This is a genomic window from Candidatus Nomurabacteria bacterium (assembly GCA_023898665.1).
GTDB lineage: Bacteria > Patescibacteriota > Saccharimonadia > Saccharimonadales > HK-STAS-PATE-42 > HK-STAS-PATE-42.
This window is the reverse complement of the sequence record CP060233.1, coordinates 229,754-345,096: the sequence shown is the minus strand read 5'-3', so window position 1 is coordinate 345,096 and position 115,343 is coordinate 229,754. Positions and strand designations below refer to the sequence as shown.

The window sequence follows — 115,343 nt, the reverse complement described above, 5'->3', positions numbered from 1 at the left end:
TCAACTTCCACCAATTAATAAATCATTAAAGAAGCTGGCCATGGTAGTCCACTCTAAAGCTTGGAGCGAGATGAAGCCAGCAATTTGCTATTTAAAAGAGCAGCACAGGCAAGAGTCAGGAGATAACTTAAGTTTAGTCTTAAACAAAATTCGCGCTGGAGAAGTAACATCCGAAGACAGTGTTATCTTAAAAAATAGAATATTAGATACAAAACAAGAGGGGATTACCCAATTATTTAGCCATAATGCCGATGTCGATTTAATAAACGAGATTGAACTTTCTAAGTTAAACACTAAAGAAAAAGTTTTTATCACAGAAAAAGCTGGTAAAAGAGCGTTGGTAGAAAGTCTTATCAAGACTTGTTTAGCGCCCGAAGAACTTAAGCTAAAGGTTGGGGCAGAAGTCATGTTTATAAAAAACGATCAGTCTGGGAGGTACGCCAACGGCACAAGAGGTAAAGTCATTAATTTTAAAGAAGAAACTGGCTATCCAATTGTCGAAACTAATGGAGGCAGGATCGTTATCGCAGAGCCAGACTCATGGTCAATTAAAGATGAAAAAGGACAGGATATCGCTGTTATAACACAAGTCCCGCTAAGACTTGCCTGGGCAATTACCATACATAAAAGCCAGGGCATGACCTTAGACTCTGCCTTTGTAAACTTAGAGAGAGTTTTTGAGTATGGTATGGGCTATGTTGCTCTTTCCAGAGTAAAAACTCTCGATGGATTACATCTATCTGGCTTTAATGAGATGTCTTTAAAAATTAATCCGGCTATCATTAAAATTAATAACCAGCTTTATAATCACTCGGAGCAAGTTGCTAAAAGGTTATCTAAACTTACAAAAAAAGAATTATCTAAAAAAATTGAACAATCAATTAAATTAAAAGGGGGAGTCTTAAAAGCCGAGAGAATAGAAAATAAAGCAATAGATAAAAAAGTAGGAGCAAAAGGCCAAAAGGACAGCCATAAAACATCTGTTAACTTATTATTAGAAGATAAAAGTATTACGGAAGTTGCAAAGCTAAGAGAAGTAAAAGAGCAAACCGTAATTGGGCATCTTGCTAGACATATAAAAGAATCCAATAAACCAAAAGAAGAATTATTAAAGTTTAAAAAGTTTAAACCACCAACTAAACAAATAAGTTTAATTAAAAAAATATTAAAAGGTAATAAAAAGTTAGATCATGACTCTCGATATATCTTAAAAAATCTTCAAACTAAAGCGAGGGACAATGACTTAGATTTAAGTTACGAAGAGCTCGCCCTCGCCCTTATTTGGGCTCAATTTTAAGCTGTGGGATATAATAAAACATAATGAGACTTAATAAATACCTTTCTTTAGGCCTAAACTTAAGCAGACGAGCTGCTGATGACTTAATTGCATCTAAAAAAGTTAGAGTTAATGATATTGTTGCAGCACTTGGCAAAAGAGTAGAAGAAGGTGATGAAGTAAGAGTTTTAGGTAAAATAGTTAAGTTAGGAGAAATTAAAAAAACTTACATACTACTTAATAAGCCAGAAGGATATCTATCTTCTAAGGTTTCTCAGGGTGGAGCTCCAACTGTTTATGACTTACTATCAAAAGAATATAAAAGTTTAAACTTAAATATCGCTGGCCGACTGGATAAAGACAGCTGTGGATTGATTTTATTAACTAATAATGGCGACTATTTAAATGAGATAACTCATCCGAGCTCCAATAAAATAAAGACCTACTCAGTTAAACTGAACAAAAAGCTCGAACAAACTGATTTAGTTAAATTAAAAAGTGGCATACAAATTGGAGACTCACGCCCATCAAAGTTCAAGTCTATAAAAATATTAGATGATGACTCAATCGAAGTTAAACTAACCGAAGGTCGCAACAGACAGATCCGCCGAACTTTTTACGAGCTAGGCTACCTTGTTACTTTTTTAAAAAGAACAGGACTAGGCGAACACAAATTAGGGAACCTCAAAGAAAAAGAGGTTAAGGAAGTAACATATCTCTAACCGAATCATCAAACCTAGTAGCTGTTACGACCCTAGCACCAGAAGTATTAATATTACGATCTCTTATCCCAGGACACCTCCCACATCGTTCGATATCAACCTCTGGACACTCTACGGGAATTTCTTCAAAAAGGCGAAAAACCCTCAAAAATAAGCTTGTTGGAGGCAAAAGCACAGATGAACCTAAGTAATTTCCATCTCTATCAAAAGTACAGGTTATCTCTCCCGTTGCACCTGCTTTATCCTGTACAAAATCTCCCATTAACACCTTCTTTCTTTAATTATTGTATACTATTCAGCTTGAGTCCTTGAGCCACCAACTGCAACTGCGGTCCATTCTGGATGAATTGCTTGAGCACGAAGAGAATCGACGATACAGCCACCACACCTTTTAGCAACATCCTCCGGACACGCAACTTGAGTAGAACCAGCTTCGGTTAAGGTCTGGCTTTCCCTCCCTGCTCGATGCTTTACGTCAACATCCGCTATACGTATTCTTACCCCATCCACTAATTCACATCGACCTGGCTGAGGTGTTTTATCTGCATATTTATTTGCCATAGTAGTCTCCCAATTAATAATTTAGTTTTAAAGATTAATTTACACCCCATGGATAATTAAGTGCAAGCTTAAGTTTGATCAATAGGTCTCGATCTCTCAGGATGTTTACAAGTTGGCACGTCATGAGATGTTTTGAACCAATCCTTTATATCAGGTGAATCAATAATAACAGGAGCTTCTACATAATTTTCTGTTGCACAGGCAACATTCCCAATTCTAAGTGGACAGTTATTACAAACCTTTCTTTCTTCTTCGCACTGTTCATAAACTGTACCAAGTAATGCAGGCCTTCCATACATCTTTACAAATTGTATGACCCTTCTAACTTGATATCTTAATTTCTCTTCCATGCCAATTATTATACAACTTTTTTGCTGAAATGTTTATATTAACAATGTTTTAAGCTATAATTAAGGAAAGCAAAGCTTTCGCAGTCCCGAGCTATATCCGGGATCAAAAGCTATTAAAAATATGCGCGAAAATCTCCCCATTGTAGCAATCGTTGGCCGGACCAACGTCGGAAAAAGCAGCCTAACAAATGCCATGCTTGGCTATGCACGTTCTATAGTTGCTAGAGAAAGTGGTACAACTCGTGATAGCGTTTTTGCAGTAGCAGAATATGATGACAAAAAGTTTTGGCTCGCTGATACCGCCGGCTTAAAAAAAGCCAGTGACGAGTTCGAAACTACTATCCAAGAACAAATCCAAGAAGCATCTGAGGCAGCAGACTTAATCTTAGTCACAGTCGAAGCGGGCGTAATGATTAGTGATGAGGACATCAAGGTCGCTCGACTCGCCAGAAAGAGTGATAAAGAAGTAATTTTAATAATAAATAAAGTAGACAAATTAAAGGATGATGAGCAAACTGAAGCTAATAAGTGGCGTCGACTAGGAATTGAAGATATTTACTTTACGTCTGCTATTCATCGAGACGGAATAGAAGAGGTGTTAGAAAGAATTATCCAAACAGTACCTGCAAAAAATACTTATGAAGATACAGACCTCACCATAGCCTTTCTAGGGCGTCCAAACGTGGGCAAAAGCTCAATCTTCAATGCATTAGCAAAAAAGCAGCAAGCCGTCGTTGCAGACGTCGCAGGTACTACTAGAGACATCAACTCTATTCGTATTAAATATCACTCTAAAAATATCGAATTGCTTGATACCGCAGGTATTAGAAAGCCCGGTAAAATTGAACAGGGCCTAGAAAAATTCAGTGTATTAAAATCTCTTAAAGCTATCCAACAAGCTGATGTCTGTATTGTTTTAATTGATGTAACTGAGCTGGCCACAGGGATGGACCAAAAAATCTTAGGGATGGTCAAAGATGCCAATAGAGGCCTAATAATTGCTGTAAGCAAATGGGATTTATTTGAAGAGAAAGATGCATTTAGCGCAGAATATGTCAGCGCAAAGTTGCAAGATGACCTCCAATTTGTACCTTGGGCGCCGCTTGTCTTTACAAGTTCTAAAGATGACAAAAACCTAAATAAGTTAATAGAAATGGCCACTGTGGTTCAAGAAGAAAGAAAAAGACAGATTAAAACATCAGAGCTAAATAAATGGCTAAGAGATGCTGTAAACCATCATGAACCACCAACAGCAAAAGGGAACTTACATCCAAGACTGCAATATGCTGTGCAAGAACAAGATACTCCTTACCCAAGCTTCCAACTTCACGGTAATCATGTCAGAAAGATCCACTGGAGTTACAAAAGATACCTTGAGAAATCACTCAGAGAAAATTTTAAGTTTACTGGCACACCAATAGAGATCTGGTTTATCCAAAAAGAAGTGAGGGGAGTCAAAAAGAGAACCACTTACAAAGACGCATTAAAATCTAAAAAGAAGACTTAAGTTTCTCTGTTATACTTTAGATTATGTCGATTATTTCTAAATCTCCTTTTAATTTTAAGCTTGGCTGGAAAGAAACTAACCCAAAGCTAGAAGGCTCGCAGAATATCTCTTTAAAAGACGGTGGTTTTGTTAGGTTAATAGTGGGCTTAGGTAACATTGGTAGTCAGTATGTAGGTACTCGGCATAATATCGGTTTTGATATTTTAGATAAATACGCTAAAGAGAATGAGTTTCCTACCTTTAAAGAGAATAAAAAGTTTTTTGGCTTAACTTCGGAAAAGTTTATTGAAGGAAAAAAAGTTATATTGCTAAAACCTACTACTTTAATGAACTTGAGTGGTAAAAGCGTTCAAGCAGTAGCTAATTTTTATAATATTACTGAACAAGATATAACCGTCATCCATGATGAGTTAGATCTAAATTTTGGAGATGTCCGCCAAAAAAGAGGCGGAGAGGGCAAGAGCAGTCATAATGGCTTAAAAGATATTACCCAAAAACTAAAAACATCAGATTATAAGAGAATAAGATTCGGGATTAAAGGACCAATACTACCCATGATGGACGCCAAAGTTTATGTACTGGGTAAGTTTAATAAACAAGAACAAGCTAAACTTAAGAACCTCATCAAAGAAGCTGTAAGCTTAATTTAAAAACAAAAATATAAAAATATAAAAATTCAAAAACCCCCTTCGGCCTTGCAGAGTAAACTGCTGGTATTAATTCGAGGGTGGGCATCGAATTAATACCGGGCTTGAGGGGGTATTAGCACTTTCTTCAATAAAATCAAGCCAGAAAACTTACTAAGCGAGTGCCCTAAACGGTGACGGTAAAATATACGCCGTACTTTAAAACCCCTAGACCACCCATAAGTCTGACCAGAATTGAAGGGGTTAGCGCGCTTTCATCTAGCTAATTGGTCCTAAAAATATGTAAAATAAATTTAGCGAAAGATTAACTTATAAATTTAAGTCAGCTAAATTAAAGTGGAGGGTAGTAAACTTCGTTAATAGCTATGAGACTTAAAAAGATTAACCAGCCGGAAAAACGACCAACTAAACTCTAAAAAAGCGCTCTAACCTTTGTCGAATAATAAAATTCGACGGTATTTATAAGTACATAAGTGTAAATCACTTTTATAGTAACTTACCTACATTAACCATCCTATCATATTAGATGCAATAAAGTCAACCCTTCTATAAGATACATATATGAAAACACGCCATATAACCATCAAAGACGCCGAATACCCAAATTTACTAAAAGAAATACCCACCGCACCACAACGCTTATGGTTACTAGGTGCCAAGCTTAATAATGACGAAAAACGACTAACCGTAGTAGGCACACGTAAGCCTACATTTTACGGAAAAAAAGTGTTAGATAAACTCGTCAAAGAAGTAGCTTCAGCAGGGGTAACCATAGTTAGTGGGCTTGCTATTGGGACTGACTGTTTAGCTCATCAAGCCGCACTTAATGCCGGAGGCAAAACAATTGCAATACTACCCGGAGGACTAGACAATATTTATCCTCCAGGTAATCGAAAGTTAGCTCAAAGAATACTAGATAGTGGCGGGACTCTCATAAGTGAATACCCAGAAAACACCCCGACTTTTGCCTGGAATTTTGTAGCCAGAAACAGAATCCAAAGCGGCATATCAGAAGCTGTACTAATTATTGAAGCCGCAGAAAAAAGTGGTACCTTAATAACCGCTGATTTTGCTATAGAGCAAAATAGAACCCTTATGGCTATACCAGGAAATATCGATAGTTTAGTTAGTATAGGAACTAATCAACTAATAAAAGAAGGCGCTACACCAGTTACTTGTGCTCAAGACATCTTAGAAGCCTTAGGCGTAAATATAAAAGCCGCCAAAGTAGCTGAGTATAAGCCTGAGAATCAGACCGAGAAGAATATCTTAAACTTAATAAGATCAGGTACTTCACAGAGTGAAGAAATCCAAGTAAAAAGTAAGTTAGATGCCGTAGAGTACAGTACAGCTCTCACCATGCTCGAGATAAAAGGAGTAATAAGTCAGTCAGCCCCAGGAGTATGGGATATCAAATAAGTATGTGCTTTAAAACGCTAACGCTTGACTATATAATAAGAGATATATAATATCAGTCCCTACACGCTTTAATTAGCCCTTTAAGAAATAATATGCCAAAAAACCTTGTAATCGTAGAGAGTCCTGCTAAAGCCAAAACCATCCAAAAATATCTTGGAAAAGACTTCGAGGTTAAGTCTAGCTTTGGCCATATAAGAGATCTACCAGGAAAAGGCATGAATGTTGATATAAAAAATAACTTTGAGCCTAACTACGAAGTATCACCAGAAAAAAAGAAAACGGTAGCTGAATTAAAAAGAGCCGCTAAAACTGCCAAACTCGTTTGGCTAGCAAGCGATGAAGATAGAGAAGGGGAGGCAATCTCTTGGCACCTTGCTGAGATCCTTAAGCTTAAGCCAGAAAATAGGAGAAGAATCGTCTTCCACGAAATTACCGAAAATGCCATTAAAAATGCAGTCGAAAACCCTCGTGATATAGACGAAAAACTAGTTGACGCTCAACAAGCAAGAAGAATCCTCGATAGAATAGTAGGTTACGAACTCAGCCCGATGCTCCAAAGAAAGATTACCAAGGGCTTGAGCGCCGGAAGAGTACAGAGTGTAGCAGTAAGATTAGTTGTCGAACGAGAGGAAGAGATTAAAAACCACAAGGCTGAAGAATACTACAAAATAAAACTAGTAGTCTCTGCCAAAGGTGAAGAGTTCGAAGCTGTCCTCAACAAAAAACTAAAAACAATTGAAGAGGCCAAAGAGATTTTAGAGGACATTACCGGAGATAGCTTAAAAGTTGCAGAGATAACAAAAAAGCCTGGTAAAAAAACTCCACCAACTCCGTTTACGACCTCCAGTTTACAACAAGCCGCGAGCTCAACTCTCGGGATGAGCCCAAAGAATACTATGAGCAACGCTCAGAGGCTCTATGAAGCCGGTTTAATTACCTACATGCGTACAGACAGCCTAAACTTAAGCGAGCAAGCTCTGAAGAGCCTAGAAGATCTCATTCCAAAGAAGTATGGCAAAGAATATCTAAATATAACTCGCTATAAATCAAAAAGCGCCGGAGCCCAAGAAGCGCACGAAGCAATTAGACCAACCGATTTTACAAAATATTCTGCCGGAGCCGACGAATACCAAAAAAAACTTTATAGCCTAATTTGGCGCAGAACTGTTGCCAGCCAAATGACTGCCGCTCAATTAGAAAAAACTGTTATTAAGCTTAAGAGTCTAGGTTCGGATCAAATATTCGAAGCAAGTGGAGAAATCCTAAAATTCGAAGGCTTTATAAAAGCATACGGAAGAAGTGGCGAAGATAGGATTCTGCCAGACCTCGACCAAGGTGATGAAGTTAAGCTTAATAGTGGTGAAGCTCATTTAAGCTATGGTAAAAAACCAGGTCGCTTTACAGAGGCGAGCTTGATTAAGAAGTTAGAAGAACTTGGTATCGGCCGTCCATCAACTTACGCTCCAACCCTAAGTACTATCCAAAATAGAGGATATATAGAAAAAGCTGATAAAGAGGGTACTCCGACAGAACTTAAGTTCCTTAAGCTTAGTAATAATAAAGTTCAAGAAGAGGTTGAGACAGTTAACATCGGGGCCGATCGAGGCAAGTTATTCCCCACAGATACAGCAATTGTTGTGACAGCATTTCTCAATGAGAATATGCCAGACATCATGGACTATAAGTTTACGGCAGAAATGGAGGCCAAATTCGACGAGATCGCTGACGGTAAACATAAATGGCAAAAGGTTATTGCCGATTTTTATAAAAACTTCCATAAAGGAGTAGAGAACTTAACCGATGTTAAGCGTAGTGATGTAGGTCAAAGAATATTAGGAGAGGATCCAAAAACTAAAAAGCCAGTTATTGCTCGTATTGGTAGGTTTGGCCCGATGCTACAAATTGGAACAGTTGAGGACGAAGAAAAGCCAGCCTTTGCTAATATGCCAGCTGGCAAACAAATCTCTGATGTAACTTTAGAAGAAGCACTAGAGATGTTTAAGCTACCTAAAACTATTGGTGAGTTCAAAAATGAAGAAGTTAAAGTTAATATTGGCAGATTTGGTCCGTATTTAATGCACGCCGGTAAATTCATCAGCATAAAAGGTTACGACATGCATACGATAACTTTAGAAGAGGCGATTCCACTTATTGAAGAAAACATCGAAAAAGAGAAAAACAAATACGTTGCTGACTGGGGAAATATCCAAATCATCAACGGACCATATGGACCATACATCAAAGATGTCAAAAAGAAGAAGAACGCAAAAATCCCAAAAGACGTTGAGCCTAAAGACATCACCGAAGAACAAGCCAAAGAGATTCTAGAAAAAGCCCCAGACAAACCAAAACGTCGCCGATACCCATCCAAAAAATAAGCTTTTTTAATCCCTCTCCCTCGGGAGAGGCTAGGTGAGGGGTTGTAGAAGTTTGCTAAACTTAACCCATGAGCAAAGACATATCCATTGGCCCAGGTATTCTCAACGGTAAATGCACCTACGCAAACCGTAACTTCAAAAAGGGGGAGATCGTAATGAGCTGGGACTTACTAGAGGTCTCACAAAAAGATTTCGTAACAATGCCAAAAGAAGAGAAGATCTTTGTTCATTCTTTCTGGGGCAAAATGTATAAGTTCAGCTTTCCTGCCTGCTATACAAATCACTCGCCAAATGCGAATACTATAGCGGATTATGAGCAATTCTGTGATCTTGCTACAACGGATATCAAGAAAGGAGATAAGATTACCACGAACGCGACTTTAGAGTATAAATTTGAAGTAGAATCCTTTTTAGAGACAAGAGAGGGCAAAGAACTAGAGGATTTTACTTGGGTTTCTGGAGGCTACCGCAACGCAGAAGTAATGTACAAAGTTAACGGAGAGACCAAGCACCTTAAGCTTAAGCGGGTAGGGAACTGGCAAATCATTAGCTAAAACATTCAGAATAGTGATATTTTTTACATTATGTGCCCAAAGGCTTGCATAGTCAGTATTTTATGTGATAATATTAATACAACAATGCTTGTACAAATGTCTATATTAAGTTAAGCTTAAACAAACATTGTACAGGACAAGTGGAGACTTTAAATTCAAGTTTAAAATAATATAACAGGGCAGGGGAGTGGAGCCCTTAAAAACAAGAGAAGATTTATAGGTTAAGTAATATGGCAGAAAACACATCAGAGAAACAAACCCAGTTAGAAGCTTTAGTAAAGAGCATTATGGATGACCTTTACAAAGATAGAGAAAGGGACATTATCTCTGGTAGATTCGGTTTAAACGGCAAAAAGAAGACTCTCGATGCCATCGGTAAAGAGTATGGCGTTACTAGAGAGCGTATCCGTCAGTTAGAGAAGGGGATTGTAATCCGTCTTCAAGTTAAAGCAGAAGAGGGCAAATTAGCCGGCTTTAACGAATATGAGTCTAAACTTGCTGATCTAATCGAAAAGAGTGGGGGAGTTTGCACAATATCTCAACTTACCGAACTAGCTGGAGAAGGGAAGAGCTCTGAAGCTGTTGCCAAAAACTCATTTATAACTTTAGTTTCTAGCCGTTTAGTTCTTGTAGAAGAATCTGACAACTATCACCAAAGTGCTGTACTTGCTAGCCACTACAAAAGCCCATCAGAAGCCCTAAAAGAAGTTGACTCACTTGTAAACATCCTTACAGAAAACAAAAAGCCTATATCAATCTCTGAATTAAAGCGAGCTAATAACTTAAAAGAATCAGAAGCAGAAATAGAATCTAAGATACTAGTTTCTACCCAAACCTACGAAAGAAAAGGACTATGGGGTCTAAAGAGTTGGTCATCTGTTAACCCAAAGAGCATTAAAGACAAAATCTACATTGTTTTATCAGAGAACAAAGAGCCAATGCACTTTAGCGAAATCTACAAAGCGATCCAAGCCGATAGCACTTTTGCTAAGCGTGAGTTCACAATCCAAGCTACCCATAATGAGCTAATTAGAGATGCCCGTTACGTTCTAGTAGGTCGTGGTAGATATGCTTTAAAAGAGTGGGGTCACATCGAAGGCACAGTTGAGGATGTCATCGAAAAAGTACTTCGTGATAACGGTAACAAACCTATGCACCGCGACGAGATAATCAGAGGTGTACTTCGATACCGACAAGTTAGAGAGACTACAATCGTTCTAAACCTCCAATCAAAGCCAAAGTTTAAACGTGTCGCCACAGCAACCTTCCAACTAGCCGATTAGTGCATATTCAAAAATTTGAAAAATAACTATGACAGGCCCAAACAAATATCCAGTTAATGAGGGCATCTCAGGCTACTGGGATACACTATCCCCGGAAGATCTTGCAAGATATGATCAAGCACTTGATTATGTCTTTGATTATATAAAAATCGCTAGGGTAGTCAGAACCGGAGGCGATGAACTAAGTGCCAAAGCAATCGCGGGTATAAATAGCCATATGCCTGATCCAATTACTTGCTTTAGATACAAAGGTTATTTGATAAAAACTGACCTGCCAATAGAATAATAAAATGTACAGTAATTATACTGAACCACAAAATTTATAAAATATGCCACAAGAGCAACCAGTCACAGTATCAACCTCCCATTGGGAGTATCTAAGCCCCGAAGAGCTAGAACAACTTGGTATAGCAGGTGCAGTCAAAAGATTAACCACTATAAATGATCAACTCAAAAACATCCCTCCGAATCATCTTGAGCTAACTGGCGACTGGAAAATTGCATTAACAATAGAAATGCGCGATCAAGCTCTCGCACAAATTCAAAGAGCATTAGGTTTAGATGGAGATGGAGAAGTCAGACGACCAATTAACGGATATCGCGGTGAGCTAGATGCTTTATCGGATACATCAAGTCATAGATCACTACCTTATGAGAAAGATAGAGGAATCATTATTTCAACCGATCATCTTTTAAGCTTAAAAGAAGTACCTGGCATAACAGAAGATCAATACACATAAGAAGCAAAGATTATTATGACATCTCCCAATAAAGCAGCGTCGAAAAAATCTAAAAGAAAAGATACGGAAAGACCTGCTTACCTAAGAGACTTCCCATTTGAACTTACCAAGGTCTGCATGGCAATTGAAGACTTTAAGCTTGGAAATACAGTAAGTCCAAAAACAGGCCTTAGTCTAACCGAAGCGCATAGTATGTCAGTGCTCATGTTTACTGATCCATTTGCCACTAAAATGCAAAGAGCTATATGCGACCAGTTATGTCGAACTCTGCAACCATGGTTAATTGCTCCTAGAAATTTTGATGAGCCAACTAGCATAGCGCGCATAAGTAATTATTTAAACGCTCAAAGTGCATACATTAATGAGCAAATTCATCCAACTCAAGTAATGGTTCCATGGCTACAAGAGATTCGCGATCAATCTAGTAAAAGAAGACTTGATGAACTAATCGTGCAGTTCGGACACGATGCTATCAAACCCAATGTTCGAATAGATTTTTTAGAATAAAAGTAAGAACTAGTACAAAGATAGTACAAAATACTCTAATAAAAATGTAATAGAGATGTAGTCATTTAAATATAGAACAAATAAATAAAAACCAAGGGAGTACAAATAAAAGATTTTCTATAAACAAAATAATTAATACAAAATATGTAAATATAACAAAAAGAGAAGGGTGAGATTAACAAATTTAACAATATTGATATAACGTCGCACAATGTATATTTTACGACATGCAAGTAACGAACACTATATGATTCAACATACCTCTTCTGGAGTGTAGTAACAGATAAGAAACCAGTAAATACCTCTAAAAAGAGATTCTGTACTTCTACATATCATAATTTAAGCTCATACCTATGGACTTAAACCACTACTTCGAGAGTACTATCAAATAACTGCGTAAGCGTGAAATATGTTTAACATTTATTTGACTTTTCCACATTATAAGTTTAGATATATACTTGACAGTTTTCCACAATATTGTATTATATGTAGATAATTGACTCCTATCACATAAGATCGTAGAATATACTTCCTTGTTTACATACCCTACCCTAGTAGAAAGATGCTAAAAATTTATACAAAGACAAGACATACATTGGTAATAGAGTTTATAAAATTTAAAAACTTATTAGTTAAGTACAAAAACAGTACACAGGGAGTAGTAGGATAGTGGTTCAAATAAAAACCAACCACTACCCTCTAAATATATCTAAACTTAAGATATCTGCAAATACTACCGATACAAAACGCGTTCAGGGGTCCGAACATCAATATACCCCACTCCTTTCATCACCTCTACCCCACCCTTTTGAATAAACTTAATAGTTCTTGCAGCTGCAATTCCACTCCTTGTTACATCTTCATCAATAGAAAAAATAACTCTAGTTTCAAAGCCATTAATCAGGACCTCAACATCTTTAAAACTTTGAGCATCAATATTAATCTTTATTGGGTCAATCCCCTGCTCTCTCAATACTGGAATAACTCCGACAACCCAAGAAAGCTTATCAGAGCTTGCCAAAACCTTAGATCCTGACTCTGCCCCTAAACCACTACCCCCAATCTCTAAAGGCTTAAATTGTGCAACAAAATTGGGAGGAGGCTCAAATACCCTACCCTTCTGGTTAACGTATGTAGGTTTTCCATCTGTCCCTATCCATTTAACAAGGGGGCTATTTGTCTTAATTTCTGCTTCTGTTCTCATTCTAAAAATATTGAAATGAAGCTTAATAATGTTTACCTCATCTCGATTATCTATTAAACTACCCTCAATCGAACGATATCTTAAAAAAGCAGGACGTACATAGCCAAAAAGTCCTCCATCTAAATCTTTATTCAGATCTATCTTTAAATCACTCTCATAAGCAGTTCCTGCACCATTATCTAAAATAATGTGTACTCTCTTGGAGCTAATGCCAATAATTGCATAAATAACTAGCACTGTTAAAACAACCATTAAAAACTTTAAAGTTAATCTCGCTCTTATACGTCTATTCTTACGCTTTTGTTTTTCTTTAATCTCTCTATCCACCTCTTTCTTTTTTTCTTGCTCTAAATTATTAATGTTAGCGTTAGGGCGCCATACTCCAGTGTTAGCAAGAGAATTAAGAGTAGTATTCTCCTTTGATACGCTTAGCTTCTTTTTTTGCGAGGTCCTTGTTCTAGACGAGACAAAGACTACCTCCTCACCCACCTCTGTATTTTTTTTATTATTCTTGTTGAACATCATTTATTTTCTTTTAAGGCTAAAAGTTCTTCTACAATTTTCGTAACCGTATCAGGTTTTGCCAATAATGAGATCCTCTCACTTAATTCTGCTCTACGGCGCTGATCATCTAGTAAAAACTGGATCTCTCTAATAAATTCTTCCGGCTTATTCAAAAGCTTATCCTGATCAGCGACTAAAGCGGCACCTAGCTCATCCAAAATCTGACCATTTTTCTTCTGGTCTGTTAGTCCAGCAGGAATTAAAATAGCCGGCTTAGCACTGTTGGCGAGCTCTTGTATAGCGCTAGCACCAGCTCTTGATACAACTAGATCACTCACCGCATATAGCTTTGCTACCTCAGTTGTAAAATCAAAGGGTCTATACAATTTAGGATTATTTAAACTCTTTTTAATCTCTTTAGCTTTTTTACTATCATCGCTGGAACCTGTCTGGTGAATTACCAAAATATTTAGCTTATTTAAATAACTAATCGTACAAAAAACCAGTTCATTTATTTTTCTTGCACCCAAACTACCTCCAGTTATTAGTACTGTTTTAACTTTTTGATCAATTAACAACTCAGATTTAATCTCTTGAGTAATCTTATTAGAAAATTTTTTAAAATCACTGTTTACAGGCACACCAACAAAATTTTTACTAAGTCTATCCACCTCGTCAACGCTTTGGGGCATACCAGTGAGGGTTTTAACTGCCCACCTGCCAACAATCTTGTTAGTAAGTCCTGGTCTCGAATCAGAATCATGCACCAATATCGAAGCTTTCTTCCTATTTGCAAAACAGTACTCTAATGATCCGGTCCCACCCTTACAAAAAACAACTTCTGGAGGATATTTAATAGATATTAACTTTGACTGAATAATACCAATTATAGATTTAAAAAGATCCCTTAAGTTTAAAGCTTGAGTCCTTATATCTATTAGTTCTCTAAACCTGCTTCTCGAGTATCTTCTAAATCTGCCACCAGACACATGTTTGAGTAATAAATTATTTTTATACTCAGAAACTAGCTCTTTAAAAATTTGCTCACTTCTTTTTTTATAACCTCTATCTGTAATGACTAAAATTTTAGATCCTGGCTTTTGCTTAAAAATTTGTTCAGCAATATTTTTTAAAGGAACCACATGTCCCCCTGTCCCACCGCCAACTAAGACGATCCACCTACTATCTTTATTTTCTAAGCTTAAATTATTCACAGTCTAGTGTCCTCACCAAATCCTATAATTTTATTTCTTTTATAAGTAGAGAGGTTGAGCACAATGCCCATCATCGTCATCATTATAACCAAATTAGTACCTCCTAAGCTAAAAAATGGAAGTGGAACTCCAGTAAATGGAATTAATCCCAGAATTGATCCCATGTTGACCGCAAAATTGCCAACGACCCAGCCTGTAATTCCTGCCATAACAGTTCTCCAGTACAAATCTAGACCCTGCATTACTTCTAACATCTTTTTTATTAGTGTTCCAAACAAAGCAAGTATTACTATCGACCCCAATAGTCCAAACTTTTCTGCGTATACCGCAAAGATAGAGTCACTTGGTGCTTCTGGTAAATAGCCAAAAGACTGTACACTTTTCCCTACTCCACGGCCATATATACCTCCACTTCCTATTGCAATAAGAGATTGTCTTAAGTGATAATCTGCTGGCGACTCTACCTCTGCACTATCTTTTAAAGAGTTATTTGACCCAAGAAATGACAGTAATCTCGCTCTCCTATAGCCAAACATCATAATACTTAAGATTAATCCCACAAGTGCAACGACAGCCAGTTTTGTAATAACTTTTCTAGACACTCCTCCAGCAACCAAAATAAATAACATAATGGTAGCTATTACTAAGGTTGTTCCTAGATCTCTTTGTAAGATTAAAATAAACAGACCGATAATTCCCGAAATAACTGCTAGATACATAACCTGAGTATTAGCATCTTTTGATTCTGACGACTTAAAGTATACGGCAACACCGCTCAAAAAGAAGACGACCCCAGCTTTTACTAACTCAGAAGGCTGCATATTAAAAGGCCCCACCTCAATCCACCTCCTACCTCCATAGACAACCTTCCCTATGCCAGGGATTAAGATCATTAGACATAGTAATATGCCTAAACCTAAGATGTATGGTGCATATTTTATTAAGAAGTCTAATTTAGGAATTTTGTAAGCGATTAACATTCCGATTAATCCTACTAGTAAGAATAATGTCTGTCGGCCTAGACCTCCGCCAGTTCGTTTTAATACCGCAGGCCCTATCGCATACAAAGTTAAAGTACCCAGTGCAATCATTAACATCACAATCACTAAAATCGAATAATCAGCTCTTTTCCTTCTCTTACCTTCAAAGCTAAACTTAACTGTTAGTTTTTTAAATAACTTTACAGCCCAACCAAAACTTAACATCTTGCTTAAATCAGAATTATTACCTATCAAGTTTAGGGCACGAGTGTCCACTCCCCTTCTTTCAGCCCTACTTGAGTCAAATTTAATACCCCTTCTACTTTGTTGATTATTTAATTGCATAATATAAGTTTATAATTTCTTAGGTTGGTAGTAATCTAATATCCAGTTCATAGTATCTACTAGTATCGGGATAGCGGTTTTAGTTCCTGCAAAATGTACTAGAGCCGGATCTTCTACCTTTACCATGACAATATAAGTACCCTCCCCGGTCTCTATAAATCCATAAGCCGTTCCTCGCTCTCTTGTCTGAGAATAAGTTCCATCATCTTGCAAAAGCTGAGCCGTTCCTGTTTTTGCTCCAATTTTATAACCCTCTCTTTTTGGTATATAAGATGCTTGGCTCATCATATGTTTAACTTGGTCCTCAGTATTCTTACTAACCACATCAGATTTAACAATTTGAGGCTTCAATTCTTGACCACCGATACTTTCCACTACACTGGGCCTAATGTAGCTTCCTCCGTTCATAATAGAAGAAAGTGCTGCTGCAGCCTGTATAGGACTAGTCTGCATACCCTGTCCAAAGGTCATATTAGAGTACCTAACTGCGTTACCCTCTTGATCTTTAGGTTTGTACATCAATCCCGGATTCTCACCAGAGACATCAATACCCGTAGGTGAATTTAAGTTAAATCTATCAGCAAAATAATTATACAATTTTTCTTTAGCTTGATCATTTATCTCCCCTTCACCACCGAGCTGCTTAAGTGCATGGACTACTCCCGTATTCAAGGAGTACTTGATTACATCTGTCATTGTTATAACCCCGGTGTGTCCATCCGTAGCATTTTTGATAATTCTATCCCCTACTTTTACAGACCCAGAATTATTATAAGTTGAGTCTTTATTAACCACCCCCTCATTAACAGCACCAGCCATAGTTAAAACTTTAATAATAGATCCAAGCTCTTCTGCATCACTGACATTATTATTTCTAAAATTCTCATTGCTCTCAGCTTTAAAGTATTCAGCAGGATCATAATCGGGGGCTCCAGCCATGGCTAAAACCTTGCCAGTCTCAGCCTTCATTATCATTACACTAACTGATTTAGCCTTATACTCTATTCGTTTAGATCTCGCCATATCTTCTAAATGAAACTGTAAGCCACGATCTAAGCTTAATACCACATCTTTACCCTGCTCAGCAGGCACTTCTACTGTCTGCTCTTCTCCAGGCAATAATAATGGTGCACCATCCGCTGTTGCCAAAGCCTTCAGAGAGCCTGTTCTGCCCGCCAAATCTTTATTATAAAATTGTTCAACACCATACTGCCCTTCTCCTTCAGTATTTACAAAACCAAGAACATGGCTGGCCAAACGCCCTTCAGGATATTCTCTTTGCGGAATAGACTCTAAAAATAAACCATATATTTTTAAATCGTTTACTTTTACAGCCTGTTCTCTAGTAAGTCTTTTTGAAAGTGAGACGTAACCTCTCTTCCTATTATCATCTAATAGACTTTTAATCTTTAATTTATCTTCTCCAGTTATATCAGCAAGCTTAGAGCTTAAGTCTCCAAAGTCTTCTGTTAAGTCTCGAGGGCTTGCAGAGAGGTTATACACGCTACTATTAACTGCGAGAGGCACTACTCCATCGCGCTCTTTAATAAAAATATTTCCTCTATCGGCTTTAAGTTCCCATCTTCTGAGGTGTTCCTCCCTGGCCAAATTTTGATAATAACTCTTCTGGAATACCTGTAACTGAACTAACCTTAGTCCAATTATTGTAAAGATAATCAAACACAGCCACTGCAAAGTAGAATTACTATTTTGGTTAGCCCTGCCGTCTTTCATCATTTTAGTTAATAGAGTACGAAAACAAACACTTTTCGCTTAAGCTTAACCCATTATTATTACAGACTCATCGCTGTTAATCAATAAATACTTAAGCTTAGAAGTTTTTATTCAGCAAACTGCACGTCGCTTGGAGTATTTAGAGTCCCAGCAACTTCACTCTTTTTAAGCTCATCTAAAGATTGCATCTTAGCAACTTCTACACTTAAGCTCTGGTTCTCTTCTTTAAGAGATGAAACTTTTGCCTCCATCTCACTTATAGGAGCCGCCAAACTTCCCGCTTTTGTTGCTTGAGAGACGTAAAACAAACCTAAAATCAGTACAATAACAATTGCTAAAACACTTCTACTTACATCACCGAATCTTCTAACATCTTGGATCTTTTGTCCTAGAGTTCTATTTTGTCTCCATCCGTAGTTGCTGCGAATTGCACTAGCTTGGTAGTGTGTCATTTGTAGTATTATCCCCTTTTGTTTTTACTGTTTTTATTTTAACTGTAAGTAGATTAAGCACGCCCCCATCTGAAAGTAACAAGTGATAGGAACCAGCTTAAATTCTTCTCCCCTAATCTTTATCTACTACATTTATTAAATGTAAAGAAACTAGTGGATGCAACAATGCCAAAAATACTCTACCTATATAACCTTTTGGTAATTTACAGAGCGCATTCTAAAACACTCTATAAGACTATTAAAAATAGTCTACCCTAACAAGGGGCAGACTAATTAGAAAGTTACTGAACTTGAACAGTTAGTTTCTTTCTTCTTGAAACTTTGCGAATTGTAAGAGCCATAGTGAGTGCTCCCCTTTCTTCTTTTTATTTTTTTATATGTTTGTTTTCGTAAATTACGGATCTAAGAATCGCGCTCCTCGATCTTAAGTTACGAACAATATCTATTGTATCAGAAGACTTAAGCACTTTCAAGTCTTTTACCACTCCATCATATTTTCCACTGTTTTCTTTAAAGAATTTCTTAACAATTCCATCTTCTATACTATGAAAAGTAATGATTGCCAACCTAGCACTCTGTTCTAATATACCTGTTATATTATTTAATAATTCTTTTAACTGCCACACCTCATTATTTACTTCTATTCTGATAGCTTGAAAAGTTCTTGTAGCTGGATTCTTTTTACTGTACCCCGGGTAAACTTTAGCAACTAAAGTTTCTAGCTCAGATGTTTTATTGAGTGGTCTATTTTCTAGAATTAAATCTACAATTCTCTTTGCTCTAGGCTCATCACCATAAGATTCTAGTATCTCTACCAAATGCTTTTTAGAATAATTATTTATGATTTCTTTAGCTGTTATATATTGAGATCTATCCATCCTCATATCAAGCTCAGAGTCATTCTTAAAACCAAAGCCTCTATCTGGCTGGTCCAATTGCACAGATGAGACTCCTAAATCAGCTAAAACAATATCAAACTTATTTCCTTCTTTAGCCAGTAATTTTATAGCTCCGGCAAAGTCACTTTTAATAATTCTAGCTCTAGGAAATTTTTTTTTGAGATGTTCAACCGCAAAATCATCTCGATCAACTAAGGTAGCTAAAGATTCGTCTCCGATAACTTTAATAATTTCTTTCGCATGCCCACCATAACCAGCCGTTAAATCTAGGTACTTTTCACCTTTCTTGGGCCCCAAAACCCTCACAGTATCTTCCAGCATAACCGGAACATGCAAATCATCACTCATTAACTAAATTATAACAGCTTAAAGTATCAAAAAAATCTATGGGATGAAACTTAAGTTTTTTAGAACTATGTTTTCAAAGTCACTTTCGTAATCTTTAGATTCTGTCCAAACAGTTAAAACTTTATCTCTTATTGGGAATACCACTAAAGTTCCGCTAGTATCCTTCTCTAATGCCCCGCGAATTTTAATTCCGCTAACATTACTCACTTGTACAGTACTGATTTCTAAACCGTCCTGAGCACTCTTCTTACGATAGCTGTTTAAAACACTGTTGTAATCATCTGTTTCTAGAGTCATTCTAAGGGCGTACTTAGTATCCCTAGATATTTCTGGGACGTAATCTGGATATGCATATAGATTTATCTGCTCTCCAGAACTACTTGCTTCATTTAAAGCTAAATAATAGCTCCAAGTTTTTGGGAATCCCACTTTTATTGATCCATATTGAGTAGGGCTAGTCCAAAACTTGTAAGGAGCTTTTTCTTTCTCGTCAAACTCAGCTTGCTTTTGCTCTGATATTACCTGAGATTGCTTAGCTACTTCTTCGCTAACCTTACTGTCAAAATTTTTTTTATAATCGCTCACTTTTGACATTTGGCTCAGACCAAAAATCAAACTTACCACAAGCAAAATACCACAAGCAATTAAGCCTAACAAAAGTGGATTTGCAGAACCTTTATTATCTAACTTTTTGAACTTAACCATAATCATATATTCTACCAGATCTCCTCTAAATCTCCATTTAAAACTGAATCAATTTTTGATGTCTCTTTATTACTTCTTAGGTCTTTTACTAATTTATAAGGATGCAATACATAATTTCTAATCTGATTTCCCCAAGCTGCCTGCTCGTTTGGTCCTTTTAACTCATCAATTTTTTCTTTATGTTGCTCTAGCATTAGGGAGGCCAGTCGTGACCTTAAGACCTTCATAGCGACTTCTCTATTTTGTAGCTGAGATCGTTCATTCTGGTTACTAACTACAATCCCAGTCGGAAGATGTGTAATCCTAACTGCAGAATCAGTAGTGTTAACACTTTGACCACCATTGCCTCCCGATCTAAATACATCGATTCTTAAATCAGATTCATTAATCTCCACTTCATCCGGTCTTTCAATCTCTGGCAAGACTTCGACCATTGCAAAACTAGTCTCACGTGTTCCACCACTATTAAATGGAGACAGTCTTACTAACCTGTGTACTCCATCTTCGTTCTTTAATACTCCAAAAGAATTTTCACCAGTAATTATTATAGAAGCCGACTTGAGACCACCATCCTCTCCCCTGCTCTCTTCAATTACCTTTGCTTTAAATTTACTAGAGTTTTTATCCGCCCATTTTAAATACATTCTGAGTAACATTGAGGCCCAGTCTTCGGCATCTACACCACCTGCACCAGATCTAATACTCAAAATTACATTATGACCATCATAAGGGCCGCTAAACTTAGCAAAAACCTCAAGATCACCTAAATCTTTTTGCATATGCTCGATTTCGTTTAATAAAATCTCATCCTCACCAATCCCAACAAAATCTTCAATAGCTTTGAGATCAGCTTCTAGTTTTAAGAGAGGCTCGATAACCTTATTTAAAGAAGTTTCTTCTTTTGTTAGCTCTGTTGCTTCATTAGGCTTATCCCAAATATTCGGATCAGCTAGTTTTGATCTAACATCTTTTAAACGTTTTTGCCTATCCTCTAGTTCAAGCTCTACTTCTAACTTGTTAAGCCTAGACCAAAGTTCCTTAACAATTTCTACAGTCTCCATTAACCTTAAGTTTACCATGTCGAATGACATGGTTTACCACACCTATGTCATCCTGAGCCCCAGCGACAGACCAAGTATCTCTAATTCTCAAAGATTTCAGCCAACTTTTTGTTCCATTTTTTAGTTTGAGCCTCAGTAACATTGCCCAAGAAACCAGCCCCCCACTTCTTAGTTTTAATCAAATTAACAAACAATTCTTGAATAGATTCTGGAGTAACCTCATCATACCACTTATCAATATCTTCAAAGTTATATACTCTTTCGTCTTCACCTTGTATATAAGTATTACGATACCAAGCAAGGATGCTTCCTGCTGTCTGGTTACTCATTCTAAGAGAACCTCTACAGGAGAGTACCGCCTCTTCTACCTCCTCCTTACTTAAGCCATTAAGACTTACATCTTTCAACTCACTAACTATTAATTTTAAAAGCTTATCCATGTTCTCTACACTTACCTGAGCATATATATCAAAAGAATACATTTGTGACCTATATGTATCCTCGGTACTACCCATACTATAAATTATTCCCATTTCTCTCGCTTTACCAAATATCCTTGAGTGGAATCCACCATTTAAAACTTTGCTCAATATTGATAGTTCAGTTTCGACTAACTCTCTGTTTCTTTTTTTATATTCAGCATACATTTCAATACTAAAATATATATTCGGAACATCACTTTTCTTTACTACTACAGGATTTGTCGGATATGATACTATTTTTGGTTCCTTTGGTAACTTAAGTTTAGTGCCCTTATTCAATACATCTAGACCATTAAGTATGGTTAGTATTTTTGATCGTTCTTTTCCTAAGTCACCAGCTACGAAGAATACTGCATTCTTAGATTTATGTACTTTTGTATAGTGTTTCTTTATATCTTCTAGTCCTACATTATCCATGAGGCTAAGTTTTTGCATATAAGTATCACTCAGCTCCCATCCAAATCTTTGATTCATTAAACATCCCAACTCATTCCATTTATTATTAGATCTCAGCTGCATCTCTTCTCTTACATTTCCAAACTCAGCTTTAAATTCTTTTTCTAAAAACTTTGGAGTAGTAACCTGTACCACTAACTGCTTTAAAAGCCTTTCCCAGTCAAAATCTGGAGAATATATTCTATAAGACAAAAAGTTATTAGAGGTTGTTGCATTGAGATCAGCTCCATTTTTTGATATGAATCTATAAACTTCGGCAGAGCTATTTTGCTGAGAGTTTGCTCCAAATGCAAGATGTTCTAAGATGTGAGCAGTTTCTTGTTTCTCCTTTGATTCTGTATATGCATCCCCACCTCTAAACCAAATCTCCATACAATATACTGGAGCACCGGGGACATCTATTAAAAGTCCTTTGGCACCGCATTTTAGTTTTACTTCTTCAACGTGGTGTTCCATATCCTAACCCCTTCTTTAAGTTTCTACCTTCTAGCTTTCTTCTTGTTCTGTCTTTGCTTTTTTCTAGCTTTTTGCTGAGAACTTTTTGTTTTACTCTTTTTCTGTTGCTGAGATGCTTTAGGCCTATTAATAGATATACTATCTTTATCTTCAGCGGATGGTGAACCAGCCATTTCAATAACCTTTACTGTGCCCTTAAAATCATCTGCCTCAAACTCCTTTTGAGAGCTACTAATTTCATCAGCGTTATCAATAGCGTGTCCAGCAGCCTTTGTAAGCTCAGTCTCAAGCTTCTGGTTAGCCGCCATCTTAGGATTAACAGATACAAGAGCATGACTCAACTCCATTCTTAAGTTTCTCATCATTTCTTCGAAGATTCTCTGTCCTTCAAAACGGTACTCTACAAGAGGATCCTTCTGACCAACACTTCTCCAACCAATCCCCTCTCTTAAATGCCCCATATTCTCTAAGTGTTGCATCCAAAGCTCATCTAAAATTTGTAGATAAACCAGCCTCTGATAACCAAAAACAATCTCGTCATCTAAATCTTTGGCAAATTTATCCACTGCCTCATTAAACGATTCTAATAAAATCTTCCTGATTTCTTTCGAAACACTCTTACGCTTTTTAGAAAGAGCCGTATTTTGACGTTTACTCTTTAGTTTATTGAAAACTTTATTTGGTATTCTAACAGGATTTAAAGCTTTCGCTCGATTTTTTAAGCCCTTTTTATAATCATTATCATCATGCTCATCAACATTAAGATTAGCCTCTTCTAAACTTAACAGTTCTTTTATTTTTTGTAACGATTTAGGCCTAAGCTTAAATTGCTCATCAACTACTTCTAGATACTCAAATGAACTCCTTTTATCTTTAGATATAACTAGGTTAACAAGCTGATTAGAGGCATCTCTTGCGCCACCTTCCGCAGCCTCATTAATAAGAGCTTTAATCCTTGGATGATCTTCAGCTTTTAGCATAGCTTTACGGTTACTATAAACAGCTCTTCTATGCCTGTTCATTACATCATCATACTGAACAACACTTTTACGAGAGTCGTAACTCATGCCTTCAACTAATTTTTGAGATCGCTCAATAGCTTTGGAGATGGACTTTCTTTCGATAGGATCTTCGGTATCACCACCAAGCCTAACCATTAACCCTGCAAGAGTTTCACCACCAAAAACCCGCATTAGCTCATCCTCAGCAGAGATATAGAACTGAGTCGTACCAGGATCTCCCTGACGTCCAGCACGACCACGAAGCTGGTTATCAATTCTTCTGCTCTCATGTCGCTCAGAACCTAATACAAATAGCCCACCTAACTCCTTTACTTCGTCACTCAGTAAAATATCTGTACCACGACCAGCAATATTAGTTGCAAGGGTCACGGCTCCCTTTTGACCAGCTTTTGCAATAATCAATGCCTCACTCTCATTATTCTTAGCATTTAAAACATTATGTTTAACACCTTCGCTCGAGAGCATTTGGCTGATCATCTCGTTCTTTTCAATAGAAACACTACCAATTAGTACGGGTTGGCCCTTCTTGTTTAACTCTTTAACCTTTTGAGCAATAGCCTTAAGCTTGGCTCTTTCTGTCGCATAGATCCTGTCATTAAGATCTTTTCTAATCAAAGTTCTGTTTGGTGGAACTTCAATCACTGACATATCATAAACTTGGTTAAACTCTTCTTCCTCGGTTTTAGCAGTACCAGTCATTCCTCCAAGTTTCTCATAGAGTCTAAAATAGTTTTGGAAAGAAATAGTTGCAAGAGTGACGCTCTCTTCTTGAACTCTTACGCCTTCTTTTGCCTCAATTGCCTGATGCAAACCTTCGTTATAACGTCTACCCGGCAACAGTCTACCCGTAAAGCTATCAACAATTATTACTTCGCCATCTTTTGATACAACATAGTCTTTATCTCTTTTAAATAAAGTTTGGGCTTTGAGAGCCTGTTCTAAGTGGTAAATATGCTGAATGTTCTTTGGATCATAAAGATTCTCAATCCCAAGTAGCTTCTCTACTTTATCTATTCCAGAATCAGTTAGATTAACAGCGTGACGCTTTTCTTCTAAGACATAATCTTCTGACTCAAAATGGGTAGCAATTTCGGCAAAAGTTCTATATCCAGCACTACTTTCTGCAGCAGAGGCAGAGATAATAAGAGGAGTTCTTGCTTCATCAATTAAAATTGAGTCGACTTCATCAACAATGGCAAAATTAAGATCTCTCTGTCGAAGATTGTTTATATCATCAACCATATTATCTCTTAAATAGTCAAAACCGAACTCGTTATTTGTTCCGTATGTAATATCAGCATTATAAGCTTCTTTGCGAGTAGCTGGTTTTAAATTCCAAAAACGCTCATCAATATGTTCTTTATTCTCAAACTTAGCATCATAGACAAATGATTCATCTGGAATAATTACTCCGACGCTCATTCCTAATATGTCGTAGATCTTTGCATTCCATCCGGCGTCACGCTGTGCTAAATAGTCATTTACAGTAACAACATGAACTCCCTTACCACTTAAAGCGTTAAGGTATACTGCCAGTACAGACATCAAAGTCTTTCCTTCCCCAGTTTTCATCTCAGCCACTCCACCCTCATGCAGTACCATCGCCCCAATTAGCTGGACGTCAAAGTGTCTTTGACCTAAGGCTCTTTTGGCAGCTTCTCTAGCAATAGCGAAAGCCTCTGGCAGTAGTTCATCAAGATTTTCCTTCTTAGCCCGCTCTTTTAATTTTAGAGATTCTTCTTTTAACTTTTTATCTGTTAGTTTTATATAGTTTTCCTCTAATTTATTAATCTTAGAGACAACTTTTCGCATCCTTCGTAGAGCTTGTTCCTGAGGATCTCCCAAAGCTTTTCTAACTGTATTCTTAACAGGAGCATTTATTTTACTCCCCTTTCTCATTTCTAAATCAGTTTTACTCTTTTTAGAAGTTTTTACAGACTTAACAGTTTTTTTTACTGGACTTTTATCAGCCTTTTTACTTTTATAACTCATAAATATTAATCTTATTCTACAGTATTAGCCCCTAGCTATTCCAGTAAAACGAGGGAACTTACAACACTTAAAAGGAACAGGCGTTAAGTTATAAGTTATCTTACAATTTCTATAGTGTTATCCTTTCTTTTTCTATAAGTTTTATAGCTCATATATCCAATAGCCGCCAGTACTACTATCATAATAACTGCTACACTCTCACCAACACCGGTAAGAGGGGCTTTTGCACTATTGCTTTTGTCAGGACTATCATCTCCAGTAGGGTCACCATTAGGCGTCTGAGGAGAAGTAGTTGTAGATTCGGGTGTTTCCGGATTTAGATCATCAGCAACTTCTACTGAGCAGCTTAATACTACTTCTGCCTTAGATGGCGCAGAAGTAGTAATTGTCTCGTCTTGCGAAGGTGGGCTACCCTCGGGACTAAAAACGTGATGATAAATATAAAGACTAAACGGTTTAGCATTGTTACTAAAACCATCTTGACCAGTTAGAAACTTGCTCAACGTCATATATCCATCGGGCCAAGTAGTTTTACCCTCAAAGATTCCTTGATCTTGTGTAGGTTGAGATATAAACTCAAAAGAACTTCCTCCACCTCCGTGAACTTCATTCCCTAGCATTTTCATATCAGCATATAGATCATCAAGAGAGTTTAACGGGTTAACTGTTTTAACTGTAAAATTAACTTTGACAGATAACACATTGGGCTCCGACCCGTTTGAGCATCTTAGGCCTGCATCAGGAAGAACATCATAAGCAACATACTCATTCGTCTTTCCTGTCGTAGTCCAATCTCCAGTTGGAGGCTGGTTAAAACCATACTTTTCTCCGCTATTTATTCCTAAATATTGGACAGTCCTTTCAGTCAACTGAGGTGTGAGGTCTATTTGAATAATATTAGTCTGTAGTCCAAACGTGCTCTTAGATAGCACTACACAACCGAATATAAAAAGAATGAGAATGAGTTTTACCTTGATGATTTTTGACATATAGTAATCTTATGGAATTTACAGAATATCAAGGTATTTCTAATTTAGAAGTCTACATTTAAGTTTTATAAAAAGCAAACATTAACGTATAATAGACCTTAAAATAAACAACATGAACCAAGATCCAAACTGCATCTTCTGCAAAATAATCAACAAAGAAATCCCTGCTGTTGTTATCTACGAAGATGATAAATTCATAGCTTTTTAGATCAAGAACCAATCAACCCCGGCCACACTGTACTAATTCCAAAAATCATTCTCAATTTATTTGGGACATGCCAGAAAATGAATTACAGCTTGCTCTACCAGTCTCAAAAGTCATTGCAGATGCTCTTCAAAAGACCTACAGCCCTGCACGTATGGGATTATTTATAGAGGGTTTCGACATGGATCATGCTCATATAAAACTTATCCCCCTATACTCCCCAAATGACATCAATAACCAAACAAATTCAGCATCTATTGAAGATCGAGAAAAAGAAGCCCAAAAGATTAAAAACAATTTCTAATCAATAAAACCTAGCTTCTCCGAGTCCGATATATTTGCCGAGATGTTCTTTCTCTTTGAGCAAATCTTACTGCAATTCTTCTTTGGTTGGCATCCGTTAAATCTATTCCATAAAACCCTGCTAGAGTTATAACACCGTGGTCATCTCTTTCAATAATCAAATTCGCTAAAGCCTCATATCCTTGAAGTTTTGTGCCAACAGCATTAACTGGAGTCTTCTCATCCCCGTCGATTATTCTATTTATACTGTCATCATTTAGAGTCCTTGATTCATCATCAAAGTGACTAAAGAAACTATCACTATATCTAATTGGCATATTAAGCTGTTATTATAACTTATTCTACAGGTATAATAAATAGCATGACCCCTAAAGAACTTATGTTAAATCATCCAATCATATCTGAGCAGATCGAACAAGACGAGCTCTTAGTAATTTTAGAAGAACTTCAAAAAATACTGGATATCGATACTGAAGGAGACGTCTGTGAGTTTGGTTGCTTCGCTGGTACCACCAGCTTATTTCTTCAAAGACTACTAATTAAAAATAAATCAAACAAAAAATTATATCTATACGACTCCTTCAATGGACTTCCAGAAAAATCACAAGTAGACCAATCTACCAGTGGTAAAGAATTTGTAAGCGGAGAGTTGCTCGCCACTAAATCTCAGTTAAAACTTAACTTTAAGAAAGCCAATCTGCCACTGCCAAAAATTAAAAAAGCCTGGTTTAAAGACTTAAAGCAAACAGATATCCCTAAAAAAATCAGTTTTGCTTTTTTAGACGGAGATTTTTATACCTCAATCAAAGATTCCCTAAACTTAATACAGAATAGAATACAGAAAGGTGGAATAATTATAGTTGATGACTATGACAGCCCTGCTCTACCAGGGGCAAAACTCGCCACAGATGAATTCTTAAAACAAAATAAAAACTTCAGACTCCTCAAAATAACCAAATCCCTCGCCTTAATACAAAAATCTTAAATCAAGATTTCACCACTGCACCAAAGCCCGAGGACTTTAAGTCGAGCAAGTATAGACTTCTAGGAAGTAAAGGTGAACTCTCGATTCTGCAGGCTAGATTCTTTTGCTTCTTTTCTGATCTTGCAGAAAAGAAAGTAACTAGGTTAGCCTCTTTTCAAAACTCTCCTAAGTTTAGCCAAAGTCTTTTTATCCATCTTTTTTAAAGTGTGGTGTTGAGTTTTATACTTTTTAAGTTGAGCATAGAGCTTACGTTCTGCTTTATTAATAGCCTCTTCAGCTGTTTTTGCATTAAAACTAGCCACTAAGCTTTTTTCTGGCATTTTAAGCTTAGCTTCAAACTTAAACTTATAACCAATAGCCTTTTTACCGCTTTCATCTAGCACGGCATCTAGACGAGCACTCTTTTTGGCATGAGATGGCAGATATTCTTCGATTTTTCTTAACTTATTTTCAGCATACTTTTTTAGATCTTTAGCTAGTTTCTCTTCTTCTTTTTTTAGGTGCTTAAATGTTAAGTTTAAATCCATCTGGCCTCCCCTTTAAATCTTAAGGTTTCCTAAACCAGATTATACACCCTATGGATATCTAAGACCTCCCATTAATAAATCACTTAAGTCTGGATATACAGAGTATGCAAATGTTGCTACAGCGCATATTGTAGCACCAATAACAAATAAGAAATCTTTCCCATCCTCACCTTTACGTCCAGCCCCTCCCTTAAATCCATCTTGACGTGGTGGCATACACTTAGATTCTCTCTTTATCACCCATATATTTTCTCAAAACTTCTGGAATAACCACATCACCATCCTCTGTCTGATAATTCTCAATAATCGCAGGTGGAATACGGCTCATTACAATTCCTGTCGCATCATTTGTGTGTATGAACTCAAGTTCTCCTGAATTTCGTCTTACTCTCATATTTAATCTTCTTGCCTGGAAGTCATTCATTAAATCGGCACTTGAAGTTTCTCTAAACTTATCTTGGCCAGGGAACCAAGTCTCTAGGTCAACGCCCTTAGCATTTGGAGTCCCAATATCAGCAGTACATTTCTCTAAGAATTGATAATGTAACCCGAGCTCTTCTAATAAGCGTTGCTGAATTGCAATTAAAAATAGATGCTCGCTCTTACTTTTTTCTTTGGTCGTAAAAGTCTCCATTTCGAGCTTATCGAATTGGTGCATTCGCAAAATGCCTTCCATGTCTTTACCGTAAGTTCCAGCCTCTTTTCTAAAAGATGTTGCATAACCAAGATATCTTACAGGTAAATCATTCTCTGGAAGAATTTCGTCCATATACATCGGGCAAATACTATGTTCAGCACTAGCATTTAACCAAAGTTCATCATCATCAACCTGATAAGTCTGCTCTTCTTTACTTAATCTTCCCGTACCTTTAAATGGCTTAGTCTTAACCATCATAGGAGGGATAACTGGCACAAATGGTTTTGTAGAAACATTAAGTTTAGCACTACCAGCTACATCCTTTAACCATCCTTCATCTGTTAATCTATCTGATACAAAGTTTACTAGCGCAAATTGGAGTTTAAACATCTCCCCTTTTACGTAAGCAAACCGAGCTCCGGCCACTTTTGCAGCTCGTTCTTTATCAATCCAATCTTTTGCCTGCGCAATCTCCCAGTGATTTTTAGGCTCAAAATCAAACTCTGGTTTCTCGCCAAATTCAGCAACCACCACATTCTCTTCTTCGCTAGCTCCAATCGGAACTTCCGGTTCCGGAATATTCGGGACTTTATACATCAGCTCAAAAAGCTCATCTTCTAACGGATTTAGCCGCCCCTCGAACTCAGCAATGTCCTCTTTTATTCTCTTTCCCTCTGCTATCGCTTCATCGGAAGGTTTGCCGCCCTTCATCTGCTCGGCATTCTCATTACGCTTCTGACGTAGCTCATCAAGAGCCTGTCTTAAAGAAACTACCTCATTATCTAGATTTAAAAGTCGATCGATATCAACATTTACATTTTTATTCTTAGCCGCTTCTTTAACAACTTCCGAATTTTCTCGAATAAATTTAATATCCAACATATAAATCAGTATTATACCACCGCTTAAAGCCATCCTCAAAAGATTGACACTTCAGTAAGCTATGTAATATAATTATCTACAAAGAAAGTAATAATCAGATATTTATGGCAATAGAAGAAAAATCATTTAATTACATTCAACACAATGATCATGAACGATCTAAGGATGTCAAAGCAACTCCTGTAATAACTGGTGCCAGAGTTGATGATTTTGCAGATGAGTTGGCTAGACTAGACAAAATAGTTGATGAGTCGGTACTCAGACACTCAGGAGCAAGAATCAGAAAAATACCCACTCCTTTTTATTTTGGTTACGAAGACCCTGTTTACGGACCCGGAGGTAGTAGAGATGAGCAACCGCGTCAAAGGTATACGTATTTCTAAGGTGATATTGCAGATATAGCTAAGTTATTTTTTGCTAATAGGCTACTTGCCCCACGTTAATTTTAATCTCTCCCCCACATACTGACAATATTCACAAGACCTTCCAAACTTTGGCATCTCATCACTCTCCATACACTTCTTAAGCTTAGCTAAAGTTTCATCTACCCAAGAATCATCCCCTTTATAGCTAATCAGTTTAGTATCAAAATTTACGACATTAAAGAATCCTTCCGCATCACTATCACCATTTGCATAGACAAAATATCCTGTGTCACTAACTTTAAAACCAATTTTTCTAAGAAGCCACTGGTAAGTTTCCATCTGACGTTTGTAACCAATTTGCCAGGGTGCATCTAATGTAATTTCACTCTTTTTTGAAGTAGATTTATAATCTACCACTATTAACTCCCCTGCTTCGTTTACCCAAACATCGTCAACTGCTCCAAAAATTATTAAGTTTAGCTTTTCATCAAAGTACTGAATTCCAGTAAAGTTTTCACGCCAAACTTCAATCTCTTCGTGCTCAAAAGGAATCACTCCCACAAGTTCATTTTCGATCATTATAGGGTGAGCTTTAGCCTCTTTTCTATAAGCATCAAACTCTCGCTTCAAGAGCTCATCAATTGCCGAGTTAATATTAAACGGAAAACCAGGCGGTCTTTTTATGCCCTTTCTAACCTCTAGCCAAAAACATCTCTCACAATTTAAAAAAAGATCAATCTTCGAGCGCGAGATCCTAAATGGATCCGATCTATCCGGATCAAAAATCCCCCTATAACCATTTTTTTTTACTTCACTCATACTACTTCTCTAAGATTATCAGACTTTCAATATGCGGTGTTTTTGGGAAGAAATTATAGCCACGGGCAAACTTTATTTTGTAACCAGCCTCAATAATTTCTTTGAGATCTCTAGCTTGCGTAACAGGGCTGCAACTAAGGTAGATTAGCTGTTTAGGCTTAACTTCACAGATAGATTGAACAACTTTTTTATGCAAACCCGCCCTCGGCGGATCCACCACAAGTACACTGTCTGAAACAATCTTTTCTAATGACTCCTCCGCCGATAAACTGAAAACCTTAGCATTATCTAAATCTTTAATATTTACTTTTGCCATTTGAGCACTGTGTTCGTCTAACTCAACTATTTTTAGCTCGTTCTTATTATTAATCAGTGATATACCAATACTTCCTGTGCCTCCGTAAAAATCTACTATCTTTCCATCATTTAGATACTTTTTTATATCTCTAAGCGCTTCTTCAAAAACTGGGAGATTTAGCTGGAAGAAAGAATTAACATCATATTTTAAATTCTTATCCAGAATTTTATCTTCAAGAGTAATCTCACCCTTTTTCCATAATTCCTTAGTGATAACAGAGGCAGGAGACTTAGGATTAGAATAATAACAAACTAAACCGTCTAGCCCTTCTGGAAGTTCTAACTCCGAGAAGTCCTCCTTCTTAACAAATAAAGCTCCCACGCATTTACCATCAGCAGATGAGCGAAGTATAAGAGATTTTAGATCACCTGCAAAAACACCTAAATTATTCAAGGTTGATAAGATGCTCTCCCCTGCTTTATTAATAGTCTCAGAAGCTAGCACACTGCCCTCAAGCTTAATCTTTTGCCCAGAGCCGCGTTTGTGCAGAGCTAGATGTAAACCATCCTCATCCCCCCAAAAGTTATACTCCATTTTATTTCTATAGCCATACTGCTTGTCACCAGCGAACATAGTCACTTCACATAGATCAATCCCTGCCTCATGCTTAAAAGTTTGCTTCAAAAGATCTAGCTTAACCTGATTTTCATAATCAAATCTTAAGATCTGCCACGGGCTTGTACTTAAATACTCATACTCATTCTCTGGCTCCACCCTGTTTTCAGAAGCAACTTTAACTTTCTCAACAACTCCTTCTAAAATTCCTTTTTTAGATTTTGTAACTAAAACATCTACCCTCTCACCAGCCAAACCACCCCACACAAACAATGGTTTTCCCTCAGCGGTGTAGCCAAGCGCCTGTCCCCCATTAACAAACTTTTCTAAGGTGATATTTTCGAGCACATACGACTCTAATTTTTTGTTTCGTCTCTTCCCCATTCCCTGTTATTATAACATTGCACTCCCCAATTTTGATCTAGACCCAGTCTCGTCCTGGTATAAACCCTAGATAAAACAGTACTGGGGCCTATCAAAATTATAAGTGATTCTTTGTTTCTTTCTCATCCAGAGGAGAAAGAAAGTAAAAACCCCGCACTGGCGGGATTAATGACTTTTAACAATTAGAACAAATCAAATATCAGTATCGAACAATCAGCTTTTTGTTTTTGCGATTTTTGTTTTTGTTCAAGATAGATTCGACTATCTAATAGAGAGACTTATGTGAAGTGAGAGATTTTTTGTGAGTAAGTTTAAAAACTAGAGTGCGGCCTATAAAACTTTGAATCTTTGCGAGCAGTCCGAGATAGACAGTTCGACTCAAAATCTAGCCTCACCAGATTTAAACTCACCGATGTACTAAGGGCTTTTTAGGTGGTTTCCTTCAGACCCCACCGCTGATTGCTCGGTAGCAATATTCGATTTGTTTATCCTAGCTGTTAATGTTCTTGGGGGATCCGAGCCGCCAATACTGGCCGACTCGAACCGCCACAATATCTTGCTGAATCTCAGCAAAATCAAGTAGGTCAGCGTCTAACGTGACTCTGCCCTGCTTATTGTCTGGTACCACTTCTTTTTTTCCCATCCGAAATCTAACATTAAGATCTGCAATTCGTTCATCCAGGATATCGCCCTTCAGTCGTGATTCCACATCTTGCTGCCAAACCTCTTTAGGGTAAGCATGCAGATAGGTACCAAAGCCTCGTGTAACTACAATCCCTTCCGCAAACTCATCCCTTACCTCCGTAGGTAAAGTTAAACGATTCTTATCGTCGAGCTTTCGGGAGAAGTAATCCACTTTGGCCATTTTTTTGAAGTTTTAAGCTTCGTGGGAGTTTTTTTGTTTTTAATTTGGCAAGCCAACGTAAGCTTTGTGCTTAAATTGCGGCTTACCCACATCTACCCACTTACTTCAATATACTACCCACACTTACCCACATACAAGTACTCTTACTAATTTTCTTGCCTAAATTTAACCCCAAAATTACTTAACAGTGGTAAAGATATCTACCTGTGTAAAACTTATCCACACCCTGTGCACAAACTAAGCAGCTGCATTCCAAGGTACAAAAACTTCATCGCCTTTGCTATCTAGCCCGGGAGTACACCACCCTAAATAACGTGAGCAGGCGACAAAAGCCACTGAGCTTGCCAAAGCCGTTGATGACAACTTTGCAATAAATCTATCGTTATCTCCCGACTTCTGCAAATCCCATAGAACTAGCATCTGGCTATCCATAGCTACCTGAATCTGCGGATCCATGTCCATAAAAGCCTGTCCTGGGTCATCTAAAGTCGAAACCTGTTCCAGCAAAGCCCCTAACCTATCCAATGTTGACGGGTATATCTCATCCGCCACGCCGCCATAGAATACTTCATGAGCTGTCACTAGGCATGCAATCTGGTTATGAGAGAACTTCCCCAGAGCACGCACAAACTTCAGCCTTCCTCGTTCTGGAAAGTCTATAGGATTAATATCCAGATCCCTCATACTAAAAGCATCCTGAAGATACCTCATAATGCTCTGCTTAAAGGAGAAGACTTCGGGATTAGCTACACCCTGTTCGAAGTACCACCGTTGTTTATCATCGCCATAACCCTTGATAACGCGAGCATAATGCGTCTCTTCATCCATCCATCGACGCCACAAGTTAAGGTCTCTTTCGGTAAATCTTTTAATTTCACTCATAAGAGAGCTTATTATATCACAGTTACCACTGTTGTTCTACTTTAACTTATCGACTTCTTTAGCTGCTGTAACCGGTTCACTTCTTGGTCCGGGACTTTGGATGCGCTGGATTATATTAGCAAACCACTTTGCACTTGGGCGTATTTTTCTTTCTCCAGTTTTTCGGTTGACGGAAATTAGACCAAACTTTGGCCAATGACCCTCGGCCCACTCAAAGTTATCGAGCAGCGACCAGTGAATATAGCCAATAAGATTCACTCCCTTTTTCTTAAGTTTGATTAGCTCTTTAAGAGTCTCACCGATCCACCACTTTCTATATTTATCGGTTGAATCAGCTACCCCATTCTCTGTAATCATAGTAGGGAGTCTATAGCGGCACCAAATACTATAAACGGCATTAGAAATTCGAGCTGGCTCCATACTCCAGCCCATATCATTTCTATTTCTATCTGGATTCTTTCCAAAAAAGCCAAACCCATAATGCCGATCAGCAAAGTAATAATTTACACCTACAAAGTCTAAGTACTTTTTTATTCGATCCAAAAAGAAGAAGTTATTAATATAATTTAAAAACTTTACGTTTAACTTAGTCGAAAGTTTATTATCACCTCTGTAAAAATCAGCTACATTATGCGCTATACCGATCTTATAGTCTTCTCTAAACTTAAGTAAAACTTTGGCAGCTTTTTTATGCGCTCGTATTAAATTAAAAACAACTTTTAAATACTTAAAGATACTTTCTTCTTGAGGCGGCCATTTACCATCTTTAAAAGAATAATAAGTATAGAGCATTGGCTCATTCAGAATAGTTACATAAGTAAAGTCATTACCAAACGCTTTTGTGATCACTTCTACAAATTGTTCAAAATATTTAATGTTAGAGCGCTTTAAAAAACCTCCTTTGGACTCAAACCACTTTGGAGTAGTCCAATGCCAAAGTGTCACTACCGGTTTTATACCCTGTCTTTTAAGCTCATTAAAATAAGTTTTGTAATACCTAAGAGCAGCCTTATTAAACTGACCCTCAACTGGCTCAATCCTACTCCACTCAATACTAAATCTTAAAGTGTTCAAATTTAGAGATCGAAGTAGTTCGAAGTCTTCTTTAAAATGTTTCTTGTGCTCTGCTGCTCGGCCGGAGACATAATTTCTTGGATCTGTCGCCTGAGGTTTTATCTTTGGCCAGTTAGGCAAGTAGCCATATTTATTAGGCGCAGCTTTTGCTAAACGAGTCGCGTTAGCTAGCTCCCACTCTGTCCAGTTATTATCATTGCCGCCCTCTACTTGATGCGCAGAGATACCTGCCCCCCATAAAAAATCATCCTCAAACAAACTTTTCTTCATAAAACTTAGTAAAAAGATCCCGGAATTTATCCGGGATGACATAGCGACTAGTTAGAAGATTTAAGCTTAAAGCCCAATCAAACCAATCACCAGAGCCATTACCATTATTGTAACAAACTCATTAGCAACATTTAGTAGGGTTAAGTTCTTAGGTCTACCTTCAAAAGCATCACGCATAACCATCATTACTCCACCAAACCCTAACCACATGTAAAAGCCGGTTGTTAATGAGTTAGCGAAATATGAGCCCCCAAAAAAGTTATTAGAGATAAAGATAACATGCGCTAAGATATACGCTGTTAGAAGCGAACGCACCAGCGCCCAAACCATTGGTAAAAAACCACCTTCCTTCATCTGTTTTTCAGTCACATTTGATAACTTCATCCAAGTTTTACCAAACCCAGACTTAGAATACCAAAACGAACCGACCACCATACTAGATAGTGCCGCAACGAGCACAGCAACATTATTTATTTCAACATTCATAAAAAATACCCCTTGCTTTAAAGATTACTTAACTTTAAATATAGCATTTATAAGTTACAATTAAAGGCATGATACACGAATTTAGAACTTACGAAGTTCCCAACAACGTCCGCAAAGCTTTTCACGAACGCTTCAAAAAGCACGCTATGCGAATCATGGAGCGCTACGGAATCAAGATCTTAATGATCTGGGATGAAGAAATCGGAGACATGCAAAACTTCTGCTACATCATCGAATTGCAAAGCTTAACAGAACGTGAGGAAAAATGGCCTAAGTTTAATAGTGATGAGGAATGGTCTCAAATCAAAAAAGAATCCGCCGAAAAACACGGAGAGTTAGTTCGAAAAACCCACAATAAATTCCTCCGCCCCACCAAATACTCGCCCATCAATTAGGCCTTACAAGCTTGACTCCCTCAATTTCAGGATCAATTGAAGCCAAGAAGAAGCTGGTATTATCAATATTTGGGTAAGATTTACACTTTTGGCGTATCTGGTAAAGCCTACTTCCATTTTTTACTTTAAAGCTAAACTTAATATCGGGACTCTCAAAACTGTAATTCCCCATATTTACAGACTGATAAGATGTATCCATGGGTTTAATAGATGTCTTAGAGATTGGAAGTTTGTGTCCGCTTAGCCAGGCTTCAATCAAAACATATGTTTTGGAAGTATTATTATGGAAATCTATAGCCACCACCCCCGCACCAAGCTCGGACCTGGACTCGGCGTGTAGATCAATAGTATTAATTAGATTTTCCCGCCTATTACGTTTTAAATAACTCGAAAAAGATTTAGCTATAAACGCTATTACTAAGACTAATACTCCTCCAATTACCTGCGCAGTAACATCACTAAACACTACAATTCCTCAATCTTCACTCTACTCTGCTCCATAGTGTCACGATCTCGAACTGTTACAGTTCCATCTTCTAGAGTTTGGAAGTCGATTGTAATACACTTTGGTACACCAATCTCATCCGCCCTGCGATAGCGCTTACCGATATTTCCGTTATCATCGTATTCACACATTTTGTCTTGAGAAAGCTTCTCAAAAACCTCTTTAGCCTTTTCTACCAACTCTGGTTTGTTTCTGAGGAGTGGTGAAACAACGGCTTTAATTGGCGCAAGCTCTTCTTTAAGCTTTAAAACAGTTCTCTTTTCTCCATTGACCTCTTCCTCGCAATAAGCATCAGAAATAACTGCTAAGAATAAACGCCCTGTACCAACAGAAGTCTCTATAACCCAAGGGATATATTTCTCTCCACTTTGTGGATCTGTATAAATTAAATCAGTTCCTGAAAACTTCATATGCTGAGTTAGATCATAATCCGTTCTATCGTGAACTCCCTCAAGCTCATCAAAACCATAAGAGGGGTAGTTATACTCTATATCCCATGCATCAGAAGCATAGAAAACGACATTCTCGTGCTGCTTCCATCTTAAGTTTTCTGGGTTAATACCTATATTCAAATACCAATTCCACCTGTCTTCTTTAACTTGCTCGTAAGCCTCTTTATTGGTATTTGGTTTGATAAATAGCTGTGTATCAGCTTGTTCTAACTCACGAGTTCTAAATAAGAAGTTTCTTGGAGAGATCTCATTTCTAAACGCTTTACCAATTTGTGCCACACCAAAAGGCACTTTAAGTCTCGTTGTATCAACAATATTCTTAAAGTTAAGATAAATGCCTTGGCACGCCTCACCTGGAAGATAGACTGGACGATCACCATTATCGGTAAAGTCACCTAGATTAGACTTAACTAGAAGATTAAAAGCCTTAACCTCACTAAAATTCTTAGAGCCACAAGTTGGACATTTAATCTTATCTCGAGCACTATCAAATAGCTCATTGAGTTCTTTTTCGCTCATTTTTTCATCGGCCGTAATACCAACTTTTTCGAGCTCCTTATCAACTCGTATTCTCGTATTACACTTCTTACATTCTGCTAGTGGGTCAGAAAAACCACCTGTGTGACCACTCGCCTCCCAAACTTTAGGATTCTTAAACATCGCAGAATCAATACCTACATAGTTTTCTTTTAGCTGGACGTTAGCTTGCCACCAAGACTTCTTAATATTGTTCAAGAGCTCAGAACCATAAGGACCAAAATCATAAAGACCAGCCTCACCACCATAGATCTCAGACCCAGGATACACAAAACCACGCCTCTTACATAAAGAGACAATGTCGTCCATACTGTACTTGCTGTCCGCCATAATACCTACAAATTATAACAGAGAGAAAGTAACTAATATAGCCTCCCCAGTACAAATTTTGCAAAAGATTCTCTTGCATAACTAGGCCTAGTCGGAATTGCCACGTAAGGTATATTAGACCAAAACGCTAGTCTTACAAGCTCACTCTTTTTCAGGCCATTTATACAGGAATTAGCCTCAGGGAATAAAACACTTCCCGCTAGGCCATATAAATCAGCATATCTTCTAGCATGCTTCGATTCTATATTGCCTTCATCCCTATGACCTTTATCCCCTGACATTGATAGCATAAGAGCCAAAGCACCACTCTCGTTAACTCTGTACTGATCTGGCCTAATATTAAATACCTCGTCCCCATCAGTATTTGTAAACTTAAAGCAGTCTTGTGGAGCATAGCTTTGAGCTAACGTGGCCAAGCTAAGTGCAGTTTCAAGTTCGCCCCTTAAAGCACTTACTTTAGCCCACATAGCCATCAAGTCATAGAACTCTCTTTTATACTGACTTGCTTCATCTAAGAACCCTAATGCATACATACTATCATACGAACCAGAGAATAGACGATCAGCACCATATAGATCACCAATGGCAACAGAAGTTTTCCATGCTTCATCTTTTAGACGTATGGCTTCCCTACCTTCTTCAGGCATATTGGCAAAGTAACTATCCTGATACTCAATGACTTCACGATTACTTGCAGCTAACATATTCTATTCTATATATGGGAAATGAACACTTACTTAGCACTCATATTTACCACCGTCACCATTTAAACTTAAGTAGTAATCATATTCTCTTTGAGCGATAACTTGTTCAAATCTTTCATATCCATCACCAACTGATGGTCCAAAACCTGTTGTTCCCATATCCTTCTTCTCCCTGTAACTATCTGACAATTATAACACCTATAAATAATACTAATCCAACAAATCTCTGCTGGCGGTTTCGAGTTCTTTATAAATATTTAGCGCAAGGAGCTGAATACTTTTTAATTTACTAAGTTGCGCTGGCGTCTTGCCTTCTTCCATCAACCTAAGAACTTTGATTGCACTCGCATCGATCACTCCCCCATCTTTAGGCATTAACCTAGCTGTCCCAACGGAAAAAGTATAAGTTTGAGATTCATATAGATCTTTTAGCTCCCCGTCCTTATATAATTCCAACTTACTACCAGATAGATCTAGTAGTTTAACCAACCACCACAGTTTAATCAAATTAAAATCAATATTTTCATCATTTAAACTCTCAAGCAGATTTTTTAAAGTTAAATAATAATTCTCGTCATCAGTTTCTGCTGGAGTAATTTTTTTAAGATATTTCATACAGTCGTATGCAAATAACATTCGCTCTAAATTCTTAGCAATCTCGCCATAATGCTCGATCAATCTGGATTGAACAATTCTTTTAACTTCAGCATTCGTATCAAGATATGTAATCTGGCTGATACTAAATAGTTCAATACCGCCTGCAAGTTTACTTTTAACTCTTCTGACTCCTTTTACTAAAGTAGAAACCTGCCCATGCGGAACTAAGAAATTTACAATCCGGTCCACTTCGTTAAAGTTTGTTCTAGAGAGAACAATTGCCGGAGTAGTCACCTGCTTATACATACCCCTATTCTACCACTGTCAGATTATAAAAGCTCTTCGACGCCTTCAAAACTAAGTTTATTTGGAGAAATAATGCCTAATATTCCAGAACTTAGAGTAATATTTTTATTCATTTTTTTAAGCTCTTTTTCATCGAAATCTGAAATTAGAATTAACTTAACATGGTGTACCTCAGGTTTAGCAAGCAAGCTATAATAAACACCCAAAGAATCTAAGTCTCCTTTTAATTGATACTCAGCTACTAAAACATCAGGACTAAACTCTAAAGCAGTTCCAAGCAAATCTTCTCCACTCATTGCTCCATCGACCTCAAAACCTTTAGATTCAAAATGATCAAGCCATGCATCAATAGCTAAAACGTCTCTAAAGCCAAATAAAACTTTCATCTTTTTATTTAAAACATTTCTGCCTGTAAGCTTAACGGTAGACTTACTTTAAAACTAAGTCCATCTTTTAATTGGGAGATCGATAGGTCTCCCCCCATAACTTTTACCAACCTAGCGCTAGCAATAAGACTAAAGTTAACCCCAAACTTTTGATTCATATCAGAGCTAAACGCTTTTTTAAGAGCATTCCTTAAACTCGTTGCACGTTCTCTAGATCCTGCTGCCTTAACTGTTAACATAGCGGTTTTGCCAGAGGTACTCAGATCTACTTTTACGATTTCTTCAGGAGCTGATGATCTAAGAGCTTGCTCTAAAATATGATAGACAACCAGCTCTAAGCAATCAGTATTAGCGCTAATAACCAAGTTCTTCTTTGAATTAAAATCAAAGATTTGCGACTGAGCTCTGCAAAGAGGAGCTAACTTCTCAATTGCCTCCTCTACCCTAATACCAACATGTAGAGGCTCCACCTCAAGCTCTAAATCTGCATTATAGACATCCCTGCTCCTAAGTAAAATATCAATCATCTTAACGAGATTTTGAGAGCTAAACTCTATTGCCTCTAAATATTGCTCAATCTTTTTGCTCTCAGCTCCTAGTTTAGAGCTCGCAACTCGAGCATTTGCTGCAATACCTAATAAAGGTGCTTGCAACTCACTAATTAAGCTTAAATTTGGCTCCTCAAAATAGCCCAAGATGTCTCTCTCGTCTTTAGACAAAGCTTATTACCCTCCACTTTATCTATCCTTCGCTAACTTCTATTCTAAACCAGCAATAAGATTTTAATCCAGCCTCAAAAACCACAACACGGTACTAAAACGCTACTGCTTGCAGTTTACCTATGTCATCCGCTAGTTACTACGATAGCTCATAGCTTACACGGATGTTGCCGTCTTTTTTCTTAACTTTTGTAATTTTTATCTTACCTATTTCAGATATGTCTTGAACATGCGTTCCGCCACAACAAATCTTGAAATTATCAGGGTAGTTAACCACGTGAACTTTTTCATAAGAATCTAAGATTACCTGAGGTATATAATCACTAATCTTCTTCTCAATTACTTCTTTTGACGGAATAATTTCTACCGATACTTTTCCTCCTTTAGAGATAATCTTGTCCAGCTCTTCTTCTAACAATCTTGCAAAAGCTTCTTTATCCTCAATTTCGTCTGACGGTTTAATAACGTATTCGACGAAGCTCATCTCTGGATAATGCGCCCCTTTACCTGGCTTCCAGCCTTTGTTTAGCTTACGGACAGCTAAATCTATAAAGTGTCCAGCACAGTGTAATCGAGAGTTCAAAAGTCTTCTTTCAACATCAATCACCCCCCTAGCCTTTTCACCAACGGCCGGAACTTCACCGACTAGTTTGCCTTGGTGATAAACAACTCCGTCTTTATCTTTAGTAACCTTAGTTAAGTTTAGAGTGGAGCCATTGCCAAAAGCAATTTCACCTAAGTCACAGGCCTGACCTCCGCCGTTTGGATAAAAAGCCGTTTGATCTAAAACAACTAACGTCTCGCCATCCTCTTCACTAACCTTCTCTACCTTTGCTTCAAAAGTTAAAACCGACCAATCATTCAGATAAATCTTGTAAGTGCCTTGCTTATCCGCGGACTCCGGGAGTTTATCCCCTTTTTTTGGCTCTAGGCCCTTCTTTCCTTCTTTACTTTGCGTTTTTTCTACGAAGTTCACATCTGGATAAATCTTTTTGGTTATATCATCAATATCTTGTCTTAACTGCGGGAAGATTACTCCTTCACGGGCGGTAACACCTTCTAACATCCAAAATAATCTCTCACTATTGCCATATCCACAAGCAGGCGGCATTCCATATTCGAGCATCTCCACAAAATCGATATCAAGCATCATCGCCTCATCATCGCCAGCATCACGCATCTCCTGTTGTTTTAAGAATCTATCTAGCTGATCAACAGGATCATTGAGCTCACTATAAGCCTTACAAGCCTCTGTACCACCAAGTAATAAATTAAACTGCTCACTCAATCTGTCATCACTGGAATTAACTTTTGCTAATGGCTGTAAAAAATCTGGCACATCAACCAAAAATGCAGGACCAGAAATTTTAACTCTCTCCAGCTTCCAAAGCTTATCAATTACACGAGATCTATTTTCAATCTTCTCTACCTCACCACCAGCTTCCTTAAGTTTAGAAACAGCCTCTTCTAGAGTACAAGAGTGCACATCTAAATTGTATTTTTCTTTTAAGAGACCTACAAAACTTACTTTAGGCCAATCTTCACCATCTTTTCCAAGATCCACTTCTTGCCCATTATTTAACTTAAACTTTCTAGTACCCCAGGTTTGATCAGCTATATATCTAATCATTCTCTGAGTTAAATCCATACCTTGATTCCAATCAGCGTAAGCCCAATACCACTCCATTGCTATGTGCTCGGGCAAGTGCTCATCAGAGTAGTTTTCATTTCTGAACCTTGGCCCAATATCAAAAACTTTTTCAAAACCACCGCCTATTAATCTTTTTAAAGGAAGTTCATGAGAAATTCTTAAGTAGAAGTCTTGGTCAAGTGCATCCATGTGAGTCACAAATGGATTAGCATCAGCACCACCAGTTGTGTGCTCTAGTATTGGAGTATTAATCTCTACGAACCCTTCTTTAAGTAAGAATTGGCGAGTAGCTTCCCAGAATTTTGATCTACGCACAAATCTATCATGAACTTCTTGGTTAACATTAAGATCAATATATCTTCTCCTTAAACGCTGTTCTTTATCGCTGAACTCTTCATGCGCCAGTGGCATCGGCCTCAAAGATTTAGTTAAAATTCTCAACTTATTTACTTTTATAGATATCTCGCCCGTTTGAGTTTTTATAACCTCTCCAGAAGCTTCGATAAAATCTCCTGAATCAAGTAAGCTCACGTCGCTAAAACCAAGTTCAGAATTATTATAATCTGGAACTCCTAATTCTGCCTCAGCCAAAAAAAGTTGCAAAGAATCAAACTCATCTTTTATGACTATAAAGCCAATCTTACCCATTTTACGGATATTCTTGATTCTTCCAACAACAGTGACTACCTTACCTTCCAGATTACTAAAATCTTCTTTTACTTCACTGTTTTTTTTAGTTCTACTAGCTTTTGCAGGATAAGGATTAACACCTAGCTTTTTAAGCTCAGCTAGTTTTCTTAAACGCTCATTTCTAAAATCTTGGAGTGTTGCCATATCAACCTAATTATAACACCAAGGCTTATTTATAATCTCGCATTGCACTTAAACAATTTTTATCGAGACCCAATCCATCCTGATAAAACTCTAAATAAAAAAAGTAACCAGGGTCTATAAAAATTAAAATGATCTTTTTGTTTCTTTTCTATTTTTAGAGAAAATGAAGTAATATTAAGATATATCAGTAATTTTATACTTATTACTACCAACCTCTATCTCGTCACCGACCTTTTTTCCCAAAAGGACTTGCCCAATCGGAGACTCATCACTAATTTTTCCGTTTAATGGATCTGACTCGACGCTACTTACCAGTGTAAAAACTTTTGTATCAGATCCCTTAAGCTTAACTGTACAGCCTAAAGATACGACATCATGGCTTAAGTTTGAGTTATCAACTATCTCGTAGTTTTTAAGAATAGCATTTACTTCGTCTACCCTAGCCTGATTGACCCTTTGCTCGTCTCTTGCAGAATGATACTCCGCGTTCTCTTTAAGATCTCCGAGAGCACGGGCTGTTGAGACGCGCTCAATAATCTCAGGGCGATCAGCCTCAAGTTGAGCAAGCTCTTTCTGTAGCTCTTCTAATTTCTCTTGTGAAATCTTAACTTTTTCCATAAAAATTTATATTACTCAGATAATTAAACTGAGTGAGGATTTCCTTTTTCTAATCCACCAAAGTCCTTAAACTATTTGATCTTATCACTACTGGTAAATCTTTGTAAACACTAGAGCAGCTATATATTGTGTCCAAAAAACACCAAAATACGCTATATCTAGTGCTTATGGTTAAACCTCTTCAAATTTTACCAATTTAGACTCTTCTTCACTTCTCAGCTTAACCTCGACTGAGTCTTCTCCTAGAGTCTTTGGACTTACCACAATTCTTATTGAACATCCAATAAGATCAGCGTCCGCAAACTTTTCTCCTGGACGCACATCCATTCTATCATCCCACAAGACTTCCTCTCCACGTTCAATCAATTTGTTATACAACTCCTCAGATTTTTTATAACTCTCGTCATCTTCAGATTGAGCGATAGTAACAAGATGATATTTGAAAGGAGCAACTGATTCTGGCCAAACGAGACCCCTCATATCACTATGTACTTCTACTATAACTCCCAGGAGTCTTGATATGCCTATTCCGTAAGAACCCATTACAACTTCCTTATCTAGCCCGTGTTCGTCGTTATAAGTTAGACCTAGCGAACCAGAGAATTTAGTTCCAAGAGAGAATATGTTACCCACTTCAACAGCTTTCTCTTCCACAAGCTCCGATTTCTCTAGTTTAAGATCGTCTAGAACATCATCGTTATAAACTTCTTTATTTACCGCTATACCGTTCTCTTTACTTAGGTATATTGTATCTTCACCGGCTTCACATAAAGTCTGGAACTCGTGAGAATATTTTGAAAAAGTTCCACCAGAAGCAAAAGCCAAATAAGTCTTATCCCCAAGTCCGACTCTATCGAATACGTTCTTGTAGGCAGTTTTAGCTTTTTCATAAAACTCTTGATGCTCAGCTTCGTCTTTAGAAAACGAGTACATCGCCTTCCAAAAAAACTCTCTTCCCCTCATTAGACCTGACTTTGCCCTGGCCTCGTTCCTAAATACTGTTCTTATGTCATATGGATAAGCAGGTAGATCTTTATAAGAGTGAATGAATGATCTCATCATGTCTGTCATAGGCTCTTCGTGTGTAAAACCGAGACCTAGTTCAGAGCCATTTTTTAGCCCAGTTTTAAACCAGTTATCAACCACCTCGTCACTCCACCTATCCGTCTTTTCCCATACTTCCTTTCTTTGCAAGGCAGTAGACTGAAGCTCTTCTCCGCCTATAGCACCCATCTCTTCCCGAACAATATCACTAATCTTGTTTAACACCCTAAGCCCAAGAGGCAATATCACATAAGCTCCAGCCATTTCTTTATATATAAACCCGGCCCGTATCAGCAACTGAGCGTTCTTTGAGAGCTCATCTGCAGGTGCCTCTTTCAGTGTTTTTGTAAATAATTTTGAATACTTCATATATTTATCTTTTCTTTAAACTTAATTATACACACCTAATGACCGTATCTTTCTCTTATTTCTTCGCGATCCTTTTCAAGTTGCTCGACCCTGGCAATCTCCAGACCTCTCTTAAGCCTCTCGGCCTCAGCATCTAATCTTTCTACGTGTCTACCTAGAATGCGTATGTCATCTTCTGTTAATCTATCTAGCCTTCCGTAATTATGACCGCCAACTACAAAGCCCGCTCCTGCCTCATATAATTCTTCAGCACTTAAAAAATCTTTATCCTCTTCCATAACCAACTATCTCCCCTATCTTTAATACTAAAAAACCACTCCTTTCTTTTTGAGTGGGGTTAAACTTAAATTTCTATCTATTTATAAAAACCAGAATTTACACCCCTAAGGGTGGTGTCGGTGCAAGGATGTATTTTTTAATGAATACCATAACAGTACATATTATAACATATAATCTAAATAGTAAGAAACTAAGAATAAAGTATAGCGATTATAGCTAAACAGTTTTTTAGCATATGTAAAAATATTGCCGGAATAATACTTTCTGTTTTCCAAGTAAGTATCCCCAAAATAATGCCGAATATAAAAGTATCGATTCCTACATTAACTTGACCATGAGCTAGACCAAACAATACAGCTACAAAAAATATAGAAGCAATAACCTTTATCTTTCTGGAGTATAAACTGAGTAATAAACCTCTAAAAAAAGTTTCTTCGGCAATTGGAGTAATCAGTCCTACTGAAAAAACCATAACAACTAGACTTAAACTAGTAGAATTACTTACCATTTCTGCTACAGCTTGCTCTTGACCCGCTAAATTAGGGCTGATCAATTGCAGAATAATCATCGAGATAACTAGCAAGATAATATAAACAATTGCCAATAAAACTGTCAGGTAAACAGCTTTTTTGTTAGGCTTTCGCAAACCAAGTAATTCTTTTATACTTTTTTGGCGTTTTCTTGCAATAACTTTTGCCGTAAGAAATGATAATACTAGAATTACTAACGGGAATATTAACCCAACTACTTCATCCGCATATTTATAGTTTTCATTAATTAGAACCGGTAACCCAATTATGGCAGTCAAAAGTGATACCATAAATGCAAAAAGCAATGCAAAAGAAGTTACAGCTAAAAACCAGCCAGATTTAGAAGATTTAAGTTTATTCCAGATATGATTAAGCTTAATCATTTGTCAAAACTAGAAGATTCTGCCTACGTCTACTATTGTAATTAATGCTATTAGTATTAATAAAATCCCCATTCCCCAAGCATTAATGCTCTCTTCTCTTTCTTTCGTTAGTACTTTTCCTCTAAACCTAAATAACAAAATTAAAAATAATCTACCGCCATCAAGAGCTGGTATAGGTAAGATGTTCATGATTCCTAAACTTAAAGAGATTAAAGCAATTAATAATATCAGTTCTGTTAAGCCGCTTTTACTAACGTTGTTAATTGCGTCAACTGTCGCAACTGGACCCCCAACCACTTCACTTGCTTTATCACCTTCACCTCGTACTAAGTTTGATATAGCATAACTTACGCCTGAGAAAGTTGCTTGAGTGGATTGCCCCATTGTAGCCAGAGCATTAATTGGAGCCGACCAAGTAGACCTCAATCTGACCGACTCTACAGCCGAAACCCCCAAAACCCCTTCTTTAGTACCTTTTTCTCTTAAGGTAACTTTAGATTCTTGAATCTCTCCCCTACCATTTTCAAACTTAACAACTACTTCTTGCCCAGCAAAATCATTAGTTATTTCAGAAACAGGAGAATTAACACTCGGCGCTACATTATTAATACTTATTAAAGTATCGCCAGTATCGAGACCAGCCTTTTGAGCTGGAGAATCGTCCGAAACCGCTCCAATTATAGTTTTAGAATTAATTACTTTTGTGTCACTTTTTACATAAAATTGTTCTTTACCGTAAAAAGAAAGAGACTCAAATGGAAGTTTTGGAGCACCAACCAAAAACAGACCAGTTAACAATACCCAGGCCGTTAAGAAGTTCATACCAACTCCAGCAACTAATATTTTCACCTTAGTCTTTAAACTCGCAGCCCCAAAACTACCCTTAAGCTTAGAGTCATCATGCTCGCCCTTAAGCTTAACGAATCCTCCAAGTGGTAACCAATTTAAAGAATATAAAGTATCATCACCCTTCTTTTTTCTAAGCTTTTTACCCCAAGCTTTTGGTGGGAATCCAACTCCGAATTCTTCAACTACCACACTGTTACGTTTAGCCGCAACCATGTGCCCAAACTCATGGAGCACAACCAGCATAATAAAAGCAAAAATTCCAAAAACAAAAAGCATAAATTATTACCCTAATTCTAACATAAAAAATTAATCCAATACTGCACCTTAAATAATTTTGATCGAGGCCCAGTCTCGTCCTGGTACAGGTTCTAAAGAAAAAACAGTAATGGGGCCTATCAAAATTGAAGTGATTCTTTGATTGCTTTCTCATCCAAGGAGAAAGTAATAAGGTTAAACCTTCATTATTTCGTCTTCTTTGGCCTTAACCAACTCATCAACTTGCTTATTGAACTTATCTAGCTCTTCTTGGACCTCTTTTTCTAGAGATCTTAGATCATCCTCTGTAATCTCTCCGGAAGATTTTTGTTTTTTAAAGTTATTTAGAACATCCTGACGCATATTTCTTGATACAATTCTCGCATCTTCTGCGTTACTACCGAGTTGCTTAGCGATCTGAGCTCTTCTTTCTTCTGTTAAAGGAGGAATATTGACTCTAACTACCCTACCATCGTCGCTAGGGTTTAACCCTAAAGATTCATCTTTCCTAATACCTTCTACGATTGCATCCAAATTCTGTGGGTCAAAAGGAGTAATTTGCAGTAGCTGCGGTTCTGGCACAGACACATTTGCAACCTGATTCAATGGCATCGGAGTTCCGTAAGCCTCTACCCTAACACCGTCGAGCATATCTGGATGTGCTCTGCCGGTCCTAACCTTTTTTAAATCATCCTCCAGACGACCAATCGCCTGACTAAGTTTCTGCTTAAACTCGTTCATTTCCATATACTAATAATTCTACCATAACTATCTAATCTAACTCTGCAACACCAAGACAATTTTGATCGAGGCCCAGTCTCGTCCTGGTACAGGTTCTAAAGAAAAAACAGTAATGGGGCCTACTATAATTAGATGATTCTTTTTGCTAACTTTCTCTCATCAAGGAGAAAAAGTTGGTTAAATTAACCGTTTCTTTGACCAAGCTCAATACGAGCCATTTTTCTAACAACAATATTCTCACCGAGCTTAGCAATATGCTCTTTGATTAACATTGCAACGTCTTTATCCTGATCCTTAACAAAAGGTTGATCCATTAAGCATCGCTCGGCAAAGTACTTTTTAAGCATTCCCTCAACAATGTTGTCAGCAATATCAGCAGGTTTACCTTCAGCAACAACTTTATCTTTAAACTCAGCTGCTTTTTCGTCTCTTACTTCTTCTGGGATATTTTCTGAAGAAATAAATTCTGGATTACTTGCTACAATGTGCATTGCAATATCCTGACCTAGTTGCAAGAACTCTTCTGTCTTAGCAACAAAGCTAGTTTCACAGTTAAGCTCAACAACTACCCCAATACGAGAATCATGATTATAAGTAATAACAGCACCTTCGCTAGCTTCGCGCTCAGCACGCTTATCAGCCTTTGTTAATCCTTTCTTGCGCATCTCATCAAGAGCTTTATCAAAATCTCCACCAGCCGCCTCTAAAGCTTGTTTTGCGTCAGTTAGACCAACACCTGTTAGATCTTTTAGTCTTTTTACTTCTTCAATTGTTACTGCCATATTATTATTTCCCCTACCCTCTTACTTTTAATTATTTAACTTCTGCTTTACTCTCGCTCTGCCCTGCTTTAACGGCATCTTTAAAATAGTTCGCAATCAAAGTTACGCCACTAGTTGCATCATCATTCGCTGGAATTACATAATCAACTCCAGTTGGGTCAACATTACTATCGCATACTGCAATTACTGTTAGATTCATTTTTTTTGCTTCTCTTACGGCGATTGCATCAGTCATGGCGTCAAAAACAACTACAACGGCTGGCACACCCTGCATATCCTTAATCCCTCCGAACTGCTTTTCGAGTTGATCAAGCTCTTCTTGAAGTCTTTGAACCTCAAGTTTTGAGTATCTAGAAGCGAATTCTCCACTCTCCATCTTAGCTTCGAGCATTTTAAGTCTCTTGATACGAGCCATCATGGTAGCCTGATTTGTCAGCATCCCACCAAACCATCGCTCCACCACATAAGGAGAACTAGCTTCAAGAGCTGCCTCTTTTACAGGAGCTTTCAATTGAGCCTTAGTCGCTACAAATAATACTGGTTTACCAGCCTTTGCTGCTGCAGTAACCACTGGTAGAGCTTTATCTAACTGCTCAACAGTTTTTTCTAAATTGATAATATGTCCACCCTTTCTTTTAGAGTGAATATATTGATCCATCTTTGGGTGCCATTTATTGGCCTTATGCCCAAAATGCGCCCCAGCCTTAAATAATTCTTCAATATCTACTTTTATTGCCATAAATCCTTTTTAACCTAACCTTTCTGATTTATCTGGAGATGCGGAGGCTCTAAGAAAAACTAAGAATTAAGCTTAGAGAGGATTCACCCACACTCACAGGTTTTTAATTAACAGAGTAAATTATACATTGAACCACACTAATAAGCTAGCTTAATCTTGAGCAAACTCTGTTGGCGGGGTCAAATTCAGCCAACCATCCCATTCATTGCCACCCGCAACGCTTATCTGGATACTGCCATCACCTTCAGGATTAGGCCGTACGTACACTGCATACCCTCCAGAATTAAAACACACAAATACACCATGCCGGTCAACCTGGGCGTAAAAGGATTCCAGTAATTCCCTTTTCTCGTCAAAGGTTCTATCTTCTCTAACCTGTATTTCTTGCACACTTTTCCCGATCTGGGAGTATAGCTTAGCAAAAGCTAATGGAAAGCTTTTATAATCTAACCGTCCATTAGTAGATGTCCTCGCGGCTTTTTCCATATCTCGGGAATTCATACTAGTATATTATAGCACTAAAGGTACAAAAAGTCTATGCTATTTTATGGTATATTGGTAAACCCTCACCCCGCCAACTTCTTTGACTGGCTTTTTGTTTGGAATCTTAAAAACATAACTTACTAAAGTCAGATCTCTACCCAGTCTTTTGGCTTCACTCATCATCTTTTCATCCAGCCTGCCCATAAATTTATCCAGCAAGAACGTATAGACCACCTCTGTATCTTCCGGAAAATCAGCCATCCACAGATTAGCCGATTTTACCTCAGCATCCGGAAAGTTTTTAAGTCTAATCTTAGCCATAAGAATCACGAATGGGTTAAACTCATACCCCGTACATTTGTAACCTTTTTTAGAAACAGCCAGCATAAACCTGCCGTCACCACAGCCAAGCTCTACTACTCTCCCCTTTTTAGAAAGTTTTACTAAGTTAGCAGCATCTTCAATCGCTTGTTTATGGGCCGGCACAAACGGAGCACCAATAAAAACCACCCACACAAAGGGAACGAATATCATCAGGAGTACGAACCAGATCAGACCCCAGTTCACTATTCTTCCTCTTCTTCAAGATCTAAAGATTCTTTAGCATCGCTCAACATTTCAGCAAGCTCATCAGCTAACTTTTGAGCCTCAGAATACTTCTCGATAGAAGTATTTAACCCATCCTTGCCACTTTCAATCTCATCGATTAACTTCTCGAGATCCTTCAACTTATCTTCAAAATTTTTATCTGCCATATACTATTTATTGATTTTTTCTCTAACTACTAGATTTAGTTTACCATCCGTGAGTGTAGCATCTAGCTCATCTCCAATCTTCACTATATTTACAGAACTCAAAATCTTTCCGTCTAACTCTAGTAGTGCAAAACCTTTAGCAAAGATTTTTTCAAAATCTAGATTAGAAAGCCTAGCTTTTAAGATATCTAGTTTAGATTCCACACCAGAAACTAAATTATTAATTACTCTTTCTAAGCTTACATTTAAATTCTGCACTGCTTGCTCAGCTAAATATAACTTAGAAGCTATTAAATTAGATGCTTTTTGCTTTAAGTCATTAATTTCTCTAAGCAAATCTTTTGAATCTGGGAAGATAATTTCTGCCGCATTACTGGGCGTGGAGGCTCGTACATCTGCTACTAAATCTAATAGACTTACGTCATCTTCATGTCCTACCCCACTAACTACCGGAATATTAGAATTTAATACTGCTCGAGCAATCTCTTCGCTGTTAAATGCTTCCAAATCACCCCTTGCTCCACCTCCTCTAACTATTGCAATAACGTCAAACTCCCCTTTTCTGGCTTCAATTTCTTTGAATTTTGTACAAATTTCTTGAACGGCTAAATCACCTTGTACAGTAGAGCTAAACAAAACTACCTCACTAACTAAAAATCTAGATGAACTGACTCGCTTAAAATCCTCCCAAGCAGATGAGCTACCAGAAGTAATAACAGCTACTTTTCTAGGGAATCTTGGTAAACTTTTCTTTCTAGAGACATCAAAAGCCCCTTCTTCTCTAAGCTTAATTTTTAGTAGCTCCAGTTTTTTAGCTGCATCACCTGTGTCACCAGAACTGGCAAACTTTCTAACCCTAAATCTAAGCTCTGTTTTTTTACCTATTTGCACTTCACCTGTAACCTGAACTTTAGAGCCCTCTTCTGGCAATTCACCTTTAAGCTCTGTAAAAGTTGTAAAGCAATTAATCGACTGACCATCTCCTGCCAGCTCGAAAAAGACCATAAAGTCTTTATATACTCTTACTTTTTGTATCTCCCCTTCGACCACTAAATTACCCGGAATTAGAGCAATTGTCTCAGAAACAACCAACGTCAGTTGCTTAACAGTTAAAACCGTTTCTCCAAATTCCTCCATATACCCCATATTCTACCACTCGATTTTACCACTTTGTATCTTTAATTTGATTGAGGCCCAGCCCCTCAAATTAAATACGATTCTTTTCTTCTTTTATTATCTAAAGAAGAAAAGAAAATGTATTAGTTACTACTTGCTATCCTTCTCTTCTTCTAAAAGAAGCTTCTCCATACCTCTGGTCTCAGCAATCGCTTTAGAGTAAAAATAATATCCAGGAGGAACATATAAAATAGTTGTTACAACCCTATAAGTCAAAACTGCAGTTAGGCTTAGCCCTGCAGGTACTCCTGCTGAGACCAGAACAGCTGTCATCAAAGCCTCATAAACCCCATGTCCACCTGGTAAGACTGCAATAAAACTACCAATGTTCGCTACTCCATAAGAGACGATTATTGCTCCCCAAACAGGACTAGCTCCTAAGGCCATGAAACAGACCCCAATTGTAGCTACCTCAGTTAAATTTGCTAATATTCCCCATCGGCAAGTGTATAAAAATCCCTTTAGATTTCCCCTAACAGTTTTATAATCTTCTTCGAGTCTACTAAAATTCTTTGTTATTTTTTTCTTGCGATCTTCAGGTAGTAAGTCCACCCTTTTTCTCTTTATAAAGTTAAGCATGATCTCTAGCTTTCTTAAGACAAAGAAGGTAAAATTACGCAAACCGTTATGCTGCTCCAACAAAAAAGCTACCAACATTATTAAAATAAACACACCAAATGCTAGACCACTTGAGGCCAAAACAACCAGGTTACTGGCTTGGTTATTAAGAGCTAAAAGAAGAACTCCTAGGCCTAATACTGGGATAAAACTAGCCAGCACTATTCCCCATCTCAAGGTCTGAGCCATTGTACTTCTTACTCCTCTAACCTTAAGCGCTCTCATCCTAAGCGAGAAGTAACCGAACCCACTTATTCCGGCTGAAGGAAAAACATAATTCACAAAGCTCATCTCTGTAGATACTTTAACCATGTCCCAGTACCCAACCTTTTCTCCGAGTAAATCAAAAGTCTCTTGGTACATCCTTGCATAAGCATGATAATTTATCATTTGAAGAGGAATAAATAACAGGAGCAACAAAATGTTAGCATCCGAAATCTCGTTAGCCACGTTACCTAAATCTTTTCTAGAAGAATATATTACTAGTGCTAATATGACTAAAGTAGCTATATTTAAAATTATTTTTAGCTTTTTATTCTTCACTGATCTATGTTACCTGGGTTTATTTCAAGCTGATAAAGATAAGCTGCATCAACTGTTATATTTTCTCTAGATTATACCAAAGATAAGCTAAACTTAAGCTAAGTAATTGATACTTTCTTACCTTTTTTTGATAAAGCGAGAGAAACCTCATCAACCATCTCGCTTATACTCACACTAGATTTAACGAGATAAGTTGCCGCTCCAAGCTCAAATGCCTTTTGTTTATACTCTGGTCGATCTAAGCCACTTACCACAATGACTGGTATTCTTGATTTTGGCTTATCATTTCTATATGCTTCAAGGACCCCAAGACCTCCGAATTTTGGTAATAAACAATCTAAGATTATAATATCCGGCTCATTTGTAGCCAGATATTGAAGAGCTTCTTCTCCGTCATATTTAATAACAACATTATAGCCCTCAATTTCTAAACGAGCTCGATAAACTTCTGCAAGAGCTTGGTCGTCATCAACTATCAAAATCGTTTTTTGTTCTTCAGATTCCATAAACTACAGTTACTATTTTACTATAAAGCTTTTGCTTTATGCCTATACAAGTTAAATTTTATCAATTATTAAGAATTTAAGATATTAATAGCTTTTTGCTTTTGCAAATCTTCTCCATTAGCTCCCAAATCAATTTTGACTGTCGGATCAATACCTACTTTATCTATTGTCTTGCCTTTTGGAGTAAACCAATGAGCAATAGTGATCTTAAGCCAAGCACCATCCTCTAGAGGTACAATATCCTGTACACTACCCTTACCGAATGTTTTTTGGCCAACCAGCTGAATGCCAGCATTTTCGTTAAGAGAGGCCGCTAAAATCTCACTGGCAGATGCCGAACCTTCGTTAACTAGAACTACCAATTTTGACTTATCTAAACTCATCAAAGGATTAGAACTTGTTCTCTTCACTGCCATTTCTCTTCCTCTAAACCTCTCAGAAAGCACTACCTTGTTATCAAGCCAAACTCCTGCCACATTCACTGCACTTGCTACATAACCACCACCGTTATTTCTTAAATCTAATATAAACTTATTAGCTCCTTGGGAGCTTAATTCTTTTACTCCTTTAGAGACTAAATCATCCGTATCTTCTGCAAACCTACTCACTTTAATATAGCCAGTGTCATTATTAACTTTTTCATACTTAACACTATCTACTTTAATTGCTTCTCGAATGACTTCTACTTCTTTTAATGCTCCGTCTTGTGAGATCTTTAGTTTAACTTTAGTTCCTTCCTCTCCACGGATTTTACTCACGGCAATATCAACTCCCATTCCATCAGTTAGTACTCCATCAATACTCAAAATTGCATCCCCCGGCTTTAACCCCGCTTTTTCTGCGGGAGATCCATCAAGAGGAGCAATTATTACTAGTTGCTCACCATTTTTACCAAGTTCTGCTCCAATACCACTGAAACGACCGTCTAAAGAACTCTTAAAATCATTATATTCATCTTTGGTGAAAAAGGTTGTATAAGGATCACCAGTTGCCGAGACTAGCCCCTTTTTTATACCAGCTTCTACCTCTTTGCTATTTAGTTCTCCATCAAAGCGCTCTCGCAGTTTAGAGTAAATTTCTTGTACATCAACATTTATAGAAGCATCAACTTTTACAGACGAACCCCTCAGGACTTTTGGTAATGTAATATTTTGAGAGCTATAGCCTAGCGCAAAAAAAACTAAAGCCACAAATATTAAGCCTAGTAGTTTCTTTTTTTTATAACCACAAGTATTAGTCTTAAAACTTTTATTCTTTGACATGTATACTATTTCTCAAGTTTAGAAGTGAATAAAGTAGAGCCCAGCTGGAGATATAGTCATTTCACTATACTCTCCTCTTATCCCATAATTATATTGGCTTACTCGAATTGTACCATCTCCGTTCACTCTCTCGACATACATTGCATGCCCATAATAACCACTCATACTGATAGCAACGTCACCTACTCTAGGGTTGCCATCTACAGGGATACCGGCTGCCCGAGCATTAGCGGGCCATCTATTTGCATTTCCTCGACCACCCCAATACGGCATGTATCGTCCACTTTGATAGACTTTAAATGCCGTATAGCTGACACACTCTCTATTGTACATTCCCCAAGAATCTACTAGTGAATCCTGCGCAGCAGTCGCCCATAATGTTGGATATCCTCCGTTCGTTACTCCACTACTTGGGACATAGGATATTCCACCATTTCTTGGTGTAAGTCTTGCTGAGTTAGCAGCAGCCTGCTCTCTTCTAAGTCTTGCTACCTCTGAATTATCTGCAGCAACTTGTCTCTGGTAAGCATCTTCTTGGCCACGAGTATCATTTAGTAGCTTCTGAACTTCATCCTGTTTTGTTTGCAAATCAACTCTCATTCCAACTTGATCACGAATTAAGTTCTCAATCTCGACCTGCTGTTTCTCCATTTGAGCCTTTAGATCTTCAACTTGAGAGGTTAAGGTAGCAATTTTATTTTTTACACGATCTCTGTATTCTTGCTTATCAACATAATCACTCAAACTTTTTGAACTTGCCAAGATCTCTAAAGAGCTTATATCACCATCGATGTACAACTTTCTTATACTGTTTGCTAAAATCTTTTTATTTTCTGTAATCTTAGCCTCAGCTTCTACAATCTGACCCTTTAGCTGTGCATTCTTGGCCTCATTAGCATCAATCTTAGACTGCAAATTAGCTGTTTCTAAACGAGCGCTTTCGAGTTTATTAGCTAGAGTATCTCCCTGAGTTTTTAAATCTGCAATCTTCTTTTGATTTTGATCTATATTAGAGTTAAGTTCATTAATCTTCTGCTCATAGGGATCGGCAAAAACTTGATTCTGAGAAGAGTTAATAACTGGCGTTAGTGCAACAACTAAAAATGCAAAGGCAATTATAGAGGATTTTTTTACTAACTTAATCTGTTTTTTTATTTTAGACATTTTTGTTTTACCACCTTCTTTAGTACTAAGTTAGGTTTATACTAAAGCTTATGCTTAATATTCTATCAACTTGCATGAGGTAAGACAACCCGCTTAAGCTAATAAAACAACATTCACTTAATAATCTCTCCACCTAATGCAAATCAAGTACTAATTTTATCTTCAAAGAAAAAATAAAGATGATTAGACTGATTTAAGTTTTACATACTTTCTAATAGCAAATTGAGCAGATAAAATCCCGATAAGCATACCTGTTAAAATTACAAGAAGACCAACTAAAATACTATTGCTCGTGAAAAAGCTTATGTCTTGTGCGATATCTCCTGCCCAACTCTTTTGAGTTAAACTAAATACAGTTAATCGCATTATAATAAAAGTAAATATCCCAGCAACAGCCCCGTAGGCAGCCGCCTCAACTAAAAATGGCCCTTTGATATAAGATTTATTGGCTCCAATTAGTCTCATAATCTCAATCTCATCTTTGCGGTTAAATATAGCTAGACGAATGGTATTAACAATAATCAATACAGAGACAGAACCTAAAATAATACTTGCGAATATTCCGATCTTTCTAATAGTAGAAAGTGCATTAGCAATATTCTTAGTAGCTCTAAGTTTATCTTCCGAAACTTCGCTCGTCTCAGTTAAATCGTTATATTCTGACGATTTAATCTTTTGCTGAATATTATCTATATCCCCAAAATCATCAATCTTAACTGAAAAACTCGCTGGCAGTTCAAGAGTGTCTCCTGCAATCTCAAGAGATTTAATAGCTTCAGGATTATCCTTATTAAGCTCTTTATACTCTTCTAGAGCTTTATTCTCGTCTTTATAATCAACATTTTTTACACCTTCAATACTTTTTATATAAGCTTCAAAGGCATCTTTTTTCTCTTCGACTACATCTGTCTTTAAATAGATTTTTATTTCGACTTTATCAGCGAGTCTCCCTACCTGCTTACCGTAAACCACAAAAGAAATAATCGTTAGCAAACCAACAGAAAGCGTAGCAGTCATTACTAATATTGCCGCTGAAGAGAGCCAAGAATTTCTTAGGAAACCGGTCATTCCAGAAGAAAAAATCCTCTTTGCATTAATCATCTTATATTCTTTACCTAAAAACTTCATCCTACCATCCTCCCGGGAGCCGGACTCTCTTTTCGATCATCATAATTATCGTCGTCAGAAATATTTCCTCCAACCTTGTCGCTCACAACCCTTCCATGATCTAGCTTGATTACTCTCCTATTAAGCTTGTTTAGAATTTCTTGATTGTGGGTAGTCATGATAACAGTGGTACCGTGTTTATTTATCTTCTCTAGTAGCTGTACAATATCCCAACTATGCTTTGGGTCTAAATTGCCGGTTGGCTCATCGGCTATTAAGATCTTAGGCTGACGCACAACTGCTCTGGCAATAGCCACTCTCTGTTGTTCTCCTCCTGAAAGTTGATCTGGATAATGTTTTTCTTTACCAGTTAGACCTACTAGATCAATTACTTTGGGAACAGTATTATCGATCTCTCTTTTGCCCATTCCAACAATTTCCATGGCAAAAGCAATGTTTTCAAAAACGGTTCTTTTCGGAAGTAATTTAAAGTCTTGAAAAACAGTCCCAATCTTTCTCCTTAAAAGTGGAATATCTTTTTCTTTTAATTCAGAATAATCAACTCCACCAACCACGATCTTCCCATTCGTCTCTCTTTCTTCTCGAGTCAATAGTTTAAGTATTGTTGACTTCCCTGCTCCACTGGATCCCACCAAAACCACAAACTCTTTAGGTTCAATAAAAAAGGAAACTTTATCTAAAGCCACCCCCTTTTTTCCATACTTTTTACTAACTCTGTCTAAAAGAATCATTACCCACTATTCTAGCAAACAGCTTAAGTTTAAACAAAAAATAATTAAATAATTATAATCTTGACTACCGATATTCTGGATTCTCAAATCCAAAATGGTTCCCTTTGTTCCATTCTGTCTTCTGATTGCCTTTAGCCGGCATCCCTCCAGCACTTTTTAGCATCTTAGCTATATGCATTAAGTTCCAACTCATAAAAGTAGTATTCCTGTTAGTAAAGTCATTGTCAAAACCAACTTTTGTCCCATCCTCAGATTTATCACCATAACTTGCCCCGGGACCTACTTCTCCGATCCAGCCTGCGTCAGCCTGTGGAGGTATCGTATATCCCAGATGTTGCAAACTATACAAAATGTTCATAGCACAGTGCTTGAGCCCATCTTCGTTACCAGTTATTAAACAGCCACCGGCTTTACCGTACATTTTAAATTGACCTTTTTCATTTAGCTCAGCAGAATTACCATAAAGTCTCTCAATAATTTTCTTCATTTCAGAAGAGTTATCACCTAACCAAATTGGACCAGCCAAAACTAAAATATCCGCCTCTACTACTTTTTTATAAATTTCTGGCCACTCATCTTTATCCCACCCCTTTTTAGTCATATCAGGATAAATACCTTGAGCAATATCATGATCAATTGACCTAATTACTTCAACTTTGACCCCGTTCTTTTCTAAAATCTTTCTTGATACATCAATCAGAGCTTGAGTGTGACTATGCTCAGGAGATTTAGTTAGCGTACAATTAAAATAAATCGCTCTTAAACCACTAAACTCAGCTTTTTCATCACTCATATATCCATCAATCTTAACAAATTACACTCAAGCTATTCTACCCCACCGAATACACCACTCTACCAAAGCCCGAGGATTTAAGTCGAGCAGGTATAAACTTCTTGGAAGTAAAAGAGAACTACTCGATTCCGCTCTTTTGCTTCTTTTCTAATCATGCAGAAAAGAAGATATTTGAGCTACATTTCTTCTTTAACTTTGTCACGAATTTGCTTTTCGATATCTTTAGCAACTTTTGGATTTTCTGCTAAGTATTCTTTAGCTGCCTCTTTACCTTGAGCAATATTCTCTCCGTTATAACCAACCCAAGCTCCAGATCGAGTCAAAATCCCATACTTTAAACCTAAATTTAAAAGATCGCCCGTATAACTAATCCCTTCGTTATACATAATATCGAATTCTGCCACTCTAAATGGTGGAGCAATCTTATTCTTTACCACTTTAACTTTAGTCTCATTACCAATAATCTCATCCCCGTCTTTAATCTGAGAAGCTTTTCTAATATCTAGTCTTACTGAAGCATAGAACTTTAGGGCATTACCACCAGTAGTAGTTTCTGGGTTACCAAACATCACCCCAATCTTCATACGAAGCTGATTAATAAAAATCACTGTCGTATTTGATTTAGAAATAATGGCTGTTAACTTTCTAAGAGCCTGAGACATCAATCTTGCCTGCAGCCCCATTTGCGCATCGCCCATATCACCTTCAATTTCCGCTCGTGGCACTAACGCAGCAACGCTATCTACAACAACTAGATCAACAGCGCTAGATCTAACCAAAGTTTCGCAAATCTCAAGAGCCTGCTCACCAGTATCTGGTTGCGAAACAAAAAGATTATCTGTATCAACACCAACTTTTCTGGCATAAGCCGGATCAAGAGCATGCTCCGCATCAATAAAAGCTGCCGTCCCACCAGATTTCTGAATTTCTGCAATCGCATGAAGAGTTAAAGTAGTCTTACCAGATGACTCCGGCCCATAGATTTCTATAATTCTTCCCTTAGGGTATCCGCCTCCAAGAGCAAGGTCTAAGCTTAAACTACCACTTGGGATCAACTCAACTTCAACATGCTGATTATCCCCAAGACGCATAATACTGCCCGTCCCAAATTGCTTTTGGATCTGGTCCATCGCCATACTAAGAGCCTGACTCCTAGCCTCATTTGATTTCTTATCATCCCCTTTTTGAGCCCTCACCACCGGGTCCTTACCTGCACTTTTAGCCATATAGAAAATACCCCCTAATAGATTTAACTTATGTTTAATTCTAAACAACTAACCAAAAACATAATAGCACCAAAAACACATCAAAAAGTTTTAGCTAGAGATCTTCTCGCCACAAAGCAGCGTTTGCACCCTCACCATAATAATTTGCCAAAAAACCAAGTTTCCCACCTATTGTTCTATCGTAAAAGCCCCAACCACTCTCTACATATCGTGGACCGCTATTAACTAAAAGTTCTAAAAAGCCCATTTTTCTGGCATCTTCTTCTATTCTTCTTAAAAGAGCTCTACCGGCACCGGATCCTCTAGCCTGTGTTGAGACGTATGCCATAACAACCTCCATAGGATTATCTGTTTTAGCATATGACCTAACTGCTTCATCAAGCTTGGTTTTAAATCCCATACCGCCGACTACTCTCCCTCCTATGCTTGCTACATAGTATCTTTTATCGGTCTCTTCACCTCTGGCAACTCTTTCTATAAGCTTTAGATCTTCATCGACCTCATCCTCAATTACTTCGCCCGTTTCTCGATCTCTAATACATTCGTTAAAAACTGGCCTTAATTCATCTATATCATCTTGTGTAACTTCTCTTACCTCAAACCTATTGTCTTCCATATAAAAATTATTATACACATCAAAAAACCCAGCATCCCTGCTGGGTTTTACTTATTTAAATACCTGCTAATATGCAATTTACCCTTAACTTAAGCCGGCTAATTCCCCTGCAAGCTTAGCTCTTTTCTCCTTCATACACTGTCCTAACACCAGAATTTCCATCAAGTAAAGATAAATCATGGCCTGCCTCCACAGCTTCTGCTATTGCCATGTCTTTATATGCATCCTGATTTCTTAAATAGTGAATCTCGGCCTTGTCTGCCGATGAATCTGCTTTGTCATATAAATTTATAGCCTTTTCATTTAAGGCGATTGCCTCATCGCTAAGAGGTAAAGCTTGCCCAGGTAATATCTCTAATACTTGTTGTCCTGCTGCTCTCATTCTACTTTCTATAGCAAGTCTTGCTTCATTTTCCGCCTCAATCCTCTGGTCCGCCTCTAATGCTGCTTGGTTTGATGCTTCCGTGTTGCGTCTGGCAGCTCCGACCAACCTCGTCGCATCATAGCTAACGTTTTCGTCAACATCTGGCTTCTCGCTAATAATTGTTTTTAAGTTTTCACCCATACTGTTTTTTGTTTTATTTAATCGAACTTTCTTTGGTTTCATACTAGCATAAGCTCTATACAAAAGTCAATAACTTTGATCTACTTATTTATTCACTCCCCTGTTATCGACTATCATATTCAACCTAAGCTTGATATAATATAGATATGAAATACATCTTTCTTTTGGGGCATCAACCCCATCTTTCACTGGCAGAACTTGAGAGTGTTTATAATGCTAAAAATATTATTGAATATAATAACTTCTACGCTGTTATTGAGTTAAATGAAGTCCCTAATATCGATGAGCTGGGAGGTACTACAAAAATCTCTCAAATTATAAAATCTGAATATTTGTCTGAAGATATCCAAACACAACTCAAAAACCTAATTTTAGATTTTATTTCTGAACAAAAAAGTACAAAGCTTAAACTTGGTCTTTCTATTTACAGTGGTAAAAATGATGTTCACTTGAGTCAAAAAAATGTACAAAAAATATTAGAAGAGGTAAGAAGAGAGATAAAAAGAGTTAACCCAGAGCTAAATTTACGTACTGTAGAGCCAAAATCCCCTATTCTAAATACCGCCCAAATAATACATTCTGGATTATTAAAAACAAACGGGATAAGTTTAGATATTATTATTTCATCCCCTACTCGTCATCCCAGAGCAGGCCAGGATCTAATTGATAGCACTGTCAAAAATAGAGTCACTCTTGCCCAAACCATTCAAGTACCAAACTTAAGAAAATATACATTAAGAGACTACAGCAAGCCCAAGCCTAGTGGCAAAAACGGCATGCTTCCTCCAAAACTTGCTCAGATATTAATAAATCTCTCTGGAGCTAAAGCTGGAGATACAATTCTAGACCCTTTTTGTGGCTCTGGTACAGTTCTACAAGAAGCTATCTTACAAAATATCAACTGTATAGGAACTGACCTAAACCCAAATATAATTGACGACGCTAAAGAAAACTTAGAGTGGCTAGAAAACAAATTTAAAATTAAAGAATCCGGAGTTAAGTTTAAATTATCAGTAGCAGATTCAACGTCTCATAAGTGGTCAGACAACTTTGATCATGTCGTTTGCGAAAGTTATCTAGGTACTCCAATGACAAATATACCAACAGATACAAAACTAAATAAAATAATTGAAGAATGCAATGCCTTAGCTGAAGAATTCCTAAAAAACATCCACTCACAACTTACCGAAGAATCAACTCTCGTTTATGCCCTGCCTTGCTGGTTTATCGAGAATAAAATAATAAAATTACCAGTTGTTGAAAATCTATCAGCGCTAGGGTATAATAAAGTGAAGTCTAAAAAAATAAACCAAGACGGAAATACAGATCTCATTTACCGCCGTACTTCAGAAGACGAAAGTCAAAAAAGAAGTCAAATAGTCGGCCGAGATATCTACGTCTTAAAGAAAAAATAATAATCAAATATGTCCAAAGTTGCAGGTGGTGGTTCAGTCAAGCGTCAAAGCGATAGCCCAGGTCAACGTCTAGGTGTTAAACGCTACGCTGGTCAAAAAGTGAGCGCAGGAGAAATTATCATTCGCCAAGTTGGAGCTACAAAAATCGCTGGACCAGGAACATTTGTTTCTCGTAACTTTACAATTCATGCCGCCAAAGACGGAGTTGTCAGATTCCAAAAGCGCAAAATGACTAAGTTTACAGGTAGGACTACATCAAGAGTACAAGTCATTGTTGAATAAAGAAGATATTATGAAAAAAGATCTACACCCACAAGAATACCAACTAGTAGTTTATAAGGACTCAAACTCAGGTGACACCTGGCTGACTCGCTCTACAGCAAGCAGCAAAGAGACTATCAAATGGGATGATGGCAATGAGTATCCTTTAGTTTTAGTGCACGTAAGCGCTAAATCCCACCCATTCTTTACCGGTGACGAGAAAGTACTAGACATTGAAGGTCGTGTAGATAAATTTAAAAAGCGTCAAGAAGCTGCCGCTAAAGCTCAAGCCGCCAAAACAGCCAAAGCTCCTCGAGAAAAGAAAGAAAACACAGCCCAAAAAATCTAATAAGAACTCCCGAAAGGGAGTTCTTTAAAGCCAAATAGCCTACTCTTTTCTCATACTATATCCTGTCCAGTTCTTCAGATGCTGCATTTTCTTCACTTACTCTAGACTGATACTTCTTTACCTTAGAAGGTACTTGAGTTACCATTTTTGGCCTCTTGTCCTTATCAGTTTCCTTATTACCTTTTTTGGGCTCAACTGGGCTATAGCCAGCTATTGCACCCATGACACGGTCCCTTATTGCATCAGCTGGCCTAATTACCCGCTCTCTTCGTCTTCGGGCATCTTTTTCCTGTTCTCTCTCGCCCCTAGTAGCGGCTAAGCTAGATATGCTACCCCTAGACCTTGTAGGCTGTACACTTTCTTCTACTCCCCCTTTGTCCGTAGTGCTGATAGTCCTACCTTTTCTAGGCATTATATCACCCCTAGCGTCTCTTCTTATGATCTCGTAAGATACATGGTCAATACCATCCACCTTCGTAACCCTCATGGTTTTTGTTACAGTACCGCCCAGAGCAGAATTTCTGGTTGTAGAATACTCTATTACTCCATTTGGGTACCGTCTTACCATATGCTCGCTGCCTACCCTATCTCTTCGTAACCTTGATAATACACTGGGTTCACTCTTAACACGGACAGTTTCTATACTTCCATCTGTTAATACTTCGCTATCCTTCTCAACTGTAACTATTCTCTTACCATCTGGCTTTTCACCTACAGATTCATTTGCTGAAACGATAAGCTTGCCAGCTTCATCCCTCACCATATCAGCGTATTTTCTGACACTCTCCTCATCATTAGAAATAATTTCAACTTTTGGAGGCCCAACGTCTGTTAATCCCATAATGTTTTTATATTATTTAATATCTACATATCCTAATGTAGCAAACATAAGCCTAATTGTCAACAATTTAGCTATTTAGTTAAGATTTCGCAACCTTCATAAGTTACCAAAATTGAGTGTTCAAACTGACAAGCCCAAGATCCATCTTTAGTAATAATATTCCAGCCATCTGGTAAAAACTCCACATCCGCTTTGCCAGCAACAGCAATAGGCTCAATTGCAATCGTCATACCAGCCTTTAGTTTAAAACTACCACCGTCTGGGCCATAGTTAGGTATATCAGGATCCTCATGTAGAGAATGACCCACACCATGTCCACAAAGCTCCCTTACTACATCTAAACCGTAGTTTTGTAGAGTCTTTCCGATAACTTTAGAAACATCTTTAACTCTTACCCCGTGTTTTACTACTTTAAGAGCCGCATTAAGAGCTTCTTCAGTCCCTTTTAACAGATTCCGAGCTTCTTCAGAAATCTCTCCAACTGGGTAAGTTATAGCCGCATCAGTAATTAAGCCTTTCCATAACACTCCAAAATCACAATTAACAATATCTCCCTCATTAATAACTCTACTGCCTGGAATTGTATGCTGAACCTCTTCATTAACAGCGATACACATTACATCAGGGTAGCCCCTGTAGCCCAAAAAAGCTGGCTCCCCACCAAGATCTTCTAACTTTGCAGATGCTAAGTTAGCTAGATCTTTAGTTGTCATCCCAGCTTTAGTGTTAAGCTTAACAAACTGAAGAACTTCAGCTAGCATCCTACCACCCTCTCTCATGGCTTGGATCTCCTCCTGGGTTTTAACTCTATTTAAGTTTTTGCTCATACTTCTTATACTTCTCTAGAACCTCTTTAAAAACATCTTCGGGAGTTTGCTCTCCATTAACTTTAACTATTCTAATCCCACCCTTCTTTAAAGCTGTTATAACCTCTTTATACTGCTTCTCAAAGATCTTTAAGCGCTTTTTTATATCTTTAGGACCATCATCACCTCTGCCTCTAATACTAAGGCGCTTTATTGCCTCCTTCTTACTAATCGCAATATCAAAAACAAAGGGAACATCAAAACCTAAACCTTTTTCACTTCGAACTAACCACTCTACTTCGCTCTTTCTTCTAAAAAAGCCGTCTAAGATAACAGGTTCATTTTTACCCAGGCCCCGTAACTCTTTTTCGATAATCTGCTCTACATAAACATCAGGGAGTAATGATCCTGAGTCCATAACCCTAATAACCTCTTTATCTTTACTCTTTCTGAGTACCGAACCTAAATTTAAAAGCTCGATTTTGGTCTTTTTAGCCAGCATTTCTGCCTGCGTACTTTTACCACTACCCGGCGACCCAATAAAACCTATTACCTTTTTCATCCTCTTAGATTATAGCCGAAAATTACATTAAAAATCCCGATTGCTCGGGAGTTTATATTTTACCTTTGTTTAGAAAAACTTGCTGCTCGCTTAGCTCGATACTGACTAGCTACAATCGCATTTTTTCTACGCTGATTTTTATTAATATCTTTACGGTAGTATCTTTGCGATTTAGCCTCACGAATCACTCCAGATTGGACAACTCTTCTACTAAAACGTCGGATCAAGCTTTCTGCGCTTTCGTTTTCACCTTTTGTAACTGTAATCATATATACCTAATTATAACCTATCTTTACCCCTATTCTCAAGCCCTTAGATAGAAGCTTCTTTTTTATCGTGTAGAGTTTGTACCTTTTCTACCATGCTTTGTAGCTCAGGAAGAAGTAAGAACTCAGGGTCAACATAGTATAAAGTTGTGTTCTTCTCTTTAGCTCGTTGTAAGAAGCCTGCTCTATGGAGTCTCTTCAATTCTCTCTGGACATTACCTGGATCTTCTTTTATCAACTTAGCTAACGCTCGAACATGAGCTTTTAACTGAGGGTACTTAGTAAAGACCACCACGATCTTTCTGCGCACACGGGAGGTAATAAAAATATCTAACATATATTTCTTAAAAAATCTCTCAACAAACTTTCTTTAGCTTTTTTGTTTTAACATAAGCTTTAATGTTGTTGTTTCTACACATTAACTATAAACAAACTATTTCAAAAAAACAATACCCTGTCATAACAGGGGTGACCACAACTTGTCATCCTGAGCTTGTCGAAGGATCCATTGATATCAAAAACCCCAAATTAAATTTGGGGTCGATTTATTTTAAGCAATCTTTAAGACTTTAATTTTAGAATATCTTTGTCTATGTCCACGCTTAACATCAACACGTTTTTTAGCCTTAAATCTAATAGAAACTACTTTAGTGCCTTGATAATCTGCCTTAACTACTTCTGCATCAACCTTGTTTTTTAAAACTGGAGCTCCAAATTCAGAATTGTCACCATCGACAATAGCCAGAGCTTCGAAGCTGACTTTATCGCCATCTTTCTTGCCGAGAAGTTCAACATCAAAAGTCTGACCTTCTTTTACAAGATACTGCTTTCCACCTGTTTGTATGACTGCTTTTTTCATATGTCTAAACAATTATACCAAAACCTCCGCCCCTGTTTCAACAGTTTATATCTAAACCTTCTCTAAGCTCAAACCTAGATCTTCACCTTCGACCTTTACTTGCTCAGAGTAACTTAGGGAATCATTAGACCACTCATTAGCTAATACTTCACTCGCAATCTCATCTTTAAACTTATCAATTGCCTCTTTTAATTCTTGAGAATCAGTTTGGATATTCAATTTTATCCTGTCATCAACATTCAACCCCGCATTTTTACGAGCCGCCTGAACAACACGAACAACTTCTCGCATCAGGCCTTCTTGCTTCAATTCTGGAGTAACTTCAAAATCCAACTCAATGGGAACTCCGTATTTTATTCTGCAGTGGTCACAATCACAGCCTTCATGAGCGTCGCCCACTTCTTTAACGTGGTCAATAGGCTTATCTCCAGGTCTCATCTTAAAATGGTCAACTTCTTTAACATTCAACTCTTCCTTAAGTATCTCTTCCAACTCTTTTGAAGGCAGTTCAGTAACAAAAGCTTTTGCTAGAGGTTGCCTCACTTTTACACCCGCCCTAGCTCTTTGTGCAAGCCCTTCTTGAATTGATTTTCTTACACTACCCATCTGATCTTCCAGCTTAGGCAGTACTAGTTGAGTATTAAAAACAGGGAAGTCTGCCAGATGCACAGACTCCTCACCTGTTAGCTTTCTGTAAATATCTTCCGATATAAACGGGCTAAACGGAGCTAGAACTTTAGCAAACTGCACTAAAACATAATAAAGAGTATGGTAGGCAGATGATTTATCTCCATCGTTTTCACTCTTCCAGAAACGTCTTCGAGACCTTCTGACATACCAATTACTTAGATCATCTAGAAACGGAACGATCCCGCGAGTTGCTTCGTTAAGCTGGTACTTCTCCATCCCATCAGTAACTTCTTTAACCAGAGTTTGCAAACGAGAAACAATCCACTTATCCAAGATATTCTCAGAAGTCGGAGCTAATAATTCTCCATCTTTATAAGCCTCGTCAGAATCCCAGCCATCAACACTCGCATACATCGTAAAGAAGTCATAGGTATTACTGAACATCGCAAGCTTTCGCTCTAAAACTTCCACTTCTTTATCAGTCAAGCTAGCATCTTCACCATTAACCAAAGGGGAGGATAAGAAATGTAATCTCTCAGCATCGGCACTGAACTTGTCCATGAGTTCCGTTGGTTCGGTATAGTTCTTAAGTTTCTTACTGAGCTTTTGACCATCAGCAGCGTTTAAGAACCCTGTACAAATCACATTCTTAAATGGAGCTTTGTTAAATAATCCAACATTAACCGCCATCAATGAGTAGAACCAACCCCGAGTTTGATCGATTGACTCATTAATAAAGTCAGCCGGGAACGTTGCCTCAAACTTTTCTTTATTTTCAAAAGGATAATGATACTGAGCAAACGGTACAGAACCACTCTCGAACCAGCAATCCAAAACTTTGCCAATATGCCTCATCGTTATGCCTTCGAGTTCAAACTCAACATCCATTACCATTGGGAGGTGATAATCGTCTAACTTAAAACCTGTAGATTCCGCAAACTCCTCATAACTGCCAAACACTTTTACTACTTCAACTCCATCAGACTTCTGCCCCTTCCAGACAGGTATAGGAGTTGCCCAGAATCTATCTCGGCTTAAATTCCAATCTGGAGCAGATAGCAGAATGTTTTTGAATCTTTTTTCTTTAAGATTAGCTGGGACCCAGTTAATAGTATCATTAGCGGCAAGCATCTCATCTTTTTGCGCTTGGATATCCATAAACCAGCTAGAATGAGCTCTGTACATAAGCTTAGTACCACAGCGATGACAATGAGGATATTCGTGTTTTATGTATTCAACCTTAAGTGCAATACCTTCTTCTACTAAAGTCTTAGCAATCTTTTTGTTAGTCTCCCAAATGTTCTTTCCCTGCCATCTTCCAGAAGCATAATTACCAACCTCATCAACCATATGCACTACTGGTAGATTCTGTTCTTGAGCTAGATTAAAATCATCTTCACCATAAGCTGGCGCAATATGTACTACGCCAGAACCATCTTCTTCAGTAACAAATTCTGCATTCAAAATTCTGTGTGCATTAGCTCCATGATTTTCTAATAGAGGTTCATACCTTTCATCTAAAACTTGTTTAATATCAAAATCTCCAAGTAATTTATAATCTAGAGACTGCTTTTTCTCATCTACAAATACTTTTTCTACCAGATCTTTAGTTAAGATTAAGTTTTTACCTTCATACTCAACTTCCACGTACTTAAGTTTAGTATTTATGGCTAAAGCTACGTTTGCAGGCAAAGTCCAAGGAGTAGTTGTCCAAGCTAAAAGATACTTATTAGGGAACTTAGCTTGATCTGCAAGTTTAAAATAAACAAAAACTGATGGATCAGTGACCTCTTTGTAACTATTCTCCATTGCGACTTCAGATTTTGAGATTGGAGTTGCATCACGAGTACAGTAAACCAAAACCTTCTCGCCATCATAGATCTTTCCTTTTTCATAAAGAGTCTTGAAAGCCCACCAAACAGACTCCATATACTCTTTATCCATGGTTCGATACGGCTTAGTCATATCAACCCACCGACCCATCCGATCAATTGTATTATTCCACGCCATACTTCCCTGGACCATCGCCTGTCGACACTCTTTTACATAGTTTTCAACACTTATTCTCGTACCAATCTCACTTCTATCTTTGATCCCAAGTTTTTCTTCCGTCTTAACTTCTGCAGGTAGCCCATGACAATCCCAACCCCACGAGCGCTCCACTCTTTTACCTTGCATAGTCCAATAACGGGCAACAGCATCTTTTACAGTAGAGACTAAAAGATGACCATGATGAGGAAGGCCTGTAATAAATGGAGGTCCATCATCAAACCTAAAATTATTATCCTTAGATCTATTTTCTACAGACTTCTCAAAAGTCTTGTTTTCTTTCCAGTACTTAACAATCTCTTTTTCAAGATCACTATGCTTCTTCTTATCCTCAACTTTAAACTTCATACTACTTCTCCTCCTTAACATTTTTCTTAACCATATAGACACATGGTATCTTTTCAGCGACCATATCTCTTTTACCAGTATCAACAAATCCAATTTTCTCGTAGAATCTAACTGCCCTACCGTTGTATTCAACTACATGAACATGAGTATCTTGAGTTTTATCCTCCCATTCTTCAAATTTAGCCGCTAATTCTTGAGCTAAACCAGTGCCATGTAATTCTTTATAAATGTATAGACCCTGCAGACTTTGCCCACCATCCTCAGTTCGGTTGCCATGCATATGACCAATAATTACCCCATTCTCATCTTCTGCAACATAATGTATGTTATCTGCAGTGTTATCCAAAAACTCATACTTAAGTCTATCCCTGTAGAAACCATATCCTAATTGAACTGATTTCCTAGATAGAATGAATTCGGGAGTTATACCTAATGACTCATTCACGTAGGTATCGAGCCAACCCACGAAAATTACCATAAAAATACCCTGAGCATCAGATCTCTTAGCCTTACGAATTTTCCAATTATTACTCATATTATTTCTCCTCTTCTCTTATCATTTGTATTTGTGGTATTACATCCATAAATAAATCCTCTGAACCAATAATTTCTTTAAAGCCCCACTTTTTGTAAAAAGCCTTTGCTCGATTATTATATACAGCAACACCTAAAGTAACAGGCTTATTTTTATCAAACCACTCTAAAATATTTTTCATCATAGTATTTGCAACACCTTTTCCATGGTAATCCCTATCAATATATAGAGCCATTATATGCTGTTTACCATCTTTTTCAGCGATATATTGTATAGCGGCACCAACTATTTTTCCGTCCTCATCTTTAGCAACCCAACTAGCTACTCCTGAATAACCCAGCCTATCAGTAGTTCGTTTAATAGCCTCGTCAGTCATTGAGTCAGCATTTCTTTTTTCAATAAATTCTTTTGTAACACCAAACTCATCATTCCTATAAGTCTCAAGCCAAGACTGAGCAATAAGTTTCTTAGCCTCCACAACATCTTCTAGAGTCATTCTAGAAATATTGAATTTATTTTTTTTCATACAAAAAGTCCCTTACTTTCTTTTTGTCAGAACCAGGCTACCTTGCGGGCGGACTGGCGGTACCATCTGACTTTTAGAAAAATAAGAGACTTTTTCTCTACTTCTAACTCTTAATTACAGCTTTTTCGGGCTTACCCGGCAGATTCTACTAATCCTGAGCTTTGTCGAAGGACTCACCGTTTGGACTTTCTTTCTGCTAGCTCGTGGTTGATAGCCACTCAAGCGCTTTTTACTAAGCTTAATTATACCATAAACCTAGCTATCCCTCTGAAGATCATCGCTTTCATCGGGTTCTATGCCAGGACAGATATATGTTTCAAGCTCTCCTGCCTCAATTGCACTAGAACCCATCGGAGCCAATCTACCTTGCGTATCATCAGGAACAAATAGCTCCTCAACACCTCCAAAAGCTGCCTCAATACGAGCTCTCGCGGCCGCTGCATCTAAATCAATTCTTTCGCCAAAAAATCCATCTTGTCTTACACCACCCATAATTACCTCTTCTTTTTACTTTAATTAATTTACCCCTCATCTAACCTCTCCCGAGGGAAGGAACTATTGCTAGCTGCATCCACTCGTACTGCCGCAGGCGGTACAAACGTAGCAACTTCCAGCACGCTGAGTTATGTTACCACAGTTAAAGCATAGTGGAGTCTCTTCAATGTGCTTACCCTCATCTTCTTGTACCATAACTTCCTCTTGTTTACCGTAAGAATCATCAATCCCTTGCGCTTCAGAAAGCTCTGACGAATGATTTACATTTTGTTGAGATGAACTACTACTATCTTCTCCTAACAAACTTGCTTGACTATGGTGATTTTCAAGATCCTCCATGCTGATTATCCCAAGCTCTAGCTGATCATCTAAACTTAAGTAGTCTTTAGCAATCCTTCTAAATATATAATCCATTAAGCTTGATGCAGTACGGATATCAGGATCATCAGTTATACCAGCAGGCGCAAAGCTCATCCCAATAAAGTCACTAACATAACTCTTGAGTGGGACCCCGTTTCTTAAACCTCGAGAGATCGAAATCGCAAAGCTATCCATAATACCAGCAAGAGTCGAACCTTGTTTACTGACTTGTAAGAAGATTTCTGCCGGAGTGCCGTCTTCAAACTCACCAACCGTTACATAACCCTTACAATCAGCAACTTTGAACTCAAATGTTCTAGCAGTTCTAGTCTTAGGCAACTTTCTAGATCCACCTACTGCCGTGCCAGTGTTTAAAACTGGCGAAGCTGAAGTAACTTGAGCTGGCTTAGACGAAGATTCCTCTTGCTTATTAGCATCAAACTTTTGATCCTTCTCGTCCTTCTTAGTCGTACTGAGAGGCTGAGCAACCTTACAATTATCCCTATAAATGGCCACTGCCTTAAGACCTTCCTTCCAAGAAAGCATATGGATCTCTTCAACGTCCTCAACACTCGCCTCTTCTGGCATATTAACAGTCTTAGAGATCGCTCCAGATAAGAATGGCTGAACAGCCCCCATCATCCTAACATGACCAGTATAGTGGATAACATTATCACCCATAGAGCAGGCAAAGACTGGATAGTGCTCTTTTTTTAGATGAGGTGCCCCAACAATAGTCTTTTCTTCATCAATATATTTGATAATCTCATCTACTTGCATCTCGTCATAGCCAAGAGTTTTAAGCGCGAGTGGGATAGTCCTATTAACAATACTCATTGTTCCACCACCAACTAGCTTTTTAGTCTTAACAAGCGCAAGATCAGGCTCTATTCCAGTAGTATCACAATCCATCATGAAGGCGATTGTGCCCGTTGGAGCAAGTACAGTGGCCTGTGAGTTCCTAACACCATTTTCTCTGCCTAATTTAACAGCATTTTCCCATGACTGCTCTGCGACTAGATTCAATTTAAGCTCAACTTTTAACTTATCTATGTTTTTAAGAGCTGCCTGATGCTGCTCTAAGACTCTATTCATACCCTCTTTATCTGCCTCGTAGCCATCAAAAGGACCGACAACTTTAGCAATCTGGGCTGACTTAGCATAAGCCTCGCCCGTCATTATTGCGGTTAGAGTGGCTGCCACCGCCCGGCCTTCGTCACTATCATAAGGTAGACCCATACCCATCAAAAGCGCTCCTAGATTTGCATAACCAAGACCTAACTCTCGGAAAGCCTTAGCATTCTTAGCAATTTTTTCAGTTGGATATTCACTATAACCAACAAGAATTTCTTGAGCCAAGAAGACAACTCGAATAACCTGACGATAAGCTTCGGCATCAAAGCTTCCATCCTCATTCAAAAACTTAAGTAGATTAATAGATGCTAGATTACAAGCCGAATCATCTAAATGCATGTACTCTGAGCACGGATTAGATGCATTAATTCTTCCTGCGTTTGGAGTAGTGTGCCAATGATTAATAGTCGTATCATACTGTAATCCAGGGTCCGCGCACTCCCAGGCAGATTCCGCAATCTGCCTCCATAAATCACGAGCCGGCAAAGTCTTCTTAACTTCTCCATCAGTCACTCCTAACAGGTTCCAATCAGCTCCACTTTCGACTGCTTTCATGAACTCATCACTTACACGAACAGAGTTGTTAGCATTCTGATACTGGACACTAAACGCATCTTTGCCATCCAGATCCATATCAAATCCGGCTTCTTTTAAGACTCGAGATTTTCTCTCTTCAATAGCCTTACACCAAATAAACTCTTCAATATCAGGGTGATCAACATTTAAGATGACCATTTTAGCTGCCCGACGAGTTTTACCACCAGATTTAATAGTCCCAGCCACAGAATCAGCTCCGCGCATAAAGCTCACTGGACCAGAAGAAGTTCCTCCCGAGTTACCTAAACCTTCTTTAGAAGATCGAAGCTTAGATATGTTAGCGCCAGCTCCAGAACCTCCTTTAAAGATCATTCCTTCTTGTCTGTACCACTCTAAAATAGACTCCATCGTATCATCAACAGAAAGGATAAAACATGCACTTGCCTGCTGAGATCTCTCCGGAGCGCCAATATTAAACCAAACTGGAGAATTAAAAGAGGCTTTTTGGTCAGTTAGAATAAACTTTAGCTCATCATTAAAAACTTTTGCCTCTTCTTCAGAAGTAAAGTAACCTTCACTTCGACCATGCTTAGTAATAGTATCAGCGACCCTATTAACTAATTGTTTTAAGCTATATTCGCGAGTTGGAGTTCCTGGGGTTCCACAAAAGTATTTTTGAGAAACAATGTTTATAGCATTTACACTCCAGTCTTCTGGGAATTCAACATCTTTTTGCTCGAATGCCACTTCTCCAGTAAAATAATTCTCAATTCTGGCATCAAACTTTGCCCATTTAAATAAACTGTAAACATCGCCACTCAAATCGTGCGTAAAAAATCTCTCAACTAGTTCCGACATAGCTAAATTTGGTTACCCTCTTTTTAATTTTTTGATTTACTTATCTTATTCTCTATTTTTATGTTTCTTGAGTCTTTCTAACTCACTCTCAAACTCTTTTAGATTTTTGAAGTTTCTGTAGACACTAGCGAATCTAATATAAGCCACCTCGTTTTTCTCAGCGAGTCCATCCAAAATCATCTCACCAAGATCAACAGAGCTAATCGCATTTTCTTCAGCTCGCTTATAGGCTTCTTCTTCCACTTCAGAAACTAGTTCTTCGAGATAACTCGGACTAGCAAAAAACTTACCAACTGCCCTAACAAGAGCTTCTCCAAGCTTTTTTCTATCAAACAACTCCTGACTACCGTCCCTTTTTACTACTAAAAGAGTGGGTCTCTCAATTCGCTCATAAGTTGTAAAGCGCTCTCCACACTCACCGCACTCACGACGTCGTCTAATTGTTTCAGATCCAGGGGATTCTCTTGATTCTAAAACTCTGTCTTTTCCAAGTTCATGACACTTTGGACACTTCATATTTTTTAATAAATCTTTATTAGATTAATAAACGTACATCTAAACTTTTTAGCTAGGAGCGACCTCTCATAGTCTAGAACATAAATACTACATATAGTGCTTATGTTTATAAGGATAAACTAGATCTAGCGCTTTTTACAAGGTACTTTTGGTGTGAACTTTACTTTCTCTTAAACCTTCGGCGCAGGAATGATGGAGTATTATCCTCGTCGTCATCGTCGTCCTCATCATCGTCGTCTGAAGAATCCCAAACACTTACATCTCGGTCCTCATCATCGTCATCATCCGTAATTGATTTCTTACGACTCTTCTTCTTTTCTTCATCCTCTTTATCAAGGTCTTTACCAATGTCACCAACTTCTTTCCTTACCTTCTCAACATCCTCATCGATATCATAATTCTTTGGCTTCTCAATAGAACTTGCAGCCGAATCTAAACTGTCCATTCCAGTAAGTCCAGCATTATTCGGTCTTGAATAGAAGTAAGATGGGTCAAATCCGGTTGCCACTACGGTTACAGTAACTTCACCTTCTGGTAGATCATCACGTATTGATGCTCCAAAAATGATATTTGCATCTGGAGACACCGCAGAAGTAATAACTTCAGCGGCTTCATTAATCTCGTGCATACTGAGATCTCTTCCTCCAGCGACACTAAATAGCACTCCCCTAGCTCCATCGATAGAAACTTCAAGAAGCGGTGATTCGATCGCCTGCTGTGCGGCATTTACAGCTCTATTTTCACCAGAAGCATGCCCGATTCCCATTAGTGCAGAGCCTGCTTTAGAAACAATAGTCTTAATGTCGGCAAAGTCTAGATTAATCAATCCCGCTTCGGTAATTAAATCAGTGATTCCTTGTACACCTTGTCTTAAGACATCATCAGCATATTTAAATGCCTCCACAAGAGGAGTATCCCTCTCAATAGTCTGTAGAAGCTTATCATTCGGAATTGTAATCAAAGTATCAACAAATGGTTCTACCTGTTCGATTCCCCAGTCCGCGTTTCTTCTTCTCTTGTCACCTTCAAAACTAAACGGTTTGGTAACAACTCCAAGCACTAAGACATCCATTTCTCTCGCCACTTCAGCAACTACAGGAGCAGCTCCAGTACCTGTTCCTCCACCTTCACCAACGGCAATGAAGATCATATCTACATTTTCTAAAGCTTTACGGATTTCTTCTTTAGACTCTTCTGCAGCAGCTTTACCAACCGTAGGGTCAGCTCCAGCCCCTAGGCCACGAGTAGTATCCCGACCAATATGGATCTTTTCATCAGCTAAAGAGTGAGCAAGAGCCTGAGCATCAGTGTTTACAGCAACGTAGCCAACACCATCAAGACCAGATGATTTCATTCTATTAATAGCAGCACCGCCAGCACCGCCTATACCAAATACTTTTATTACCGCTAAACTCTGTGGTTCTTCAATTTGTAATTCTGGCATATTCTATCTCCCTCTCTTTTAGTTCTATAAGATCTTAATTGTCCGAACAATTATTTGTTTCACTAGCCTTTACTATACCAAATCGAATGCCAATGTCTAGCTAGTTTCCTGAGTCACTATGACAACTTTTTATTCAATAAAAATCTAGCGCTTCTTTCCTTTGAACAAGATTTTTTTGGTACGATCAAAAATTTGATCTAAAACACCATTCCCAGCATTATTTAAACTGTTAAATTCTCTATCATCAAATAACATTAAGCCTACTGCAGCCGACCATTCAAAGCCCAAAATATCACCAGTCGAAGTCTCGTAAGTGCTAATCTCTGCTTTTTTACATGGCAATTTTAGGATATCTTTTGCTACTTCTTCAATTCCTTCTATAGCACTCCCACCTCCTCCTAAAACAATTCCGCTTGGTAGTCTTGAATGCTGCCCCATCTTTTTTAAAGCCTTAGCAAGCTTCTCAAATATCTCCTCAAGTCTAGCCCTGACGATCATGTCTACATCTCGAGCTTTAAAATGGTGGATCTCATCGTCCCATTCTACTGAAAAGATCTCCCCCATATCTACTCCGTGACCAACAGCAGCATTTTCTGTCTTAATCTTCTCGGCAAAATCAACCTCAACCTGTAAACCAATTGCTAAATCATTAGTAATATGAGCCGATCCCATCGGTACAACAATAATTCTCCTCAGTTCCGTTTCCTCAAAAACCGCCAAAGATGTTGTCTGTGCACCAATATCAATATAAATGACTCCTCTTTCTCGCTGTTCTCGTGTCAGCACTGCCTCTGCTCCCGCTCTAACTTCTGACTGAAGTCCATTACAATTAATATTAGCTGTAGAGATTGCTTTTTCTAAAGTCCTTAAATGTGCCTCTGCTCCACTTATAATCACTGCTTCCACCTCTAATCTATTACCAGACATCCCAACCGGATCTTGAGTCTGGTCCTCTCCATCAACACTAAATCCAACAGGTATTAGCTCTAACATCCTCTGATTTGCTGGCAATTGTACGATCGATGCAGCATCAAGTGCTTGTCTAACATCACTATTACTAACGTGGTCATTATTCTCTATCGATGAAGCACCTTTAGAATTATGCGTCATTACATTCTGCCCATTTATAGAGAAAGTAGCTCCATCGACACTTACTCCGGCAACTTTTTCTGCCTCCGCTAAGGCACTATCAATCGATTGAGCCACACTCACCGGATCAACTACATTCCCCCGACGCATCCCAAAAGTCTTCGCTTGCCCAACTCCAAGAATATGCGGCAGTTCACCAGGCTTATCAGCAGCTCGACCAATTACGCACCGGACACAATTTGTTCCAACATCTATACCACAATAGTACTTAGCTTCTCTTTCGTTTGTCATTTTTCTTTTGATTACCAACTAGCTATAAGCTTATGCTAGCATAATTTTAGATATGCTGTCACCCGTCATCTGCTAAAATCTTATTTACTAATCTGTAAATATTTATTAAAACCTATGACCAAACTTTATTCTGTCGCATTTCCCACTAAAAATAAGTTTGAAGGCACTAGCACCTTTGTCTACTCTTCAGAAAATACTCTTAATTTAGGAGATTTAGTTCTATGTCCATTTGGCAAGAAAAGCTCGCTAGGTCTAGTTGTAGAGCTAAATCCACCTAGGCCAAAATTTAAGTTTAAAAACATCGAAGAAGTCGTTCATAAAAACTTTATTAACAGTAACAAGATTGAACTATATAAATGGATTGTTGAATATTACTTATCAAGCCCAGGAGTCACTTTAGAGCTTTTTTGTACAACAAATTTGATCAATAGAGTTATCAATAATACTGACCAAAAATGGCTCGACAATAGAATCAATCAAATTCTTTTAGAATCCAAGGTAAACAATAAAATATCATTAAACAAACTCAATGGACAGCAGAGTTCAGCGTTAGAAAATATACTAGATAATACCAATAAAAAATCATCCTTTGTTCTTCATGGCGCTACAGGATCAGGAAAGACAGAGGTTTACCTCCACTCCACTCTAGAATTTATAAAAAATAAAAAGTCAGTTTTAGTCTTAGTTCCAGAAATTGGTTTAACCACGCAAAACATTGCTCGTTTTGAAACACTTGGAGTACCACTAATAACTCTCCACTCAAACCAAACTAGTGTTGTTCGAGCCAAAAACTGGCAACTAATCAGTAAACTAACCTTAGAAGATAAACCGGTAATAGTCTTAGGTCCCCGTTCCGCAATGTTCTCACCTATCCATAACCTTGGCCTAACAATCATAGATGAGTTTCATGATCAGTCCTATAGACAAGATAGTTCGCCTCGATATAACTCAGTAATTGTAGGAGGCATGTTAAGCAGATTAACTGACTCTAAATTGATCTTAGGGAGTGCGACTCCAAATGTCTCTGACCTCTACACTCTTACTCAAAAAGATGTCCCTATTTTAGAACTAGATATCAGAGACACTCAGACTAAAGAAATCTTTATTATCGACTCTCGAGATAAAGATAAGTTTAGTAAAAGTAAGATTATTTCCACCGAACTTTTAGAAAACATAAAAAACTCCCTAAATAATCTGGAGCAAGTCATGATATTCCATAACCGCAGAGGCAGCGCCCGTATGCAAATCTGTTCTAATGTAAATCCTGTTTGTGACTGGATCAATTCTTGCCCCAACTGTCACATCCCTCTCGTCTTCCATGCCGATGAGTATACTTTAAGATGTCACACCTGTGGTCATAAGGCTAAACCAGAACTCATCTGCCCAGTCTGCTCATCAGAAACCCTCACTTTAAGAGGTTACGGCACCAAGCAAATCGTTACAGAACTTGAGAAAATTTTTCCAGATGCAAAAATCGCTCGCTTTGACGCCGACAATACCACTAAAGATTCTACTCTTGAGAATAACTACGAAAAATTAAAATCAGGCAAAGTAGATATTATAGTGGGGACTCAGATGCTCGCCAAAGGTCTCGATTTACCAAAATTAAGTTTAGTAGGAATTCTACAAGCTGAATCTGGCCTTGCTATGCCGGACTTTCGCTCATCTGAGCGAACATTTCAGTTATTAACCCAAGTTATTGGTAGGGTTGGACGTGGTCATAATCACGGAAGAGTCATAATCCAAAGTTTTGCCCCTAAACACCCTGCCGTTAAGCTCGCCTCAGAAGAAAACTATGAAGATTTTTATAAAAAAGAGCTAGAAGAGAGAAGATTAAGCTTAACTCCTCCATTCAGATACCAATTAAAGCTAACAGGAAAATATACTAACGAAGATTCTGCCAAAAGAGCGGCTAATTTACTCTCAAAAGAGATAAAAGAAAAGATTAAAAACCCTCTACCACAAATTATCGGACCGTCCCCTGCCTTTAGAGAAAGAGTTAACGGAAAATACCAATATCAAATAATCATCAAATCAACCAAGCGTAACCAGCTCCTAAAAATAGTAGAAGACCACCTTCCCACCAATTGGACCTTCGACATCGACCCACTATCTCTTCTTTAGCTCTGTTATAATATAGTCTAATGACACAGATTAAGGCTAAGAAGGTTATTTTAGATCCGCACCCCACTCTGCATCAAAAGTGCAAAGTTGCAGATCCGAACTCACAAGAGATTAAAGATCTTCTAAAAACTATGCGGGCAACACTTAAAGAGTGGGAAGAAGGCGAAGATCGATACGTTAGCGTTGGTTTAGCTGCTCCTCAAATCGATGAACCATGGCAAGTTGTTTTAGTCAGAAGCGATTTTAATGACTACAAAAAACAAGATTTTTACGCTTTAATTAATCCAGAAATTACAAAATATGAGGGTGCCCCGATTCAAGATGATGAAAGTTGCATGAGCGTCCACGGAGTTCATGTTAAAGTGCCCCGTTACCCAAAAATAAAAGTAAAAGCTTTAGATGAAGATGGAAACGAAGTTAAGTTTACAGCTAGGGGCTACGAAGCCAAAGTAATCCAACACGAAGTCGATCATATCAACGGGCTAATAATAATGGACAGAGCCTTAACTGAGGCTCAAGGTGGCTACTTTAAAGAAATGGATCCTAACACTGGTAATATGATTAACTTAACCCAGCAAGAAGTAGAAAAAAGAGGTATATTTAAAAGATAAATGCCAAAAAACATTGTATTCTTCGGAAATGAACGCTTAGCTAGCGCTTGCACTACTCGACTGCCAATTCTTAATGCACTTTTAGATTCAGAGTATATTATCAAACTAATATTAATAAGCGAAAAAGGTACAAAATCACGTAATAAAAGAGAGTTAGAGGTTAAAAACTTTGCCAAAAAAAACAATATTGAATTATTTATTCCAAAAGACCTAGATGATCTTGTGAAAAAACTATTCGAGGTTAATGCCGAAGTTGGAGTTCTCGCTGCATATGGCAAAATTATCCCCCAAGAAGTTATAGACATATTCCCTGAAGGCATAATTAACCTCCATCCTTCACTACTGCCTAAATATCGAGGACCAACTCCTATCGAATCAGCCATATTAAACGGAGATCACGAAACTGGAGTCTCAATAATGGCGCTTGAGAGCGGTATGGACTCTGGACCAATCTACATCCAAACTAAACTAAAACTTAATGGATCAGAATCAAAACAAAATTTAGCTGATACACTTGGTGAGCTAGGTGCTCAAAAAATAATTAAAGTATTAAAAGAAGAGCCTACACCAAAACCGCAAACCGGAGAGCCAATAATCTGCTCTCTAATAAAAAAAGAAGACTCCATATTAGATTTATCCAGACCAACAGAAACTCTAGAGCGAGAGATCAGAGCTTATCTCGGGTGGCCAGGATCTAAATTAACACTAAACTTAAAAGATAATAAAGAGCTCGAAATAACAATTACCGAAGCAGAGGTAACAAGAGAAGACGACAAATCACCCCTTACATTTAAAACTTCAAAGGATTATTTAAAAGTCACAAAACTTAAGCTTCCAGGCAAACCTGAAATGACCACAAAAGACTTCTTAAACGGCTATAGAAACATACTAGGAGTTTAGACTTTTTATATATCTTCCAATATTCTCATTAGCTCAGGGAATGTTGATCCATATAGTCCATTTCCTAATGGATAATCAGGATCCATATTATTGTTTGTTACAAAATGGCCTAATCCATTTAAGTTTACTAACTCGGCTTGAGGTAAGGCAGCCCTTATCTCGTCTATAGCTTCAGGTACCCCACCGCCCAAATCATCTTTAGAGTTAACTATTACAATGTCTGCCACTCTTTGACCAAGAGTTTTATCTATAGAAAATTTAGAGAAACTACCATCCTCAACTCTTCTACCGAGCCAAGGCGCGACCAGCACTAAACTACCAAGACCTACACTCCGCTGCGAACTTAACCATCTTAAGTATGCTGCGCATCCCAAACTATGGGCAATCATTGCAGTTCTCTGAAGACCTTTGCCATGACAAACACCGTTTATTTGTCTTAACCAATCACTATAGTCAGGCTTCAATAAAGTTTTTGGTTTGAGAGAAAAAGCTTCAACTCCATTGTTTTTTAAAGTATCTGCAAGCCAACCTAGCCAGTTTGCTCTGCTCGGATCATAACCAGGTAAGCCTAATCTTACTGGACTAGGCTTACCATGTAATATGACTGCTCTTTCGATATCCATACACCACATTATAGCTCTGCCGCAAGAGAGAATCGAGCATAAGCTCCATTGAACTACTTATAGCTTAAGCAGCAGGGGCAACCGGAGGTTGCTGATCCATTGGAGGTTGAACAGGAGGCTGTGCCATTGGCTTAGTTTGCTCAGGAGCTGCCATCTGAGGCTGCGGTGCCGACTGACCAACATTATTTTGAGGACCCATAACAGCTTCAATGATTCTAGGGACGTTATTTCTAACCTCCGTCATTAACTTGTTGAGTTCAGCCGCTACCACATTCCTATAAGCTGGGAAGTTTCTTTGCAGCCAGTTCATAGCTGCAAAATCCCTAACTCTAGCAGGATCAGTTAAATACGGAGCTAATTGTTGATTTTGAGCCCATCCAGGCACATTAACATCAAGCCACCTTCTTGCATTTGCATTGGCAGTCTCTTCAGAAGTTATCACCTGTCCACTATCAGGATCACTCAGTGGCATAAAGCCTTCAAACTCTTGAAGTTGATGCTCTTGAAGGTTCTTATAAATCTCCATTCCAACATTGGTCTCCAGAGTCTTCTTCATTTGAGCAATCATGCCCTGACGCTCTTCAACGGGAAGTACCCCTAAGCCAACTTCTTGCAAAAACTGATCATCAAGTTGAGGCATGGGAGCTGGTTGCTGAGCCCCTACTTGAGGTTGAGCTACAGGAACTGCTCCAGGTTGAGGTGACACTGGGGGTATAGGAACTGATTGCTGCCCATTAGCAGCAGCCGGATTTGGTTGTATCGGTTGTACTGGCTGTACTTGTTGAGGTTGCCCACCTGTAATTGGATCCATAATAATTTCTTTCCCTAGATAAAATTAAACTTTAATACGCTTAAGTATATCAGAATATACTTATAGTGTCTTCTCTATTACTTCTCTCTTATAAACTTCAAGCCTATCTTCTTCAAGAACTTTTAACTTACCATCTTCTACTTTAAGTTTAAGCCCACACATTGTCCCAGTTTGGACTTCTTTAACTTCTTGGTTCTTTTGCTGTACAGAAGTTATCTCAACATCTGCGACCTCTTCTTCACCTCTATAGATTTTTGTTCTATAACCTGCCTGAATACTTCCTTTTGTTACCTCACCCCCACACACAACTTCCTCGTCAGTAGTTCTAAACACGCCTTTTACTAAAAGACGTCCCATCGGTGTATCTTTAATCTCCGGCTCGAGCAAATCACTCAAATTAGACTTAACATCATCAATTAGCTCATAAATAATCTTGTATTCTTTTATTTTTACTCCATTATTTTGAGCCATTCTTTTAATCTCTTGAGGAGCATTTACATGGAAACAGTAGATAGTAGCTCTGCTCGAAGAAGCTAGCATTAAGTCACTTTCCGTTACATCACCAACCCCTGAGCCAATTACCTTAGCTTCAACCTCTCCAGTTGCTACCAACTGAATACTGTCAATTACCGACTTAAGTGATCCTGCCACATCAGCTTTTACAATAACTGGCATTACAGAAAGCTCATTTCTGTGGCTCATTACCCGAAGCAACTCTTCGCTATTCATACTTAAAGATTTTGTTGCTTGAGTAGCATTTTCAGCGGCTTTTCTTGCCTCTTTATCATTCTTTGCAGAATATAAAGTCTCCCCAAAATCAGGTAAAGACTTTAGGCCACTAATTTGCACTGGAGTAGTTGGTCCAGCATTCTTAATATCTTCACCTTTCCAATCTTTTAAGATTCTTGCTTTACCATAACTTGATCCAATAACAATACTGTCTCCCTGACTTAAGCTACCCTTAGTAATTAAAACTTTTACTAGCGGTCCGACTCCTTTTGCCATATGAGTTTCAATCACCAAACCTCGAGCTCCTTCGGAGTAATCTGCTTTTAACTCCTCTACATCAGAGACTAAAAAAATCATATCTAAAAGAGCATCAACTCCTTCACCTGTTTTTGCAGAAAGCTCGACAACAACAGTATCCCCTCCCCATTCTTCAGGAGTCAATCCAGCATTCACTAAATCTTGTTTTACTTTTGATAAATCAGCATCTGGTTTATCGATCTTAGTAATCGCAACAATTAACTTTACACCTTCTTCTTTAGCAAATCTTATTGCTTCAGATGTTTGAGGTTTTACCCCGTCATCTGCTGCAACCACAATAACTGCGATATCAGTTAAAGCTGCTCCATGCTGCCTTAGAGCACTAAACGCCTCGTGACCTGGAGTGTCTAAAAATGTCATCAATCGATCTTTGTGTTTTGCCTGATAGGATGCAATGTGCTGAGTAATCCCACCAGCTTCGCCTTCCGCTACTTTTAAACCTAAGATCTTATCTAGCAAAGTTGTTTTACCATGATCAACATGACCCATAATAGCAACTACTGGAGGTCGCAACCGCCAGTCACCAGAGCTTTCGTCTATTTTCTCTTCAGCACTTTCTTTTTCTTTAAGTACTTTTTTCTCTTCTTTTGGAGCAACTATTACTACGCTGAGTTGAAGCTCATCTATAATAATCTGAGCTGTATCAACATCAATTCTTTGATTTATAGTAGCTGCTATCCCATTTTTAAACAACTCACCAATCAGCCTTGTAACTGGTAATTCTAAAAGCTCAGCAAGTTCACCTACAGTAATGTTGCCAGCAATTTCTATCTCTCTTCTTTTTGTATTGTCTTCACTCATATTTGCTGACCTCTTACTGTTTAAACTTAACCTCTGCTTCTATAGACTCTTCCTCTTGATCTACTCTTCTTCAGACTTCTCTTTAGATTTAGAAGCGCTAGATTTTTCTTTTTTATTAGCCAAAGACCCAGGAAGCCCTAAGAACATTCTTCGAGTTTCATTATTAATATCGATAATTTCAAACTCTTGCTCAGAATCGAGCTTAAAGACTTGCTCCGGTTCGCTTCCTTCACCGTCTCCAACTTCAGAAATATGTACAAGTGCCTCAACAGATGGAGTTACCTGCACAAAAGCACCAAATGGAGTAATTCTTGTGACTTTTGCTTTAACAACATCACCAATCTTAAATCCACTTACTTCATCTTCCCATGGATCTTTGCTCATCTGCTTTAAGCTTAATCCTAGTCGATTGTTCTCAAGTGAAATAACTTTCAGCTCTACTTCATCACCAACTTTTACAACATCTTCTGGAGATGCCACCCTCTTCCAAGAAAGCTCAGAGATATGGACCATTCCTTCAGCTCCATCTGTTTCAACAAAAGCACCATACTCAACAATGCCAGTAATTTTTGCTTTAACAACATCACCAATCTTAAAGTTTTCTAAACTTGCACTAGCAGTTTTATCATTAGCCTCACGCTCGGAGAAAATCAACTTATTTTCATCGCGATCAAATGCAATAACTTTAACCTGCATAGGCTTACCAATAAGAGACTTAATACTATCAGCAATTGCTGACTTATCCTGACTTCCAGACAATTTAGGATAATTACTTGCAGAAAGCTGACTTACTGGTAAGAAGCCTTTAGCTCCATCAAGATCAACAAGAAGACCACCTTTGTTGCAGTCTACAGGTACAACTTCGATAACAGTTCCATCTTTAAAAGCCTCTTCAACTACAGCCCATCCCTTATCTCTGTGAGCTCGTCTTACGCTCATTAAAACTTGACCACTATCACCGTCAGCATCCATGACCATAGCCTCAATTTCATCACCAAGTTCAAAGCTCTTACCAAAACCAAGCTCTCTTCTAGGTACCACGCCTAGTCCGTAAGGACCAAGATCTAAACTTAGTCTTTTTCCTCTTACATCAATTACTTTTGCTGTTATAATCTGTCCATCCTTCAAAGGTTCAACCGAAGTTGATCCAGAAAGAAGTTCATCCATTGTTTTTGCCATAAGGCTTTTCTCCTAAACTTATACAAAATTCTTAAGCAGTCCTGATACTAAAGATCAGTCGAAGTAAATCTACCGTTATTTTTTATCCCAAAAGATATTTAAATTTCAGCTTCTTACGATTTATTTCGAGAAAATTAAACCAAACCTAAGCTTTGCGTAATTAACTATAATTCTACCAAAACAGTGGTATAATTAGCAAACAAGATGACTGAAGCACAGATATTAAAATACAAATCTTACCGAGAAGAATTAGAGAACTTAAAAACAGAACTCTCTTCTCCCGACGCGTTTAACGACCCGAAAATTTCACAAAAAAACCGTCGTTTAAGTGAGCTAGAAGAAATAGTGACATGTTTTTCGGATATAGAAGAGACTGAGAAACAAATTCAAGAAGCCGAAGAAATAATTCAGTCAAAAGATAGCGAACTATCAGAAATGGCTCGACAAGAAAAGTTAGATCTAGAAGAAAAACTTACTAACCTAAGTAATCAACTAAGACTACTGCTTGTCCCAAAAGATCCAAATGATTCTAAAAACGCTATTATCGAAGTTCGGGCTGGCGCTGGCGGAGATGAAGCTAGTCTATTCGCCTCAGAGTTAGTCAGAATGTATTTACGTTGGTGTGAAAATAATAATTTAAAAGCTGAACTAATTTCTTCAACTCCTTCAGAATCCGGCGGAATTAAAGACTCATCAATTGAAGTCAAAGGAGTAGATGCATACGGAAAGTTAAAATTCGAAGCCGGAGTCCACCGAGTACAAAGAATTCCAGTTACAGAGTCTGCCGGAAGAATACATACTTCTACGGCAACTGTCGCAATAATGCCAGAAGCTGAAGAAACTGACATTGAGATAAAACAATCAGACTTAAGAATAGACGTTTTTAGAAGTAGCGGAAACGGTGGTCAGAGCGTAAACACCACCGACTCTGCAGTTAGAATAACATACTTGCCTACTGGATTAGTTGTCACTTGCCAAGACGAAAAATCACAAATCAAAAATAAAGATAAAGCCATGAAAGTGCTTAGATCTCGCCTTTTACAAATAAAACTAGACCAAGAACAATCAGAGCTTAGCTCAAAAAGAAGAGAGCTTATTGGGTCAGGTGACAGAAGTGAAAAAATTAGAACCTATAACTTTCCTCAGGATAGAGTTACAGACCATAGAATTGGTTATAGTCGCAGTAATATTCAAGGTTTCATGGACGGCGATGTAGATGATCTCTTCACAAAACTAAAAGAAGCCGAAGTAGAACTTATCGAAAATGAGTAAAAAAATAACCCTTGAAGAGTGGCTCATAAAAGCACGTGCGTCTACCTTAAAAAGCAATCCTCACGCACCAGAACAGATAGCTGGAAAAATTCTTAAACTTAATAAAACTCAAATTACTAGCAAAAGTAGTGAAATATTCTTAACAAATAAAAACAAACTAAAACTAGATAATTTACTCGGTAAATTACTTGCTGGAAGGCCTCTTGCTACAGTTCTCCACTCTACCCAGTTTCATAATATAAATCTCAAAGTAAACAAGCGAGTACTATCTCCAAGAGCAGAGACTGAAGATCTAGTAGAATACGCCATAAAAAACATACCTAAAAACTCAAAAGTTTTTGATATTGGCACAGGAACTGGAGCAATTGGTCTAAGCCTTGCAAAAGCTCGTCCCGATCTTAAAGTAACTCTTACAGACATTAGTAATAAAACGCTAAACTTAACAAAACTAAATGCTCGAATTAACAATACTACCACTGTAAAGTACAAAAAAACCAACCTGATCAAAAATATTGATCAAAAAGATTTAAAAGAATCATTTTTTTTAGCTAACTTACCATATGTAAATAAGAATTGGCCAGATATTAAAAATAAAAGACTAAAACATGAGCCCCACTCTGCTCTTTTTGCTGGCGATAATGGACTACAAATTATAAAAAACTTTTTAAACCAATTAACTAATCAAGAGATAATTACTAAAAACAATTGGGTTTTATTAGAGCACGACCCCAAACAATATAATGACTTAAAAAACTTCTGTAAAAAACTTAGTTTAACAACAAAACAAATCTCCAACTTTATAACTCTAGTTGAACTAGCTTAATATAAAAATATATGAGCTTTAACAATCTTCTTTTAAAACTAAAAAAAGACTTTCCAGAGACAACTTTTGAAGCAGGAGATCACTTCTCTTGGAACTCAGACTCTAAAAAAATAACTTATACTGAGTCAAAGAATAACTCAGAACTGAGCGAGAATAAACTTGCCAATAAGCTTTTACACGAAGTAGCTCATGCAGAGCTAAACCATTTTGACTACCAATCCGATGCCGAACTACTCAAAATAGAATCTTCCGCTTGGCACTTAACCAAAGAACTCTGCAAAAAATACAAAATAAAGTTTAACCAAAGCGAACAAGAAGAAGCACTATCTAGTTACATCAATTGGGCTAGCTCACGCTCAGAATGTCCCAAATGTCGAAAAAACGGTCTCCAGACCGCTGTTAATGCATATGTTTGCCCGAACTGTTCACACAAATGGAACGTCGGCAAATCCCGTTTTACCAGAACCTACCGACATTAAAGAATCTACAAATATGTTCCAGGTGAAGATTGTCCAGCATCTTCTTGTCCACGTTTGAAACTTCCTTTTTCTAAAGCCATCTCTGACCCAAAGTTAGCTATACTTACGGCTTGACCCATATACTCAGCCGTGGGACATGAATGATCTGTACCTGGACCTGGACAACCACTCCATTGAGCCAAACTGGCTAGTACGCTTAGCTCCGCTAAAGCATTCGCCTCAGCATACCCTGGACCACTGATCACTCCTCTAGCAGCTTTCTCATGAGCAAGTACTATTCCAGCACCTATACCCACTATATTCCTGCATGGTTTATCTCCCTTACATAATTGAGGGAATTCATCTGAAATACCAAGGAAATCACCCTTAGGAGTAAGTTTTTGAAGAGCTTTTTTAGCTTTTTTTGATGAGCCCATTATTATTTTATAGCTAATTTAAGCTACTTTCTTTTTTCCACGTCTTGAGACTGCTCCGCCAGCTTTTCCAGCTTTAGCAGCTAGAGCTGGGTTAGCAGCAAAACCTTTTTTAACACCCTTTACCTTACCGCCGTTAGCACCGATCTCAGCGTAAAAATTCTTACCGTATCGCTCTAAGTTTGTTTTTTTTGCTCTTGCAGCACCTGCTTTTGTTCCTGCCATAATATTAAATTAAATCTCTCACTTTATTAACTTTTTATCCTAGAGTCTAAAACAAAAAAGAGGGCAGCCCGCAATGAATAAATTCATTTTAGACTACCCTCAAAAGAGTTTTAACACTCTAGATAACAAAAACTTAATTCAGATAAACTTTAAGATAACTTAAAACTAACTGAGTTTTTGTATCTACATTACATTCTATCAAACATAAGCAATAATGTCAACCCTTTTAGTACATATAGTTTTTAATAAACTTAAAAAAAGAAAAAAGGAGCCCGTTAGGACTCCTTTTTTATAATTCGGCACCGTGCTACTTTCCCCCGAAGGAGTATCATCGCCGCTACTGGGCTTAGCTTCTGAGTTCGGAATGGTATCAGGCGTTTCCCCAGCGCCATGGGCACCGATCACAACTCTACAATTTTTTAAATAAAATTGAAGAATTCTGACTAATGACCATGGTCTTTTTAGTTTTTGTTAATTAAATTAAATTATTGATGATGAATTCTATTAAACAAAACTGATTAGATGTACTAATAAAGTAGCTACAATATCACTACACTGCCTGCTAAAACTTAAGAAGTTAACTTTAAATTTCCAGCAGATCAAATCACGATGAATAAATCCAAAAATGATCTGGTCTGCATGGTTCATAAAAGCTCAATGGACCTATTAGTATATGTAGGCTCAACATGTCGCCATGCTTTCACCGCATACCTATCAACCAGATGGTCTTTCTGGGGCCTCATAGGGAACTGTAATCTTGAATGCGGCTTCGCGCTTAATATGCTTTCAGCGCTTATCCGTTCCGAACTTAGCTACTCAGCAATGCCGTTGGTACGACAACTGACACACCAGAGGTTCGTCCACCCCGGTCCTCTCGTACTAGGGGCAGCTATTCTCACAATTCCTACTCGTCCACACCGGATATAAACCGAACTGTCTCACGACGTTCTTAACCCAGCTCGCGTACCACTTTAATCGGCGAACAGCCGAACCCTTGGGAGGGGCTCCCCCCCCAGGATGTGATGAGCCGACATCGAGGTGCCAAACAGCGCCGTCAATGTGGACTATTGGGCGCTATAAGCCTGTTATCCCCGGGGTAACTTTTATCCGTAAGCTCTGCCGCTACCACGCGCTAATGAGAATAAATTCTCAAGACAGAGGACAACTAACTCCGACTTTCGTCCCTGTTTGACTTGTTGGTCTCACAGTCAAGCCGGCTTATGCGTTTGCACTATCACTACGATTTCCATCCGTAGTTAGCCGACCTTTGAACGCCTCCGCTACTCTTTGGGAGGCAACCGCCCCAGTTAAACTACCCACCATACACGGTCTCCTAACCGGATAACGGTCAGGGTGAGAATAAAATCACAACAAGGGTGGTATTTCACTGGCGCCTCCACAAATGCTAGCGCATCTGCTTCAAAGGCTCCCACCTATGCTACACATGTTGTAACCCGATTCAATGTAAAGTTGTAGTAAAGCTCCACGGGGTCTTCTCGTCCTGGTGCGGACAGACGGCATCTTTACCGCCAATGCACTTTCACCGAGATCTTGGTTGAGACAGTGTCCAGATCGTTACTCCATTCGTGCGGGTCGGAACTTACCCGACAAGGAATTTCGCTACCTTAGGACCCTAATAGTTAAGGCCGCCGTTCACCGGGGCTTCAGTTCAGCGCGTTAACGCGTCCCCTTAACCTTCCGGCACCGGGCAGGAGTCAGCCCCTATACATCCACTTTCGTGTTAGCAGAGACCTGTGTTTTAAATAAACAGTCGCCTGGACTCTTTTGTTGCAACCCAGTTCTTACACTGGGCAGACCTTATCCCGAAGTTACGGTCGCTGTATTGCCGAGTTCCTTAACCAAGATTCTCTCGTACGCCTTAGTCTTCTCGACCTGAGTACCTGTAATGGTTTTGGTACGGGCGGCATATCCCATGCTTTAACAAGCTTTTCTGGGCAGAGTAGCTTTGCTGACTCGCTGCGAGCTCGAAAGCTTACAGCTCGTATTCCTGGCTCGAAAAATCTAACCAGTTAAACGGATATAACCATGAATCCGCTCAAACTACCACTCCGCATACAAGTTAAAAAAGATATACCGGTACGGGAATATTAACCCGTTGTCCATCGCCTACGCTAAACTGCCTCGGCTTAGGCCCGACTAACCCTAGAATGATTACCATAGTCTAGGAAACCTTACTCTTTCGGCGGACAGGATTCTCACCTGTCTTGAAGTTACTCATTCCAACATTCTCACTTGATAGCCCTCCAGCGAACCTCACAGTTCACCTTCAGCGCACTATCAACGCTCCTCTACCACTACAGATAAATCTGTAATCCATGTCTTCGGTATAATACTTTAGCCCCGTTACATTTTCCGCCCAAGATTTCTCGACGAGTGAGCTGTTACGCACTCTTTAAATGAATGGCTGCTTCTAAGCCAACATCCTCGCTGTTTAAGAAATCTCAGTTCGTTTCCCACTTAGTATTAATTTAGGGACCTTAGACGATGGTCTGGGCTGTTTCCCTTTCGAGCGCCGAGCTTAGCCCCGACGTTCTGACTGCCGCGATTTCGCAATTGGTATTCGTAGTTTGGTAAGAGTGGGTACCGTTGCCAGCCCCAGTTCTTTTCAGAGCTCTACCCCCAATTGTTACCACGCGACGCTAGCCCTAAAGCTATTTCGAGGAGAACCAGCTATCTCCCGGTTCGAATGGCATTTCACCGCTAACCACAGCTCATCCAAGCACTCAATACACTGGTTCGGCCCTCCGCATCGTTTTACCGATGCTTCAGCCTGGCCATGGTTAGGTCACCCGGTTTCGGGTCTATTCCATAGTACTTAAATTCGCCCTATTCAGACTCGCTTTCGCTTTGCCTCCGACACATGTCTTAAGCTGCACTATAGAATAACTCGTTGGATCGTTCTACAAAAAGCACGCCGTCACAGAATAAATCTGCTCCGACTCCTTGTAGGCACACAGTTTCAGGGTCTATTTCACTCCCCTCCCGGGGTTCTTTTCACCTTTCCCTCACGGTACTCGTTCACTATCGATCATGTAACATATTTAGCCTTAGGAGGTGGTCCTCCTAGATTCAGTCAGGGTTTCACGTGTCCCGACCTACTTAAGAAAATACAAATGATTTCAAAATCTAAATTTTAAATACGAGGCTTTCACTCTCTATGGCCAAGCTTTCCAGCTTGTTCTTCTAAATATATTTTTACTCTCACAGTCTAAATGGTAGTAGACTTCACAAACAAAAACTCTCTGATAAATCAAAGAATTTTTGCTTGATTATGTATAATCTTGCAACCCCTTATAGACATTCGTCTACCAACTTATTTCGTCTACTAATAGATTAACAGACGAAAAGTCTAAAAGGTTTGGGCTATTCCACTTTCGCTCGCCACTACTCACGGAATCGTTGATTACTTTATTTTCCTCGCGCTACTTAGATGTTTCAGTTCACGCGGTTCCCTCTAACTACCTTATATATTCAGGCAGAAGTATCCTGGCATGACCCAGGATGGGTTGCCCCATTCGGAGATCTTGGGATCGAAACTTATTGTCAGCTCCCCCAAGCTTATCGCAGACTATCGCGTCCTTCATCGGTGTTACATATCAAGGCATCCTCTGTGTGCCCTTAAAAAAGCTTTTATGCTAGTTCAAAGTAACTTCTAAATTTTAAAACAGGCAGTGCATTGATATCGTTTAAATTTTACTTTAAAAAACACCTGTCAGCCTGTTTAATAGAATCATCACCAAATTGTTAATTTGCATTGAACTTAAGCTACCTTGGCTAGAGATCTTGAGGCAGTTGGACCGTCGCTAAAGCTACTTATCGCTATAATCGGTGGACCAAAAACCTACTCCCTATTGGCTGCAAAAGCTCAAATCAAAATTACCCATTTAAGATCTAGTAATTCTGAGCTGAGCTCTCTAGAAACTTCTTCTAAAACTTATACTAATGTTAAGTTTACCACTTGGCTGCTATCGCTGTAAATATACCAAAAATTAGTTGTCAATCTAACAGCATAAACTAAAAGTTTACTGTTGCTTGCCATCTGAAGTTTAGCGTAGGATGGTGGGGTTACCAGGACTTGAACCTGGGACCTCGTCATTATCAGTGACGCACTCTAACCAGCTGAGCTATAACCCCATTTGTTAAAAAAACCAAACTAAACAATTTGGCCAACCATCCGAAACTTCATGTGTAAGATGGTGGAGGCACAGGGACTCGAACCCTGGACCCCTGCCTTGCAAAGGCAGTGCTCTAGCCAACTGAGCTATGCCCCCATCAATATACATATTTTAACACATAGAATACCTCAGTTACTAGCGTATCTTACTGGAATAACCCTGCTCTTAATGTTAAACTTAAGAAAGATAAAATATGAGTATTAAATCCTTCCTGCTTGGCCTTGTCATAACAGTCTACGGAGTAATTACACTTCAATATAATTACCGTTACACAAACATGTTCAGTCGAAGCGCAAAAATCGAGAACTGGTTTGGCAGCATGTACACCTTCTTTAAACTTACCAGCATTCTCGCCGCCATAATAGGTCTACTAATTGCCTTCGGTCTAGGCGAAGCTTTTGTAAGCCTACTCGTAAAGCCCTTCCAAAACAGCTTCGGGGGATAAGATGAATATTCAAAAAGAGTTCGTCTCTAGAGCAGGAAAAAAATTACAGCATGCTTTAGATGAATTTGAGATTGAAGTAGAGGGTCTAATCTGTGCAGACTTTGGGTGCAATCTCGGAGGGTTCACGGATTGCCTCCTCCAGAACGGAGCTGAGAAGATCTACTCAATAGATACCTCTAAGAACTGCTTGGAATGGAATCTTAGAAATAACCAAAAAATAGTAGTCTTAGAAAAAACCAATGCTATGCATGTGACTCTCCCTGAGGAAGTAGATCTAATAGTATCCGACGTAGCCTGGACTAAACAAGAAAAAATTCTCCCAGCAATTAAGTCAAATCTAAAAAAAATGGATTAGCAATTACACTTATTAAACCCCATTACGAAGCTAAGAGAGAAGAACTATACAGGGGAAAGGTAAATGAAGAAGATCTAAAGAAAATTCTTGATAGGATGAGAGTAGTCTTTGATGAAAACAATTTTGAGCTATTATCTATCACTAAGTCCCCGATTACAGGAAGGTCTGGAAAAAACACAGAGTACCTTGCACTTCTTAAATTAGAACAACAAAAATAACCTTGGAGAGAAGGCTATAAAAGTATAATCATCTAGTTATCGTTTAAAAATTTGGTAGTGCAGCGTCGAATTCTTTGTAAAATTTGATCAATCTTTGGTAACTCATATTATCTGTTTTAGGTAACTGATCAAAAAACCTAAATCGATCAAGAGTTTCCGACCTAGTTTGTCTGTGAGGACAAACATAGTATTCTCCCTAGAAAGGAGGTAATCCATCCGCACCTTCCGGTACGGATACCTTGTTACGACTTAACCCCAGTCATCCCCCCTACCTTAGGCCCACGAATGTGAGACTTCGGGTATTGGTGACTCCCATGGCTTGACGGGCAGTGTGTACAAGACCCGGGAACGTATTCACCGTAGTGTGCTGACCCACGGTTACTAGCGATTCCGACTTCAAGCAGGCGAGTTTCAGCCTGCTATCCGAACTGGGACCGGCTTTGGTGGGATTTGCTCCATCTCGCGATTTCGCTGTTGCCCATTGTACCGGCCATTGTAGCGCGTTTCTAGCCCAGGACATAAGGGCAATAAAGACCAGACGTCATCCCCTCCTTCCTCCCCGTTACCGAGGCAGTCTGCCTAGAAAAATCCAACTAAACATAGGGGTTGCGCTCGTTGCGGGACTTAACCCAACATCTCACGACACGAGCTGACGACGGCCATGCAGCACCTGTCACTGCGTTCCAAAAGGCACATCCATCTTTCGATAGACTTCGCAGGATTTCAAGCCCTGGTAAGGTTCTTCGCTTAGCCTCGAATTAAAGAACACGCTCCACCGCTTGTGCGGGTCCCCGTCAATTCCTTTATGTTTTAAGCTTGCGCTCGTACTACACAGGCGGGATACTTAACGCGTTAGCTTCGCTACCGAAGGGGTCGACACCTCCGAATGCTAGTATCCATCGTTTACGGCGTAGACTACCAGGGTATCTAATCCTGTTTGCTACCTACGCTTTCGTGCCTGAGCGTCAGAAACGGACCAGTAGCCTGCCTTCGCCATTGGTGTTCTTACTAATATCTACGGATATTACTCCTCCACTAATAATTCCAGCTACCTCTTCCGCTCTCTAGCCAAAGCAGTTCAAATAATGTGCGGATGGTTGAGCCACCCTCTTTCACTATTTGCTTACTTAGCCGCCTACGCAACTCTTTACGCCCAATAAATCCGGATAACGCTTGGATCCTACGTGTGACCGCGGCTGCTGGCACGTAGTTAGCCGATCCTTATTCATATGCTACCGTCATAATCTTCACATATAAAAGCGGTTTACAGTCCGAAGACCTTCATCCCGCACGCGGCATTGCTCCATCAGGCTTTCGCCCATTGTGGAAAATTCCCTACTGCTGCCTCCCGTAGGAGTCTGGACCGTGTCTCAGTTCCAGTGTGGCTGATCATCCTCTCAAACCAGCTACTGATCATCGCCTTGGTAAGCCTTTACCTTACCAACTAGCTAATCAGACGCAGACCATTCCCGTGGCGATAAATCTTTTGTCCGTAGACAGTATGCGGTATTAGACACCGTTTCCGATGCTTATCCCTCACCTTGGGGTATGTTTCTACGCGTTACTCACCCGTCCGCCGCTTTCCGCCACCCGAAGGTGGTTTCTCGCACGACTTGCATGTATTAGGCATGCCGCCAGCGTTCATCCTGAGCCAGGATCAAACTCTCCAAAAAAAGAATTTAGATTCTGAATCAATCTGTATATATATTTATTCAAACTCAAAACATTAAAATAGAAATTTTAACGTTGACGCTGCACTACCAAATTTTTAAACTTCTTACCGCTAGAGTAAAAGACGACCGTATAAGGTCATTCTCTTTAAAATCTCGAGGGCACTTCTTACAGCTCACTTCAATTTACTCGCAAAAAATAAGAGGTAAAATGAGCTACAGTAATTACTTAGTATACTCTACTCATCTATCGCTTATCAACCCCCATCTACTTACAATTACGTTGTAAGATACACACTCTATTTAAGATCTAGTGAGCTGTTCTCTTCTTCATCACTACCGTCTAATGACTCCTGTACCACTTCAAAGCCAGCTACTTTATCTCCATCAGAAAGTCGCATTACTCTTACCCCTTGAGTAGTTCTCCCTAAACTCGGTACATCGTTTAAAGAAAGTCGGATTACTTGTGCAGATTCAGAAATCATCATCAGCTCACTTGCCGAGCTAGTTACAGACTTAACATCAACAATCTTCCCAGTCTTATCATTCACAATAGCTGTTTTTATACCCACCCCACCGCGTTTATGCGCAGTAAACTGGTCTACTTTAGTTTTCTTTCCATAACCGTTTGCAGATATCACTACAATTGTTGAGCTCTCCACAACAATATCCATCCCTACAATTGAGTCTCCAGGACGTAGTCTCATACCCTTAACACCCCTAGCAGAGCGACCCATTGGACGTACCTCATTCTCACTGAACCTTAAGGCCTGACCATCAGCCGTCGAAAGTATAACTTCTCTATCTCCATCTGTTAGAGCTACCCAATTAAGTGCATCCCCATCATCTAATTTAATAGCGATAATCCCATTATTCCTAATATTCTTATAGTCCTCTAACTTACTCCTCTTAATCACTCCATTGATAGTAGCCATGAAGAGATATTTAGCGTGCTCAACAGAACTCATGTTTAATACAGCCGTTACACTCTCTTCTGGTTGTAAGTTCAGCAAATTAACAATAGGAGTCCCTTTGGCATTTGGGCCAACACTCGGCACTTCGTATGCTTTAGTCTGCAGAACCCTTCCCTTACTCGTAAAGAATAATAAATTATCATGAGTTCCCCCCACTACTAGCTGCTTAACTACATCGGCGTCCTTGACTCCCATACCACGCTTACCTTTACCGCCCCTGTTTTGCTTTCTGTAATCAGCAAGCAAAGCTCGTTTAATATAATCCTGGCCAGTAATGGTTATAGCGACCTCTTCGTTAGGAATTAGATCTTCTTCGCTAAAGCCATCAAGCTCTTGTGGGATAAACTTAGTTTTACGCTCATCTCCATACTTCTCTTTAATCTGAGCTAGTTCATCTTTAATAATCTTTAGAATTTCTTTTTCATCTGCAAGTATCTTTTCTAGCTTAGCAATCAACTTATTTAACTCAGCAAGTTCTTCCTCAATCTTAGCTCGCTCTAATCCAGTAAGGCGCCTTAATTGCATTTCTAAAATTGCTCCAGCCTGAATCTCACTAAGCTTAAACTTAGACATCAAGCTATCTCGAGCCTCTTCAGTAGTCTTGCTAGCTCGGATTACTTTAATTACTTCATCAATATGATCAAGAGCAATCATCAGACCTTCTAAAATATGAGCCCGTGCCTTGGCTTTTCTAAGCTCAAATTCGGTCCTTCTTCTAACTACAATTTGTCTATGCTTAATATGCTCTGTTAGTACCTCTGGCAAGCTTAAAACTTTCGGCTGGATTCCATCGATAAGTGCTAAAGTATTGTAATGGAAAGTAGTTTGCAAAGGTGTTAACTTATATAGCTGATTCAAAATCTTCTTCGGATAAGCGTCCTTTTTAAGATCAATGACTATCTTAACTTCACCCCTTGAAGTATGGTCTCTTACATCAGCAATACCTACAATTTTCTTTTCGTTGACTAAATCTGCAATCTTCTGGATCAAAGTAGCTTTATTAACAGCATAAGGAATTTCGCTTATTATTATTTGAGATCGACCAGTCTTCCCCTGAGTAACTTCTGCAATACCCCTACAAATAACGCCACCACGACCAGTTGCAAAAGCCTGCTGAACAGACTTTTTACCATAAATAACACCACCAGTCGGGAAGTCAGGACCATGAATAACAGTACCCAAATCTTCAACAGTAGAGTCAGGATTATCAATCATCATCGTTGTGGCATCTACAACTTCTGACAGGTTATGCGGAGGAATATTAGTGGCCATACCTACTGCAATCCCCATCTGTCCATTGATTAGTAAATTCGGAAGTTTAGCAGGTAGTACTGTCGGTTCTTGGTATTCTCCAGAGTAGTTATCAGTGAAATCAACTGTATCTTTTTCCAGATCTTCAAGCATCAATTCAGCATGCTGGTGCATTTTAGCCTCTGTATACCTAGAAGCCGCTGCTTCGTCTCCATCCATAGATCCGAAGTTACCCTGAGGAATTACTAATGGATACCTTAGCGACCAAGTCTGAGCTAAACGGACCATAGCATCATATATAGCTCCGTCACCGTGAGGGTGATACTTACCCATAACTTCACCAACAATCTCAGCACTCTTTTTAGTCTTTCCGGATGAACGAATACCTTTATCATTCATTGTGAAAAGAATTCTACGATGTACAGGCTTGAGTCCATCTCTTACATCCGGTAAGGCACGAGACACAATAACACTCATTGAGTATTGCAAGAAACGGTTTTCCATTTCTTTCTCAACACTCGCACCAAGTATATTACCAGGAGCTACATCTTGAGCATCAGCAAGTAAAGGAATCCCCTGCTGAACCTGCTCGTGCTCTTCTATATTAGTTAAATCTTTATCACCATCCATAAGCTAATAACTCCTAAATATCTAGATCCTTAACAAACTTAGCCTGAGATTCAATAAACTTCTTTCTCATATCAACTTCATCACCCATTAATTTGCTAAATACAGCATCTGCTCTTTCAGCATCGTCAATAGAAACTTTTAATAATACTCTTTTTTCAGGGTCCATAGTAGTGTCAAAAAGTTGATCAGCATCCATTTCTCCTAGACCCTTATACCTGTTGACTTCTACTCCAGCTTGCTTAATCTTATCTTGATTAGGATCAATCTCAGCACCCTTAGACTTTCTCTCTTTAATCAAGTCCTCAATCATAGCGTCTTTTTCTTCATCAGTGAATAAATAATTCAATTTCTTACCCTTTCTTAAGCCGTAAAGTGGTGGTTGAGCAATATAAATATGCCCATTATCAACTAATTCTCTAAAGTGTCTGAAGAATAAAGTTAAAAGAAGTGTGGAAATGTGGGCTCCATCAACATCTGCATCCGTCATGATAATGATTTTGTCGTATCTTAAGCCGGCTAAATCAAATTGCTCCCCGAGACCGGTTCCAATAGCTTTAATAAGATCAACAATCTCTTTATTGGCCAGCATTTTGTCCATTCTAGCTCTCTCAACATTTAATACCTTACCTCTTAGGGCAAGAATAGCCTGGTGGTCACTGTTACGGCCGTCTTTAGCAGATCCTGCCGCAGAGTTACCCTCTACTATAAACAGCTCTGCCTTTGTTCTATCCTTGGTAGAGCAGTCAGCTAATTTACCTGGCATTGAGGCACCATCAAGAACTCCCTTACGGATGATATTATCCCGAGCCGCACGTGCTGCTTTGCGCGCCCTAGCCGCAAGCAAAGATTTACCGATAATCTTTTTAGCAGAATTTGGATTCTCCTCTAGATAATAAGAGAAGTATTCTGCAAAAACTTGTTCAACATAACCCCTCACCTCTGGGTTACCAAGCTTATTCTTAGTTTGTCCTTCGAACTGTGGGTCAGGAATCTTTACTAAGATAATAGCGGTTAGACCCTCACGGACATCCTCTCCACTTAAGTTCTCCTCTTTTTCTTTTAGTAAACTATTCTTGCGGGCATAATCATTAACTACTCTTGTTAAAGCGGTCCTAAAGCCAGTTAGATGAGTTCCACCTTCAGGGTTAGGGACGTTGTTGGCAAATGAAAGTACTTGCTCAGTGTAAGCATCTGTATACTGCACTGCGACTTCAACCTCAACATCTTCGACCTTCTTTTGAACATAGAAAATATCTTCTTGGACCAACTCCTTACCAAAGTTTAAGTGTCTAACATAAGAGCTAATTCCCCCTTCAAAATAGAAAGCTCTGCCAGCTTGAGTGCGCTCATCTTTTACTTCTGCGTATAAACCTTTAGTTAGATAAGCCTGATGTCTAATGTAATTAACTACCCAATCATAGTCCCAGTTGATTTTCTCGAAAATAGAAAAGTCTGGCCAGAAAGTAATTGTTGTACCTGTGCCCTCAGCTTTTCCAACAACTTTCATTTCTCCCTGAGGTATACCAGTCGCGAACTCCATTCGGTGTAATTTACCGTCTCTTTTAACCTCGGCAACAAGTTTAGTTGAAAGAGCGTTTACTACAGAAGATCCTACACCGTGAAGACCAGATGAAATCTTATAGCCACCATCGCCGAACTTACCTCCAGCGTGAAGAACTGTTAGTACTGTTTCAAGAGCACTCTTGCCAGTTTTCTCGTGCTTATCAGTTGGTATACCTCGACCATCATCCTCAACTCTGATTCCACCATCGGCTAGAATTGTTATTAGAACCTTAGTCCCATAACCAGCGATAGCCTCATCAATACAGTTATCGGCAATTTCTTTAATCAGATGATGGACACCGTCATAACCGGTACTACCAATGTACATTCCCGGACGCTTACGAACCGGATCTAAGCCCTCAAGAACTTGAATCTGACTCGAATCATAATCGCCTTTAGCCATATTTGTTACAGGGAATTTGATATTCCCATGCCCTCCAAAAGTAAAATCACTGTTACTACTTACGCTTAATTATAGCACAAATTATAGTTTCAAGCTGTAGCTTATTGTCTATTTTACCTAACCGAGAATTCACCACTATCAGTCGATTGAGCTGGCTGTACAGAAGTTTGAACTGGTTGCTGTGGATATTGGGTTGGCTGCACTGTTCTCGCTTCTTTAGGGCCACCACCTGTACCTTTTTTTGCTAAGAAGTCATCTAAGAAGGATTTTGGCTTCATTGTGCTTATATCGGCCTGTGCGCTTGCTGTAGGACTTAAAGTCTCCTTATCTTTCATTCTTTCATAAATCTCTTTCTCGATCTCTGCTTTTGGTCTTGAATATTTAGAGGCAGACAGTCTCTTTAAAGCCGTAGCTATTTGCGGATTAGACTTCTTCTCTGGGAATGGTATAAACATCGTAAATGGATTAGAGGGCACGCCACCTACAAGCATTTTTACTGCTCCATTCAAGTTTGGCATCTTAATAAGATCATCTGCTGAAAATACTGGCTCAAACTGCTTTACTAACGTATCAGCATCTTCAGGACCTGTTCTAAGTGATATTAAAGATCCAACGTTACCAAATACAGCATTCTTAATCTCCTCAGTTAACTGACCAACATATTGGTTAGCCATAACAATACTTAACTTATACTTTCTTGCCTCGGATAAAATTGTCTTAACAGAGTCAGTTAAGAAGTTTTGGAACTCATCTACATACAACGTAAATGGCCTCAGATTTTCTTTATCTTGAGTGTTTCTACTCATTGCTGCTGCAGTGAACTTAGTTAAGAAGATCATACCTAAAAGTTTTGCATTAATATCTCCAGTCTTACCCTTATTAAGATTAATAAAGACTAGTTTACCTTCATCCATCGCCTCACGAATTTTAATTCCGCTATGAACCTGCCCGACGATGTTCCTCATCATCTCATTAGTTCTAAAGGCCCCAATCTTACTGGCAAACCACGAAATAAGCTCACCATGATCACTAGATTTAGCAGATGCTGGCATCTCCTTTCGCCAGAATTCCAGAATATCTGGGGCTGTTACATACTTCAATTTACTCTCTAAATAGTCTTTATCTACAAATAGCTTCGGTAGATCAATAATAGTTCCTCCCTGAGGATCAGCCATAGCAGTTAAAGCTGCATTTCTGAATAGCTGCTCAAAGCGTGCCCCCATCATACCCTGACGGTTTGGATCATAGAGTTCATAAAGCATACTAATAGCTTCTTGAATTAAGAAGTCTTTCTGCTCAGGATGCTCAGGAGGGAATTCAAATAAGTTGAGCCCAACTGGATTATCAAGCTCATTAGGAGAGAAGTAAACTACATCATCTACCCTGTTCTTTGGGACCATGCCCATAATGTCTTCAATGTCCTGACCATGAGGATCCAAATAAGCAAATCCTTTACCATCAAGCATGTCTTGGAGCATTAAGTTCTTAAGAAGTGTCGATTTACCCGTACCTGTCTGACCAACTATATACATGTGACGCAGTCTATCTTCTGCTGTAATTCTGACCTCTTTCTTAATACCCCTGTATAAGTTGAATCCCATCAGCTGGCCTTCAGTTGGCATATTAGAAGGACCATCCACTTGTTTAGAGGCCTGCCTCTGAAGTTGTGAAGTTGGAGTATTTTTTTGATCAGGCAGATGGAATATTGTGGCCAACTCAATACTATTTAAAACATCTTTGTTCATTTCCTGAGGGAAGAATCTAAATATAAAAGCAGTGATAAATTTCTCAATATCTTTAGCAGCACTGAACTTTAAGCCATTTCTACCTTCCGCGTTATATAAAGCAAGAGTTGCAGTTAGATTATTTAGTATAGATTGAGCCCTAGCAGATGTGTTAGAGCTTACAACGATTCTCATTAAGACTTCAAACCCAGGGTACTGGGTTTTATTCTCAATAGCATCTACAATAGCTTGCTCTGTTCCAGAAAGGTCTTTTGGCTTGTCATCTTTTTTATCTCCCCAATCCGGCACCTTCCAAGGAGCCTGAACAACTTGTTTAACCGGAATGTTCGCGACTGAAAGTCCTTTTTTACTTTTTTCACCCTTCTTTTTTCTGCTAGCAACACCTTTTGCGGTTTTAGCCCAGTTTTCATTAGCAGGCCTTACTAATATTTGTAATCCCACACCGTCTTGCTTATTAAGAGATATTAGAGAGTTAAGAAGTGACTGCATTGTATCTCTTTTAGTTTCCTGGAAAGTAGCTATTGGGTAAGCGAACTCCTTAGCCAGATGTATCTCTCCTCCTATTGTTCCCCCAATCTTACCTACCGCATTGAACAAGTTATGTTCTTCAACTTCTTCTATTCTCGCAGATGGATAAGCACTAGTCACTGCTTGAGTTATAACATCAATTAAAGAAACAGGAGCAGCAACATAATAGTTAATAGTATTATTAACAGCTATGATCTCAAATCCGACATGTTTTTGACCATAAAAATTTGCTTTAAAACCTTTAGAGGTTGTACTAGCGAGTATATTGTACATCACTTCCGCTGGTGCTATTGTTTCCTCCACAACATCTCTCTTGTCTCTTCCTCCCCCTTCGATATCTTCACTGGATGGTGGTAAGTGGATCATTAAAGAAACCATCTTCAAACCACGTTCATAGTTTTTAAACTCTCGGCTTGTGTTTCTATAACCAATAAAAATTGCCAAACCCACTAAAGCTAAGATGAGTAATACTAATAGAAATACAGTTAATATAAACAACATTTACAGTGGTTATCCGTCTCCTTCGGGTAACTTGATATCTTTATTAAATCTCTTCTTCATATAGTCAGCCTGGAGTCTTGAGACCGCCCTTTCCTGTAAATATGGGTCAAATTTGGTTTGTTCAACAATGCGTTTTGCTTTGCTAATCCACTCTTTTTCTATATCATCTTTGTCATCGGCTACCGCTGGAGTTTGGGCTACCACAGCACTGCCTATAGCTGGCTTAGCTATAGCTGGCGCCACGGGACTAGTACCATCATCAACATCATCAACGCTGTTATCATCAGATGAATTATCATCCGTAGTCTTACCATCACTAACGGCTTCAAAATTAGTTAACCCCGCCTCAACTCCGACTGACCCCCCAGCACGTAGCAACTCTGATGGGTCTCTTTGAGGATTAACCTCCCCTGTTGGGGCTTCCTTATAAGCTTTATTAATTTCGCCCTGAACATCACCTTCGATGGGTCCGACTTCTACTTTAGGTAATTGAGGATTCATATTTATTCTCCACCCTGTCTCTTATATTATAGAGCTCATTTTTAATAAGTTTATAACATCCCTACCACTGTTATATAGATCTTTTTTGTTTAACAAACTTATACAAAGCATTATACCTCTACCCCACAGATAAATCCAGAGAACTCATTAAATATAATCAGTCATCAAGCATTAACCAGCATTAGGTAATATTCTTAACTAATTATTCTCGAAATAAATTATAAAAGCCTAAACATCTCAAACAATAAGATCTTTAGGCTTTTATAACTTTTTTAAAATATCTTTAGTCTCAAACTTACACACACTTTTAAAAACTAAAGACATTTTAGTGTTTTATTTTTTTATTAACTTTATGTACAAAAGTTAGAAATACTTAATTTCTATCTTTAAAGAATCTAGGAGGAATTCTGAGTAACAATTAACGCTCAAGTAAAAAATAAATAGCGCTTGCCCACCCAGAATTACCTTTTAACCGATCACCCTCCGCAGCCTTTAGGGCCACTTTGGGTGTTACTTTTTGGAGATTTTTGACTTTATATTTTTGTTGTTTTTGTTTTGTCTTTTGCAATCTCTTAAATAAAATACTAGCATAAGCGTTTATCAATTTCAAGCCCCTACAGCAGACCCTATACATAGATCTACGATTAACTCTCCCCTGTTGAATACCTGTGGATAAATTATTTGTACAAAAATCAAAATAATTGTTGACTTCGCCAAACTTAAGCTCTATTATCTATAAGTAGCACTTGAACAAAATTAGTGCTCAAAAATAAAAAGAACCAAAAACACTACTCCTTCTCTAAAACTTAAAAAGCAATGGCAACTCGCAAAGTCATTGCTTTTTTCTTGCTCTTAAATCTAGAATAAAACTTAGATTCGATCTTTTCCGAATTTCCTTTAATACCAATCCTTAATCCCTTATAAATATGATCGCAACTATCTATTCTTCTACAAATATCGGCTATCAAGGAGAAAAAATCCTTGTAGAATGTGACCTAATTAACAGCTTACCAGGGATAACAATAGTTGGTCTCGGGGCAAAAGCTATTGATGAGTCCAGAGAGCGTATCCGAAGCGCAATTAAAAACTCCGCCCTGAAGATGCCCACCAAAAAGGCCACTTTAAACCTCGCACCAGCAGATCTACCTAAAGATGGAACCAGCTATGACTTACCTATGGCTCTTTCTATTTTAGTCAGTTCGGGAGAAGTTCCAAATAACGACTTAGTAAAAAGTAGCTCTTTCATTGGTGAGCTCTCCCTTGATGGTTCTATTAGACCCGTCAAAGGCATAATCTCCCACATAGAAGTTGCTAAGAAGAATAAGCTACAAAACATTTTTATCCCTAGTGAAAATAGCTCTCAAGCATGGCTAGTCAGTGGAATTAATGTTATTCCCTGTTCTAAACTACAAGATGTCGTCGAAGTAATTAAAAACGGAACAGCTCCAGTTATAGAGATCAAGAAGCCTTCAATTATTAACTTTAAAGATGACAATCCAATAGATTACGCCGAGATACAAGGTCAAGCCCAAGCAAAAAGAGCTTTAGAAATTGCCGCAGCAGGGCATCATAATGTTTTGCTTAACGGTTCACCCGGAGCTGGAAAAACTATGATGGCCAGAGCCCTACTTTCAATTTTACCTCCCCCAAGCGAGGAAGAAATAATTGAAATAACTAAAATCCATAGTTTATCAGGAGAAACAAAAGGGGTTATAACTAACAGACCTTTTAGGTCTCCACACCACACGTCCAGTTCTGCAGCTCTAATCGGAGGAGGTAAAATCCCTAAGCCTGGAGAAATAAGTTTAAGCCACAAGGGAGTGTTATTTTTAGACGAAATTCCAGAATTCCCTAGAGTCACCCTAGAAGCACTAAGACAACCCCTTGAAGATAAAGTTATTAATATCTCTCGGGCCAATCAAAACTCTTCCTATCCTGCCGATTTCATGTTAATCGCTACTCAAAATCCTTGCCCATGCGGTTATGCGCTCGACGAAGACAAAGAATGCACATGCTCTCACCTTCAAGCTCTCGCCTATAGCAAAAAGCTATCTGGACCCCTTCTTGATCGTATAGACATGGTATTAACAGTCCAGAAAGTTAAACATAACTTACTCTTAAAAGACGCCCCTAGCGGTGAAAAAAGTGCCAACATTAGAAAGCGTGTCATCATGGCTAGAAAAACCCAACACAGGCGCTTTAAAGACCTTTCTATGAGTAATTCTCGCATGACGAATACCCAAATAAAGACCTTGGCTAAGCTAAATCCTGAAGCTAAGTTATTTTTAGACTCATCAGCTAAAAAACTCCAACTTTCTGCCAGAGGTTATATGAAAACAATTAAAGTTGCTAGAACTATTGCTGACTTAGCTGGATCCGATAACATTAAAACAGAATATATAGTCGAAGCTCTCCAATATCGATATAAATAATACTAATAACACTTTGATTTAACCTTATGTTATAATATTCTCTATAAAGAACAGTTTAAAACTAGTAATAATTTAAAACTTGAGAAGAAGAAGTAGAAACGCAGCCCCTAAGGCGAGAATCAACCGTAATCATCAAATCCGAGCAGAGACTCTTCGTGTCATCTCCGAAGAAGGAGACCTCCTTGGTATCATGAGCAAACAAGAAGCTCTAAAAATAGCTGAGGAACAGGGAAAAGACCTTATAGAGATATCGGCTAACTCCGACCCTGCCGTAGCTCGTATCATGGAATTTGGCAAATTTAAATACCAGCAAGAAAGAAAAGATCGCGCTGCTAAAAAAACAGCTCATGTTACGGAAGTAAAACAGGTAAGGATTTCACTTAAAATTGGGCAGCATGATCTTGATACAAAACTTAAAAAAATGAAGGTCTTTTTAGAAGAGGGACACAAAGTTAGAGTAACTATGATGCTAAAAGGAAGAGAGAATGCCCATCAAGACTTAGGTTTCTTGCGATTAGAAGAAATCAGTGGTACAATAAGTGAATGGGCCGATATCGATCAGCCAGCTAAGCTTAATGGTCGTAATATCAGTATCATCTATCGACACAAAAACTAATTAAATTTAGATTAAATTAAAATGCCAAAGATTAAGACACACAAATCTACTGCTAAAAGAGTAAAAGTAACTGGCTCTGGTAAGCTTATGCGTCGTCGTGGGTTCATGAATCACTTCATGGAAAAGAAAAGTGAGGGCCGTAAACGAGATAATCGTAAAAGAAATGAAGTCCACTCTACAAAGCAAAAAAGTGTTAAACGTTCCCTTGGAATGTAGTTGCTAGAACAACAATTTTAAATACTAAAAAAAGATTATGAGAGTTAAAAAAGGTATCAACAAGCACAGAAAGCACAAGAAAATTCTAAAGCAAGCTAAAGGCATGCAGCGTAATAGAACTCGTTCATATAAACTTGCTAAGCAAGCTGTTAATAGATCACTCCAGTACTCTTACCGAGATAGGAGGAACCGTAAACGTGACTTCCGTAAACTATGGATCACTCGTATCTCTAATGCGTGCCAAGCTAATGGCACAAAGTACTCAAGTTTCATAGGAAAACTTAAAGTAAAAAATATTAGCTTAGACAGGAAAGTTCTAGCTGATATAGCTGTAGCAGACGAAAAAGCCTTTTCTAAGCTAGTCCAGGACCTTGATAAATAAACCTCAACTGTAAGAAATTCGGTAAAGCTTAGTAAATTTAAAAAACCCATGAATCATATGGGTTTTTTAAATTTACTGTTTGGTATTTTCTTAAAGTTAAAAATAAGCCGGGTTCTGTAAGTTAATAAATTAACTGTGGTCATCTATCTTGGCAGTGAATCACTCCACTGCTCTTAAATCGCGGATTTAATCAAGCCGTTTTTAAAATACGCCTCTAACTTCACTTAAATCAGTGAAAAATAACGACTCCACCTTGCAGCTGATAGGGTTTACCAACTCCTTCGCGTCACCGCGAGAAGTATACTTTTCACCATTGCTCCTTTAAGAAGAAGTATGTATATTTTCTGTGGCACTTTCCCTATCCGACTTTCGTATTGAAGGCCGAACGGTTGTTGTTAACAACTATCACTTTGGCGCTTAGCTGCCCAGACTTTCCTCCCGGGTTACCAAAAAAAATGGACGGCCGGGCGACCACTTAACTGTAAGAACAACAAACAGTTACTATAACCAATTATATCAAATGGTCAGGGTGAGAGGACTTGAACCTCCGCTCTCACGACCCCAGCCGTGCGCTTTACCAACTAAGCTACACCCTGATAAGCCAACATTATAGCTTTTGACAAGTCTCTTCTCTATCCTGTTGAAAAAAACGTCAAAATAACCTATAATCTATACGAGTAATAAATTTTCTATGCAAAGATGCGAAGTAACAGGTAAAGGAAAGCAGTACGGTAACAACGTAAGTTTTTCACAGCGTCATACTAAACGAACTTGGAAGCCAAATCTACAAAAAAAGACCATTATGATTGATGGTAAAAAAGTGAAACTTAAAGTTAGCGCCCAAGGGATAAGAATTCTTAAGAAAAGGGGACTTCTTCCTTCATAAAAAGACTCCCAACAGGGAGTCTTTTTATTATTAACTTACATTAGAGTGACTAATATCGCCTATGGCTTGATTACAACCACCTTAAAGCCGTCTATAGCAGGGCCCAAGCTCTTAGTATTAACCTTACCTTCAAACACATCAGGTTCAACTCCTGTAAGCTTAATAAACTCGTCTACTTTAGCCTGTGGAGAATCGTACTTAGTTTTACCATCATCAAAATGAATAGGAACAACAAACTCAGCATTTAACTCTTTCACAATTTTTAAAGCTTCTTCAGGCTCCAGACCAAGTCCAGTACCACCTACCGGAACAAATAAAAGTCTAGCATTAGCTAAAAGCTCCCCTGCTTTTTCATCCAACTCTTTATTAACGTACCCAACTACTCCAATAAGCCCAAATTCACCACCGTCCGCAAGATAAACATTAGAGCTTGAAGTACCATAAACATCGCCATAAGATTTTGTTGCTACACCTTGGACGCTAAAAGGTCCAATTTCGTACTCTCCAGCCATCTCAAACTTCATTACTCCATCCGGAAGAGTACCTTTGACCTTAGATGAATCCGTATAAAAAGCCGCCCTAAGTTCTTTTGAAGCTCCAACAAACTTATCCTGCCCTGGTAGACTCAAATCAAAACCAATACTTGTAGTCCCGACTTTTAATCTAATTGCATTGCCACCAAAATACTCAATTTCCATAAATTATCCTCTCATTTTTTATTTTAACTCGTCGAGCAAAACCTCGTGCTTACCTTGCAAAAAAGAAATAATAAACCTGTCGTTAATCTTTAATCTATACCTGTAATCTTCTTCGCTGAATAAAACGTAATTTAAAGATTTATTCAACTTAGTTTCAATACCAGATACTACTTCTTTAAATTTTACCTCATCTTTATCGGATAAATCTCCGACAGCAACAAGATCGACCCCTCTTGGAGCGTTTTTGAGCAATGACCCAGATACTGAGACTAACTTTATGCCTTCAAGAGCTCCAATCTCATCTTTAACAAGCTTTAATTTAGCATCTTTAACCACAATTCCCTTCTTCTCTCCAGCCACACCGACAACTTTGCCCGCCTTGACCTCTTTAGCATCCCCAGATGTAGCCTCGACTCTTGGAGCTAATATTTTATCCAAGCCCTCGTAAAGATCTCCTTCTTTATTAAGTCTGTAGTAAACCTTATTTTCTTTATCAATTGACTTAACTACCCCTGCATCTGCCAAATTAATGAGCTCCCTTCTAATAGAGTTAATTTGTTCATCCAATAGCCTCGTTAACTCTCGAACAAAGAACTCTTCATCTTGATTAGCAAAAAAGAATTTTAGCAACTTTACTCTCGTCTTTGATCCAAATAATTGATCTACCATATATGCTTTATACTAGCACAATTTCATTCATTTACGGGCATTTTTTACTCATTTTGAGCAATTAAATTTAACTACAATTAATAACTTAGATCAGTTTGTTTAATAATCTAGATCTGTTTACCCTCAGGCCACCACATAAGTTGCTCAATATCGACTGTAAAATCTTTGCTCACCTTAATTCCTTCGGCTTCGAGTTCTTTTTTATGACCCTCAAAACCTCCCCAAGTATAGGCCGATGCTAAACCACCCTGTTTATTGACCACCCTTTGCCAGGGTAGATCCTTTGGCCCCATATGCGCTATCTGTCCTACTTCCCATGCCGCCATTGGATTTCCGCATAAAGCCGCAATTTGCCCGTATGTCATTAATCGCCCTTCAGGTATTTGAGCTACCAGAACGTAAACTCGATCTTTAAACCCTGCATCCACTCTTGGCATAATTTTTCTACTTATAACTCAGTAAGAAATCTTTCAGTTCTCCTAATTTAATCTTAGATTCTCCATCTTTAGTTCTAACGCTAACTTCTCCAGCCTCTTTATCCTTTGGACCAACAATTAGTTGAACTGGTATCTTTAACTCCGTAGCCTCTTTAATCTTCTTACCAAGGGACTCATTTCTATCATCAACAGAATATCTTAGCTCATTATATTTAAGAGGCTTCATTAACAAAGTATCGCTCAAAACAGTTGTAATCTCCTCAACATAATCAGCGCCAGAATCATTAATTGTAAGAATCCTAACCTGCTCTGGAGCTAACCAGAAAGGTAGATCTCCACCAGTTTTTTCTAACAGGAAGCCCATAAATCTTTCAAAAGCCCCCATTATAGATTTATGAATAACAATCGGCACTATTCCATCGCCATCTTTGTCTATATACTGTAACTCCATTCTCTCCGGTACAAGCACGTCCACCTGGACAGTAGCAATAGTATCCTCTTTTCCATTAACATTTTTAATTTGAACATCCAATTTTGGACCATAAAATGCAGCCTCGCCCTCTACCTCTACGTAATTCGAATCTAACTCGTCTAACACTTTCTCTATTGTAGATGCAGCATCTAGCCACACCTCTTTATCTCCACCATACTTATCTTTAGAGAAATCCGGTAACGAGACCCTAAACCAATAGTCCACTAGTCCAAATTCATTGTAAACATCATAAAAAAATTGAATTACCTTTTTAAACTCATCTTTAAGCTGATAATGAGTTACGTATATATGTGAATCATTTTGAGTTATTGGCCCCCTCATTCTAATAAGTCCCGTTAAAGTTCCCGAGAGCTCATACCTATACAAACCGCCGTACTCTGACAGCCTAAGAGGTAGGTCACGGTAACTCTTTACAAGCTGCTCGTACACCATGTGGTGATGAGGACAGTTCATTGGCTTTTTATGTAAAACTTGTTACCCTCTTCATCCTCCTCTGTTGAATACATATCATCCAAGTAGTAATCAGCATGCCCAGAACGCTTATACAACTTCTCCTAGCCAAAACTGGAGTTGCGACAAACTGGTACTCCCGCTCTTGTTCTTCCTGACGCATATAGCGCATCAACAGCTCTTTTATCTTCTCCCCCCTAGGCATCAGAAGAGGTAGTCCAGCGCCAACGTCAGGGGTTATAAAAAATAGCCGCATCTCTTTACCAAGTTTCCTATGGTCACGTTCTTTAGCAAGCTCCTGTCTTTCAAGATACTCTTCTACCTCTGTTTCTGTTGTAAATGCGACCCCGTATATTCTGGTCAGCATGATGTTTTTTTCATCACCTCGCCAGTAAGCCCCAGCAGTCCTGGTCAACTTAAAGCTCTTTGGATCAATCTTGCTCAAGTCGTCAGCATGACCTCCCTTACAAAGGTCATCAAAACCACCGCAAGTATACATAGTTAGGGTTTTGCCACCCTCAGCAAACTCCTCAGCCAGCTCAAGTTTGTATTTATTATCACCAAAAACTTTCTTAGCCTCATCCAAGCTAACCTCTTTTTTATCAAAGTTAGTCCACTCCTTGAGCTTCTTCCTCATCGCCTCTTCTATCTTCGGTAGATCATCCTCAGAAATCTTACCATTAATCTCAAAATCCTGATAAAAGCCATCCTCAATAGTCGGCCCAATGGCGTTTAAACTACCAGGATACATCTCCTTAACAGTTTGTGCCAACAGATGAGCCAAACTATGTCTTATACCTTCGATATTATTTTTATCTTCACTCATATTATCTTTCAATTTAAATCTAAATTATTTCAATTAATGCTCATTCTGCCGAGCCAGCTTCAAACTAACCCCGAAGGGTCGTCTTTTGCGTGGTTGAAATAATTATATTCAGAAAACTCATATTACTCTTAAGCACTAATTATAACACCGCCTATCTGTTATAATGAAACTAAGTTTAATGGGGGCGGTTAGCTCATTTGGCTAGAGCGCTACATTGACGTTGTAGAGGTGACAGGTTCGAATCCTGTACCGCCCACCAAACTTTTGACCAAGACCATGACGAGTAACTATTCAATAAATGCACATACCAGTAGAGGCACTAAACATTCTAGCTTTGATAAGAAGCCGAACAGCTGCCCGCATTGCTTCACTACGATAGACGCCCCTCCACATAGCGGGTACATAGCAGCAGGCTCAAAGCTAAGGATAGTATATTCCTGCACTAACGAGGACTGCCTAGAGATCTTTATTGGTAACTATGAGGAGCATGCCGAGGAATCTGGCCACTACGCTTTTATCGACACATCATTTGGCAACCCAAGGAAATCCTCTTTCCCGGATACTATAGCTAAGATTTCACCAAACTTTATTGAGATATATAACGAATCTTTTGAAGCAGAACAGCTAGGGATCAGGCATTTAGCAGGTCCAGGCTATAGAAAATCTCTGGAGTTCTTAATTAAAGACTACTTAGTAGAACAAGATCCAGATAATGCCAATGATATTAAGAAGAAGTTCCTTGGAAAGTGTATTGAGGAGAATCTGGATAATGCAAGAATTAAGTCAGCCGCCAAAAGAGCCTACCTAATAGGCAATGACGAGACTCACTACGAGAAGAGGCTGAATGATAAAGATATTGAAGATCTAAAGACTCTCATTAAAATATGTGTTGACTTCATAGATATGAATATCCGATTAGACCAATACGAGGAAGCTATTCCAGATTAGTCATCTGCTTACTTTCGCACAACCTTTGCAAATATCTCAAATTATGAATACTCGCAAGAGCCCCAGCTAGGGGCTCGTTTGCTTTAAACTGGGCCCTAAACCAACTCTTACTAAACCCGTTTGAGCAAGCATAACAGTCACAGCCAACTTCTATCGGATCATTATCAATCTTAAACTTCTCTACTTTGATAGATATTTGTTTGTCGCTAGCGATCCAGACACTACCGTGACGAGCATTACGAGTCGGCAGCACACAATCAAACATATCAATTCCACATTCAATCGCCTTTCGCATATCCACTGGGTGTCCAACCCCCATTAGATAGTGTGGTCGAGGAGAATCATCAAACTTATCACTCAAAAACTCTAGCATCTCGTGCATCTCTTCTCTAGTCTCCCCTACAGAAAGGCCACCGATAGCGATACCATCAACAGGCTGAGATTGAATAAAACTAAGAGATTCTAACCTTAATTCTCTAGATAGTCCGCCCTGAACAATGCCAAATAACTTAGGTCCGCCACCTTTAGGAAAATTCTTTTTAAGTAGCTTCTGGTGCTCTTTAACACAGCGATCTAACCATCGGTGGGTTCTTTCCATAGCCTCCCTTTGCCGATGGCGCTCATTATGAAGATCTACCACATCATCAAAGGCCATAATAATATCAGCTCCCAGATCATGCTGAATCTGTATAGATTTCTCTGGAGATATAAAAATAACATCTCCGTTAACAGGATTCCTAAACTTCACCCCTTTTTCTGTAATCTTTCTTATTTTACCTAGAGAAAAGACCTGGAAACCTCCAGAATCCGTCAGCATCGGACCCTCCCAACGCATCCACTGAGCAGTCCCACCACCGTTTTTAACCACTCCTTCTCCAGGAGAAAGGTGTAAATGATAAGTATTTGCAAGAAGAATTCCCGCCCCCGTTGACTTAACTAACTCAGGAGAAAGAGACTTAACAGCTCCCCGAGTACCAACAGGCATAAAAGTAGGCGTCTTTACTTCTGATCCATTACGGAATTTTAAAACACCATTTCTTACACCACTTGTTGTACTAGTTACAGAAAAAAAATCACTCATTAATATAGTTAATTATAACAGAGGTAGATCAACATTGTTAGTGTTCTCATGTTCAAATACAAAAATAACCCAAAGCGCTTAACTTTGCACTCTTCTAAATAGACTCCTAAAATACTACGAACCACTATAAATTTCTAAAAAACTATGCAGAAAAAGTCCTCAAGAAATAGTTTAAAGAACAGATTGATCGGTAAGAGAATAAAATCAAAAAAAATTACCATATCTGAGAAGTCTACAGACTTTTTTGAAGATATACCTCTATACAGACCCAATCAAATTAAACCAGTCCGAAAGCTAGGCAAAATACACCTGTACCGCTCGAGAAAGTCTAAATCCACAAAAGCATAAACTTTTTCCACTGGATTTTTCTCCAGCTGTATGTCAATATATAGACATATGCAATGTCCAATTTGTAATACTAAACTTAAGACGATTAATTCGAGAAAAACCAGTAATGGAGCCTCAACTTGGCGAAGAAAGCACTGTCCTAAATGTAATCTGACTGTTACCTCTAGAGAACACTTAGACTTAAGCCAGCTGATTAAAATAAACAATATACCTTACTCTAGAACTAAACTAATTGCCAAAGTTTCTAAGATATCTTCTAAGTCTGCAGAAGATGATTTAATAGATATCATTAATACAATTGAAAATAGATTATTAAAATTCATTCAGCATAACCACTCTATATCAGAAAAAATGTACATCTCAGAAATTATCAAAATATTAGAGAAACTCGATAAACCAGCTTGCCTTAGGCTCAAAGCAGAAATTGAAGAAAATTAAATTAATCTT

At 38.4% G+C, this 115,343-nt stretch carries 118 protein-coding genes, 4 tRNA genes, 3 rRNA genes and 1 other RNA gene (2 of these 126 running past the window's edge); 35 read left to right on the top strand and 91 right to left on the bottom strand.

What is annotated here, in order from left to right; all coding sequences use genetic code 11:
• Positions 1–1,297, top strand: partial view of an AAA family ATPase gene (locus H6799_01945; GenBank protein USN97835.1) — the 3' portion only. Its footprint begins 419 nt before the window's first position; the window shows 1,297 of its 1,716 coding nt (coding positions 420–1,716); its start codon lies beyond the left edge, outside the window; the stop codon is at positions 1,295–1,297.
• 23 nt (positions 1,298–1,320) lie between these two features.
• Positions 1,321–1,998, top strand: a complete 678-nt coding sequence (locus H6799_01940; protein ID USN97834.1) for an rRNA pseudouridine synthase — start codon at positions 1,321–1,323, stop codon at positions 1,996–1,998.
• Here H6799_01940 and H6799_01935 read toward each other — a convergent pair.
• The 3 genes from H6799_01935 to H6799_01925 form a co-directional block, all read right to left on the bottom strand.
• Positions 1,976–2,260: a hypothetical protein gene (locus H6799_01935; protein ID USN97833.1), complete on the bottom strand. Its 285-nt coding sequence runs from the start codon at positions 2,258–2,260 to the stop codon at positions 1,976–1,978. The genes H6799_01940 and H6799_01935 overlap by 23 nt on opposite strands.
• A 29-nt stretch (positions 2,261–2,289) precedes the next feature.
• The gene (locus H6799_01930; GenBank protein ID USN97832.1) at positions 2,290–2,559 is read right to left on the bottom strand and encodes a hypothetical protein; all 270 of its coding nucleotides are present in this window, start codon (positions 2,557–2,559) and stop codon (positions 2,290–2,292) included.
• Positions 2,560–2,627: 68 nt separating this feature from the next.
• Positions 2,628–2,909 (bottom strand): hypothetical protein, encoded by a 282-nt coding sequence (locus H6799_01925; protein ID USN97831.1) that lies wholly within the window; start codon positions 2,907–2,909, stop codon positions 2,628–2,630.
• A 121-nt stretch (positions 2,910–3,030) separates the two neighbouring features.
• Here H6799_01925 and der point away from each other — a divergent pair, with 121 nt between their 5' ends.
• From der to H6799_01880, 9 genes are all read left to right on the top strand, one after another.
• Positions 3,031–4,416 (top strand): ribosome biogenesis GTPase Der, encoded by a 1,386-nt coding sequence (gene der, locus H6799_01920; protein USN97830.1) that lies wholly within the window; start codon positions 3,031–3,033, stop codon positions 4,414–4,416.
• A gap of 23 nt (positions 4,417–4,439) precedes the next feature.
• A complete protein-coding gene (pth, locus tag H6799_01915) occupies positions 4,440–5,066 on the top strand; it encodes an aminoacyl-tRNA hydrolase (protein ID USN97829.1) in 627 nt (208 codons plus the stop codon).
• Between the two features lie 558 nt (positions 5,067–5,624).
• The gene (gene dprA / locus H6799_01910) at positions 5,625–6,482 is read left to right on the top strand and encodes a DNA-protecting protein DprA (GenBank protein USN97828.1); all 858 of its coding nucleotides are present in this window, start codon (positions 5,625–5,627) and stop codon (positions 6,480–6,482) included.
• A 92-nt stretch (positions 6,483–6,574) separates the two neighbouring features.
• Entirely contained in the window at positions 6,575–8,860 is a 2,286-nt protein-coding gene (topA, locus tag H6799_01905) for a type I DNA topoisomerase (protein ID USN97827.1), read from the top strand.
• A 68-nt stretch (positions 8,861–8,928) separates the two neighbouring features.
• Complete coding sequence (locus tag H6799_01900; protein ID USN97826.1) at positions 8,929–9,414, top strand: hypothetical protein; 486 nt, start codon at positions 8,929–8,931, stop codon at positions 9,412–9,414.
• A gap of 230 nt (positions 9,415–9,644) precedes the next feature.
• The gene (locus H6799_01895) at positions 9,645–10,697 is read left to right on the top strand and encodes a hypothetical protein (protein ID USN97825.1); all 1,053 of its coding nucleotides are present in this window, start codon (positions 9,645–9,647) and stop codon (positions 10,695–10,697) included.
• A gap of 28 nt (positions 10,698–10,725) precedes the next feature.
• Entirely contained in the window at positions 10,726–10,983 is a 258-nt protein-coding gene (locus H6799_01890; GenBank protein USN97824.1) for a hypothetical protein, read from the top strand.
• A 43-nt stretch (positions 10,984–11,026) separates the two neighbouring features.
• A complete protein-coding gene (locus H6799_01885) occupies positions 11,027–11,437 on the top strand; it encodes a hypothetical protein (protein USN97823.1) in 411 nt (136 codons plus the stop codon).
• A gap of 15 nt (positions 11,438–11,452) precedes the next feature.
• A complete protein-coding gene (locus tag H6799_01880; protein ID USN97822.1) occupies positions 11,453–11,944 on the top strand; it encodes a hypothetical protein in 492 nt (163 codons plus the stop codon).
• 733 nt (positions 11,945–12,677) lie between these two features.
• On the opposite strand, the gene H6799_01875 is transcribed toward H6799_01880, so the two are convergent.
• From H6799_01875 to H6799_01825, 11 genes are all read right to left on the bottom strand, one after another.
• Complete coding sequence (locus tag H6799_01875) at positions 12,678–13,673, bottom strand: hypothetical protein (protein USN97821.1); 996 nt, start codon at positions 13,671–13,673, stop codon at positions 12,678–12,680.
• Positions 13,670–14,866, bottom strand: a complete 1,197-nt coding sequence (locus H6799_01870; protein USN97820.1) for a UDP-N-acetylglucosamine--N-acetylmuramyl-(pentapeptide) pyrophosphoryl-undecaprenol N-acetylglucosamine transferase — start codon at positions 14,864–14,866, stop codon at positions 13,670–13,672. The genes H6799_01875 and H6799_01870 overlap by 4 nt, the downstream gene beginning before the upstream one ends.
• Positions 14,863–16,191 carry a cell division protein FtsW gene (locus H6799_01865; GenBank protein ID USN97819.1) on the bottom strand — a complete coding sequence of 443 codons (1,329 nt, stop codon included), beginning with the start codon at positions 16,189–16,191 and terminating at the stop codon, positions 14,863–14,865. Before H6799_01865 ends, H6799_01870 begins: the two co-directional genes overlap by 4 nt.
• Before the next feature lie 9 nt (positions 16,192–16,200).
• Positions 16,201–17,928, bottom strand: coding sequence for a hypothetical protein (locus H6799_01860; GenBank protein ID USN97818.1), 1,728 nt, complete (start codon positions 17,926–17,928; stop codon positions 16,201–16,203).
• A 104-nt stretch (positions 17,929–18,032) separates the two neighbouring features.
• Positions 18,033–18,377 (bottom strand): hypothetical protein, encoded by a 345-nt coding sequence (locus H6799_01855; protein USN97817.1) that lies wholly within the window; start codon positions 18,375–18,377, stop codon positions 18,033–18,035.
• Positions 18,378–18,742: 365 nt separating this feature from the next.
• Entirely contained in the window at positions 18,743–19,624 is an 882-nt protein-coding gene (gene rsmH / locus H6799_01850; GenBank protein ID USN97816.1) for a 16S rRNA (cytosine(1402)-N(4))-methyltransferase RsmH, read from the bottom strand.
• A gap of 36 nt (positions 19,625–19,660) precedes the next feature.
• Positions 19,661–20,329 (bottom strand): hypothetical protein, encoded by a 669-nt coding sequence (locus H6799_01845; protein ID USN97815.1) that lies wholly within the window; start codon positions 20,327–20,329, stop codon positions 19,661–19,663.
• Between the two features lie 11 nt (positions 20,330–20,340).
• Positions 20,341–21,390, bottom strand: coding sequence for a peptide chain release factor 2 (gene prfB / locus H6799_01840; GenBank protein USN97845.1), 1,050 nt, complete (start codon positions 21,388–21,390; stop codon positions 20,341–20,343).
• A gap of 80 nt (positions 21,391–21,470) precedes the next feature.
• Complete coding sequence (locus tag H6799_01835; protein USN97814.1) at positions 21,471–22,784, bottom strand: insulinase family protein; 1,314 nt, start codon at positions 22,782–22,784, stop codon at positions 21,471–21,473.
• Positions 22,785–22,807: 23 nt separating this feature from the next.
• The gene (gene secA, locus H6799_01830) at positions 22,808–25,798 is read right to left on the bottom strand and encodes a preprotein translocase subunit SecA (protein USN97813.1); all 2,991 of its coding nucleotides are present in this window, start codon (positions 25,796–25,798) and stop codon (positions 22,808–22,810) included.
• A gap of 95 nt (positions 25,799–25,893) precedes the next feature.
• Positions 25,894–26,787: a hypothetical protein gene (locus tag H6799_01825; GenBank protein ID USN97812.1), complete on the bottom strand. Its 894-nt coding sequence runs from the start codon at positions 26,785–26,787 to the stop codon at positions 25,894–25,896.
• A 275-nt stretch (positions 26,788–27,062) separates the two neighbouring features.
• Here H6799_01825 and H6799_01820 point away from each other — a divergent pair, with 275 nt between their 5' ends.
• The gene (locus tag H6799_01820) at positions 27,063–27,296 is read left to right on the top strand and encodes a hypothetical protein (protein ID USN97811.1); all 234 of its coding nucleotides are present in this window, start codon (positions 27,063–27,065) and stop codon (positions 27,294–27,296) included.
• Positions 27,297–27,306: 10 nt separating this feature from the next.
• Here H6799_01820 and H6799_01815 read toward each other — a convergent pair whose 3' ends face one another.
• Positions 27,307–27,612 carry a hypothetical protein gene (locus H6799_01815; GenBank protein ID USN97810.1) on the bottom strand — a complete coding sequence of 102 codons (306 nt, stop codon included), beginning with the start codon at positions 27,610–27,612 and terminating at the stop codon, positions 27,307–27,309.
• A gap of 44 nt (positions 27,613–27,656) precedes the next feature.
• Between H6799_01815 and H6799_01810 the strand changes: the two genes are divergently transcribed.
• Positions 27,657–28,280 (top strand): class I SAM-dependent methyltransferase, encoded by a 624-nt coding sequence (locus H6799_01810; protein ID USN97809.1) that lies wholly within the window; start codon positions 27,657–27,659, stop codon positions 28,278–28,280.
• 143 nt (positions 28,281–28,423) lie between these two features.
• Here the strand turns inward: H6799_01810 and H6799_01805 are convergent, their stop codons facing one another.
• The 3 genes from H6799_01805 to serS are packed head-to-tail and all read right to left on the bottom strand — an operon-like array spanning position 28,424 to position 30,326.
• The gene (locus tag H6799_01805) at positions 28,424–28,807 is read right to left on the bottom strand and encodes an HPF/RaiA family ribosome-associated protein (protein USN97808.1); all 384 of its coding nucleotides are present in this window, start codon (positions 28,805–28,807) and stop codon (positions 28,424–28,426) included.
• A gap of 48 nt (positions 28,808–28,855) precedes the next feature.
• Positions 28,856–29,023: a hypothetical protein gene (locus tag H6799_01800; protein USN97807.1), complete on the bottom strand. Its 168-nt coding sequence runs from the start codon at positions 29,021–29,023 to the stop codon at positions 28,856–28,858.
• Positions 29,024–29,027: 4 nt separating this feature from the next.
• Positions 29,028–30,326, bottom strand: coding sequence for a serine--tRNA ligase (gene serS, locus H6799_01795; protein USN97806.1), 1,299 nt, complete (start codon positions 30,324–30,326; stop codon positions 29,028–29,030).
• Positions 30,327–30,430: 104 nt separating this feature from the next.
• Here serS and H6799_01790 point away from each other — a divergent pair, with 104 nt between their 5' ends.
• Positions 30,431–30,709, top strand: coding sequence for a hypothetical protein (locus tag H6799_01790; protein USN97805.1), 279 nt, complete (start codon positions 30,431–30,433; stop codon positions 30,707–30,709).
• Between the two features lie 42 nt (positions 30,710–30,751).
• Here H6799_01790 and H6799_01785 read toward each other — a convergent pair whose 3' ends face one another.
• The 6 genes from H6799_01785 to H6799_01760 form a co-directional block, all read right to left on the bottom strand.
• Complete coding sequence (locus H6799_01785; GenBank protein ID USN97804.1) at positions 30,752–31,510, bottom strand: PD-(D/E)XK nuclease family protein; 759 nt, start codon at positions 31,508–31,510, stop codon at positions 30,752–30,754.
• A gap of 1 nt (position 31,511) precedes the next feature.
• Complete coding sequence (locus H6799_01780; protein ID USN97803.1) at positions 31,512–32,807, bottom strand: class I SAM-dependent RNA methyltransferase; 1,296 nt, start codon at positions 32,805–32,807, stop codon at positions 31,512–31,514.
• 490 nt (positions 32,808–33,297) lie between these two features.
• Entirely contained in the window at positions 33,298–33,672 is a 375-nt protein-coding gene (locus H6799_01775; GenBank protein USN97802.1) for a hypothetical protein, read from the bottom strand.
• A 237-nt stretch (positions 33,673–33,909) separates the two neighbouring features.
• Positions 33,910–34,554 carry a hypothetical protein gene (locus H6799_01770; GenBank protein USN97801.1) on the bottom strand — a complete coding sequence of 215 codons (645 nt, stop codon included), beginning with the start codon at positions 34,552–34,554 and terminating at the stop codon, positions 33,910–33,912.
• A 36-nt stretch (positions 34,555–34,590) separates the two neighbouring features.
• Entirely contained in the window at positions 34,591–35,898 is a 1,308-nt protein-coding gene (locus tag H6799_01765) for a glycoside hydrolase family 1 protein (GenBank protein USN97800.1), read from the bottom strand.
• Positions 35,899–35,964: 66 nt separating this feature from the next.
• Positions 35,965–36,384, bottom strand: coding sequence for a DUF1761 domain-containing protein (locus tag H6799_01760; GenBank protein ID USN97799.1), 420 nt, complete (start codon positions 36,382–36,384; stop codon positions 35,965–35,967).
• 68 nt (positions 36,385–36,452) lie between these two features.
• Here H6799_01760 and H6799_01755 point away from each other — a divergent pair, with 68 nt between their 5' ends.
• Positions 36,453–36,779, top strand: coding sequence for an NIPSNAP family protein (locus H6799_01755; protein ID USN97798.1), 327 nt, complete (start codon positions 36,453–36,455; stop codon positions 36,777–36,779).
• Here the strand turns inward: H6799_01755 and H6799_01750 are convergent.
• The 29 genes from H6799_01750 to H6799_01610 all read right to left on the bottom strand — a co-directional run bounded on the left by H6799_01750 (position 36,772) and on the right by H6799_01610 (position 61,997).
• A complete protein-coding gene (locus tag H6799_01750; protein USN97797.1) occupies positions 36,772–37,245 on the bottom strand; it encodes a hypothetical protein in 474 nt (157 codons plus the stop codon). The genes H6799_01755 and H6799_01750 overlap by 8 nt on opposite strands.
• Positions 37,245–38,603 carry a glycine--tRNA ligase gene (locus H6799_01745; GenBank protein USN97796.1) on the bottom strand — a complete coding sequence of 453 codons (1,359 nt, stop codon included), beginning with the start codon at positions 38,601–38,603 and terminating at the stop codon, positions 37,245–37,247. Before H6799_01745 ends, H6799_01750 begins: the two co-directional genes overlap by 1 nt.
• Before the next feature lie 32 nt (positions 38,604–38,635).
• The gene (locus tag H6799_01740; GenBank protein ID USN97795.1) at positions 38,636–39,307 is read right to left on the bottom strand and encodes a hypothetical protein; all 672 of its coding nucleotides are present in this window, start codon (positions 39,305–39,307) and stop codon (positions 38,636–38,638) included.
• Positions 39,308–39,517: 210 nt separating this feature from the next.
• The gene (gene recO / locus H6799_01735; GenBank protein USN97794.1) at positions 39,518–40,210 is read right to left on the bottom strand and encodes a DNA repair protein RecO; all 693 of its coding nucleotides are present in this window, start codon (positions 40,208–40,210) and stop codon (positions 39,518–39,520) included.
• Positions 40,211–40,233: 23 nt separating this feature from the next.
• The gene (locus tag H6799_01730) at positions 40,234–40,596 is read right to left on the bottom strand and encodes a hypothetical protein (GenBank protein USN97793.1); all 363 of its coding nucleotides are present in this window, start codon (positions 40,594–40,596) and stop codon (positions 40,234–40,236) included.
• Positions 40,597–40,604: 8 nt separating this feature from the next.
• Entirely contained in the window at positions 40,605–41,315 is a 711-nt protein-coding gene (locus H6799_01725; protein ID USN97792.1) for a HAMP domain-containing histidine kinase, read from the bottom strand.
• Between the two features lie 139 nt (positions 41,316–41,454).
• Positions 41,455–43,800, bottom strand: coding sequence for a lysine--tRNA ligase (locus H6799_01720; GenBank protein USN97791.1), 2,346 nt, complete (start codon positions 43,798–43,800; stop codon positions 41,455–41,457).
• Positions 43,801–43,974: 174 nt separating this feature from the next.
• Positions 43,975–44,418 carry a transcription elongation factor GreA gene (gene greA, locus H6799_01715; protein USN97790.1) on the bottom strand — a complete coding sequence of 148 codons (444 nt, stop codon included), beginning with the start codon at positions 44,416–44,418 and terminating at the stop codon, positions 43,975–43,977.
• Between the two features lie 171 nt (positions 44,419–44,589).
• Positions 44,590–45,831 carry a prolyl-tRNA synthetase gene (locus H6799_01710; GenBank protein ID USN97789.1) on the bottom strand — a complete coding sequence of 414 codons (1,242 nt, stop codon included), beginning with the start codon at positions 45,829–45,831 and terminating at the stop codon, positions 44,590–44,592.
• A 35-nt stretch (positions 45,832–45,866) separates the two neighbouring features.
• Complete coding sequence (locus tag H6799_01705) at positions 45,867–46,109, bottom strand: hypothetical protein (GenBank protein USN97788.1); 243 nt, start codon at positions 46,107–46,109, stop codon at positions 45,867–45,869.
• Between the two features lie 191 nt (positions 46,110–46,300).
• Positions 46,301–47,023: a CPBP family intramembrane metalloprotease gene (locus H6799_01700; protein ID USN97787.1), complete on the bottom strand. Its 723-nt coding sequence runs from the start codon at positions 47,021–47,023 to the stop codon at positions 46,301–46,303.
• A 9-nt stretch (positions 47,024–47,032) separates the two neighbouring features.
• A complete protein-coding gene (locus H6799_01695) occupies positions 47,033–48,148 on the bottom strand; it encodes a site-2 protease family protein (protein ID USN97786.1) in 1,116 nt (371 codons plus the stop codon).
• A 174-nt stretch (positions 48,149–48,322) separates the two neighbouring features.
• The gene (gene frr / locus H6799_01690) at positions 48,323–48,874 is read right to left on the bottom strand and encodes a ribosome recycling factor (protein ID USN97785.1); all 552 of its coding nucleotides are present in this window, start codon (positions 48,872–48,874) and stop codon (positions 48,323–48,325) included.
• 176 nt (positions 48,875–49,050) lie between these two features.
• Positions 49,051–49,650 (bottom strand): elongation factor Ts, encoded by a 600-nt coding sequence (tsf, locus tag H6799_01685; protein ID USN97784.1) that lies wholly within the window; start codon positions 49,648–49,650, stop codon positions 49,051–49,053.
• A 31-nt stretch (positions 49,651–49,681) separates the two neighbouring features.
• Positions 49,682–50,389 carry a 30S ribosomal protein S2 gene (gene rpsB, locus H6799_01680; protein ID USN97783.1) on the bottom strand — a complete coding sequence of 236 codons (708 nt, stop codon included), beginning with the start codon at positions 50,387–50,389 and terminating at the stop codon, positions 49,682–49,684.
• A 150-nt stretch (positions 50,390–50,539) separates the two neighbouring features.
• The gene (locus H6799_01675) at positions 50,540–50,890 is read right to left on the bottom strand and encodes a hypothetical protein (GenBank protein USN97782.1); all 351 of its coding nucleotides are present in this window, start codon (positions 50,888–50,890) and stop codon (positions 50,540–50,542) included.
• Between the two features lie 39 nt (positions 50,891–50,929).
• Positions 50,930–51,406 (bottom strand): methyltransferase domain-containing protein, encoded by a 477-nt coding sequence (locus H6799_01670; protein ID USN97781.1) that lies wholly within the window; start codon positions 51,404–51,406, stop codon positions 50,930–50,932.
• Between the two features lie 32 nt (positions 51,407–51,438).
• Positions 51,439–51,627: an exodeoxyribonuclease VII small subunit gene (locus H6799_01665; protein ID USN97780.1), complete on the bottom strand. Its 189-nt coding sequence runs from the start codon at positions 51,625–51,627 to the stop codon at positions 51,439–51,441.
• Between the two features lie 3 nt (positions 51,628–51,630).
• Positions 51,631–52,764 carry an exodeoxyribonuclease VII large subunit gene (gene xseA / locus H6799_01660; GenBank protein ID USN97779.1) on the bottom strand — a complete coding sequence of 378 codons (1,134 nt, stop codon included), beginning with the start codon at positions 52,762–52,764 and terminating at the stop codon, positions 51,631–51,633.
• A 129-nt stretch (positions 52,765–52,893) separates the two neighbouring features.
• Entirely contained in the window at positions 52,894–53,964 is a 1,071-nt protein-coding gene (locus H6799_01655; protein ID USN97778.1) for a flippase-like domain-containing protein, read from the bottom strand.
• A gap of 98 nt (positions 53,965–54,062) precedes the next feature.
• Complete coding sequence (locus H6799_01650) at positions 54,063–54,470, bottom strand: response regulator (GenBank protein ID USN97777.1); 408 nt, start codon at positions 54,468–54,470, stop codon at positions 54,063–54,065.
• A 68-nt stretch (positions 54,471–54,538) separates the two neighbouring features.
• Positions 54,539–55,732, bottom strand: a complete 1,194-nt coding sequence (locus H6799_01645) for a S41 family peptidase (GenBank protein USN97776.1) — start codon at positions 55,730–55,732, stop codon at positions 54,539–54,541.
• A gap of 18 nt (positions 55,733–55,750) precedes the next feature.
• Positions 55,751–56,896, bottom strand: a complete 1,146-nt coding sequence (locus H6799_01640; GenBank protein USN97775.1) for a CHAP domain-containing protein — start codon at positions 56,894–56,896, stop codon at positions 55,751–55,753.
• A gap of 183 nt (positions 56,897–57,079) precedes the next feature.
• Entirely contained in the window at positions 57,080–57,997 is a 918-nt protein-coding gene (locus tag H6799_01635; protein USN97774.1) for an ABC transporter permease, read from the bottom strand.
• Between the two features lie 23 nt (positions 57,998–58,020).
• Positions 58,021–58,755, bottom strand: a complete 735-nt coding sequence (ftsE, locus tag H6799_01630) for a cell division ATP-binding protein FtsE (GenBank protein USN97773.1) — start codon at positions 58,753–58,755, stop codon at positions 58,021–58,023.
• A 64-nt stretch (positions 58,756–58,819) separates the two neighbouring features.
• Positions 58,820–59,548: a flavodoxin family protein gene (locus H6799_01625; GenBank protein ID USN97772.1), complete on the bottom strand. Its 729-nt coding sequence runs from the start codon at positions 59,546–59,548 to the stop codon at positions 58,820–58,822.
• A gap of 176 nt (positions 59,549–59,724) precedes the next feature.
• A complete protein-coding gene (gene recA / locus H6799_01620; GenBank protein ID USN97771.1) occupies positions 59,725–60,774 on the bottom strand; it encodes a recombinase RecA in 1,050 nt (349 codons plus the stop codon).
• 94 nt (positions 60,775–60,868) lie between these two features.
• Positions 60,869–61,390 carry a GNAT family N-acetyltransferase gene (locus tag H6799_01615; protein USN97770.1) on the bottom strand — a complete coding sequence of 174 codons (522 nt, stop codon included), beginning with the start codon at positions 61,388–61,390 and terminating at the stop codon, positions 60,869–60,871.
• Between the two features lie 115 nt (positions 61,391–61,505).
• Positions 61,506–61,997: a hypothetical protein gene (locus H6799_01610; protein ID USN97769.1), complete on the bottom strand. Its 492-nt coding sequence runs from the start codon at positions 61,995–61,997 to the stop codon at positions 61,506–61,508.
• A 104-nt stretch (positions 61,998–62,101) separates the two neighbouring features.
• Here H6799_01610 and H6799_01605 point away from each other — a divergent pair, with 104 nt between their 5' ends.
• Genes H6799_01605 through H6799_01595 form a run of 3 tightly spaced genes read left to right on the top strand, consistent with a single transcriptional unit; the run spans position 62,102 to position 63,980 of the window.
• The gene (locus H6799_01605; GenBank protein USN97768.1) at positions 62,102–63,370 is read left to right on the top strand and encodes a methyltransferase domain-containing protein; all 1,269 of its coding nucleotides are present in this window, start codon (positions 62,102–62,104) and stop codon (positions 63,368–63,370) included.
• Between the two features lie 9 nt (positions 63,371–63,379).
• On the top strand, positions 63,380–63,652 hold the full coding sequence (locus H6799_01600; GenBank protein ID USN97767.1) for a 50S ribosomal protein L27: 273 nt from the start codon (positions 63,380–63,382) through the stop codon (positions 63,650–63,652).
• Between the two features lie 10 nt (positions 63,653–63,662).
• The gene (locus tag H6799_01595; GenBank protein USN97766.1) at positions 63,663–63,980 is read left to right on the top strand and encodes a type B 50S ribosomal protein L31; all 318 of its coding nucleotides are present in this window, start codon (positions 63,663–63,665) and stop codon (positions 63,978–63,980) included.
• 55 nt (positions 63,981–64,035) lie between these two features.
• On the opposite strand, the gene H6799_01590 is transcribed toward H6799_01595, so the two are convergent.
• The 14 genes from H6799_01590 to ftsA form a co-directional block, all read right to left on the bottom strand.
• Positions 64,036–64,821 carry a hypothetical protein gene (locus tag H6799_01590; GenBank protein USN97765.1) on the bottom strand — a complete coding sequence of 262 codons (786 nt, stop codon included), beginning with the start codon at positions 64,819–64,821 and terminating at the stop codon, positions 64,036–64,038.
• 71 nt (positions 64,822–64,892) lie between these two features.
• Entirely contained in the window at positions 64,893–65,648 is a 756-nt protein-coding gene (map, locus tag H6799_01585; GenBank protein USN97764.1) for a type I methionyl aminopeptidase, read from the bottom strand.
• Positions 65,629–66,189 carry a nucleoside monophosphate kinase gene (locus tag H6799_01580; GenBank protein USN97763.1) on the bottom strand — a complete coding sequence of 187 codons (561 nt, stop codon included), beginning with the start codon at positions 66,187–66,189 and terminating at the stop codon, positions 65,629–65,631. Before H6799_01580 ends, map begins: the two co-directional genes overlap by 20 nt.
• 59 nt (positions 66,190–66,248) lie before the next feature.
• Complete coding sequence (gene rpsU / locus H6799_01575; GenBank protein USN97762.1) at positions 66,249–66,458, bottom strand: 30S ribosomal protein S21; 210 nt, start codon at positions 66,456–66,458, stop codon at positions 66,249–66,251.
• Between the two features lie 43 nt (positions 66,459–66,501).
• Positions 66,502–66,792, bottom strand: coding sequence for a winged helix-turn-helix transcriptional regulator (locus tag H6799_01570; protein USN97761.1), 291 nt, complete (start codon positions 66,790–66,792; stop codon positions 66,502–66,504).
• A 213-nt stretch (positions 66,793–67,005) separates the two neighbouring features.
• Positions 67,006–67,314, bottom strand: a complete 309-nt coding sequence (gene rplU / locus H6799_01565; GenBank protein USN97760.1) for a 50S ribosomal protein L21 — start codon at positions 67,312–67,314, stop codon at positions 67,006–67,008.
• Positions 67,315–67,365: 51 nt separating this feature from the next.
• Complete coding sequence (locus tag H6799_01560; GenBank protein USN97759.1) at positions 67,366–70,341, bottom strand: isoleucine--tRNA ligase; 2,976 nt, start codon at positions 70,339–70,341, stop codon at positions 67,366–67,368.
• Position 70,342: 1 nt separating this feature from the next.
• Complete coding sequence (locus tag H6799_01555) at positions 70,343–70,876, bottom strand: GNAT family N-acetyltransferase (protein USN97758.1); 534 nt, start codon at positions 70,874–70,876, stop codon at positions 70,343–70,345.
• A gap of 1 nt (position 70,877) precedes the next feature.
• Positions 70,878–71,402: a GNAT family N-acetyltransferase gene (locus H6799_01550; GenBank protein ID USN97757.1), complete on the bottom strand. Its 525-nt coding sequence runs from the start codon at positions 71,400–71,402 to the stop codon at positions 70,878–70,880.
• 255 nt (positions 71,403–71,657) lie between these two features.
• Entirely contained in the window at positions 71,658–71,894 is a 237-nt protein-coding gene (locus H6799_01545; protein ID USN97756.1) for a hypothetical protein, read from the bottom strand.
• 69 nt (positions 71,895–71,963) lie between these two features.
• Entirely contained in the window at positions 71,964–74,786 is a 2,823-nt protein-coding gene (locus H6799_01540) for a vitamin B12-dependent ribonucleotide reductase (GenBank protein ID USN97755.1), read from the bottom strand.
• A gap of 45 nt (positions 74,787–74,831) precedes the next feature.
• On the bottom strand, positions 74,832–75,302 hold the full coding sequence (nrdR, locus tag H6799_01535; GenBank protein USN97754.1) for a transcriptional repressor NrdR: 471 nt from the start codon (positions 75,300–75,302) through the stop codon (positions 74,832–74,834).
• A gap of 160 nt (positions 75,303–75,462) precedes the next feature.
• Positions 75,463–76,746, bottom strand: coding sequence for a cell division protein FtsZ (gene ftsZ / locus H6799_01530; protein ID USN97753.1), 1,284 nt, complete (start codon positions 76,744–76,746; stop codon positions 75,463–75,465).
• Positions 76,747–76,890: 144 nt separating this feature from the next.
• Positions 76,891–78,126: a cell division protein FtsA gene (gene ftsA / locus H6799_01525; protein ID USN97752.1), complete on the bottom strand. Its 1,236-nt coding sequence runs from the start codon at positions 78,124–78,126 to the stop codon at positions 76,891–76,893.
• Positions 78,127–78,240: 114 nt separating this feature from the next.
• On the opposite strand from ftsA, the gene priA reads away from it, so the two are divergent.
• The 3 genes from priA to H6799_01510 are packed head-to-tail and all read left to right on the top strand — an operon-like array spanning position 78,241 to position 81,761.
• Positions 78,241–80,250, top strand: coding sequence for a primosomal protein N' (gene priA, locus H6799_01520; GenBank protein ID USN97751.1), 2,010 nt, complete (start codon positions 78,241–78,243; stop codon positions 80,248–80,250).
• Positions 80,251–80,270: 20 nt separating this feature from the next.
• Complete coding sequence (def, locus tag H6799_01515) at positions 80,271–80,861, top strand: peptide deformylase (GenBank protein ID USN97750.1); 591 nt, start codon at positions 80,271–80,273, stop codon at positions 80,859–80,861.
• Complete coding sequence (locus H6799_01510) at positions 80,862–81,761, top strand: methionyl-tRNA formyltransferase (protein USN97749.1); 900 nt, start codon at positions 80,862–80,864, stop codon at positions 81,759–81,761.
• A 5-nt stretch (positions 81,762–81,766) separates the two neighbouring features.
• Here H6799_01510 and H6799_01505 read toward each other — a convergent pair whose 3' ends face one another.
• From H6799_01505 to H6799_01490, 4 genes are all read right to left on the bottom strand, one after another.
• Entirely contained in the window at positions 81,767–82,384 is a 618-nt protein-coding gene (locus H6799_01505; protein USN97748.1) for an alpha/beta hydrolase, read from the bottom strand.
• Between the two features lie 64 nt (positions 82,385–82,448).
• A complete protein-coding gene (locus H6799_01500; protein USN97747.1) occupies positions 82,449–83,195 on the bottom strand; it encodes a hypothetical protein in 747 nt (248 codons plus the stop codon).
• 60 nt (positions 83,196–83,255) lie between these two features.
• Entirely contained in the window at positions 83,256–85,043 is a 1,788-nt protein-coding gene (locus H6799_01495; GenBank protein ID USN97746.1) for a translation initiation factor IF-2, read from the bottom strand.
• 60 nt (positions 85,044–85,103) lie between these two features.
• Complete coding sequence (locus H6799_01490; GenBank protein ID USN97745.1) at positions 85,104–86,222, bottom strand: S1 RNA-binding domain-containing protein; 1,119 nt, start codon at positions 86,220–86,222, stop codon at positions 85,104–85,106.
• A 204-nt stretch (positions 86,223–86,426) separates the two neighbouring features.
• On the opposite strand from H6799_01490, the gene prfA reads away from it, so the two are divergent.
• From prfA to H6799_01475, 3 genes are read left to right on the top strand one after another with little or no spacing between them, the layout of a single operon-like run.
• The gene (gene prfA / locus H6799_01485) at positions 86,427–87,494 is read left to right on the top strand and encodes a peptide chain release factor 1 (GenBank protein ID USN97744.1); all 1,068 of its coding nucleotides are present in this window, start codon (positions 86,427–86,429) and stop codon (positions 87,492–87,494) included.
• The gene (locus tag H6799_01480; GenBank protein ID USN97743.1) at positions 87,487–88,317 is read left to right on the top strand and encodes a peptide chain release factor N(5)-glutamine methyltransferase; all 831 of its coding nucleotides are present in this window, start codon (positions 87,487–87,489) and stop codon (positions 88,315–88,317) included. Before prfA ends, H6799_01480 begins: the two co-directional genes overlap by 8 nt.
• Before the next feature lie 11 nt (positions 88,318–88,328).
• Positions 88,329–88,796 carry a hypothetical protein gene (locus tag H6799_01475; protein ID USN97742.1) on the top strand — a complete coding sequence of 156 codons (468 nt, stop codon included), beginning with the start codon at positions 88,329–88,331 and terminating at the stop codon, positions 88,794–88,796.
• Positions 88,797–88,801: 5 nt separating this feature from the next.
• Here H6799_01475 and H6799_01470 read toward each other — a convergent pair whose 3' ends face one another.
• The 6 genes from H6799_01470 to H6799_01445 all read right to left on the bottom strand — a co-directional run bounded on the left by H6799_01470 (position 88,802) and on the right by H6799_01445 (position 93,726).
• Positions 88,802–89,212 carry a hypothetical protein gene (locus H6799_01470; GenBank protein USN97741.1) on the bottom strand — a complete coding sequence of 137 codons (411 nt, stop codon included), beginning with the start codon at positions 89,210–89,212 and terminating at the stop codon, positions 88,802–88,804.
• 18 nt (positions 89,213–89,230) lie between these two features.
• On the bottom strand, positions 89,231–89,434 hold the full coding sequence (locus H6799_01465) for a hypothetical protein (protein ID USN97740.1): 204 nt from the start codon (positions 89,432–89,434) through the stop codon (positions 89,231–89,233).
• A 294-nt stretch (positions 89,435–89,728) separates the two neighbouring features.
• Positions 89,729–89,836: ribosomal RNA gene (rrf, locus tag H6799_01460) — 5S ribosomal RNA — on the bottom strand.
• 244 nt (positions 89,837–90,080) lie between these two features.
• Positions 90,081–93,087, bottom strand: a 23S ribosomal RNA gene (locus H6799_01455).
• A 425-nt stretch (positions 93,088–93,512) separates the two neighbouring features.
• Positions 93,513–93,589 (bottom strand) — tRNA-Ile (locus H6799_01450).
• Positions 93,590–93,649: 60 nt separating this feature from the next.
• A tRNA-Ala gene (locus H6799_01445) sits at positions 93,650–93,726 on the bottom strand.
• Positions 93,727–93,823: 97 nt separating this feature from the next.
• Here H6799_01445 and H6799_01440 point away from each other — a divergent pair.
• The gene (locus tag H6799_01440; protein ID USN97739.1) at positions 93,824–94,075 is read left to right on the top strand and encodes a hypothetical protein; all 252 of its coding nucleotides are present in this window, start codon (positions 93,824–93,826) and stop codon (positions 94,073–94,075) included.
• Between the two features lies 1 nt (position 94,076).
• Complete coding sequence (locus H6799_01435; GenBank protein ID USN97738.1) at positions 94,077–94,430, top strand: methyltransferase domain-containing protein; 354 nt, start codon at positions 94,077–94,079, stop codon at positions 94,428–94,430.
• 415 nt (positions 94,431–94,845) lie between these two features.
• Here the strand turns inward: H6799_01435 and H6799_01430 are convergent.
• The 5 genes from H6799_01430 to H6799_01410 form a co-directional block, all read right to left on the bottom strand.
• A 16S ribosomal RNA gene (locus H6799_01430) occupies positions 94,846–96,321 on the bottom strand.
• Together the 16S, 23S and 5S rRNA genes with 2 tRNA genes alongside form the textbook arrangement of a ribosomal RNA operon.
• A 296-nt stretch (positions 96,322–96,617) precedes the next feature.
• A complete protein-coding gene (gene gyrA, locus H6799_01425; protein ID USN97737.1) occupies positions 96,618–99,173 on the bottom strand; it encodes a DNA gyrase subunit A in 2,556 nt (851 codons plus the stop codon).
• Between the two features lie 13 nt (positions 99,174–99,186).
• Entirely contained in the window at positions 99,187–101,139 is a 1,953-nt protein-coding gene (gyrB, locus tag H6799_01420; protein ID USN97736.1) for a DNA topoisomerase (ATP-hydrolyzing) subunit B, read from the bottom strand.
• Positions 101,140–101,252: 113 nt separating this feature from the next.
• Positions 101,253–103,856, bottom strand: coding sequence for an ATP-binding protein (locus H6799_01415; GenBank protein ID USN97735.1), 2,604 nt, complete (start codon positions 103,854–103,856; stop codon positions 101,253–101,255).
• Between the two features lie 66 nt (positions 103,857–103,922).
• Positions 103,923–104,414: a hypothetical protein gene (locus tag H6799_01410; GenBank protein USN97734.1), complete on the bottom strand. Its 492-nt coding sequence runs from the start codon at positions 104,412–104,414 to the stop codon at positions 103,923–103,925.
• Between the two features lie 926 nt (positions 104,415–105,340).
• Here H6799_01410 and H6799_01405 point away from each other — a divergent pair.
• The 4 genes from H6799_01405 (at position 105,341) to rplT (ending at position 108,060) form a co-directional block, all read left to right on the top strand.
• The gene (locus H6799_01405) at positions 105,341–106,846 is read left to right on the top strand and encodes a YifB family Mg chelatase-like AAA ATPase (protein USN97733.1); all 1,506 of its coding nucleotides are present in this window, start codon (positions 105,341–105,343) and stop codon (positions 106,844–106,846) included.
• A gap of 79 nt (positions 106,847–106,925) precedes the next feature.
• Positions 106,926–107,462 carry a translation initiation factor IF-3 gene (locus H6799_01400; GenBank protein USN97732.1) on the top strand — a complete coding sequence of 179 codons (537 nt, stop codon included), beginning with the start codon at positions 106,926–106,928 and terminating at the stop codon, positions 107,460–107,462.
• A gap of 21 nt (positions 107,463–107,483) precedes the next feature.
• The gene (rpmI, locus tag H6799_01395; GenBank protein USN97731.1) at positions 107,484–107,678 is read left to right on the top strand and encodes a 50S ribosomal protein L35; all 195 of its coding nucleotides are present in this window, start codon (positions 107,484–107,486) and stop codon (positions 107,676–107,678) included.
• Positions 107,679–107,715: 37 nt separating this feature from the next.
• Positions 107,716–108,060 (top strand): 50S ribosomal protein L20, encoded by a 345-nt coding sequence (gene rplT, locus H6799_01390; GenBank protein USN97730.1) that lies wholly within the window; start codon positions 107,716–107,718, stop codon positions 108,058–108,060.
• 85 nt (positions 108,061–108,145) lie between these two features.
• Here rplT and rnpB read toward each other — a convergent pair.
• Positions 108,146–108,546: RNase P RNA component class A (gene rnpB / locus H6799_01385), an RNA gene on the bottom strand.
• Between the two features lie 35 nt (positions 108,547–108,581).
• Positions 108,582–108,656: transfer RNA gene (locus tag H6799_01380), tRNA-OTHER, on the bottom strand.
• A 95-nt stretch (positions 108,657–108,751) separates the two neighbouring features.
• Between H6799_01380 and rpmB the strand changes: the two genes are divergently transcribed.
• Positions 108,752–108,946 (top strand): 50S ribosomal protein L28, encoded by a 195-nt coding sequence (rpmB, locus tag H6799_01375; GenBank protein USN97729.1) that lies wholly within the window; start codon positions 108,752–108,754, stop codon positions 108,944–108,946.
• 59 nt (positions 108,947–109,005) lie between these two features.
• Here rpmB and H6799_01370 read toward each other — a convergent pair whose 3' ends face one another.
• The 5 genes from H6799_01370 to H6799_01350 all read right to left on the bottom strand — a co-directional run bounded on the left by H6799_01370 (position 109,006) and on the right by H6799_01350 (position 112,519).
• Positions 109,006–109,644, bottom strand: a complete 639-nt coding sequence (locus H6799_01370; protein ID USN97728.1) for an MBL fold metallo-hydrolase — start codon at positions 109,642–109,644, stop codon at positions 109,006–109,008.
• An 18-nt stretch (positions 109,645–109,662) separates the two neighbouring features.
• Positions 109,663–110,313: a winged helix-turn-helix transcriptional regulator gene (locus tag H6799_01365; GenBank protein USN97727.1), complete on the bottom strand. Its 651-nt coding sequence runs from the start codon at positions 110,311–110,313 to the stop codon at positions 109,663–109,665.
• Positions 110,314–110,420: 107 nt separating this feature from the next.
• The gene (locus H6799_01360) at positions 110,421–110,750 is read right to left on the bottom strand and encodes an MGMT family protein (GenBank protein ID USN97726.1); all 330 of its coding nucleotides are present in this window, start codon (positions 110,748–110,750) and stop codon (positions 110,421–110,423) included.
• A 7-nt stretch (positions 110,751–110,757) separates the two neighbouring features.
• A complete protein-coding gene (locus H6799_01355; protein ID USN97725.1) occupies positions 110,758–111,696 on the bottom strand; it encodes a hypothetical protein in 939 nt (312 codons plus the stop codon).
• Positions 111,697–111,703: 7 nt separating this feature from the next.
• Positions 111,704–112,519, bottom strand: a complete 816-nt coding sequence (locus tag H6799_01350) for a hypothetical protein (protein ID USN97724.1) — start codon at positions 112,517–112,519, stop codon at positions 111,704–111,706.
• Positions 112,520–112,701: 182 nt separating this feature from the next.
• Here H6799_01350 and H6799_01345 point away from each other — a divergent pair.
• Positions 112,702–112,778: transfer RNA gene (locus tag H6799_01345), tRNA-Val, on the top strand.
• Between the two features lie 17 nt (positions 112,779–112,795).
• Positions 112,796–113,467 carry a DUF4145 domain-containing protein gene (locus H6799_01340; protein ID USN97723.1) on the top strand — a complete coding sequence of 224 codons (672 nt, stop codon included), beginning with the start codon at positions 112,796–112,798 and terminating at the stop codon, positions 113,465–113,467.
• Here H6799_01340 and tgt read toward each other — a convergent pair.
• Positions 113,454–114,548: a tRNA guanosine(34) transglycosylase Tgt gene (gene tgt, locus H6799_01335; GenBank protein ID USN97722.1), complete on the bottom strand. Its 1,095-nt coding sequence runs from the start codon at positions 114,546–114,548 to the stop codon at positions 113,454–113,456. The genes H6799_01340 and tgt overlap by 14 nt on opposite strands.
• A 144-nt stretch (positions 114,549–114,692) precedes the next feature.
• On the opposite strand from tgt, the gene H6799_01330 reads away from it, so the two are divergent.
• Both H6799_01330 and H6799_01325 read left to right on the top strand, forming a co-directional pair.
• The gene (locus H6799_01330; GenBank protein USN97721.1) at positions 114,693–114,896 is read left to right on the top strand and encodes a hypothetical protein; all 204 of its coding nucleotides are present in this window, start codon (positions 114,693–114,695) and stop codon (positions 114,894–114,896) included.
• 30 nt (positions 114,897–114,926) lie between these two features.
• Entirely contained in the window at positions 114,927–115,334 is a 408-nt protein-coding gene (locus tag H6799_01325; GenBank protein USN97720.1) for a hypothetical protein, read from the top strand.
• 1 nt (position 115,335) lies between these two features.
• Here the strand turns inward: H6799_01325 and H6799_01320 are convergent, their stop codons facing one another.
• Positions 115,336–115,343 carry the 3' portion of a hypothetical protein gene (locus H6799_01320; GenBank protein ID USN97719.1) on the bottom strand. 1,666 nt of this gene lie beyond the right edge of the window, so the window shows 8 of its 1,674 coding nt (coding positions 1,667–1,674); its start codon lies off the right edge, out of view; its stop codon occupies positions 115,336–115,338.

What these genes read in the sequence shown, in the direction of transcription:
- H6799_01330 (USN97721.1), top strand. Translation starts at nt 114,693, where the DNA reads ATGCAGAAAAAGTCCTCAAGAAATAGTTTAAAGAACAGATTGATCGGT.
- H6799_01505 (USN97748.1), bottom strand. Translation starts at nt 82,384, where the DNA reads ATGGATATCGAAAGAGCAGTCATATTACATGGTAAGCCTAGTCCAGTA.
- rplT (USN97730.1), top strand. Translation starts at nt 107,716, where the DNA reads ATGAGAGTTAAAAAAGGTATCAACAAGCACAGAAAGCACAAGAAAATT.
- H6799_01925 (USN97831.1), bottom strand. Translation starts at nt 2,909, where the DNA reads ATGGAAGAGAAATTAAGATATCAAGTTAGAAGGGTCATACAATTTGTA.
- H6799_01470 (USN97741.1), bottom strand. Translation starts at nt 89,212, where the DNA reads ATGGGCTCATCAAAAAAAGCTAAAAAAGCTCTTCAAAAACTTACTCCT.
- H6799_01635 (USN97774.1), bottom strand. Translation starts at nt 57,997, where the DNA reads ATGATTAATGCAAAGAGGATTTTTTCTTCTGGAATGACCGGTTTCCTA.
- H6799_01595 (USN97766.1), top strand. Translation starts at nt 63,663, where the DNA reads ATGAAAAAAGATCTACACCCACAAGAATACCAACTAGTAGTTTATAAG.
- H6799_01720 (USN97791.1), bottom strand. Translation starts at nt 43,800, where the DNA reads ATGGCAACACTCCAAGATTTTAGAAATGAGCGTTTAAGAAAACTAGCT.
- H6799_01800 (USN97807.1), bottom strand. Translation starts at nt 29,023, where the DNA reads ATGCCACCACGTCAAGATGGATTTAAGGGAGGGGCTGGACGTAAAGGT.
- H6799_01880 (USN97822.1), top strand. Translation starts at nt 11,453, where the DNA reads ATGACATCTCCCAATAAAGCAGCGTCGAAAAAATCTAAAAGAAAAGAT.
- H6799_01940 (USN97834.1), top strand. Translation starts at nt 1,321, where the DNA reads ATGAGACTTAATAAATACCTTTCTTTAGGCCTAAACTTAAGCAGACGA.
- H6799_01740 (USN97795.1), bottom strand. Translation starts at nt 39,307, where the DNA reads ATGTTAGCTGCAAGTAATCGTGAAGTCATTGAGTATCAGGATAGTTAC.
- H6799_01900 (USN97826.1), top strand. Translation starts at nt 8,929, where the DNA reads ATGAGCAAAGACATATCCATTGGCCCAGGTATTCTCAACGGTAAATGC.
- rpmI (USN97731.1), top strand. Translation starts at nt 107,484, where the DNA reads ATGCCAAAGATTAAGACACACAAATCTACTGCTAAAAGAGTAAAAGTA.
- H6799_01610 (USN97769.1), bottom strand. Translation starts at nt 61,997, where the DNA reads ATGAAACCAAAGAAAGTTCGATTAAATAAAACAAAAAACAGTATGGGT.
- H6799_01590 (USN97765.1), bottom strand. Translation starts at nt 64,821, where the DNA reads ATGGGATTAACAGACGTTGGGCCTCCAAAAGTTGAAATTATTTCTAAT.
- H6799_01625 (USN97772.1), bottom strand. Translation starts at nt 59,548, where the DNA reads ATGAGTGATGAAAAAGCTGAGTTTAGTGGTTTAAGAGCGATTTATTTT.
- H6799_01490 (USN97745.1), bottom strand. Translation starts at nt 86,222, where the DNA reads ATGGCAAAAACAATGGATGAACTTCTTTCTGGATCAACTTCGGTTGAA.
- H6799_01765 (USN97800.1), bottom strand. Translation starts at nt 35,898, where the DNA reads ATGAAGAAAAGTTTGTTTGAGGATGATTTTTTATGGGGGGCAGGTATC.
- gyrA (USN97737.1), bottom strand. Translation starts at nt 99,173, where the DNA reads ATGGATGGTGATAAAGATTTAACTAATATAGAAGAGCACGAGCAGGTT.
- H6799_01325 (USN97720.1), top strand. Translation starts at nt 114,927, where the DNA reads ATGTCAATATATAGACATATGCAATGTCCAATTTGTAATACTAAACTT.
- H6799_01810 (USN97809.1), top strand. Translation starts at nt 27,657, where the DNA reads ATGACCCCTAAAGAACTTATGTTAAATCATCCAATCATATCTGAGCAG.
- H6799_01785 (USN97804.1), bottom strand. Translation starts at nt 31,510, where the DNA reads ATGAGTGAAGTAAAAAAAAATGGTTATAGGGGGATTTTTGATCCGGAT.
- nrdR (USN97754.1), bottom strand. Translation starts at nt 75,302, where the DNA reads ATGAAGTGTCCAAAGTGTCATGAACTTGGAAAAGACAGAGTTTTAGAA.
- prfA (USN97744.1), top strand. Translation starts at nt 86,427, where the DNA reads ATGACTGAAGCACAGATATTAAAATACAAATCTTACCGAGAAGAATTA.
- H6799_01405 (USN97733.1), top strand. Translation starts at nt 105,341, where the DNA reads ATGATCGCAACTATCTATTCTTCTACAAATATCGGCTATCAAGGAGAA.
- priA (USN97751.1), top strand. Translation starts at nt 78,241, where the DNA reads ATGACCAAACTTTATTCTGTCGCATTTCCCACTAAAAATAAGTTTGAA.
- H6799_01475 (USN97742.1), top strand. Translation starts at nt 88,329, where the DNA reads ATGAGCTTTAACAATCTTCTTTTAAAACTAAAAAAAGACTTTCCAGAG.
- H6799_01770 (USN97801.1), bottom strand. Translation starts at nt 34,554, where the DNA reads ATGAGTGAAATTAAAAGATTTACCGAAAGAGACCTTAACTTGTGGCGT.
- H6799_01780 (USN97803.1), bottom strand. Translation starts at nt 32,807, where the DNA reads ATGGGGAAGAGACGAAACAAAAAATTAGAGTCGTATGTGCTCGAAAAT.
- der (USN97830.1), top strand. Translation starts at nt 3,031, where the DNA reads ATGCGCGAAAATCTCCCCATTGTAGCAATCGTTGGCCGGACCAACGTC.
- H6799_01370 (USN97728.1), bottom strand. Translation starts at nt 109,644, where the DNA reads ATGGAAATTGAGTATTTTGGTGGCAATGCAATTAGATTAAAAGTCGGG.
- recO (USN97794.1), bottom strand. Translation starts at nt 40,210, where the DNA reads ATGTATAAGCAGGTGACTACTCCGGCAATTGTTCTCTCTAGAACAAAC.
- H6799_01665 (USN97780.1), bottom strand. Translation starts at nt 51,627, where the DNA reads ATGGCAGATAAAAATTTTGAAGATAAGTTGAAGGATCTCGAGAAGTTA.
- H6799_01745 (USN97796.1), bottom strand. Translation starts at nt 38,603, where the DNA reads ATGGCGGACAGCAAGTACAGTATGGACGACATTGTCTCTTTATGTAAG.
- H6799_01700 (USN97787.1), bottom strand. Translation starts at nt 47,023, where the DNA reads ATGATTAAGCTTAATCATATCTGGAATAAACTTAAATCTTCTAAATCT.
- H6799_01350 (USN97724.1), bottom strand. Translation starts at nt 112,519, where the DNA reads ATGAGTGAAGATAAAAATAATATCGAAGGTATAAGACATAGTTTGGCT.
- dprA (USN97828.1), top strand. Translation starts at nt 5,625, where the DNA reads ATGAAAACACGCCATATAACCATCAAAGACGCCGAATACCCAAATTTA.
- def (USN97750.1), top strand. Translation starts at nt 80,271, where the DNA reads ATGACACAGATTAAGGCTAAGAAGGTTATTTTAGATCCGCACCCCACT.
- H6799_01600 (USN97767.1), top strand. Translation starts at nt 63,380, where the DNA reads ATGTCCAAAGTTGCAGGTGGTGGTTCAGTCAAGCGTCAAAGCGATAGC.
- H6799_01555 (USN97758.1), bottom strand. Translation starts at nt 70,876, where the DNA reads ATGAGTAATAATTGGAAAATTCGTAAGGCTAAGAGATCTGATGCTCAG.
- H6799_01465 (USN97740.1), bottom strand. Translation starts at nt 89,434, where the DNA reads ATGGCAGGAACAAAAGCAGGTGCTGCAAGAGCAAAAAAAACAAACTTA.
- H6799_01805 (USN97808.1), bottom strand. Translation starts at nt 28,807, where the DNA reads ATGGATTTAAACTTAACATTTAAGCACCTAAAAAAAGAAGAAGAGAAA.
- H6799_01580 (USN97763.1), bottom strand. Translation starts at nt 66,189, where the DNA reads ATGAAAAAGGTAATAGGTTTTATTGGGTCGCCGGGTAGTGGTAAAAGT.
- pth (USN97829.1), top strand. Translation starts at nt 4,440, where the DNA reads ATGTCGATTATTTCTAAATCTCCTTTTAATTTTAAGCTTGGCTGGAAA.
- H6799_01895 (USN97825.1), top strand. Translation starts at nt 9,645, where the DNA reads ATGGCAGAAAACACATCAGAGAAACAAACCCAGTTAGAAGCTTTAGTA.
- H6799_01855 (USN97817.1), bottom strand. Translation starts at nt 18,377, where the DNA reads ATGACACACTACCAAGCTAGTGCAATTCGCAGCAACTACGGATGGAGA.
- H6799_01790 (USN97805.1), top strand. Translation starts at nt 30,431, where the DNA reads ATGGCAATAGAAGAAAAATCATTTAATTACATTCAACACAATGATCAT.
- H6799_01480 (USN97743.1), top strand. Translation starts at nt 87,487, where the DNA reads ATGAGTAAAAAAATAACCCTTGAAGAGTGGCTCATAAAAGCACGTGCG.
- H6799_01435 (USN97738.1), top strand. Translation starts at nt 94,077, where the DNA reads ATGAATATTCAAAAAGAGTTCGTCTCTAGAGCAGGAAAAAAATTACAG.
- H6799_01730 (USN97793.1), bottom strand. Translation starts at nt 40,596, where the DNA reads ATGAAAGTTTTATTTGGCTTTAGAGACGTTTTAGCTATTGATGCATGG.
- H6799_01695 (USN97786.1), bottom strand. Translation starts at nt 48,148, where the DNA reads ATGCTTTTTGTTTTTGGAATTTTTGCTTTTATTATGCTGGTTGTGCTC.
- H6799_01540 (USN97755.1), bottom strand. Translation starts at nt 74,786, where the DNA reads ATGTCGGAACTAGTTGAGAGATTTTTTACGCACGATTTGAGTGGCGAT.
- H6799_01500 (USN97747.1), bottom strand. Translation starts at nt 83,195, where the DNA reads ATGGATCCAATTACAGGTGGGCAACCTCAACAAGTACAGCCAGTACAA.
- rpsU (USN97762.1), bottom strand. Translation starts at nt 66,458, where the DNA reads ATGATTACAGTTACAAAAGGTGAAAACGAAAGCGCAGAAAGCTTGATC.
- H6799_01890 (USN97824.1), top strand. Translation starts at nt 10,726, where the DNA reads ATGACAGGCCCAAACAAATATCCAGTTAATGAGGGCATCTCAGGCTAC.
- H6799_01835 (USN97814.1), bottom strand. Translation starts at nt 22,784, where the DNA reads ATGGAACACCACGTTGAAGAAGTAAAACTAAAATGCGGTGCCAAAGGA.
- H6799_01510 (USN97749.1), top strand. Translation starts at nt 80,862, where the DNA reads ATGCCAAAAAACATTGTATTCTTCGGAAATGAACGCTTAGCTAGCGCT.
- rpsB (USN97783.1), bottom strand. Translation starts at nt 50,389, where the DNA reads ATGGCAATAAAAGTAGATATTGAAGAATTATTTAAGGCTGGGGCGCAT.
- rpmB (USN97729.1), top strand. Translation starts at nt 108,752, where the DNA reads ATGCAAAGATGCGAAGTAACAGGTAAAGGAAAGCAGTACGGTAACAAC.
- ftsZ (USN97753.1), bottom strand. Translation starts at nt 76,746, where the DNA reads ATGCCAGAATTACAAATTGAAGAACCACAGAGTTTAGCGGTAATAAAA.
- H6799_01775 (USN97802.1), bottom strand. Translation starts at nt 33,672, where the DNA reads ATGGCCAAAGTGGATTACTTCTCCCGAAAGCTCGACGATAAGAATCGT.
- H6799_01570 (USN97761.1), bottom strand. Translation starts at nt 66,792, where the DNA reads ATGTTAGATATTTTTATTACCTCCCGTGTGCGCAGAAAGATCGTGGTG.
- H6799_01755 (USN97798.1), top strand. Translation starts at nt 36,453, where the DNA reads ATGATACACGAATTTAGAACTTACGAAGTTCCCAACAACGTCCGCAAA.
- H6799_01645 (USN97776.1), bottom strand. Translation starts at nt 55,732, where the DNA reads ATGTCAAAGAATAAAAGTTTTAAGACTAATACTTGTGGTTATAAAAAA.
- gyrB (USN97736.1), bottom strand. Translation starts at nt 101,139, where the DNA reads ATGGCTAAAGGCGATTATGATTCGAGTCAGATTCAAGTTCTTGAGGGC.
- map (USN97764.1), bottom strand. Translation starts at nt 65,648, where the DNA reads ATGAGCAAAAACTTAAATAGAGTTAAAACCCAGGAGGAGATCCAAGCC.
- H6799_01875 (USN97821.1), bottom strand. Translation starts at nt 13,673, where the DNA reads ATGATGTTCAACAAGAATAATAAAAAAAATACAGAGGTGGGTGAGGAG.
- frr (USN97785.1), bottom strand. Translation starts at nt 48,874, where the DNA reads ATGGAAATGAACGAGTTTAAGCAGAAACTTAGTCAGGCGATTGGTCGT.
- H6799_01560 (USN97759.1), bottom strand. Translation starts at nt 70,341, where the DNA reads ATGAAGTTTAAAGTTGAGGATAAGAAGAAGCATAGTGATCTTGAAAAA.
- H6799_01825 (USN97812.1), bottom strand. Translation starts at nt 26,787, where the DNA reads ATGTCAAAAATCATCAAGGTAAAACTCATTCTCATTCTTTTTATATTC.
- greA (USN97790.1), bottom strand. Translation starts at nt 44,418, where the DNA reads ATGGAAAAAGTTAAGATTTCACAAGAGAAATTAGAAGAGCTACAGAAA.
- H6799_01340 (USN97723.1), top strand. Translation starts at nt 112,796, where the DNA reads ATGACGAGTAACTATTCAATAAATGCACATACCAGTAGAGGCACTAAA.
- H6799_01670 (USN97781.1), bottom strand. Translation starts at nt 51,406, where the DNA reads ATGATATTCGTTCCCTTTGTGTGGGTGGTTTTTATTGGTGCTCCGTTT.
- H6799_01410 (USN97734.1), bottom strand. Translation starts at nt 104,414, where the DNA reads ATGAATCCTCAATTACCTAAAGTAGAAGTCGGACCCATCGAAGGTGAT.
- H6799_01760 (USN97799.1), bottom strand. Translation starts at nt 36,384, where the DNA reads ATGAATGTTGAAATAAATAATGTTGCTGTGCTCGTTGCGGCACTATCT.
- H6799_01935 (USN97833.1), bottom strand. Translation starts at nt 2,260, where the DNA reads ATGGGAGATTTTGTACAGGATAAAGCAGGTGCAACGGGAGAGATAACC.
- H6799_01930 (USN97832.1), bottom strand. Translation starts at nt 2,559, where the DNA reads ATGGCAAATAAATATGCAGATAAAACACCTCAGCCAGGTCGATGTGAA.
- recA (USN97771.1), bottom strand. Translation starts at nt 60,774, where the DNA reads ATGGCTAAAAGTGCAGGTAAGGACCCGGTGGTGAGGGCTCAAAAAGGG.
- H6799_01440 (USN97739.1), top strand. Translation starts at nt 93,824, where the DNA reads ATGAGTATTAAATCCTTCCTGCTTGGCCTTGTCATAACAGTCTACGGA.
- H6799_01885 (USN97823.1), top strand. Translation starts at nt 11,027, where the DNA reads ATGCCACAAGAGCAACCAGTCACAGTATCAACCTCCCATTGGGAGTAT.
- H6799_01355 (USN97725.1), bottom strand. Translation starts at nt 111,696, where the DNA reads ATGAACTGTCCTCATCACCACATGGTGTACGAGCAGCTTGTAAAGAGT.
- H6799_01820 (USN97811.1), top strand. Translation starts at nt 27,063, where the DNA reads ATGCCAGAAAATGAATTACAGCTTGCTCTACCAGTCTCAAAAGTCATT.
- H6799_01640 (USN97775.1), bottom strand. Translation starts at nt 56,896, where the DNA reads ATGTCTAAAATAAAAAAACAGATTAAGTTAGTAAAAAAATCCTCTATA.
- H6799_01360 (USN97726.1), bottom strand. Translation starts at nt 110,750, where the DNA reads ATGCCAAGAGTGGATGCAGGGTTTAAAGATCGAGTTTACGTTCTGGTA.
- secA (USN97813.1), bottom strand. Translation starts at nt 25,798, where the DNA reads ATGAGTTATAAAAGTAAAAAGGCTGATAAAAGTCCAGTAAAAAAAACT.
- rplU (USN97760.1), bottom strand. Translation starts at nt 67,314, where the DNA reads ATGAAAAAAGCAGTCATACAAACAGGTGGAAAGCAGTATCTTGTAAAA.
- H6799_01545 (USN97756.1), bottom strand. Translation starts at nt 71,894, where the DNA reads ATGGGTGGTGTAAGACAAGATGGATTTTTTGGCGAAAGAATTGATTTA.
- H6799_01615 (USN97770.1), bottom strand. Translation starts at nt 61,390, where the DNA reads ATGGAAGACAATAGGTTTGAGGTAAGAGAAGTTACACAAGATGATATA.
- H6799_01550 (USN97757.1), bottom strand. Translation starts at nt 71,402, where the DNA reads ATGAAAAAAAATAAATTCAATATTTCTAGAATGACTCTAGAAGATGTT.
- H6799_01650 (USN97777.1), bottom strand. Translation starts at nt 54,470, where the DNA reads ATGGAATCTGAAGAACAAAAAACGATTTTGATAGTTGATGACGACCAA.
- ftsE (USN97773.1), bottom strand. Translation starts at nt 58,755, where the DNA reads ATGATTCTTTTAGACAGAGTTAGTAAAAAGTATGGAAAAAAGGGGGTG.
- H6799_01845 (USN97815.1), bottom strand. Translation starts at nt 20,329, where the DNA reads ATGGTTAAGTTCAAAAAGTTAGATAATAAAGGTTCTGCAAATCCACTT.
- tsf (USN97784.1), bottom strand. Translation starts at nt 49,650, where the DNA reads ATGGCAGTAACAATTGAAGAAGTAAAAAGACTAAAAGATCTAACAGGT.
- topA (USN97827.1), top strand. Translation starts at nt 6,575, where the DNA reads ATGCCAAAAAACCTTGTAATCGTAGAGAGTCCTGCTAAAGCCAAAACC.
- H6799_01865 (USN97819.1), bottom strand. Translation starts at nt 16,191, where the DNA reads ATGCAATTAAATAATCAACAAAGTAGAAGGGGTATTAAATTTGACTCA.
- tgt (USN97722.1), bottom strand. Translation starts at nt 114,548, where the DNA reads ATGAGTGATTTTTTTTCTGTAACTAGTACAACAAGTGGTGTAAGAAAT.
- rsmH (USN97816.1), bottom strand. Translation starts at nt 19,624, where the DNA reads ATGAGTGATGATTTGCATGTTCCGGTTATGCTGGAAGATACTGTGAGG.
- H6799_01815 (USN97810.1), bottom strand. Translation starts at nt 27,612, where the DNA reads ATGCCAATTAGATATAGTGATAGTTTCTTTAGTCACTTTGATGATGAA.
- H6799_01705 (USN97788.1), bottom strand. Translation starts at nt 46,109, where the DNA reads ATGGAAGAGGATAAAGATTTTTTAAGTGCTGAAGAATTATATGAGGCA.
- H6799_01710 (USN97789.1), bottom strand. Translation starts at nt 45,831, where the DNA reads ATGAAGTATTCAAAATTATTTACAAAAACACTGAAAGAGGCACCTGCA.
- H6799_01605 (USN97768.1), top strand. Translation starts at nt 62,102, where the DNA reads ATGAAATACATCTTTCTTTTGGGGCATCAACCCCATCTTTCACTGGCA.
- H6799_01365 (USN97727.1), bottom strand. Translation starts at nt 110,313, where the DNA reads ATGGTAGATCAATTATTTGGATCAAAGACGAGAGTAAAGTTGCTAAAA.
- H6799_01860 (USN97818.1), bottom strand. Translation starts at nt 17,928, where the DNA reads ATGATGAAAGACGGCAGGGCTAACCAAAATAGTAATTCTACTTTGCAG.
- H6799_01675 (USN97782.1), bottom strand. Translation starts at nt 50,890, where the DNA reads ATGAATTCCCGAGATATGGAAAAAGCCGCGAGGACATCTACTAATGGA.
- xseA (USN97779.1), bottom strand. Translation starts at nt 52,764, where the DNA reads ATGGAGGAATTTGGAGAAACGGTTTTAACTGTTAAGCAACTGACGTTG.
- serS (USN97806.1), bottom strand. Translation starts at nt 30,326, where the DNA reads ATGTTGGATATTAAATTTATTCGAGAAAATTCGGAAGTTGTTAAAGAA.
- prfB (USN97845.1), bottom strand. Translation starts at nt 21,390, where the DNA reads ATGGAGACTGTAGAAATTGTTAAGGAACTTTGGTCTAGGCTTAACAAG.
- ftsA (USN97752.1), bottom strand. Translation starts at nt 78,126, where the DNA reads ATGACAAACGAAAGAGAAGCTAAGTACTATTGTGGTATAGATGTTGGA.
- H6799_01495 (USN97746.1), bottom strand. Translation starts at nt 85,043, where the DNA reads ATGAGTGAAGACAATACAAAAAGAAGAGAGATAGAAATTGCTGGCAAC.